This is a genomic window from Sphingomonas sp. PP-CC-3A-396 (assembly GCF_004343105.1).
Lineage (GTDB): Bacteria > Pseudomonadota > Alphaproteobacteria > Sphingomonadales > Sphingomonadaceae > Sphingomonas.
Genome location: NZ_SLYF01000006.1, coordinates 1 through 113,156, shown reverse-complemented (window position 1 = coordinate 113,156; position 113,156 = coordinate 1). Strand labels below are relative to the sequence as shown.

The 113,156-nt window shown below is 65.9% G+C and carries 109 protein-coding genes and 4 tRNA genes (1 of these 113 running past the window's edge); 40 read left to right on the top strand and 73 right to left on the bottom strand.

Annotated elements, in window-relative coordinates; genetic code table 11:
• Positions 1 to 148: the end of a single-stranded DNA-binding protein gene (gene ssb, locus C8J40_RS12975; RefSeq protein WP_132897373.1), read on the top strand. Its footprint begins 443 nt before the window's first position; the window shows 148 of its 591 coding nt (coding positions 444-591); its start codon lies off the left edge, out of view; the stop codon is at positions 146 to 148.
• A gap of 5 nt (positions 149 to 153) precedes the next feature.
• Positions 154 to 1,686 carry a PAS domain-containing protein gene (locus C8J40_RS12970; RefSeq protein ID WP_132897372.1) on the top strand — a complete coding sequence of 511 codons (1,533 nt, stop codon included), beginning with the start codon at positions 154 to 156 and terminating at the stop codon, positions 1,684 to 1,686.
• Here C8J40_RS12970 and C8J40_RS12965 read toward each other — a convergent pair.
• The 4 genes from C8J40_RS12965 to C8J40_RS12950 form a co-directional block, all read right to left on the bottom strand.
• Positions 1,683 to 2,063 (bottom strand): response regulator, encoded by a 381-nt coding sequence (locus tag C8J40_RS12965; protein WP_132897371.1) that lies wholly within the window; start codon positions 2,061 to 2,063, stop codon positions 1,683 to 1,685. The genes C8J40_RS12970 and C8J40_RS12965 overlap by 4 nt on opposite strands.
• Before the next feature lie 106 nt (positions 2,064 to 2,169).
• Positions 2,170 to 2,757, bottom strand: a complete 588-nt coding sequence (gene metW, locus C8J40_RS12960; protein ID WP_132897370.1) for a methionine biosynthesis protein MetW — start codon at positions 2,755 to 2,757, stop codon at positions 2,170 to 2,172.
• Positions 2,754 to 3,188 (bottom strand): GNAT family N-acetyltransferase, encoded by a 435-nt coding sequence (locus C8J40_RS12955; protein ID WP_132734997.1) that lies wholly within the window; start codon positions 3,186 to 3,188, stop codon positions 2,754 to 2,756. The genes metW and C8J40_RS12955 overlap by 4 nt, the downstream gene beginning before the upstream one ends.
• Entirely contained in the window at positions 3,185 to 4,336 is a 1,152-nt protein-coding gene (locus tag C8J40_RS12950; RefSeq protein ID WP_132897369.1) for a homoserine O-acetyltransferase, read from the bottom strand. The genes C8J40_RS12955 and C8J40_RS12950 overlap by 4 nt, the downstream gene beginning before the upstream one ends.
• Before the next feature lie 252 nt (positions 4,337 to 4,588).
• Here C8J40_RS12950 and hisC point away from each other — a divergent pair, with 252 nt between their 5' ends.
• A complete protein-coding gene (gene hisC / locus C8J40_RS12945) occupies positions 4,589 to 5,698 on the top strand; it encodes a histidinol-phosphate transaminase (protein ID WP_243693371.1) in 1,110 nt (369 codons plus the stop codon).
• On the top strand, positions 5,698 to 6,606 hold the full coding sequence (locus C8J40_RS12940) for a prephenate/arogenate dehydrogenase family protein (RefSeq protein ID WP_132897368.1): 909 nt from the start codon (positions 5,698 to 5,700) through the stop codon (positions 6,604 to 6,606). The genes hisC and C8J40_RS12940 overlap by 1 nt, the downstream gene beginning before the upstream one ends.
• 138 nt (positions 6,607 to 6,744) lie before the next feature.
• Here the strand turns inward: C8J40_RS12940 and C8J40_RS12935 are convergent, their stop codons facing one another.
• From C8J40_RS12935 to ftsE, 4 genes are read right to left on the bottom strand one after another with little or no spacing between them, the layout of a single operon-like run.
• Complete coding sequence (locus C8J40_RS12935) at positions 6,745 to 7,425, bottom strand: 1-acyl-sn-glycerol-3-phosphate acyltransferase (protein ID WP_132897367.1); 681 nt, start codon at positions 7,423 to 7,425, stop codon at positions 6,745 to 6,747.
• On the bottom strand, positions 7,422 to 7,958 hold the full coding sequence (locus tag C8J40_RS12930) for a YdcF family protein (protein WP_132897366.1): 537 nt from the start codon (positions 7,956 to 7,958) through the stop codon (positions 7,422 to 7,424). The genes C8J40_RS12935 and C8J40_RS12930 overlap by 4 nt, the downstream gene beginning before the upstream one ends.
• Positions 7,955 to 8,854 carry a permease gene (locus C8J40_RS12925; RefSeq protein ID WP_347812467.1) on the bottom strand — a complete coding sequence of 300 codons (900 nt, stop codon included), beginning with the start codon at positions 8,852 to 8,854 and terminating at the stop codon, positions 7,955 to 7,957. The genes C8J40_RS12930 and C8J40_RS12925 overlap by 4 nt, the downstream gene beginning before the upstream one ends.
• The gene (gene ftsE / locus C8J40_RS12920; RefSeq protein WP_132897547.1) at positions 8,851 to 9,567 is read right to left on the bottom strand and encodes a cell division ATP-binding protein FtsE; all 717 of its coding nucleotides are present in this window, start codon (positions 9,565 to 9,567) and stop codon (positions 8,851 to 8,853) included. The genes C8J40_RS12925 and ftsE overlap by 4 nt, the downstream gene beginning before the upstream one ends.
• 164 nt (positions 9,568 to 9,731) lie before the next feature.
• Here ftsE and C8J40_RS12915 point away from each other — a divergent pair, with 164 nt between their 5' ends.
• On the top strand, positions 9,732 to 10,526 hold the full coding sequence (locus C8J40_RS12915; protein ID WP_132897364.1) for an MJ0042-type zinc finger domain-containing protein: 795 nt from the start codon (positions 9,732 to 9,734) through the stop codon (positions 10,524 to 10,526).
• Positions 10,527 to 10,588: 62 nt separating this feature from the next.
• On the opposite strand, the gene C8J40_RS12910 is transcribed toward C8J40_RS12915, so the two are convergent.
• Entirely contained in the window at positions 10,589 to 11,950 is a 1,362-nt protein-coding gene (locus C8J40_RS12910; RefSeq protein WP_243693370.1) for an MATE family efflux transporter, read from the bottom strand.
• Positions 11,951 to 12,062: 112 nt separating this feature from the next.
• Between C8J40_RS12910 and C8J40_RS12905 the strand changes: the two genes are divergently transcribed.
• Positions 12,063 to 12,149, top strand: a tRNA-Leu gene (locus C8J40_RS12905).
• Between the two features lie 80 nt (positions 12,150 to 12,229).
• Complete coding sequence (locus tag C8J40_RS20360) at positions 12,230 to 12,382, top strand: hypothetical protein (RefSeq protein WP_165911452.1); 153 nt, start codon at positions 12,230 to 12,232, stop codon at positions 12,380 to 12,382.
• Positions 12,383 to 12,422: 40 nt separating this feature from the next.
• On the opposite strand, the gene C8J40_RS12900 is transcribed toward C8J40_RS20360, so the two are convergent.
• The 6 genes from C8J40_RS12900 to C8J40_RS12875 form a co-directional block, all read right to left on the bottom strand.
• Positions 12,423 to 12,677: a hypothetical protein gene (locus tag C8J40_RS12900; RefSeq protein ID WP_132897363.1), complete on the bottom strand. Its 255-nt coding sequence runs from the start codon at positions 12,675 to 12,677 to the stop codon at positions 12,423 to 12,425.
• 17 nt (positions 12,678 to 12,694) lie between these two features.
• Entirely contained in the window at positions 12,695 to 17,707 is a 5,013-nt protein-coding gene (locus C8J40_RS12895; protein ID WP_132897362.1) for a DUF11 domain-containing protein, read from the bottom strand.
• A 75-nt stretch (positions 17,708 to 17,782) separates the two neighbouring features.
• Entirely contained in the window at positions 17,783 to 18,928 is a 1,146-nt protein-coding gene (locus tag C8J40_RS12890; protein WP_132897361.1) for a DUF11 domain-containing protein, read from the bottom strand.
• A 53-nt stretch (positions 18,929 to 18,981) separates the two neighbouring features.
• Positions 18,982 to 19,455: a DUF11 domain-containing protein gene (locus C8J40_RS12885; protein ID WP_132897360.1), complete on the bottom strand. Its 474-nt coding sequence runs from the start codon at positions 19,453 to 19,455 to the stop codon at positions 18,982 to 18,984.
• Between the two features lie 11 nt (positions 19,456 to 19,466).
• Positions 19,467 to 20,492 carry a hypothetical protein gene (locus tag C8J40_RS12880; protein ID WP_132897359.1) on the bottom strand — a complete coding sequence of 342 codons (1,026 nt, stop codon included), beginning with the start codon at positions 20,490 to 20,492 and terminating at the stop codon, positions 19,467 to 19,469.
• Positions 20,493 to 20,720: 228 nt separating this feature from the next.
• Positions 20,721 to 21,182 carry a hypothetical protein gene (locus C8J40_RS12875; RefSeq protein ID WP_132734969.1) on the bottom strand — a complete coding sequence of 154 codons (462 nt, stop codon included), beginning with the start codon at positions 21,180 to 21,182 and terminating at the stop codon, positions 20,721 to 20,723.
• A 409-nt stretch (positions 21,183 to 21,591) separates the two neighbouring features.
• Between C8J40_RS12875 and C8J40_RS20355 the strand changes: the two genes are divergently transcribed.
• The 6 genes from C8J40_RS20355 (at position 21,592) to C8J40_RS12850 (ending at position 27,494) form a co-directional block, all read left to right on the top strand.
• Complete coding sequence (locus C8J40_RS20355) at positions 21,592 to 21,753, top strand: hypothetical protein (protein ID WP_165911451.1); 162 nt, start codon at positions 21,592 to 21,594, stop codon at positions 21,751 to 21,753.
• A 205-nt stretch (positions 21,754 to 21,958) separates the two neighbouring features.
• Positions 21,959 to 23,056 (top strand): type III polyketide synthase, encoded by a 1,098-nt coding sequence (locus C8J40_RS12870; RefSeq protein WP_132897358.1) that lies wholly within the window; start codon positions 21,959 to 21,961, stop codon positions 23,054 to 23,056.
• A complete protein-coding gene (locus C8J40_RS12865) occupies positions 23,053 to 23,748 on the top strand; it encodes a methyltransferase domain-containing protein (RefSeq protein ID WP_207901223.1) in 696 nt (231 codons plus the stop codon). Before C8J40_RS12870 ends, C8J40_RS12865 begins: the two co-directional genes overlap by 4 nt.
• Entirely contained in the window at positions 23,727 to 24,815 is a 1,089-nt protein-coding gene (locus C8J40_RS12860) for an FAD-dependent monooxygenase (RefSeq protein WP_132897357.1), read from the top strand. Before C8J40_RS12865 ends, C8J40_RS12860 begins: the two co-directional genes overlap by 22 nt.
• A gap of 31 nt (positions 24,816 to 24,846) precedes the next feature.
• On the top strand, positions 24,847 to 25,257 hold the full coding sequence (msrB, locus tag C8J40_RS12855; protein WP_132897356.1) for a peptide-methionine (R)-S-oxide reductase MsrB: 411 nt from the start codon (positions 24,847 to 24,849) through the stop codon (positions 25,255 to 25,257).
• A 194-nt stretch (positions 25,258 to 25,451) separates the two neighbouring features.
• Positions 25,452 to 27,494 (top strand): PBP1A family penicillin-binding protein, encoded by a 2,043-nt coding sequence (locus tag C8J40_RS12850; protein WP_243693392.1) that lies wholly within the window; start codon positions 25,452 to 25,454, stop codon positions 27,492 to 27,494.
• On the opposite strand, the gene C8J40_RS12845 is transcribed toward C8J40_RS12850, so the two are convergent.
• From C8J40_RS12845 to C8J40_RS12835, 3 genes are read right to left on the bottom strand one after another with little or no spacing between them, the layout of a single operon-like run.
• A complete protein-coding gene (locus tag C8J40_RS12845; RefSeq protein ID WP_132897354.1) occupies positions 27,470 to 28,144 on the bottom strand; it encodes a SprT family zinc-dependent metalloprotease in 675 nt (224 codons plus the stop codon). The two genes, C8J40_RS12850 and C8J40_RS12845, sit on opposite strands and share 25 nt — an antisense overlap.
• Positions 28,145 to 28,148: 4 nt before the next feature.
• The gene (locus C8J40_RS12840) at positions 28,149 to 28,583 is read right to left on the bottom strand and encodes a YcgN family cysteine cluster protein (RefSeq protein WP_132897353.1); all 435 of its coding nucleotides are present in this window, start codon (positions 28,581 to 28,583) and stop codon (positions 28,149 to 28,151) included.
• The gene (locus C8J40_RS12835; protein ID WP_132897352.1) at positions 28,580 to 29,173 is read right to left on the bottom strand and encodes an SCO family protein; all 594 of its coding nucleotides are present in this window, start codon (positions 29,171 to 29,173) and stop codon (positions 28,580 to 28,582) included. The genes C8J40_RS12840 and C8J40_RS12835 overlap by 4 nt, the downstream gene beginning before the upstream one ends.
• Positions 29,174 to 29,252: 79 nt before the next feature.
• Between C8J40_RS12835 and C8J40_RS12830 the strand changes: the two genes are divergently transcribed.
• Positions 29,253 to 29,861 carry an ankyrin repeat domain-containing protein gene (locus C8J40_RS12830; RefSeq protein WP_132897351.1) on the top strand — a complete coding sequence of 203 codons (609 nt, stop codon included), beginning with the start codon at positions 29,253 to 29,255 and terminating at the stop codon, positions 29,859 to 29,861.
• Between the two features lie 127 nt (positions 29,862 to 29,988).
• Here the strand turns inward: C8J40_RS12830 and C8J40_RS12825 are convergent, their stop codons facing one another.
• From C8J40_RS12825 to C8J40_RS12775, 11 genes are all read right to left on the bottom strand, one after another.
• Positions 29,989 to 30,486 carry an MmcB family DNA repair protein gene (locus tag C8J40_RS12825; RefSeq protein WP_132897350.1) on the bottom strand — a complete coding sequence of 166 codons (498 nt, stop codon included), beginning with the start codon at positions 30,484 to 30,486 and terminating at the stop codon, positions 29,989 to 29,991.
• Between the two features lie 210 nt (positions 30,487 to 30,696).
• A complete protein-coding gene (locus tag C8J40_RS12820) occupies positions 30,697 to 31,332 on the bottom strand; it encodes a cell wall hydrolase (protein WP_132897349.1) in 636 nt (211 codons plus the stop codon).
• Between the two features lie 153 nt (positions 31,333 to 31,485).
• Positions 31,486 to 31,812 carry a DUF1491 family protein gene (locus C8J40_RS12815; RefSeq protein ID WP_132897348.1) on the bottom strand — a complete coding sequence of 109 codons (327 nt, stop codon included), beginning with the start codon at positions 31,810 to 31,812 and terminating at the stop codon, positions 31,486 to 31,488.
• Positions 31,809 to 32,276: a PaaI family thioesterase gene (locus C8J40_RS12810; RefSeq protein ID WP_132897347.1), complete on the bottom strand. Its 468-nt coding sequence runs from the start codon at positions 32,274 to 32,276 to the stop codon at positions 31,809 to 31,811. Before C8J40_RS12810 ends, C8J40_RS12815 begins: the two co-directional genes overlap by 4 nt.
• Positions 32,277 to 32,395: 119 nt before the next feature.
• A complete protein-coding gene (locus tag C8J40_RS12805) occupies positions 32,396 to 32,863 on the bottom strand; it encodes a PTS sugar transporter subunit IIA (protein WP_132897544.1) in 468 nt (155 codons plus the stop codon).
• 103 nt (positions 32,864 to 32,966) lie between these two features.
• Positions 32,967 to 33,578 carry a ribosome-associated translation inhibitor RaiA gene (raiA, locus tag C8J40_RS12800; protein ID WP_132734945.1) on the bottom strand — a complete coding sequence of 204 codons (612 nt, stop codon included), beginning with the start codon at positions 33,576 to 33,578 and terminating at the stop codon, positions 32,967 to 32,969.
• A gap of 61 nt (positions 33,579 to 33,639) precedes the next feature.
• Entirely contained in the window at positions 33,640 to 34,332 is a 693-nt protein-coding gene (dnaQ, locus tag C8J40_RS12795; RefSeq protein WP_121904901.1) for a DNA polymerase III subunit epsilon, read from the bottom strand.
• Between the two features lie 15 nt (positions 34,333 to 34,347).
• Positions 34,348 to 34,923, bottom strand: a complete 576-nt coding sequence (gene coaE, locus C8J40_RS12790; RefSeq protein ID WP_132897346.1) for a dephospho-CoA kinase — start codon at positions 34,921 to 34,923, stop codon at positions 34,348 to 34,350.
• Positions 34,920 to 35,732 (bottom strand): shikimate dehydrogenase, encoded by an 813-nt coding sequence (locus tag C8J40_RS12785; RefSeq protein ID WP_132897345.1) that lies wholly within the window; start codon positions 35,730 to 35,732, stop codon positions 34,920 to 34,922. Before C8J40_RS12785 ends, coaE begins: the two co-directional genes overlap by 4 nt.
• A gap of 286 nt (positions 35,733 to 36,018) precedes the next feature.
• On the bottom strand, positions 36,019 to 36,609 hold the full coding sequence (locus C8J40_RS12780) for a nucleoside triphosphate pyrophosphatase (protein WP_132897344.1): 591 nt from the start codon (positions 36,607 to 36,609) through the stop codon (positions 36,019 to 36,021).
• Positions 36,606 to 37,439 (bottom strand): pyruvate, water dikinase regulatory protein, encoded by an 834-nt coding sequence (locus tag C8J40_RS12775; RefSeq protein WP_132897343.1) that lies wholly within the window; start codon positions 37,437 to 37,439, stop codon positions 36,606 to 36,608. Before C8J40_RS12775 ends, C8J40_RS12780 begins: the two co-directional genes overlap by 4 nt.
• A 358-nt stretch (positions 37,440 to 37,797) precedes the next feature.
• On the opposite strand from C8J40_RS12775, the gene hemE reads away from it, so the two are divergent.
• The 4 genes from hemE to C8J40_RS12755 all read left to right on the top strand — a co-directional run bounded on the left by hemE (position 37,798) and on the right by C8J40_RS12755 (position 41,755).
• On the top strand, positions 37,798 to 38,817 hold the full coding sequence (hemE, locus tag C8J40_RS12770) for a uroporphyrinogen decarboxylase (protein WP_207901229.1): 1,020 nt from the start codon (positions 37,798 to 37,800) through the stop codon (positions 38,815 to 38,817).
• Positions 38,814 to 39,275, top strand: coding sequence for a CopD family protein (locus C8J40_RS12765; RefSeq protein ID WP_132897341.1), 462 nt, complete (start codon positions 38,814 to 38,816; stop codon positions 39,273 to 39,275). The genes hemE and C8J40_RS12765 overlap by 4 nt, the downstream gene beginning before the upstream one ends.
• 273 nt (positions 39,276 to 39,548) lie before the next feature.
• The gene (gene rho / locus C8J40_RS12760) at positions 39,549 to 40,805 is read left to right on the top strand and encodes a transcription termination factor Rho (RefSeq protein WP_031395107.1); all 1,257 of its coding nucleotides are present in this window, start codon (positions 39,549 to 39,551) and stop codon (positions 40,803 to 40,805) included.
• A 230-nt stretch (positions 40,806 to 41,035) separates the two neighbouring features.
• Positions 41,036 to 41,755: a TerC family protein gene (locus C8J40_RS12755; protein WP_207901228.1), complete on the top strand. Its 720-nt coding sequence runs from the start codon at positions 41,036 to 41,038 to the stop codon at positions 41,753 to 41,755.
• 114 nt (positions 41,756 to 41,869) lie between these two features.
• Here C8J40_RS12755 and C8J40_RS12750 read toward each other — a convergent pair whose 3' ends face one another.
• Both C8J40_RS12750 and C8J40_RS12745 read right to left on the bottom strand, forming a co-directional pair.
• The gene (locus C8J40_RS12750; RefSeq protein ID WP_132897340.1) at positions 41,870 to 42,571 is read right to left on the bottom strand and encodes a dienelactone hydrolase family protein; all 702 of its coding nucleotides are present in this window, start codon (positions 42,569 to 42,571) and stop codon (positions 41,870 to 41,872) included.
• The gene (locus C8J40_RS12745) at positions 42,568 to 43,080 is read right to left on the bottom strand and encodes a methylated-DNA--[protein]-cysteine S-methyltransferase (RefSeq protein ID WP_243693368.1); all 513 of its coding nucleotides are present in this window, start codon (positions 43,078 to 43,080) and stop codon (positions 42,568 to 42,570) included. Before C8J40_RS12745 ends, C8J40_RS12750 begins: the two co-directional genes overlap by 4 nt.
• Before the next feature lie 14 nt (positions 43,081 to 43,094).
• On the opposite strand from C8J40_RS12745, the gene C8J40_RS12740 reads away from it, so the two are divergent.
• The 6 genes from C8J40_RS12740 to C8J40_RS12715 are packed head-to-tail and all read left to right on the top strand — an operon-like array spanning position 43,095 to position 48,798.
• Entirely contained in the window at positions 43,095 to 43,328 is a 234-nt protein-coding gene (locus C8J40_RS12740) for a DUF6489 family protein (RefSeq protein WP_132897339.1), read from the top strand.
• 7 nt (positions 43,329 to 43,335) lie between these two features.
• Entirely contained in the window at positions 43,336 to 44,613 is a 1,278-nt protein-coding gene (gene mnmE / locus C8J40_RS12735) for a tRNA uridine-5-carboxymethylaminomethyl(34) synthesis GTPase MnmE (RefSeq protein ID WP_132897338.1), read from the top strand.
• Between the two features lie 54 nt (positions 44,614 to 44,667).
• Positions 44,668 to 46,503 (top strand): tRNA uridine-5-carboxymethylaminomethyl(34) synthesis enzyme MnmG, encoded by a 1,836-nt coding sequence (gene mnmG / locus C8J40_RS12730; protein WP_132897337.1) that lies wholly within the window; start codon positions 44,668 to 44,670, stop codon positions 46,501 to 46,503.
• A complete protein-coding gene (gene rsmG / locus C8J40_RS12725; RefSeq protein WP_132734925.1) occupies positions 46,500 to 47,120 on the top strand; it encodes a 16S rRNA (guanine(527)-N(7))-methyltransferase RsmG in 621 nt (206 codons plus the stop codon). The genes mnmG and rsmG overlap by 4 nt, the downstream gene beginning before the upstream one ends.
• Positions 47,117 to 47,899: an AAA family ATPase gene (locus tag C8J40_RS12720; protein WP_056487592.1), complete on the top strand. Its 783-nt coding sequence runs from the start codon at positions 47,117 to 47,119 to the stop codon at positions 47,897 to 47,899. Before rsmG ends, C8J40_RS12720 begins: the two co-directional genes overlap by 4 nt.
• Positions 47,896 to 48,798 carry a ParB/RepB/Spo0J family partition protein gene (locus C8J40_RS12715; protein WP_132897336.1) on the top strand — a complete coding sequence of 301 codons (903 nt, stop codon included), beginning with the start codon at positions 47,896 to 47,898 and terminating at the stop codon, positions 48,796 to 48,798. Before C8J40_RS12720 ends, C8J40_RS12715 begins: the two co-directional genes overlap by 4 nt.
• A 280-nt stretch (positions 48,799 to 49,078) precedes the next feature.
• Here the strand turns inward: C8J40_RS12715 and holA are convergent, their stop codons facing one another.
• From holA to C8J40_RS12695, 4 genes are read right to left on the bottom strand one after another with little or no spacing between them, the layout of a single operon-like run.
• Positions 49,079 to 50,098 (bottom strand): DNA polymerase III subunit delta, encoded by a 1,020-nt coding sequence (holA, locus tag C8J40_RS12710; protein WP_132897335.1) that lies wholly within the window; start codon positions 50,096 to 50,098, stop codon positions 49,079 to 49,081.
• Positions 50,095 to 50,625, bottom strand: a complete 531-nt coding sequence (gene lptE / locus C8J40_RS12705) for an LPS assembly lipoprotein LptE (protein ID WP_132897334.1) — start codon at positions 50,623 to 50,625, stop codon at positions 50,095 to 50,097. Before lptE ends, holA begins: the two co-directional genes overlap by 4 nt.
• Entirely contained in the window at positions 50,622 to 53,210 is a 2,589-nt protein-coding gene (gene leuS / locus C8J40_RS12700) for a leucine--tRNA ligase (protein WP_132897333.1), read from the bottom strand. The genes lptE and leuS overlap by 4 nt, the downstream gene beginning before the upstream one ends.
• Before the next feature lie 11 nt (positions 53,211 to 53,221).
• Entirely contained in the window at positions 53,222 to 53,653 is a 432-nt protein-coding gene (locus C8J40_RS12695; RefSeq protein ID WP_056053843.1) for a DUF3576 domain-containing protein, read from the bottom strand.
• A 291-nt stretch (positions 53,654 to 53,944) separates the two neighbouring features.
• Between C8J40_RS12695 and C8J40_RS12690 the strand changes: the two genes are divergently transcribed.
• The gene (locus tag C8J40_RS12690) at positions 53,945 to 54,652 is read left to right on the top strand and encodes a hypothetical protein (protein WP_207901222.1); all 708 of its coding nucleotides are present in this window, start codon (positions 53,945 to 53,947) and stop codon (positions 54,650 to 54,652) included.
• A gap of 301 nt (positions 54,653 to 54,953) precedes the next feature.
• On the opposite strand, the gene C8J40_RS12685 is transcribed toward C8J40_RS12690, so the two are convergent.
• A complete protein-coding gene (locus tag C8J40_RS12685; protein WP_243693367.1) occupies positions 54,954 to 55,472 on the bottom strand; it encodes a thiamine phosphate synthase in 519 nt (172 codons plus the stop codon).
• A 22-nt stretch (positions 55,473 to 55,494) separates the two neighbouring features.
• On the opposite strand from C8J40_RS12685, the gene C8J40_RS12680 reads away from it, so the two are divergent.
• Together C8J40_RS12680 and C8J40_RS12675 are read left to right on the top strand one after the other, a co-directional pair.
• The gene (locus C8J40_RS12680) at positions 55,495 to 56,169 is read left to right on the top strand and encodes a YggS family pyridoxal phosphate-dependent enzyme (RefSeq protein WP_132897332.1); all 675 of its coding nucleotides are present in this window, start codon (positions 55,495 to 55,497) and stop codon (positions 56,167 to 56,169) included.
• Positions 56,166 to 56,840, top strand: coding sequence for an HAD family phosphatase (locus tag C8J40_RS12675; RefSeq protein WP_132897331.1), 675 nt, complete (start codon positions 56,166 to 56,168; stop codon positions 56,838 to 56,840). Before C8J40_RS12680 ends, C8J40_RS12675 begins: the two co-directional genes overlap by 4 nt.
• Before the next feature lie 213 nt (positions 56,841 to 57,053).
• Here C8J40_RS12675 and C8J40_RS12670 read toward each other — a convergent pair whose 3' ends face one another.
• The 6 genes from C8J40_RS12670 to C8J40_RS12645 form a co-directional block, all read right to left on the bottom strand.
• Positions 57,054 to 57,530, bottom strand: a complete 477-nt coding sequence (locus C8J40_RS12670) for a YdcF family protein (RefSeq protein WP_277984527.1) — start codon at positions 57,528 to 57,530, stop codon at positions 57,054 to 57,056.
• 56 nt (positions 57,531 to 57,586) lie between these two features.
• Positions 57,587 to 58,633 carry a GTP cyclohydrolase II gene (ribA, locus tag C8J40_RS12665; protein ID WP_132897330.1) on the bottom strand — a complete coding sequence of 349 codons (1,047 nt, stop codon included), beginning with the start codon at positions 58,631 to 58,633 and terminating at the stop codon, positions 57,587 to 57,589.
• Positions 58,630 to 59,412 (bottom strand): exodeoxyribonuclease III, encoded by a 783-nt coding sequence (locus tag C8J40_RS12660; protein WP_132897329.1) that lies wholly within the window; start codon positions 59,410 to 59,412, stop codon positions 58,630 to 58,632. The genes ribA and C8J40_RS12660 overlap by 4 nt, the downstream gene beginning before the upstream one ends.
• A 348-nt stretch (positions 59,413 to 59,760) precedes the next feature.
• Positions 59,761 to 60,390 carry an outer membrane lipoprotein carrier protein LolA gene (locus C8J40_RS12655; RefSeq protein ID WP_132897538.1) on the bottom strand — a complete coding sequence of 210 codons (630 nt, stop codon included), beginning with the start codon at positions 60,388 to 60,390 and terminating at the stop codon, positions 59,761 to 59,763.
• 205 nt (positions 60,391 to 60,595) lie between these two features.
• Entirely contained in the window at positions 60,596 to 61,981 is a 1,386-nt protein-coding gene (locus tag C8J40_RS12650; RefSeq protein WP_132897328.1) for a carbohydrate porin, read from the bottom strand.
• 226 nt (positions 61,982 to 62,207) lie between these two features.
• The gene (locus C8J40_RS12645) at positions 62,208 to 64,520 is read right to left on the bottom strand and encodes a DNA translocase FtsK (RefSeq protein ID WP_132897327.1); all 2,313 of its coding nucleotides are present in this window, start codon (positions 64,518 to 64,520) and stop codon (positions 62,208 to 62,210) included.
• A 143-nt stretch (positions 64,521 to 64,663) separates the two neighbouring features.
• Here C8J40_RS12645 and C8J40_RS12640 point away from each other — a divergent pair, with 143 nt between their 5' ends.
• On the top strand, positions 64,664 to 65,878 hold the full coding sequence (locus C8J40_RS12640; protein ID WP_132897326.1) for a UbiH/UbiF/VisC/COQ6 family ubiquinone biosynthesis hydroxylase: 1,215 nt from the start codon (positions 64,664 to 64,666) through the stop codon (positions 65,876 to 65,878).
• On the opposite strand, the gene C8J40_RS12635 is transcribed toward C8J40_RS12640, so the two are convergent.
• From C8J40_RS12635 to C8J40_RS12605, 7 genes are all read right to left on the bottom strand, one after another.
• Positions 65,868 to 66,482, bottom strand: a complete 615-nt coding sequence (locus tag C8J40_RS12635) for a DUF2238 domain-containing protein (protein WP_132897325.1) — start codon at positions 66,480 to 66,482, stop codon at positions 65,868 to 65,870. The genes C8J40_RS12640 and C8J40_RS12635 overlap by 11 nt on opposite strands.
• Positions 66,482 to 66,670 carry a Trm112 family protein gene (locus C8J40_RS12630; RefSeq protein WP_277984525.1) on the bottom strand — a complete coding sequence of 63 codons (189 nt, stop codon included), beginning with the start codon at positions 66,668 to 66,670 and terminating at the stop codon, positions 66,482 to 66,484. Before C8J40_RS12630 ends, C8J40_RS12635 begins: the two co-directional genes overlap by 1 nt.
• Positions 66,667 to 67,305: an LON peptidase substrate-binding domain-containing protein gene (locus C8J40_RS12625; RefSeq protein WP_132897324.1), complete on the bottom strand. Its 639-nt coding sequence runs from the start codon at positions 67,303 to 67,305 to the stop codon at positions 66,667 to 66,669. The genes C8J40_RS12630 and C8J40_RS12625 overlap by 4 nt, the downstream gene beginning before the upstream one ends.
• Positions 67,302 to 68,198: a tetratricopeptide repeat protein gene (locus tag C8J40_RS12620; RefSeq protein ID WP_132897536.1), complete on the bottom strand. Its 897-nt coding sequence runs from the start codon at positions 68,196 to 68,198 to the stop codon at positions 67,302 to 67,304. The genes C8J40_RS12625 and C8J40_RS12620 overlap by 4 nt, the downstream gene beginning before the upstream one ends.
• Before the next feature lie 504 nt (positions 68,199 to 68,702).
• Positions 68,703 to 72,185, bottom strand: a complete 3,483-nt coding sequence (locus C8J40_RS12615; protein ID WP_132897323.1) for an error-prone DNA polymerase — start codon at positions 72,183 to 72,185, stop codon at positions 68,703 to 68,705.
• A gap of 13 nt (positions 72,186 to 72,198) precedes the next feature.
• Entirely contained in the window at positions 72,199 to 73,668 is a 1,470-nt protein-coding gene (locus C8J40_RS12610; RefSeq protein ID WP_243693366.1) for a DNA polymerase Y family protein, read from the bottom strand.
• Entirely contained in the window at positions 73,637 to 74,419 is a 783-nt protein-coding gene (locus tag C8J40_RS12605) for a hypothetical protein (protein ID WP_132897322.1), read from the bottom strand. Before C8J40_RS12605 ends, C8J40_RS12610 begins: the two co-directional genes overlap by 32 nt.
• Before the next feature lie 197 nt (positions 74,420 to 74,616).
• Here C8J40_RS12605 and C8J40_RS12600 point away from each other — a divergent pair.
• A tRNA-Gly gene (locus C8J40_RS12600) sits at positions 74,617 to 74,691 on the top strand.
• A 417-nt stretch (positions 74,692 to 75,108) separates the two neighbouring features.
• Here C8J40_RS12600 and C8J40_RS12595 read toward each other — a convergent pair.
• The 11 genes from C8J40_RS12595 to hisG all read right to left on the bottom strand — a co-directional run bounded on the left by C8J40_RS12595 (position 75,109) and on the right by hisG (position 87,137).
• Positions 75,109 to 75,184, bottom strand: a tRNA-Phe gene (locus C8J40_RS12595).
• A gap of 53 nt (positions 75,185 to 75,237) precedes the next feature.
• The gene (gene yacG / locus C8J40_RS12590) at positions 75,238 to 75,411 is read right to left on the bottom strand and encodes a DNA gyrase inhibitor YacG (protein ID WP_132734889.1); all 174 of its coding nucleotides are present in this window, start codon (positions 75,409 to 75,411) and stop codon (positions 75,238 to 75,240) included.
• A complete protein-coding gene (locus C8J40_RS12585) occupies positions 75,408 to 76,370 on the bottom strand; it encodes a ribonuclease (protein ID WP_132897321.1) in 963 nt (320 codons plus the stop codon). The genes yacG and C8J40_RS12585 overlap by 4 nt, the downstream gene beginning before the upstream one ends.
• Complete coding sequence (locus C8J40_RS12580; RefSeq protein ID WP_132897320.1) at positions 76,363 to 76,929, bottom strand: nucleoside triphosphate pyrophosphatase; 567 nt, start codon at positions 76,927 to 76,929, stop codon at positions 76,363 to 76,365. Before C8J40_RS12580 ends, C8J40_RS12585 begins: the two co-directional genes overlap by 8 nt.
• Before the next feature lie 49 nt (positions 76,930 to 76,978).
• On the bottom strand, positions 76,979 to 77,197 hold the full coding sequence (gene infA, locus C8J40_RS12575) for a translation initiation factor IF-1 (RefSeq protein ID WP_031441079.1): 219 nt from the start codon (positions 77,195 to 77,197) through the stop codon (positions 76,979 to 76,981).
• A gap of 183 nt (positions 77,198 to 77,380) precedes the next feature.
• The gene (locus tag C8J40_RS12570; protein ID WP_132897534.1) at positions 77,381 to 80,803 is read right to left on the bottom strand and encodes a DNA methyltransferase; all 3,423 of its coding nucleotides are present in this window, start codon (positions 80,801 to 80,803) and stop codon (positions 77,381 to 77,383) included.
• A 226-nt stretch (positions 80,804 to 81,029) separates the two neighbouring features.
• Entirely contained in the window at positions 81,030 to 83,183 is a 2,154-nt protein-coding gene (locus C8J40_RS12565; RefSeq protein ID WP_132897319.1) for a sodium-translocating pyrophosphatase, read from the bottom strand.
• A 91-nt stretch (positions 83,184 to 83,274) separates the two neighbouring features.
• Complete coding sequence (gene thiL, locus C8J40_RS12560; protein WP_132897318.1) at positions 83,275 to 84,168, bottom strand: thiamine-phosphate kinase; 894 nt, start codon at positions 84,166 to 84,168, stop codon at positions 83,275 to 83,277.
• A 192-nt stretch (positions 84,169 to 84,360) separates the two neighbouring features.
• Positions 84,361 to 84,816, bottom strand: a complete 456-nt coding sequence (nusB, locus tag C8J40_RS12555; protein WP_056488135.1) for a transcription antitermination factor NusB — start codon at positions 84,814 to 84,816, stop codon at positions 84,361 to 84,363.
• 232 nt (positions 84,817 to 85,048) lie between these two features.
• Entirely contained in the window at positions 85,049 to 86,344 is a 1,296-nt protein-coding gene (gene hisD, locus C8J40_RS12550) for a histidinol dehydrogenase (protein WP_132897317.1), read from the bottom strand.
• A gap of 124 nt (positions 86,345 to 86,468) precedes the next feature.
• On the bottom strand, positions 86,469 to 87,137 hold the full coding sequence (gene hisG, locus C8J40_RS12545) for an ATP phosphoribosyltransferase (protein ID WP_243693365.1): 669 nt from the start codon (positions 87,135 to 87,137) through the stop codon (positions 86,469 to 86,471).
• Between the two features lie 46 nt (positions 87,138 to 87,183).
• On the opposite strand from hisG, the gene C8J40_RS12540 reads away from it, so the two are divergent.
• Positions 87,184 to 88,284, top strand: a complete 1,101-nt coding sequence (locus tag C8J40_RS12540) for a DUF2332 domain-containing protein (RefSeq protein ID WP_132897315.1) — start codon at positions 87,184 to 87,186, stop codon at positions 88,282 to 88,284.
• Positions 88,285 to 88,413: 129 nt separating this feature from the next.
• Here C8J40_RS12540 and C8J40_RS12535 read toward each other — a convergent pair whose 3' ends face one another.
• The 6 genes from C8J40_RS12535 to C8J40_RS12510 all read right to left on the bottom strand — a co-directional run bounded on the left by C8J40_RS12535 (position 88,414) and on the right by C8J40_RS12510 (position 92,850).
• Positions 88,414 to 88,893, bottom strand: a complete 480-nt coding sequence (locus tag C8J40_RS12535) for an RcnB family protein (protein WP_132897314.1) — start codon at positions 88,891 to 88,893, stop codon at positions 88,414 to 88,416.
• A 367-nt stretch (positions 88,894 to 89,260) separates the two neighbouring features.
• On the bottom strand, positions 89,261 to 90,136 hold the full coding sequence (locus C8J40_RS12530) for an alpha/beta hydrolase (protein WP_132897313.1): 876 nt from the start codon (positions 90,134 to 90,136) through the stop codon (positions 89,261 to 89,263).
• Between the two features lie 229 nt (positions 90,137 to 90,365).
• A complete protein-coding gene (locus C8J40_RS12525) occupies positions 90,366 to 91,265 on the bottom strand; it encodes a pirin family protein (protein ID WP_132897312.1) in 900 nt (299 codons plus the stop codon).
• A 4-nt stretch (positions 91,266 to 91,269) separates the two neighbouring features.
• Positions 91,270 to 91,719 carry an NUDIX domain-containing protein gene (locus tag C8J40_RS12520; protein ID WP_132897311.1) on the bottom strand — a complete coding sequence of 150 codons (450 nt, stop codon included), beginning with the start codon at positions 91,717 to 91,719 and terminating at the stop codon, positions 91,270 to 91,272.
• Between the two features lie 136 nt (positions 91,720 to 91,855).
• On the bottom strand, positions 91,856 to 92,563 hold the full coding sequence (locus C8J40_RS12515) for a glutathione S-transferase (protein WP_132897310.1): 708 nt from the start codon (positions 92,561 to 92,563) through the stop codon (positions 91,856 to 91,858).
• Positions 92,563 to 92,850, bottom strand: a complete 288-nt coding sequence (locus C8J40_RS12510; protein ID WP_132897309.1) for a BolA family protein — start codon at positions 92,848 to 92,850, stop codon at positions 92,563 to 92,565. The genes C8J40_RS12515 and C8J40_RS12510 overlap by 1 nt, the downstream gene beginning before the upstream one ends.
• A 123-nt stretch (positions 92,851 to 92,973) precedes the next feature.
• Here C8J40_RS12510 and C8J40_RS12505 point away from each other — a divergent pair, with 123 nt between their 5' ends.
• Complete coding sequence (locus C8J40_RS12505; RefSeq protein ID WP_132897308.1) at positions 92,974 to 93,498, top strand: J domain-containing protein; 525 nt, start codon at positions 92,974 to 92,976, stop codon at positions 93,496 to 93,498.
• A 37-nt stretch (positions 93,499 to 93,535) separates the two neighbouring features.
• Here the strand turns inward: C8J40_RS12505 and C8J40_RS12500 are convergent, their stop codons facing one another.
• Positions 93,536 to 93,964, bottom strand: coding sequence for a VOC family protein (locus C8J40_RS12500; protein ID WP_132734861.1), 429 nt, complete (start codon positions 93,962 to 93,964; stop codon positions 93,536 to 93,538).
• A gap of 75 nt (positions 93,965 to 94,039) precedes the next feature.
• Here C8J40_RS12500 and C8J40_RS12495 point away from each other — a divergent pair, with 75 nt between their 5' ends.
• The 8 genes from C8J40_RS12495 to C8J40_RS12460 all read left to right on the top strand — a co-directional run bounded on the left by C8J40_RS12495 (position 94,040) and on the right by C8J40_RS12460 (position 103,041).
• Positions 94,040 to 94,729 (top strand): winged helix-turn-helix transcriptional regulator, encoded by a 690-nt coding sequence (locus tag C8J40_RS12495; protein ID WP_132897307.1) that lies wholly within the window; start codon positions 94,040 to 94,042, stop codon positions 94,727 to 94,729.
• Between the two features lie 43 nt (positions 94,730 to 94,772).
• Positions 94,773 to 95,777, top strand: a complete 1,005-nt coding sequence (gene cobS / locus C8J40_RS12490) for a cobaltochelatase subunit CobS (protein ID WP_132897306.1) — start codon at positions 94,773 to 94,775, stop codon at positions 95,775 to 95,777.
• 4 nt (positions 95,778 to 95,781) lie between these two features.
• Positions 95,782 to 97,605 (top strand): cobaltochelatase subunit CobT, encoded by a 1,824-nt coding sequence (cobT, locus tag C8J40_RS12485; protein ID WP_132897305.1) that lies wholly within the window; start codon positions 95,782 to 95,784, stop codon positions 97,603 to 97,605.
• Between the two features lie 7 nt (positions 97,606 to 97,612).
• Entirely contained in the window at positions 97,613 to 97,855 is a 243-nt protein-coding gene (locus tag C8J40_RS12480; RefSeq protein ID WP_243693364.1) for a ribbon-helix-helix domain-containing protein, read from the top strand.
• A 73-nt stretch (positions 97,856 to 97,928) separates the two neighbouring features.
• The gene (locus C8J40_RS12475) at positions 97,929 to 100,439 is read left to right on the top strand and encodes a TonB-dependent receptor (RefSeq protein ID WP_132897303.1); all 2,511 of its coding nucleotides are present in this window, start codon (positions 97,929 to 97,931) and stop codon (positions 100,437 to 100,439) included.
• A 4-nt stretch (positions 100,440 to 100,443) separates the two neighbouring features.
• The gene (locus C8J40_RS12470; protein ID WP_132897302.1) at positions 100,444 to 101,190 is read left to right on the top strand and encodes a tetratricopeptide repeat protein; all 747 of its coding nucleotides are present in this window, start codon (positions 100,444 to 100,446) and stop codon (positions 101,188 to 101,190) included.
• Positions 101,184 to 101,867: a Fe2+-dependent dioxygenase gene (locus tag C8J40_RS12465; protein WP_132897301.1), complete on the top strand. Its 684-nt coding sequence runs from the start codon at positions 101,184 to 101,186 to the stop codon at positions 101,865 to 101,867. The genes C8J40_RS12470 and C8J40_RS12465 overlap by 7 nt, the downstream gene beginning before the upstream one ends.
• Before the next feature lie 76 nt (positions 101,868 to 101,943).
• Positions 101,944 to 103,041: a PepSY-associated TM helix domain-containing protein gene (locus C8J40_RS12460; RefSeq protein WP_132897300.1), complete on the top strand. Its 1,098-nt coding sequence runs from the start codon at positions 101,944 to 101,946 to the stop codon at positions 103,039 to 103,041.
• A gap of 158 nt (positions 103,042 to 103,199) precedes the next feature.
• Here C8J40_RS12460 and C8J40_RS12455 read toward each other — a convergent pair whose 3' ends face one another.
• Both C8J40_RS12455 and C8J40_RS12450 read right to left on the bottom strand, forming a co-directional pair.
• A complete protein-coding gene (locus tag C8J40_RS12455; RefSeq protein ID WP_132897299.1) occupies positions 103,200 to 107,816 on the bottom strand; it encodes an NAD-glutamate dehydrogenase domain-containing protein in 4,617 nt (1,538 codons plus the stop codon).
• A 76-nt stretch (positions 107,817 to 107,892) separates the two neighbouring features.
• Positions 107,893 to 109,032, bottom strand: a complete 1,140-nt coding sequence (locus C8J40_RS12450) for a hypothetical protein (RefSeq protein ID WP_132897298.1) — start codon at positions 109,030 to 109,032, stop codon at positions 107,893 to 107,895.
• Between the two features lie 134 nt (positions 109,033 to 109,166).
• Here C8J40_RS12450 and C8J40_RS12445 point away from each other — a divergent pair.
• A tRNA-Thr gene (locus C8J40_RS12445) sits at positions 109,167 to 109,242 on the top strand.
• A 91-nt stretch (positions 109,243 to 109,333) separates the two neighbouring features.
• On the opposite strand, the gene C8J40_RS20590 is transcribed toward C8J40_RS12445, so the two are convergent.
• From C8J40_RS20590 to C8J40_RS12425, 4 genes are all read right to left on the bottom strand, one after another.
• Entirely contained in the window at positions 109,334 to 109,792 is a 459-nt protein-coding gene (locus C8J40_RS20590; RefSeq protein WP_207901221.1) for a hypothetical protein, read from the bottom strand.
• An 80-nt stretch (positions 109,793 to 109,872) separates the two neighbouring features.
• Positions 109,873 to 111,045 carry a zinc-dependent alcohol dehydrogenase gene (locus tag C8J40_RS12435; RefSeq protein ID WP_132897297.1) on the bottom strand — a complete coding sequence of 391 codons (1,173 nt, stop codon included), beginning with the start codon at positions 111,043 to 111,045 and terminating at the stop codon, positions 109,873 to 109,875.
• A gap of 920 nt (positions 111,046 to 111,965) precedes the next feature.
• The gene (locus tag C8J40_RS12430) at positions 111,966 to 112,673 is read right to left on the bottom strand and encodes a Stf0 family sulfotransferase (protein ID WP_132897296.1); all 708 of its coding nucleotides are present in this window, start codon (positions 112,671 to 112,673) and stop codon (positions 111,966 to 111,968) included.
• A 4-nt stretch (positions 112,674 to 112,677) separates the two neighbouring features.
• On the bottom strand, positions 112,678 to 113,016 hold the full coding sequence (locus C8J40_RS12425) for a 2OG-Fe(II) oxygenase (RefSeq protein ID WP_243693391.1): 339 nt from the start codon (positions 113,014 to 113,016) through the stop codon (positions 112,678 to 112,680).
• Between the last annotated feature and the right edge of the window lie 140 nt (positions 113,017 to 113,156).

Below are 113,156 nucleotides of genomic sequence, written 5' to 3'. Positions count from 1 at the left end.
CGGTGGTTCGTCTGGCGGTGGTTACGGCGGCGGCGGTCGTGGCGGCAGTGCGCCTTCGGGTGGCGGTAGCGGCGGCGGGGCACGCGGTGGCAGCTTCGGCCAGACCGGCGGCTTCTCCGACGATCTCGACGACGACGTGCCGTTCTAAGCTCAATGACGACGCTGTATTCCGTTCCTACGACCGCCACGTTCGACGAGGCCGAGCGCTCCCGCGTGATCTCGGCCTACGACGTTGCCGGTGCGCGCGCGAAAGGCCAGTTGGACGACATCGTGTCGTTCGCGGCCGAATTGTGCGACGCGCCGGTCGCCTTGCTGAGCCTGGTCGAGGAGGAATATCAGCGGTTCCTCTCGCGCACCGGCACCGATCTCGAACAGACGCCGCGCAGCATGTCGTTCTGTGCGCACGCGATGCACCATCATGAAGTCATGGAGGTGCCCGACGCGCGCACGGACCCTCGCTTTACCGACAATGCGCTGGTGACGGGCGAACCCTATGTGCGGTTTTACGCGGGTGCGCCGCTGGTCTCGAGCGAAGGCGTACCACTCGGTGCGCTGTGCGTGCTGGCGCCCGATCCGCGCGAGGGGCTGACCCGGTTCCAGCGCGACGGCCTGACTCTGCTCGCCAAGGCGGCGATGGGGCGGCTCGACGACCGCCGTACCGCGCGCGAACAGGCGTTTGCCGAAGCCGAGGCGCGGCGGACGCTCGAGGCGAGCGACCTGCGGTTCCGGACGCTCGCCGACACCATGCCGCAGATGGTGTGGTCGACGCTCCCCGACGGCTTCCACGACTATTTCAACGCGCGCTGGTACGAATTTACCGGCACGCCCGTCGGAACAACCGACGGCGAAGGCTGGAACGACATGTTCCACCCAGACGATCAGGACCGCGCCTGGGCCGTCTGGCGCCAGTCGCTCGACACCGGCGAGCCGTACAACATCGAATACCGACTCCGGCATTTCGACGGCACCTACCGCTGGGTGCTTGGTCGAGCGCTACCGGTGCGCGACGAAAACGGCGCGATCCAGCGCTGGTTCGGGACCTGCACCGACATCCACGAACAGAAGCTGGCCTACGAAGAGCGCGAGATCATCAGCCAGGAGCTGAGTCACCGCATCAAGAACATCTTCGCGGTGATCGCAGGGCTGATCGCCTTCGCAGCACGCGGCAAACCGGAGTTCGCCGGGATCGCGACCGACCTGCGCCACCGCATTACCGCGCTGGGCCGCGCGCACGACTTCGTCCGGCCCCACAGCGCGAACTCGCGACCATCGGCGGCGCAGAATAGCCTTCATGGGTTGTTGCAGGAGCTGTTCGAGCCGTATCAACGCGTCGACGGCATGCGCGTGATCGTATCGGGCGACGACGTGACGATCGACGATCGATCGGCTACGCCACTCGCGCTGCTGTTCCACGAGCTGGCGACCAACGCGACCAAATATGGCGGGCTCGCGACCGAAATGGGCACCGTGCAGATCATCGTGGCGGCGATAGGCGACACGGTGACGCTGACATGGAGCGAGGAAGGTGGCCCGGCCGTGACCGAACCGACCACACCTTCGGGTTTTGGTACGCAGCTCATCGAAATGAGCGCAGTGCGTCAGCTCGGCGGCAAGATCGAGCGCACATGGAATAGCGCGGGCCTGACCGTGGCCGTGGATATCCCGAAAGCCGCCTTCAGCCGTTAACGAATGCGGATGATATCGTCGTGGATGACCGGTTGCTCGTCACAGGCGAGCGCGGCGGCCGCCAGGATTGCTGCGTCGCTGAACGGTTTGCGGATGCAGCCAAGGCATTCAGCATCGCCGATCTGAGCGGGATTGGCGGTGACGAACACGACTTTGACGCCGTACTCGGCTGCCATCCGCTTGGCGATTTCGGGTCCGGTCGGTCCGTCACGCAGGTTGATGTCGACAAAGGCAAAACTGCAACCCGGCGCGGCCGCGATCGCGCTCTCGCGATCGGCCGCGATCCCCGCCACGCCGTATCCGGCATCAGTGAGGATTCTCTCGAGGTCGAGTGCGACGAAAATCTCGTCTTCGACAATGAGGGCGGTCTTGGTCATCGGCGTGTTAACCGGTCGCCGACCGATCGGTTCCGCGCCGATACTGATCGCCATCAATATCGGGCGACATAGTGTTACATTTATCGCGGCGCCGTTACCGCCGCCCTTAACGCCGCAGCAGGAAGACTGCGTGCTCGGCGAGCAGATTGGCAGCGCCCGCGCCGGTCCGCTTGTCACCCGACAGGAACCAAGCGTCCTCGACGATGATCCCGCGCGCTTTCACGAAGGCGCGGAAATCGTCGATCGTGACGTGGTGGATGTTGGGCGTGTCGTACCAGCTTTCGGGCAATTGCCGCGTCACCGGCATGCGGCCACCCCACAGCAGCGACAGCCGCACCCGCCAATGCGCGAAATTGGGAAAGCTGACGAACGCGCGCCGGCCGATCCGCAACAGGTGATCGAGCACGAGATCGGGCGCGCGCGCGGTCTGCAGCGTCTGGCTGAGGATCGCATAGTCGAAGCTCGCGTCGGGATAGCCCGCAAGGTCGATGTCCGCATCGCCCTGGATCACTGACAGGCCGCGTGCGACCGCCGAGGCGACGTTGTGCGCGTCGATCTCCAGTCCGCGCGCGTCGACCTCGCGGGTATCGCGCAAGGCCGCCATCAGCGCGCCGTCGCCACAGCCGATATCGAGCACGCGGCTGCCTTGCGCGACGTTCTCGGCGATGACGGCGAGGTCGGTGCGTAACGTCATGGTGCGGTCCGTAGCTGCTCGGCGAGGCCAGGGGCGAGCCGTTCCATGTAGCGATCGGCGCGGACCAGCGGGTGGAAGCCGAGCCCCGCATAGACGCCGTGCGCGTCGGCAGTGACGAGGCCAATCCTCCGCAGTCCTGCGAACGAGGGGTGATCAAGGAACCAGCTGACCATCCGCCGCCCCAACCCCTGCCCGCGCACGGACTCCTCGACCCAAACGTCGGCGAGCCACGCGAATGTCGCGTGATCGGTGATCATCCGAGCGAACCCGACTTGCGTTTCGCCCTGATACGCACCGAGGCAATGCGACCCCGCGATCGCGCGTTCGACCAGCGACCGCTCGATCCCCGGCGACCAATAGCTGCTCGCCAGCCAGCCATGGATGCGGTCGATCTGCAGCTTGTCCACGTCGTCCGAAAGGAGGATCGTCATCGCCCCGCCCTCAAGAAGCCGTCGACGACCCGGTTGAGATCGGGGGCCTCCAGCAGGAACGCATCATGGCCGTAGGGACTCGACAGCTCGACGAAGCTCACCGGCGCGCCCGCAGCGTTCAAGGCTTGGACGATCGCGCGGGATTCGGCGGTCGGGTAGAGCCAGTCGGTGTCAAAACTGACGAGGCAGAACCGCGCCTTGGTCGCGCGGAACGCGTTGGCGAGCATTCCGCCATGCTCCTCAGCGAGATCGAAATAATCCATCGCCCGCGTGATGTAGAGATACGAGTTCGCGTCGAACCGGTCAGTGAAGGCGAGGCCCTGGTGCCGCAGATAGCTCTCGACCTGAAAATCCGCGTCGAACCCGAATGATTTCGCATCGCGTGCTTGCAGCCGACGCCCGAATTTCTCGGTCAGCCCGGCTTCGGACAGATAGGTGATGTGCGCTGCCATCCGCGCCACCGCGAGCCCGGCGGTCGGCGCGTCGTCGTCGTGATACTCGCCCCCGCGCCAGTTCGGATCGGCCATCACCGCCTGCCGGCCGACCTCGTGAAACGCGATGTTCTGCGCGGTATGCCGTGCGGTCGAGGCGATCACGACGCACGCCTTCACGCGGTCGGGGAAGGTCGCGGGCCAGCTCAGCGCCTGCATCCCACCCATCGATCCGCCGACCACCGCGTGGAGCACGCCGATGCCGAGATGGTCGAGCAGCATCGCCTGCGCGCGTACCATGTCGCGAATCGTGATGACCGGGAACCCCATCGCCCAGGGCCGCCCGGTCGCCGGATTGATCGTCGCGGGACCCGACGAGCCCATGCAGCTGCCCAGCACGTTCGCGCAGACGACGAAGTGGCGCGCAGGGTCGATCGGCTTGCCCTCGCCGACCATGCGCGTCCACCAGCCAGGCTTGCCCGTGCGCGGGTGATGGGAGGCGACATGCTGGTCGCCGGTCAGCGCGTGGCAGATCAGGACGGCGTTCGAGGCATCGGCGTTGAGCGTACCGTACGTTTCATACGCGATATCGACCGGCGACAGCAGCACGCCGCCGTCGAGCCTGAGCGGCCCTGGCAGCGTGACGCGCCGCGCGAGGCCGAAGCGCTGGTCGGTGTCGTGGCTGGTGCTGGGGTCGATGGCAGGCGTGTCGAGCATGCCGCGCGCTACCATAAGCGCCCGCGAACATGCCAGCGCTGCGTCCTCAATCCTCCCTCGCAAGGGGGAGGTGGCTGGCCCTTGCCAGACGGAGGGGGAGGACAGGAATACAGCTGTTGCGTCGCCCTCCCCCTCCGTCGCTTCGCGCCACCTCTCCCTTGCGGGGGAGGATAAGTCAGTCCGACGAGCCGTTAGCCTACACCTCGCACAAACATTGCCACCGCGGCACCGTGCCCGCTATGTCCCGCGACCATGACAAACATCATGCCCGCACCCGCGCCGAAGCCCTGGATCATGGGGATCGCGCCGTACACGCCCGGTCGCTCGACGACCGATGATGGCCGCACGGTGATCAAGCTGTCGTCGAACGAAAACCCGCTCGGCACCAGCCCCGCCGCGAAGGCCGCGTTCGACGCCGCCGACCGGACGCTGGAACGCTATCCCGACGCCGGCGCGACCGCGCTGCGCGAGGCGCTGGCGGCGCATTACGACCTCGACCCGGCGCGCGTGATCTACGGCACCGGCTCGGACGAGATCCTGCATCTGGTCGCGGGCGCCTATGCGGGCCCCGGCGACGAGATCATCCACGTCCGCTACGGTTTCGCGGTCTACGAGATCGCGACGCGCCGGGTGGGGGCGGAACCGGTGATCGTCGACGACCGCGACTATGCGACCGACGTCGACGCGATCCTCGCCGCGGTTACCGAGCGTACCCGCGTCGTGTTCGTCGCCAACCCGAACAACCCGACCGGCACGTTCACCCCGCGTGCCGAGATCGCGCGGCTGCATGCAGGGCTCCCGAAGTCGGTGCTGCTCGTACTCGACCAGGCCTATGCCGAATATCTGTCGCCCGAGGAGGACGATGCGGGTTTGGCACTCGCGATGACCGAGGCGAACGTGCTGGTCACGCGGACCTTCTCGAAGATCCACGGGCTGGCCGCCGAGCGGATCGGCTGGGGCTATGCCTGCGCGCCGATCATCGACGCGATGCACCGCATCCGCGCACCGTTCAACGTCACCACCGCGGGGCAAGCGGCCGCGGTCGCCGCGATCGGCGACACCGCGTTCGTCGACGCGACGCGCGCGCATAACGATACCTGGCGCGGGTGGTTCGTCGAGCAGGTCGGGCAGATGGGCAATGCGGGCCTGCGCTGCGTGCCATCGAAGGCGAACTTTGTGCTCGTGCTGTTCGAGGGCAAGCTGACCGCCGATGCCGCCTATCACGGGCTGATGAAGGCGGGCTACATCGTCCGCTGGCTGCCCGGCCAAGGCCTGCCCAACGCGCTGCGCATCACGATCGGCACCGAAGAGGAAACGCGCGGCGTCACCGCGGCATTGCGCGCGCTGGTCGAAGCCGCCTGATGCTGCCGTTCGCGCGCGTCACGATCATCGGGCTGGGACTGATCGGCTCGTCGGTGGCGCGCGCGATCCAGGCGGCGATGCCGACCGTCCGCGTCACCGGCTACGACGCCGATGACAGCGTGCGCGAAACCGCGGACCGGTTGCAGTTCTGCGACGACGTCGCGGACTCGGCGGGGGCGGCGGTGATCGACGCCGACCTCGTGATCCTGTGCGTGCCCGTGGGCATAATGGGCGACGTCGCGCGCGAGTTCGCGGCCGAGCTCCCCGCCGACGCGGTCGTCAGCGACGTCGGCAGCTGCAAGGCCGAGATCGTCCGCGCACTGACAGAGGCGCTGCCCGACGCGACCGTCATCCCCGCGCACCCGGTGGCGGGCACCGAGCGCTCAGGCCCCGAAGCCGGCTTCGCGACGCTATTCCGCCACCGTTGGTGCATCGTCACGCCCCCCGAGGGCGCCGACCCGGTCGCGGTCGAGCGTGTCTCCGAATTCTGGCGTCGCCTCGGCGCGCAGGTCGAGACGATGGCGCCCGAGCATCACGACCGCGTTCTCGCCGTCACCAGCCATCTGCCGCACCTGATCGCCTACACGATCGTCGGCACCGCCGGCGACTTGGAGGAAGTGACCCAGTCCGAGGTCATCAAATATTCCGCCGGCGGCTTCCGCGACTTCACGCGGATCGCGGCGTCCGACCCGACGATGTGGCGCGACATCTTCCTAAACAACCGCGAGGCGGTGCTGGAAATGCTCCAGCGCTTCTCGGAGGATCTGAGCCATCTCCAGCGCGCGATCCGCTGGGGTGACGGCGACGCGCTGTTCGACCTGTTCACGCGGACCCGGGCGATCCGGCGGAGCATCGTCGAACAGGGTCAGGACGACGACGTGCAGGATTTCGGGCGGACTCACGGGTAAATCTTCTACCACCCCGGCGCAGGCCGGGGCTCAATTGGGTAGGCCAGCGTAACAACGCGCAGCGCATATTAGCGACGTCCCCCAATTGGGCCCCGGCCTCTGCCGGGGTGGTCGGCTGTTGGGAATAGCCTTCCGAACTTAATCCAGCGCGTTCATCGCCGCGTGAACCCGCTCCTCCGCCTCCTCACGCGGCAGGCCCGGCGGCACCACCTCGCCGAACCGGAAGGTAATCACCCCCGGCAGCTTCGGGCCCTTCCGCGGCCACACCAGCCCGCTGTCACACGCGATCGGCACCGTCGGCATCTTCAGCGCACGATACAGCCCCGCAAACCCCGGCTTCAGCGGCGGATGCTCGCCCGGCGATACCCGCGTCCCCTCCGGAAAGATCAGGATCGAGCGCCCGGTCGCCTTCGCCGCGGTCGCCTCGCGCATCATGCTGCGCATCGCCGTCGCCGACGCCTCGCGGTCGACCACGATCGCGCCATAACGCCGCGCCGCCCAACCCCAGGCCGGGATATCCGCCAGTTCGCGCTTCAGCACGATCGCAGGGCCATCAAGCAACGCCTGCAGCTCCAGCGTCTCGAACATCGCCTGGTGCTTGCACGCATAGAACGCCTGCTCGGTCGGCCGCGTCCCCTCGATCCGGATATGCACACCCAGAATCCACCGCGCGCACCAGCGATGGAAGCGCGTCCAGATCGTCGAATGCACGATCACCGCGCGCGATCCGAACAGCGCGGAGATCGGCACGGTCACCACGATCGGTACCGAGATCGTGTAGAAAACGAGCATGAACGCCCAGTTACGCAGCCAGATCATCCGCCATATCCAATCCACAACGCGATCCGGCGAAGGATCAACTTGTTATATTCGTTGACCAAGGTCCCGAGTCGCGGCGTACCCGGCACGCCATCGCCGAGAATCACGACATTCTTGTCGAGCGCCGCCGACAGCTCCATCCGTGCCCGCGCCACATGCCAGTCCGACGTCACCAGCCGCACCGACCGGTATTTGTGCACGCGCACCCACTGCGCGGTCTCCTCGGCATTCGACCGCGTATCGACCGCGTCCGCGCCGAGATCGATGCAGCACGCGAACAGCGCGGGCGACGTCCGGTATTCGAGCGCGAGATCGATCGGCCGCACCCCCGGCGCGACGCCCGTCACCAGCATCCGCTTCGCCTGGTGATCGCGCAGCAGTGCGATGCCGCGGTCGATCCGCCCTGCTCCGCCGGTCGGCACGACGATCGCATCCGAGGTGAACCCGTTCAGCGGCTTGGGCAGCATCAGCATGAACAGCGCAAAGCCGAACGCCCAGGCGAGCGCCATGATGCCGAACAGCCGGACGATCACAGGATATGCCTCAGCGCGCGGACGATCGTGACACGCGCGGCGAGCGTGGCGAGAACGACGAACGCGACGGGCAACAGCGCGAGCACCACCCAGTCGACCCCGCCAAGCGTCACCCCGCCGAGCAGGTCCGAACCGAGCCCGCGCAACCGGATGCCGATGAACGTGACGATCAGCAACGCCGCGACACCACCACCCACGCCGCCGATCGTTGCATCGAGTGCGATCCGCCGCTGGAACAGCCGCGCGACCTGAAGATCGGTCGAGCCGAGCATGTGCATCACCGCGATCGTGGCGCGATGCGTCTGGAGCCCCGCACGGGCGGCGAGCACCACCACCGCGGCGGTCGCGCTCGCCATCAGCAGAACTAGCGCCAGCGCGAGGAACGTCAACGTGCGCATCACGTCGTTGACCGGCGACATCCAGCTTTCGTGCCGGTCGACGCGGACACTGGGATTCAGACGCCGAACCGTAGCCGCAACGCGCGACGCGGCGGCCTCGTCATGGTCGGCAAGGTCGACGTCGATCATCGCCGGCACGGGCAATTGCGGATCGGCGCCGTCGGAGCCAAGCCAGGGTTGCAGCAACCGTGTCAGCTCCGCGCGATCGACCGGCGTCGCCGTCGCCACCGCCGGCATCGTCCGCAAGGCAGCAAGGACACGGGCAGCGGCAACGTCACGCCGCACCGGATCGCCATCGACGACCTGCACCGTCAACCGCCCCGCCAACTGCCGATCGAGCAGCCGCGCAGCCCCCGCGGTCGCGAGGCCAAGTGCGGCGGCGAGCATCGTCAGGAACAGCATGATCGCCATCACCCACGTCATCGCACGCAGCCCGCCTGCTTCGTCAAGCACGCGGCGTTCGGCCGAAGACCGGGCGTTGGTGGCGCGGCTCATCATTCGGGCCGTGTCGGCGGATAGCGGAGCGCGCCCGTCGGATCGAGCAACCGCCCACGATCGAGCCGCATCATCTGCGCGCCCGGTATCCGCCCCAGCAGATGGAAGTCATGCGTCGCGACGACGACCGTCGTCCCCAGCTTGTTGAGCGATTCGAACAAATGCAGCAGTCGCTCGGCCATGTCGGGATCGACGTTGCCGGTCGGTTCGTCCGCAACCAGGATCTCGGGGCGCGCAATCACCGCGCGCGCGATCGCGACACGCTGTTGCTCGCCGCCCGACAATGTCGCCGGTCGTGCATCTGCGCGGTCGCCGAGTCCTACCCAGGTGAGCATCTCGCGCACCGGTTGCTCGATATCCGCCTCGGGCATCCCGGCGACCCGCAACGGCAGCGCGATATTGTCCCAGGTCGACAGATGCGGGACGAGCCGGAAATCCTGGAACACCACGCCGATCCGTCGCCGAAACCCGGGCAGCCGGTCGCGCGACAACACCACCGCGTCCTCGCCGAACAGCCGGATGACGCCGCGCGTCGGCCGTTGCGCGAGATACAGGAGTTTCAGCAACGAGGTCTTGCCGGCACCGCTCGCGCCGGTGAGAAAATAGAACGCACCACTGCGCAGCGTGAAGCTGAGGTCGGACAGCGTCTCGGGGCCTGCGTCCGGCCCCGAGCCGTATCGCAGCCCGACATTTTCGAATTGGACGATATTCGCCATGACGTGGTTGCGCCCGCTCTCGCCCGCTTGATGCCCGTGCCAATGCCCGTATTGGCGCTTTCGCATGAAAGCGCGCGCCGCTTCAAGCTTGCCACATAGACGGGCAGCGTGCTTATTCGGAACATGAACGGTCGCGCTCCGGCGGCCGCTGGTGAAGCGTCTCCATGATCCTCCAATGTCCCGAGTGCAGCACGCGCTATCTGGTCCCCGACAGCGCGATCGGCGGCGATGGACGCACCGTGCGCTGCGCCAATTGTCGACATAGTTGGTTCCAGGCGCCCGCACCGGTGATCGAGGATGCGCTGGAAATCCCGGTCGCGACGCCGGTCGCACCCGTGCCGCCGCCGCTCGCGCCGCTGATGCGGACGCCGGACCCGGTCGAGAGGTTCACACCGTTTGCCGCTGCGCCCCCGGCCCCGACCCCGACCCAGATCGCGCCGGAACCAGCCTTTGCGCCTCCCGAATTCATCGTCCCGGATTATACGTCGGTCGCCGAGCAGCCCCCATATACGCCGCCGCTGAAACCTCGGCGCAATACGGCCCGGTGGTGGACCGTCGCCGCGGTCCTGGCCGGGCTGTTGATGCTGATCGCGGTCGGATCGATCGTCTATCTCGGCGCGCCGGGCGTGGTGGCCAAACTGGGATTCGGGCTTGGCAGCGCAGAGACGCCGTTGCGGCTGCGTGACAATCCGATCGAGCGACGCGAGCTGGAGAACGGCTCGGAGCTGTTCGCGGTCAGCGGCCAGGTGACCAACCCGTCGGACCAGCGCCAGCGCGTCCCCGACATCCGCGCCGAACTCCGCGATGCGCAGGGACGGCTGGTGTATAGCTGGACGATCACGCCGCAGCAGCGGACGCTGGCACCGGGCGGTGCCGTCGATTTCAACTCGGCGACGCTGAACGTGCCGCCCAACTCGAAGCGGCTCGAACTGAGCTTCGCGGGTGAGGCGACGCGCTAGCTCTACGATCCTCCCCTGACGGGGAGGATCAAGTCAGCCCTCCCCGTCAGGGGAGGATCGAGTCAGCGCCGCAATCGTCGGCTTACGATCCAGAAGCGGCCGCCGTGCAGGATCGCGGCGGTCAGCATGCCAAGGCCAGAGGCGTAGACCAGCGCCATCGGGCCGACACCGGCGTACACCATCCACCAGCCCGCGCCGCCGGTGACGACGAAATACGCGACGATGCTGTTCACGCCCGCGACGACCTGATCGCCGAGCGAGCGGAGCGCGTAGACCAGCACCACTTGCGCGCCGTCGAACAGGATGAACGGCGCCCAGACCGGTAGCATCGCCAGCGCGACAGTATGCGTGGCGAGGTCGGCCGGAAACGCCGCGACGATCGGCCCGCGCGCAACGATCAGGACGATGCCGCACAGGCCGAGCGCGAGCATCGACAGCCCGGTCGCGATCAACGCGCGGGAGATGCCCGCTTTGGGATTACCCTCACCGACTGCATTGCCGACGCGGACACCACAAGCGGAGCCGAGGCCGAGTGCCAACCCGAACGTGACGTTGTGAACCGAGAACACGATCTGGAACGCATGCGCGACATTGTCGCCGAACTGCGTCGACAGCGCGATCAGGATCGAGAAGCCGGCAAGTTCGAGGCCGGACGCGACGGCGGGGACGATTCCGAACACCGCGAGTGCGGCGATGCCGGCCGGCACTCCGCGCCATGCCGCGAGGTCGATTCGCCGAACTCCGCGCTCCTTCGCGCGCGGCAGGGTCAACGCCGCCGCGATCATCCCGACCGCCCCCAGCCCCGACGCGATCGCGGTCGCCGTCGCTGCGCCAACCGCTCCCATTGGCGGCAGCCCGAGATGGCCGCCCGACATCGCCCAGGCCAGCACCGCATTGAGCGGCAGTATCGACAAGTTCACCACCGCGACACGCCGCGGTCGGCTGACGCCCTCCAGGAAGAAGCTGGCGGCGACGATCATCAGCTGCGGCGGATAGGTGAACGCCATCACCCGCACGACCCGCCCGGCCGGCTCGACCAGCGCAGGCGCGACACCGATCCCGGCGAGCATCGCGTCCGCGAAGACGAACATGACGACTCCTACGACGAGCCCGAGCAGTAACCCCAACACCAGCCCTTCGCGGAGCACCTGCCCGGTACGTGGCAGGTCCCCCGCCCCATCGGCACGTGCGGTATGCACGAGGACGCCCGACAACCACGCAAGCCCGGTGACGATCGCGATGAACGTCATCGAGCGGCTCGCGCCGAGCGCCGCCACCTCGTGCGCGCCGACCAGCCCGACGACGATCACGTCTGTGACGTGCAGGATCGTCCAGTTGAGGCTGGTCAGCATCACCGGCCACGCGAGCGCGAGCACGCGCCGCGTTTCGGCTCTGGTATCGGTCGAAAAAAGGAAGCGGGGCATCGTTTGCGGTACCGGACGAACGGTTTTTCGCAAAGGCCGTTGCGTAGCGTTCAAACCCTTGCTAGTGGCGCTCGCCTACCAGATGCCGGGTCCGCCCGGTGATGTTTCATGGGCGGCCATGGCGGAACTGGTAGACGCGCAACGTTGAGGTCGTTGTGGGCGAAAGCCCGTGGAAGTTCGAGTCTTCTTGGCCGCACCATTTTTTCTGATGAGCGTAAATACCCCCTTCGAGGGCCCCCCTTGCTGCGCGTGTGCGTTGGCTTGCTTGGAGGAATTTGCATGAGTTCGATCGACGACACGATCATCGATACGCCCGAGGGCCCGATGACGTTTGCGCAGTGGAAAAAGAAGAACCCGGTCCAGCTGCCCTCGCGCCGGACCAAGGGGAAGAAGCTCCCGAATAAGGTGAAGCTGACCACCGACGGGAAATAGGCGGACAACATACCCCTCCCGCTTGCAGAAGGGGAGCAAGTCAGTGCCGCTCGTGCGAACTCCACGACCCCTGCTTCGCCCGGATCATCCGCGCCTGAAATTTCACCCGTTGCCAGAACGTTGCATCGTCGAGCCGCCATTGGCGAATCGCCTGCGTCGCCAGCGTCTCGATCAACGCCTCGCTCGTCGCTGCGTCCTGCATCGCGAATGCTCGTGCGAGATCCTCGACGCACGGACCATGATCGGTAAAGTCGCGCGGCAGCGGCATTGGGACGGGTTGGTTCGGCGTCGGCATAGGTCTCTCTCCCTGTATTATCCCCGCCCGCCGAACAGCGCGCGCGTTGCGCCACCGATCGTCGCTTGGTCGAATTTCAACCGCATCGTCACGTACGGCCCCTGCCGCGTGTAGCGGTCGTCCTCAAAATCGCGGTCGCGGTAGCCCGATACGTTATAGCCTGCGGTGATCCACGTGTTCTGCGCAGGCGAGACGCCGACCGACGGCCCGCCGCTCCACGACCAGGCGCCGCGCGACCAGGCATGCTGCGCCGATCCGCTCACGCCGATATCGAACCGCGTACCGATATCCTGGCGCAGCTCGAACCCGGTGACGTCGATATACCCGTCATAGGTGTCGTCGGCGAACCGCCCCGCGACGTATTTCGCGCCGTAATACAGCGTCGCCTCGGTCCCGTGGCCGAGCCCTTCCGGACCGGTGCGATAGTTCACCGCGAGGTTGTTGATGATCCGCGACGTGACCTGATCGCCGCCGCCATGGGCGGGTACGCCGAGGGCATTGGAGTCGGTGAACCCCGCATCCGCGCTCTCATGCCGCAGCTCGAGCCGTTCGAGCACCGACCAGCGGCTGTCGAGCGGGCGGAACGCAAGCGCCAGATCGGCGGTGGCATAGGTCGCGACCGCGCCGCTCTTGTCGGTGATCGTGTACGCCTTGATGCTCGACGCGAGCGTCTTGCCCTGCCCCAGCGTGCGCAGGAAGTTGGTGGTGATCCCCCAGCGATCGCCGCTGTCGGCATTGCGGTATTCGAGCCGCCCGTTCACCGACCAGCGTGCCTGGCGATAGGTCGCGCCCAGCGTCATCGCAGCGTAATCGCCGTTGGTCTGGTCCTGCCCGACATAACCGCCCGAGGTGACCGGCTGGAACGCATTGACCACCGCACCGTCGGGAATCTTGCCGTTCAGCGTGTTGCTGGCATCGAGCGTGCCGTCGACCGTCCAGTGCTTGCCGAGCGGCACCGACTGGCTGAGGCCGTATTGCGCATAGGTCCGCGCGCCGTTCTCGCCGATCGCCTGCTGGTTGAGCGTGCTCATCAGCTTGGCACCGGTCCAAGGCGCGACGTCGACGCCGAACTGCTTGGTATGCGCGACATAGCCGTCGCCATTGGCGATCTCATACCCGCCGATCAGGCGGATGCCGGGCTTGATCCGGTAGGCGAGCTGGATCTGGTGGCGCACCGGGAAGTCGACACTGTCGCTGTCGCCGCCGGGCGCAAACTGCGTCTGACCGGTCACCGTCAGCGTGTCGCCGAACAGCGCCTGGCTGCCGCCGAGCGTGAGCAGCCGGCTGTCGCGGTCCTTGCCGTCGATGCCGCGATCCGCCGCATACTGGCCGCCGACGAAGATCGTGCCCGTGTTGCGCCGATATTCGAGGCGGACGTCCGCGGCGGTCCGCGTCCCCGCGCTGTCGAGTTGCTGCTGGTGCCAGGCGACCCCCGTCAGGCTGATCCGGTCGGTCAGCCGCAGGCGACCATCGAGCCCGAATTTGCGCGTACCCGCTTCGACAAGGTTCTGCTGGCCAACGCCGAACGCGGTATCCTGCTGACGTGCATACGCGAGCAGGTCGAGCTTCGTCCCATGATGATCGACCTCGGCGAGATAGGCGAGCCCCTGCCCCAGCCCCTGCCGCCCACCCTTGGCGATCTCGCCGCGCAGTTCGGTGGTGGCGGTCACGCGCGCCTTGATATCGGCGCCGAGCACGGTGGCCTTGCCGACGGTCTCGTCGCGGATGACCGCGACGCCGACCTCGACCCGGCCATCGGCCAGCTTGGTCGCAACGCGCCCAGCGGCGGCGAGCTTCGACGACTTGCCGCCCTCGACCTCGTAATCCGCGACGATGAAGATCGGGTTCAAATTGCCGTCGCGGCTGAGGATCGGCTGGCGGAAGCGGACCGTGCCCATCGACGTATCGATGTCGTAGTCGATGTGGCGGGTCAGTTCGGTGCTCGAGACGATCAGCTCGGAGCGGAAGCGGTCGCGCGTCTCGAGCCGCAATTTGTCGCTGTTCGGGACGATGTTGCGCCCCGACAGCCGGTATGGCCCGCTCAGGCCGTTGCCCTGGATCTCGTCGCGCGAATACAGCGTGTCGGTGTTCGCCGCGAACCCGGTCGCGCGCACCCGCTTGCCCTCGTACGCCGCCTTCACGCCGTTGAGCGTACGGCTGTAGCGGGTCAGCTGCGCGTCGGTGAAACCGGTCTCGAAATCGCCAAACAGCGCATAGAATTCGCGACGCTCGAGCCGCAGGTACAGCTTGCGGCGGGTTGCCGCATCATAGCCCTGGCGCGAACCGTCGCCATAGACGGTGTAATAGCGGTCGGGGTCGATCGTGCCGAGCAGCCCGCGGTCGGGATCGTATTTGCGATCGCTGTCATAGGCGATCGTCGCCAGCCATGAGCCCTTGACGCGACCCTTGGCGTAGAAAGCGAGCTGGCCGTCGGTGACGACGCTGTTGCGCTGCGACCGCGGCAGGCCCGATTGGCGCTTGCTGAGCATGTCGTAGCCAAGCGAGCCTGCGCCGAACCCGACCACGACCCAGTCCTTGGCGGACGCTGCGAGCCAGGCGCGAACCTCGTTGGCGTGGACGACCTTATCCTCGGTCAGCGAGACGACGACGTGAACCGCGCCGGCCTGCGTGGTCGGCTGGAGGGCGATGAAGGCCAACCCGTCGTCACCGACCACCTGCGCGGTGGTGGACGAGCGTTCGCGGCCGGCAAGCTGGCGCCCCTGTTCGAGCTCGGCCTCGACCGCGGCGGTATAGGGCTGGTCGACGGTGAACGGGACGAGCGTGCCGGCGCGGACCGGGCGACCGGTCTTGTCGGTGACGCGGACCGCGACCAGCGGGCGGGTCAGGCCATCGGCGACAAGCCGGCTGCTGGCCGCGTCGAACACCGCACGGACGCCGGCGCCGGCATAATGCACGACGCGCTGGAGGGTCTTCACGACGCTACCGTCGGCGGCAAGAATGCGCGCATCGAGGCGATTGTCGCCGTCGGTCAACGGGATACCGGTCCAGCGCGATACCGCGATATCGGTGCCATCGCGCGTGTCGGTGCCGTCGAACGCGAGCGGCTCGACCTGCTTGCCGTTGATCGTGAGCGCGACGCGCTGACCCGGCATGTGCTTGATGACCGCGCGGACGATCGGCGCGCGGGGATTATGGTCGGCGCTCGGGAACAGCCAGTCGATGCCGGCCGCCTGTTCGCCTGTCAGCCAGTCGCGGCTCCCCGCAGCGACAGCGGCATCCGCGACCGCGACGGGAAGGCCGGCATCCGCCGCCTTGGCCTTGCCGGTCGGCTTCAGCTGGAAGTCGACACGCTTGAGCAACCCGCCATCGCCCTCGACGAAGCGCGAGATCGGGCTGTTCGCCTGGCGCGTGTCGATATCGCAGGCGACCGGCGCGTGCGTCGCGGGGATGCTCGACGTGTCGATCTGGACGACGTGACGCCCAGCGCGGACGCCCTCGAAATGGTACAGCCCGTCGCGGTCGGTGGCGACGAACGTGCCGTCCTCCATCAGCAGGCGAATGCCGGCCACGCCCCTGCGCTTGTCGACGGGATCGCCGCAATTCCCTTCGGTGACGCGGCCGATGATCGTCATCGCGTCGGTGAACAGCAGCGGGCGTAGACGCACGGACGCCGCGGCTTCGTTGCTGGTGATGGTGCCCTGCCCGGCGACGCGCGCACGATTGAGCGCTTCGCCGGTCGGGGCGCCCGGCGCGATGCTGACGACGTATTTCAGTTCGGTCGAGGCACCGGCGGCGAGCACCGGGATGACGAAATCGAGGCTGCGGCCATCGCTCGACACGGTCGGCTCGTCCCCGCCGCGCGCGGAATTACGTTCGTAGCGCAGGCCGCGGGGCAGCGTGTCGGCGACATGGAGCCCGCGGGCCGGGACAGAGTCACGGTTGGTGATCCGCAGCAGATACTGGACGAAATCGCCCGGCGACGCCTCGCGCACGGAGGCGACTTTGGTCAGCAGCAGCGTGCCCGCGCCGGGGCTGTCCAGAGGGATGTCGGCGGAGAACGGCTCGGGTGTCGACAGCGTCAGCGAGCCGCCGAAACTCGTGTCGTTGAGAATGAACGGCCTGCCCTGCGGGTCCTTGAGCGCTGCCAGCGTGGCGCGGTCGACGGTGGAGGGCGCGGTATAGGTACCGGGTGGCGCGACCTTGATGAAATAGCGCCCCGGCGCCGTCAGCGGGAAACGATAGCGCCCGGTCTCGCCAGGATAGACGCGGCCGCCGGCGTCGGTGACCGCTTCGCCGGTGACGACGGTGGAAGGATAGCGGCTGACGCCGTCGTCCCCGAACACGGTCGCGGGCTGGCCTGTCTCGTCGACCAGCGACACGGTCGTGCCGTCGATCAGCGCGCCGGTCCGCGAATCGAAGGTGTAGCCGGCCGGGTCGATCAGCAGCGCCGCCATCGAAGCGAGGCTGTAGCCGTCTTCGGAAAAGCTGAGCTTGATCGTCGCGCCGCGCTGGTTGCGAATGTCGCACGCGGCGAGTTCGGGATGCTTGCCGGTCGCGCTGGCGGGGATGCCGCCGGCGAAGATCCCGCTGTCGACGGCGGTTTCGGTCAAGGTCAGCGTCGTGTGGATCGTGCCGACGTCGACATCGATGACCGACGTCTCGCGCAGGTCGGGATCGTGGTTGCCGGCCTGGTTGTCGAGCACGAGGATCATGTCCGCGTAGATGTCGACCGCGGCGACCCAGGGCGATGCGGCATAGGTCGCAGCGTCGATCGGCGACGGCGTGAACAGGAGCGATGGCGCGGTCTGGCACTTGGCGCCGGTCAGCTCGTAATTCGGCGGCGGCAGGCGAAAGGTGAGCGTCGTCGGACGCTTGGCGCGGTTCACGTCGAGCGCGACCGTGTTGGACGGGATCGTACGCACGCCAGAGTCGCTGGCCGCGTTGTCGAACGACAGCGTCGCGGTATTCTGGATACGCGTCTGGGCGCTTGCCGGCAGGATACCGATGACAAGCCCGATCAGCGTCAGGAATAGGGCGCACAGGCGCAAAAGGCGGCGGAAGCTGGGCATCAAGGGTCCGCTCCCGGCACGCGTCCTTCACGCGTGCCGGGATCGGTCGGTCCTTTCGGGTGCGAGGGTGTGGGCTTAGTTGATCGTCACGCGGAACGTCGCTGCGACCGATGTCCCGCCGAGCAGAACCGGGATCGTCGCATTCACCGTCTTCGTGTTCGTGTTGAACGAGCCGGTATAGTTGAGCACCGGCACGGTCACCGATCCGTCGTCCGCCAACGGGACGCCGCCGACGATCCCCGTCAGCAGGCACGTATTCCCGAGCGCGATCGCACCGATCGAGAGCGAGTTCGTGACATAGGTGGTGTTGGCCGGGATGACGTCGGTCAGCACGACGTTGGACGCCGGCGTGCCGACCGTGCCGTTGTTGACGATCAGGCAATATTGCACGACCGCGCCCGGGATAGCTTTTGGCGAAAGGGCAAGGTTGACCGGATCGTTCAGCACCAGTTGCGACTTGGCGACGCTCAAAGCGACATTGCGCGTGGTGATTTCGTAGCCGAGCGACGCGCGGCCCTGCCCGTTCAGCGCAACGTCGCCGCCAAGGCCATCGGAGTCGTTGTCGGCAAAGACCACATCGACGACAGCATCGTCGTTCGGGGCGACGCTGGCCGCCAGCGGCAAGCCCTGAGCGGCTGTATCACCACCCGCCGCGACCTGTGCGATCAGCGTGATGCCGGCAAGCGCGTTAGCCTGGTTGTTGGGAATGTCGGCGACGATGAAGACGACCGCCGACTGATCGGCACCGAGCTCGTTGATGTAGGTCACGGTATCGGTCCCGGCGTCATAGGTGCCGTTGCCGTTCGAATCGACGTAGATGTGGATATTGGTCACGTCGAAATTGTCGCCGGTGAACAGGTTCGTGATCGGCGTCTGGCTCGACGACAACAGGAAATCCTGCGTGCCGTTGGTGTTGTTGGTGACCTTGAACGTCGTAACCGCCGCGGTCTGGCCGATCGCCACCTGTGTGTTGTTCGGCTGGTTCGCGATCACGGTCAGGTTGACCTTGCGATCGACCACGAAGCTCGTCGTGTTCGACGTCGCCGACTGCTGGACGCCGTTGACCGAGTAGCTGGCCTGCGCAGTGTTGGTGACCGACGTGCCGGCGGCAGTGCCGGCGGGCCCCGGTGCCTGCGCACTGGCTGTATTGGTCGCGATACCAAGCGACACGACCGCAGCCGTTCCGGCCATCAGCGTGCGAATTACCCCTTTTGCGTACATTCCGAATTATTCCTTCTGTGTAGATTGCGAGAGCTGGGTCGACGGAGGCGCACTCATTTCAGGACGGCCTGGAACGCGAACTGACCTTGCGAACCGGCCGCTAACGGGCTTGCGAGGCGCCACCGGACGCTGGTGACATCGTTGGGGCTCGCCGGGCGCGTGCTGCCGTCGAGGCTGCGGACGCGCAGCGTGGCGAGCGAACCGAAAGTCTTGCCGTCGACCGACACGTCGGGTGCCGGCGAGCCGGGATTGGCCGAGCGATAGGCGATCTGCCGCGGCAACGGATTGTCGAGCACCACGTTGCTCAGTGGCTGCGTACCGGTGTTGCGATAGGCGAGTACGAAGATGACCTTGTCGCCCGGCGTCACCTTCGACGGTTTCACCAGCGCGATCCGCGTGGTGCCGTCGGCGGCTGCGGCGCGGCTTTCGACCAGGATACTGCTGGTGACCTGCAACGGCCCTGCGGCCGCGGAGGCGGCGGCAGCGGTGGCCGCCAGGACGGCGGCAATCATCGGACGCGTGATCATGACTATGCTCCTCATTGAATCTTGGCTTTGAACTGGACGGTGTGGACGGACGCCGCGGCGACCTGCCCGAGCGCGACGGCGATGCCCGGACCTTGCGCGCCATCAGCCGGTGCGCCGCCGGTCGCATCGAAGCGGCCTGCGTCGCCGTCCGCGGCGTCGCTCAGCAGCGCGCCATCGAGCGTCAGGCTGCCGGGGACGAAAACCGTGCCCGCCGGGATTGGATCGGCGATCCGCGCGCCGGTGACGGCATCGGTGAAGCGCGCCTCGAGCGTATAGGTGATGACCGAATCGCGAACCGCGTTCTGCGATCCATCGGCGGCGCGCACCGACTGGCTCTTGATCAACGCAGGACCGGCACGTGCGCTGGCCAGTGGGACGACCACGCTGGCAGTGGCACCGGTCGGCCCGACGACCGCGTCGCCGCCACCGTCGCCGCGACCGGCATAGCCACTTCCTGGCACACCCGACCCGGTCAGCGCCCGCGCGGTCATGGTCAGTGTGGCATCGGCGACGGACTGTTCCGCGGTCCCGACCAGGACCGCGAACACCGTGATCGACTGGCCCGGCGCAAGCGCCGGTACCGTCGCGTCGACCGGTGGGAGGTCGATGGCAGGATCATAGCGTCCGTTGCCATCGGCATCGATCGCCAGCGTGCGCAACGTCATCGCTGGGGACGAGATGCTGGTCGCCAGCACGAACGATTCGGTCCCATTGTCGGCATTGGTCAGGACGAACGGGATGATCGTGGGCAGTGCGGGCGGCGACGCAACCGTGATCACGCCCTGCCCTTCGCGCACCAGGCGGGTGTCGAGCCGTTCGGCGACGATCAGCGTGACCGTGTTCGAGGTGACGGACCGGGTGCCACCGTCCATATCGTACCGAAGATTAGCGGTGTTGAAGATCACGGTGCCCGCCAGGCTTTCCGCGCGTGCGGCGGACGGGGCGGCGGCCATAGCGAAGCCGGTCGCGATCATGACGATCACGAAGAGCGCAGCGACGCTCGCACGGGTCCGACTTGTATTTGCCCGTATCTTCAAGATGACGCCTGCGCGCAATGTGTTCCCCACCCTTTGATGGGGAACAGATCGAGCACTTGGCCTTAATCAAATGCTACGAAATCGTAACGGTATGTTTTATGAGCAAACTTGACATATTTGCGACTAAATCGGTTATGATAAATCAGTCAGGATCAATCGACCCGTTCTGCTACGTTTTTGTCTCTATTCCGGTATAAAGTCGAAATAGGTCTATCTAAAATACCCGGATCAGCGGCGACGCAGCGCGCGAAGATAACCGCGCATCGCCTGGTCGCCACTATGGCTCAGCGAAATTTCGACACGTCGCCGATCTGTAGGGTCGATTACCCGATCGATGAGCTTCAGCTTGTGCAGATGTTCGATCCAGCGCTGGGACGTGGTAACCGGCGCATCGGACATGCTGACCAGCGCCTTGATGTTCATCGGCTGGCGTTCATCCCGCGATACGAACAGGGCGAGCAACATATCCCAGGCTGGCTCGTGAAATAGCTCGGGGGGTAGGAAACGACGTCGCAGCCGTCGATCGGCAAGCACTGCCTCGGCGTGCGCTACGAGTTCCGTCTCACTGGGCTCGGCACCGACTGGTTCCGGATCCGCAGCATGGGCAACGCGGCCGTTGAATTCTTCAGCGACCGCCGAAAGCTTGGCGGTCAGATCCTTGATCAAATCAACTACCGACTCGTTCTTCACCAAACACTCCCTTGTCCGTCTTCAACGAGGTAATCGACCCATTGATCCGGTACATCGGACGGGTCGCACCGCCTTTGCCGTCCTTTTCAGCGGGTAGCACCGCGGGACCATTGTCAGCGCAAACTCCACGTCAACATGACAGGATTATCGGCAGTTTCCATGCAAAAATGGACTGTTTCCGGTATAACCCTACACATTGAAGCGATATTTTCACATTTGACCGGGGTATGCGCGCCATTGTGGGTGCAATAGATTGAAACTAACTAACCATTGTGGTTTTATCTGTATTGATTTGGCGCAATTCACACACCTATCCGCCATCAATACTATGGTATACTTTCGATCCACCGCGATAGGACGCCTGAAACCACCTGTGTTTGAGGACATCAGCTTGCAAGGGGATCCAACGATGGCCGCGACTCGAATATATGCGCTACTGCAAGAGGCGTGCGCTGCGCTGGAAGCGTCTGAGGACCATGCAATCGCGGCCTATGTTGGTTTCGCGATGGCGCTGGTCGAGGAAAAATACGGGGTCGGACACGACCATCTCGAAAGCGTCGGCTGCGACTGACCATTGCGATCTGGCGTGACGGTGGTGGCTGCGGCAATTCGCCGTTTACGACTTTTCAGATGAACATGACGGATTGCGACGCGAGTTGTTTTCGGGGAAGCATGCGGATTGTCGGCCGCCGCGACGTCTATGTTCGTCGACCGTGCGTTGAGTGTTCGACCCACGTGTCCTCGCACGTGGATGAAAGGACGTCGTACCCGTTTCCATGCCCGCTCCACCAACCGACACCTCTCAGCAACTGCCTGCGTATTTAAACGCTGTCGGGACCGCTGTTCCCGATCATGACATCCACGCAGCGTTCATCGCCTGGGCGCGCGAGCGGACCGGTGCGCGATCGACCAAGGTGTTCGACCGGATGGCCTCACGGTCGGGTATCGCGCATCGCTGGTCGGTCTTGCCGCCGACCGCGGATGGCGGCTCGCCAGTCGACGATGCTGGGTTTTACGCAACCGAACCGCATCCCGGGACGGCTGCAAGAATGACGCTGTACGCCGAGCATGCGCCCGCTCTGGCGATCCGCGCGATCGAGTCGTTGCGCAAGCAGATCGCCGTCGAGGGCATTACGCATCTGGTGGTGGCGAGCTGCACCGGCTTCGTCGCGCCCGGCATCGACCAGATCATCGCGCGCCGGCTTGGGCTATCGCCCAGCGTCGAACGGCTGCTGATCGGCTTCATGGGATGCTACGCGGCGGTCGTTGCGCTGCGTAACGCGCGTCACATCGTCCGCTCCGAGCCCAAGGCGCGCGTGCTCGTCGTGACGGTCGAACTCTCGACGCTGCATCTCCAGCCTGCCAACGACATCGAGCCGTTGCTGGCGATGCTCCAGTTCGGCGACGGCGCCGCGGCCGCGCTGGTCACTGCGGACGCGACCGGGATCGAACTCGGCACGCCGTTCGCCGCCGCGCTGCCAGATACCGAAACGCTGATCCGCTGGGACGTCACCGATGCGGGGTTCGCAATGCATCTGTCGGGCGAGGTGCCCGCGCGGATCGCGACCGCGCTCGCGGATGCCGCATTCCGCACGATCGTCAGCGACGGCCAGCCGCCCGAGACGATCGACGGCTGGGCGGTCCATGCCGGCGGGCGATCGATCCTAGACGCGGTCGAGCATGCGATGCATCTGAACCCTGAGGCGCTGGCGGCGTCGCGTCAGGTGTTGGCGGACAATGGCAATATGTCGTCGGCGACGTTGATGTTCGTGTTCGAACGCCTCCTGGCCAGGCCGCCGATCGGGCGCGGCGTCGCGCTGGCGTTCGGGCCGGGCCTGGCGGCGGAGGGCTTCGGATTCCGGAGCGCGGTATGAGCCTCGCATCATCCAGCCTAGCCGTGCGCAGCCAGGCCGAAGAGCTGATGGACGCCGACGATCTCGACGCAGCGACATATGCCGATGTGGTCGGCGATCTAGCGACCGTGAACACCGTGACGATGGCGCGCCGACCGACGCTCGATTTCCTCGATCGGGCGATCAAAGGGCGGACACGATTCCGTTTGCTCGATGTGGGTTTCGGTGACGGCGATATGCTGCGGCGGATCGCGCGCTGGGCAAAGGCGAAAGGCATCGAGGCTGATCTTGTCGGCGTTGATCTCAACCCGCGCAGCGAGCAGGCGGCGCGCGTGCATGGCGGCGATATCCGCTACGTCACAGGCGACTATGCCGATCTCGCCGACGAACCTTGGGACGTGATTGTCAGCAGTCTCGTCGCGCATCACATGACGCACGACCAGCTCGTCGCGTTTTTACGGTTCATGGAGCGCCACGCGACCGCGGGGTGGTTCGTCAACGACCTCCACCGTCATGGGGGCGCACACTGGGGGTTCCCGATCCTGGCCACACTCGCGCGCTGGCACCCGATCGTCCGGCATGACGGCACGCTGTCGATCGCGCGCAGCTATCGTCCCGACGAATGGCCACCGTTGCTCGCGGAAGCCGGCGTCACCCAGGCGAAGGTCCGCCGCATCTTTCCGTTCCGGTTATGCGTCGAACGCCTGCGCTGATAGTCGGCGGCGGGCTCGCCGGGGCCGCGACTGCGATTGGCCTCGCGCGCGCTGGGCGACCGCACCTGCTTATCGAGCGATTGCGTGAGACCGGCGATGCGATCTGCGGCGGGTTCCTGAGCTGGCGGACGCTCGAGACGCTGGTCGGGCTCGGGATCGATACCGATACGCTCAATCCGCAACGCGTGACGCGCGCACGCATCTTTGCAGGCAGCCGCCGTGCGGAAGCTGCCCTGCCCCACCCGGCAGTCTCGGTATCACGCCACCGCCTCGATACCGTCCTACTGGCCGAAGCCAAGCGGCTTGGAACGCCGATCGAGCGCGGTGTCACCGTCCGCGAGATCGATGGCACGACCGTGCGCCTCGCCGATGGTGCGACGATCGCGACCGACGCGCTGTTCCTCGCGAGCGGCAAACACGACGTTCGCGGCATGGCCCGCCCCGAGGAGGCGCGCGGCGACGATCCGACCCTGGGAATACGGGTACGCGTCACCCCCTCACCGGCTCTGGCCCAATCGCTCGCGGGCAGCATCGAGTTGCATCTGTTCGACCGCGGCTATGCGGGACTGGCAATGCAGGAGGACGGCACCGCGAACCTGTGTATGGCGGTACACCGCTCGCGGCTTCAGGCCGCCGGATCCCCCACACAACTGCTCGAAGCTCTCGGCCGCGAGATGCCCGCACTTGGTGAATGGGTCGCGCTGATCCCCCCCAATGCCTCGATCGATGCGATCGCCAATGTCCCCTATGGCTGGCGCCAACGTACCGGCGTCGACGCGGTGTTCCGGCTCGGTGATCAGGCCGGCGTCATCCCCTCGCTCGCCGGCGAAGGGATGGGGATCGCGCTCGCCAGCGGAATCGCGGCATCCGCCGCCTACGCAAAAGGCGGCTCCGAAGCAGGGGTCATCTGGCAGGCCGACTTCGCCCGCCGCTTGGCTCGCCCTATCGGTATCGCCAGCATCGTCCGCCATATCGCCGAGAGCGAACGCGCGACGTGGCTGCTACCGTTGCTGCGCCCCTTACTGATCCAGGTCATCGCCAACGCAACCAGAATGAGCCAGTCTTGAAATCCGTCCCGCCAGCACGAGATGCATAGTCATGGACCAGATAAATCTTTCCGAGGCCGAGTGGCGCAAGCGGCTCACGCCAGAACAATATCACGTGCTGCGCGAGGCGGGCACCGAGCGTGCGTTCGCAGGGGCGCTCAACGACAACAAGGCCGACGGCATCTACCGGTGCGCGGCGTGCAGCAACGAGCTGTTCGACAGTGCAGACAAATATGATTCCGGTTCGGGCTGGCCGAGCTTTACGCAGCCGATCGGCCCCGACGCCGTCACCGATCACGCCGATCGCAGCCACGGCATGACGCGCATCGAAACGCGGTGTGCACGTTGCGACAGCCATATGGGGCATGTTTTCCCCGATGGCCCGCCACCGACCGGCCAGCGCTATTGCATGAATTCGCTGTCGCTCGAATTCCGACCGCGCAAAGCGAACGCTGCGGCCTGATCGCGCTTGTAGGGCAGCAACGGAACGCGTAATTCTGCGGCCACATGGCCAGTACGCGTTCTGCTTCACCGTCCCGTCGGCCCCCGTCTCCCCCGGCGTCACGCTGGCGTCGGCGGTTGGTCGTCTTTCTTCAGGTTTGCATAGGGGTAGGCCTGCTCGCGCTCGGCGCGCTGGCGATCGCGGTGTATGTCGCGATGTCGCAGCTGCCGAGCTTCGACAGCCTGAAATCGTCGCCCAACGGCCAGATGATCCGCGTCCATGCCGCCGACGGCACCGTGATCGTCTCGATGGGGCCGAGTTTCGGCGAATGGCTCCCCTATTCGCAGATTCCGCAGGTGATGCGCGACGCGACCGTGTCGGTCGAGGATCGCCGCTTTCGCTCGCATATCGGCATCGATCCGGTCGGCGTCGCGCGGTCGGTGAAGGTGCGGTACGATCGCGGCCACTGGACGCAAGGCGGGTCGACGATCACGCAGCAGCTTGCGCGCACCGTTTTCCTCAATAATCAGAAGAAATTCGGACGAAAATTCCGCGAGGCGATCCTGGCATTCGCGCTCGAATGGAAGTTTAGCAAGGACCAGATCCTCGAACTGTATCTGAACAAGGTCTATTATGGCGGTGGTGCCTACGGGATCGACGCGGCATCGCGGAAGTTCTTCGGCCACGGTGCGGATCATCTGAGCCTTGCCGAGGCCGCGGTGATCGCCGGACTCGTGAAGGCGCCATCGAATTACTCGCCGACCGCCGATGCCGAAGCCGCGGTGGGCCGCGCGGGCGTGGTGCTGGAGACGATGCGCGAGACGGGCGCGATCACCGCCGAGCAGGCCGCCGATGCCGATGTCAGCGGGCTTAAGCTGGCACCGGAGCCCAAGCAGAACAGCGTCCGCTACTTTACCGACTGGGCGCTGCCACAGCTCGACACGCTGATCGACGAGACGACAGAGCCGCTCGAGGTGTGGACGACGCTCGACCTGACGATGCAGCGCCAGGCCGATGACGCGATCCGGGCGAATGCACCACCCGGAGCGCAAGGCGCGCTGGTGGCACTCGACCGTGGCGGCGAAGTACGCGCGATGGTCGGCGGCAAGGATTACGTCTCGTCGATCTATAACCGCGCGACGCAGGCAGTCCGCCAGCCGGGCTCGTCGTTCAAGCTGTTTGTGTATCTCGCCGCACTCGAGGCAGGCCACAAGCCCGAAGACTCGATCGTCGACGAACCCGTCACGATCCAGGGCTGGAGCCCGCGCAACGATTCCCGCCGCAACTCCGGCGCGGTCAGCTTGCGCACCGCATTCGCCTATTCGCTCAACACCGTCGCCGCGAAACTCGGCCAGGAGGTCGGCTTCAACACGGTCGCCGACATGGCGCGGCGGTTCGGGATCACCACGCCGGTCAACGTGCATCCGTCGATGGTGCTCGGCACCTCCGAAGTCCGCGTGATCGACATGACGCGCGCCTTCGCGAGCGTCGCGAACAAGGGCGTCGCGGTGACTCCGTACGGGATCACGCGCGTCACCGCGAACGGTCAGACGATCTACACGCACGAGGTCGACCGCAGCCATGTGCTGGTCGCGCCCTACGTCGCCGCCGAGATGACCGACCTGTTGCAGACCGCGGTCAACACCGGCACCGGCCGCGCGGCGCAGATCGGTCGTCCGGTCGCGGGCAAGACTGGCACCACCACTGCGTCGAAGGATGGCTGGTTCCTGGGCTTCTCGAGCGGCATCACGACGGGCGTGTGGATGGGTCGTGACGATGCCAAGCCGATCGCGGGCCTGCACGGCGGCACCGCACCCGCCAAGGCGTGGGCGGCTTTCATGAAGCCTGCGACCGCAAGCCGTCCGATCGAACAGTTCGATACGCAGGTGACGTTGCCCGAATGGCAGCTCGAACCCGACGAGCAGAGCTATTTCGGCCAGCCCGACAACGGCCAGATGGCAGTCGACGCAGACGGCAATCCGATCGAGCAGGACGCGGCGCCCGTCCCGACCGATGCGCAGACTGGCGACACGATCCCGCGCCCCGATGCGGACCAGCAAGAAACGCCGGCGGCACCGCCGCAGCAGTTGAACCAGGACTGGATCGATCGCGTCACTGGGCGAGAGCGGCGCGAACCCTCGTCACCGGCAGGGCGCCAGCCGCTCCAGCGCGAAATGCCCCGAGACGGGCCACGCGATCAGGTCCAGACGCAGCGTTTCCAGAGCGAGCGCCCTCAGGAAGACCGTCCAAACCAGTGAAGCTCCGCGCCGTGCGTGCGTAGCCAGACGCGCGCGGGCGTCGGGTCTTCGCCGTAGAGCTGCTCGACCAGCGCGTGGAAGACCGGGGCGTGGTTCATGTGGACACGGTGCGCGACTTCGTGCGCGACGGTGGCCCGGCGGACCCAGCTTGGCGCAAGGATTAGGCGCCAGCTGTAGCGGATGACGCCGCTCGATGCGCAGCTACCCCAGCGGCCCTTGGCATCGCCAACCGCGACCTGCGCGACGCTGACCTTCGCCTTGGCGGCATATTCGGCGGTTTCGGTTTCCAGCACGGCGAGCGCGGTGCGTTTCAGCCAGGCTTCGACGCGCCGCGGGATTGTTTCAGGCGGGCCTGACAGCGACAGCACCGAGCCTTCGCGAACGACGGTGCGGCGGCTTCCCGGAGTCCATTCGATCGTCAGCGGTTCGTTGGCGACGGCGAGGACCGCACCGGGCACGAACGGACGGGGTGAGGGGAGCAGGGCGCGCTGTTCGGCGATCCAGCCCGCCTTGTCCTCCGCCCAGGCCAGTGCCTGCTTCAGCGCCGCGCGTTTGGGCAGGACGAGCCTTGCCCGGCCGCTCGCGGGATCGATCGACAGTCGCGCGCGGCGGGCTCGCGGGTGGCGGACGATCTCCAGGCCTTCGATCACCGTCTTAAAGCTCGCGATCGATCACGTGATATTCGAGCTCACCGGCCTCGTCCTCGCTGATCGTCCAGCCGCGCACCGATTGCTTGGCGCGGTGGACCGCCTCGCGGTCGCCGCAGACGAGGTAGTGCCATTCGGGCAATTGCTCGCCGGCCGCGCGCAAGCGGTACGCGCAGGTCGAGGGTAGCCAGTCGATCCCGCGGACGTTGCCGGTCGTCAGGCGCACGCATTCGGGGACATAGGCGTGACGGTGGCGGTAATCCGAGCATTGCCCGCTGCGGCGGTCGAGCAGGCGGCACGAGACGTTGGTCGCGACGAGCTCGCCGGTATCCTCGTCCTCAAGCTTGTGGATGCAGCATTTGCCGCAGCCATCGCATAGGGCTTCCCACTGACCGCGATCGAGCTGGTCGATCGGCGTATCTTCCCAAAAGCGCACGCTCATCGGGCCCAGCGCTTGATTTCCGTCACCACTGCGTCGGGCCCTTGTTCCTGCGGCAGCAAAGCGAGGGGCTTGCCGTCCGGGCTCATCAAATAGGCCTGGCGCGAGTGGTTTACGAGATAGCCGCCGCCCGGCGAGGCGTCGCCCTTGCTCGAATACACCGCATATTCGGTCTTGATCTTCGCGATCTGGTCGTCCGTACCGGTCAAACCGACCATCCGTGGGTGGAACGCCGAGACGAACTGCTTGAGCACCGCAGGCGTATCGCGCGCCGGATCGACCGTCACGAACACCGGCACGATCTTCGCGGCGAGCGCGGGGTCGCTGGTTTCAAGCTTTTTCACCGCAGCGCCGATCGCCTGGACATCCGTCGGACACACATCGGGGCAGAAGGTGTAGCCGAAATACATGATCCGGTATTTGCCGGCAAAGCTACGCTCGGTGACGGTCTGCCCGTTCTGGTCCGTCAGCGTGAAAGCGCCACCGATCCGCGCGCCTTCGAGCGGCGGTTTGGCAGGGGGAGCGGACGCGTTGCACGCAGATAGCGCCAAGATCGGCAGGGCGAGCGCGGAGAGGATGAAACGGGTGTTCATGATGCCTCCAGCCTTGATCTGTTCGCTACTGCGGCGCAAGCGTTGCCCCATATCCAGGACGAACCAAGGAAGTTTCTCGATGCGTATTGGCCTGATCCTCGCCACCACCCTCCTGACGCCTGTGCTGGCCTGCGTTGCGGCGCCCGCGTCCGCGCAGGGTCAGTCGGAGGGGTACAAGTTCCTGTCCGCGGTGCGCGATGCGAAGAACAACGACGTACTCGAGATGCTCGGCAAGCCCGGTAGCAACATCATCAACACGCGCGACGTGACGAGCGGGGAGGGTGCGCTCCACATCGTCATCAAGCGCGGCGACGAGGTGTATCTGCGCTTCCTGCTGCAAAAGGGCGCGGATGCGAATTTGCGCGACGGCAAGGGCAATACGCCGCTGTTGCTCGCGGTGACGCTTGGGCAGACGGGCATGATCCCAATCCTGACTGCGGCAGGGGCGAACCCGAACCTGGCGAACTCGGCGGGCGAAACGCCGCTGATCCGCGCGGTGCAGCGCCGCGACGTCGGCATGATCCGGACGTTGCTGACCGAGGGAGCGGATCCCGATCAGGCGGATATCATGGCCGGCATGTCGGCGCGCGATTACGCCAAGCAAGACGGGCGTAATCCAATAGTGTCGAAGCTGCTGGTCGACGCGCCGAAGAAGGTAAAGAAGGCGGTTTCCGGTCCGAAGTTCTAATCGTCGATCCTCCCCTGGCAGGGGAGGTGGCTGGCTCTTGTCAGACGGAGGGGTGTCACGCTCTCGATGGTGCGTTACCCCTCCGTCAGCCCTGCGAGCTGCCCCCTCATAGGGGAGGATTATGGGCCTAGAACGCCAACCCGTCCGCGTCCGGGTCCATTTGCGCGATCAATCGTCGCGCCGCACGCCGGGCAAACGCCAGCGTCCCGCGCTTACGAATATGCGCGGGGAGGGGGGTGGTATGCGCCTCGCGGACGATCGCCGCGTCGTAGCGGTCCGCGACGATGATCCCGGTGCGCTCGGGCAGGAACGCAGGACCATCCAGCGGTCCCACGTCGAACCCTGCCGGGACAGCCCAGAAATACCGGTCGCAATGCCCAAGATAATCGGGCCACTTGCCGTCGCCGAGCAGGTCGGCGCGCGACACCTTGATCTCGACGATGACGATCTGCCCGCGTGCATCGACCGCCATCAGGTCGGCACGACGCCCGCCATCGAGCGGGACTTCGGTCATCGCGGTCAGGTCGTGACGCAGCAACATGCGGATCACGCCGCGCGCCACGTCGGCAGCGCAAAGCGGCGATCCCGGTTCGTCGATGCAGGAGTCCGGCGGCATATCGAGCATGCCCCGGAAATAGAACAATCCGCGAACGAGGCAAGCTCATTCACGGATTGTGATCCGGATCTCAGGGAAAACGTCTAGCCAAATCGACTTCCATATCCCGTTCGTGCTGAGCGAAGTCGAAGCACCTGCGTTCGGGGCGCACCCTTCGACTTCGCTCAGGGCGAACGGGGGGAAGGGCAAGGGGTAGGAGGTTGCTTGAGACGGATGGTCTCAGCGATAGAAGACGTGGTTGCCGATCGAGGCGACCTTGATCGCGCGAACCGATGGGCGGCGATCGGGCGTGTTGAAGTACAGTGCCTTGTCGGCCGGGCTGTTCCACGCGCTGGCGAGCGCGACCTTGGCAACCGCGATCGCAGTGCGATAGGCGGCGCCGGCGTTGATATTGGGGATCTGGCCGCCGCGAACGAAGCTGAACTGGCCGCGCTGCTTGACGACGCCGCAAACGTTGGTCGGGAAACGACCCGACTTGGCGCGGTTGATGATGACTTCGGCGACCGCGAGCTGGCCAGTCAGCGGCTCGCCCTTCGATTCGAAATAGATTGCGCCGGCAAGGCACTGGAGCGCTTCGTCGGCGGCGGCGCTATCCTGCGCGGCAACGGCCTGGGCGAGCGTGTCGAATTCTTCTTCCTCGGCAGGTGCGACTGGCTCGACTGCTGCAACGGTGGCTGCGGCGGGAGCGATCTGCGGAACATTCTGCGGGGAGAGGGCGTTTAGGTTTGCGAGAGCCGTAAGATTGACCGTGGAACGATCGAGACCAGTCGCCTGACCGGGTGCGCTGTTGCCGAGCAGGCCGGCGAGAGAGAATGTCATGGCTGCGATGGTCGCGGCCCGCTGCAAAATCGTCATTCAAACTTATTCAGGTGCGGTTGGACCGTGGAAGCAATCGTACGAGCCGATCGTCCAGGCATCCCCCCGACTGCGTAACCGATCCGGATCGCACCCGTCCCAGCACAACGCCAATCAATGTTGCAATTCCCCTCTATTGGGGGGGCTTTCGAGTCAATCGTCGAGGATCGTTTCAGCGGCGAACCGTTCCGCCGCTGCGATGTCCACCTCCACAACCCACAAATCGGGGTCGCGAGCACGCCTGCGCCGCCAATAGCCGTCGAGGTCTTCGGGCGGGGTCGAATCGATCAAGGCGGTCCGTCCATCCGGGCCAATTCCGCGTTCCAGCAGGCGGGGAGGAGCGCCCTTGTCGACTGCGATGACGAGGATCGCGCCGCCCTGTGCGTCGCCTTTCGCCATCACCGCGCCGAACCCGCCAGCGTCGTTGACGCGGCGAAGGAGGGCGCTGACGAGCACACCGCTGGGCAGCCTGCCGCTCATGCCGGCGCCCGGTATCCAGGCAGCCCGGCGAGAGGGATCCGCGAGCGCATGAACGTGCCGGTACCCCGCGCCGCCTCTTCGCCGTCCGCATCGATCAGCCGCGCGTCGGCAACGAACACACGTCGCTTGCCGCTGATCCAGCGTCCCTCGGCGATCACCGGCCCGACTTTCAGCGGCCGAGTGAGCAGCAGGTTGAACGCGGTCGTCAGCAGGAAACGGTCGGTAACAAGGCTGTTCGAGGCGTAGAATGCGGCGTCGTCGAGCATTTTGAAATAGCTCGTCCCATGCGCCGCCCCGCCAGCGTGATAATGGCGTTCGTCGATCGTGAAGTGGATCCGCGCGACACCGGCTTCGGGAATCTCCAGCGAAGACTCGAAGAACCGGTTGATCGGCGCCTGCGCATACAGCGATTCCAGCGCGCGGAAATGCGCGTCCGCGCCTGCAGTGTTGGGAGTGTCAGGCATCTGCGTCGCTCGCGAACAGCAAATTACTGTCATCCTGACGAAAGTCAGGACCCAGAGCCACGAAGCGCATCGATCGGTTACTCTGGGTTCTGACTTTCGTTAGGATGACGGGGCAGGACTCATGCGGCATCGCGGACCTCGTCGGCGGTAAACAGCGCATAGAGCGCGTCTGGTGAGCCTGCACCGCGCAGCTTCTCTAGGAACGCCTTGTCGCGCAGCCGCCGCGAAACACGCGCGAGCGCCTTCAGATGCACCGCGCCCGCATCGGTGGGGGACAGCAGCATGAAAACGAGGTCAACCGGCAGGTCGTCGACCGCCTGGAAATCGACCGCCTGCGCCAACCGCACGAACACGCCGGTAACCTGCGCCAGCCCGTCGAGCTTGGCATGCGGGATCGCTACGCCACCACCGAACCCGGTCGAGCCGAGTTTCTCGCGCGCGCCTAGTCGTTCAGAGATCATCTTCGCATCCGCATCGACGATCTCGCCGGCGATGGCTGCGATATGTTGGAATACCGCTTTCTTGTTGGTGGCGATCACGCCCGTCTGCACCGTGTCGGGACGCAGCATATCGCTGAAATCGGTCATGGTCTTCATGTGTCTCGATACGCCCCCGCGCGCGTCCGCCTTAGCGGGTTGCGCGGGGGCGTAAAGGCGTGGCTGAGAGACCCGCGCCTTTATGGACCCTTCTTTACTGGGGAGGGGAGGCCGCGCCGGTCGAAGCGGCCCGCTGTGGCTCGACCCAACCGATTGTGCCGTCGCCGCGCTTGTAGACCATGTTGTGCGCGCCGGTACCCGCATTCTTGAACAGCAATGCGGCGGTGTTGCGCAGATCGAGCATCATCACCGCGTCGGACACGCTGGCCTCGGGAATGTCGACGCGCGTTTCGGCGATGATCAGCGGTGCATCCGCGACATCGTCCTCCTCGACGCTTTCCTGGAACAGCGTGTAGCCGGCGTTATCATAGCCGTTGCTCTCGGCCATCGCGACGGCCTCGCCGGCATGGCGATCCTTCAGGCGGCGCATGTAGCGGCGGAGCTGGGTTTCGATCTTGGCCGCTGCACCATCGAAGGCGGCGCGCGCATCATATGCGTCGCCGTGTCCCTTGAGCACGAGGCCCTTCATCACATGCGCGACGATATCGCATTTGAAGCCGGCATCGTGCGGTCCCTTGCCGAACGTGACCTCGGCCGAAATGGCGCGTGAGAAATACTTGTCGGCGATACCCTGGAGTCGGTCTTCCACGTGGCTGTTGAGTGCTTCGCCCGTGTCAACCTGGTGACCAGAAATCCGGATATCCATTGTCGTCTCCTTGTCGGCGTTACAGTCTTCGGGCGGTCCTATTGGCTCCACCCTGCCAGCGTCATCCGGACGCCACGGCCCCCCAGATCGGATCCTTGATCCCCTTCATAAACGCAGCATGGGCCGCAAGGTCTCCCTCGCTCACCGCGAAAACGCGGGGCGGGCGAACGACCCGAGGCGCCTGTGCGACGATCGGAGTCGCGGCGGTGCTGCCGGTGTCGCCGAGCAGGCCGAGGCCGATCTGGCGACCGCCCATCAGCTCGACATAGACCTGCGCGAGCAACTGCGCGTCGAGCAGCGCGCCGTGCAGGACGCGGTGGCTGCGATCGATCCCGAACCGCGAGCAGAGCGCGTCGAGCGAATGCTTGGCGCCGGGGTGACGGCTGCGCGCGATCTGCAGCGTGTCGACCATTCGCTTCATGTGGATGATCTGGCGGCCGCACTTGGTGAGCTCGCCGTTGAGGAACGAGAAGTCGAAGCCGGCATTGTGCGCGATCATCGGCGCGTCGCCGACGAATTCGAGCAGGTCCTCGACCGCGTCGGCGAACTTCGGCTTGTCGGAGAGGAACTGCGCGCTCAGCCCGTGGACGTTGAACGCCTCGACCGGCATGTCGCGCTCGGGGTGGTAATAAGCGTGGAAGGTGCGGCCGGTCTCGACCCGGTTAAGCATCTCGACGCAGCCGATTTCGACCATGCGGTCGCCGCCGGAAAAACTGAGCCCGGTGGTTTCGGTATCGAAGACGATCTCACGCATCCAGGTGGTATCGGCTCAGATTTCCAAGGATGCAAGCACCGCCCGGACTTGCGCGCGTGTTGCGTCGAAGCTCGTATCGGTGTGGATGACATGATCCGCGCGAGCGCGTTTCTCGGCGTCGGGGGTCTGGCGCGCGAGGATCGCGGCGAACTTCTCCGCAGTCATGCCGGGACGGGCGAGAACGCGGGCGCGCTGGACGTCTGGGGCAGCGGAGACGACGACGATCAGGTCGACGTTGCGGTCGCCGCCGGTCTCGAAGAGGAGAGGGACGTCGAAGACGACGTGTTTGCCCGCGTGCTTAGCCAGGAAAGCGCCGCGCTCCTCGCCGACGGCGGGGTGGACGATCGCCTCAAGTTGCTTGATCGCGGCGTCGTCGCCGAACACCGCTGCGCCGAGTTTCGCGCGATTGATCGCGCCGTTCACGGTCGAGCCGGGGAAGGCGGCCTCGATTGCGGGGACCAGCCGGCCACCGACGCCCTGCAACCGGTGCACGGTTGCATCCGCGTCGAACACGGGCACGCCTTCGTCCGCGAACATCGCGGCGACGGCGGACTTGCCCATGCCGATCGAGCCGGTCAGTCCGATGATCATTTGATCAACAGAGCCCGAAGATCCTCGTCTCGATCCCGCGGTGGTTCCACGTGGAACAATATCTCGAACGCGACCGCCGCTTGGCCGATCAGCATCTCCAACCCGTCGACCGTTTCCAGATCGCGCGCACGCGCCGCCTTGAGCAGACCTGTTTCGAGCGGGGAGTAGACGATGTCGTAGACCAGCGAGTCCGGATCGAGTGCGCCGAGATCGATGTCGAGCGGCGGCTGACCCGCCATGCCGAGCACGCTGGCATTCACCAGCAACCGCGAGGGCGGGGCGGCAGGACCGATCGGCAGTGCCTGCCCCTTGAGCCCGAACGCCGACAGCAACGCCGCACCCTTCAGCGGATTGCGGTTGAGGATCGTCACCGGGCCAACACCCATCCGCGACAGCGCGAACAGGATCGCGCGGGCGGCACCACCTGCGCCGATCACCGTGACGGGCTGGCCGGCGATGTCGAGGTCGTCGATCGGTGCCCAGAATCCGGCGGCGTCGGTATTGGTGCCGATGCAGGCGCCAGCCTGGTTGCGGAACATGGTGTTGATCGCGCCGATCGTCCCGCGGACGTTGCCGGGGTCGGAGACGTGGTCGAGCGCGGCGAGCTTGTGCGGCATCGTGATGTTGCACCCGCGCCACGCCGGGTCGGCTTTGCGTTCGGCGAAGTAGGCGGGGAGGGCGTCCGGGGTGACGAGCTTGTGGCGGTACTCCGCATCGATCCCCAGCGCGTCTAGCCAGAAGCCATGGATCAGCGGCGATTTCGACTGCGCGATCGGATCGCCGATCACTTCTGCATAGGGACGGGTCATTCGAGGCTCCGGTAGCTCAGTTTAGTCGTTGTATTCGCATAAATAGGCACACCGCGCTGTCCCCGTCATCCCAGCGAAAGCTGGGATCTCCCTATTTGGCGGTCGACATCTGTCCCGTGGGATACCCCAGCTTTCGCTGGGGCGACGGATGGGGGCTTGGTGTCGGGTCAAAACCACTCCGCCACCCCGGACCTGTTCCATGGTCCACCGTTCCGCGAACTCACACGCCTCTCGATTTTGCGGAGCCGTGGATGCCGGAACGAGCCCGGCATGACGAATGGAAGGATCAAGCCAGCAACTCGCCTCGCGCACGGAGGAAATCGAGGACGTTTAGCAGCGGCATGCCGAGTACCGTGAACTGACTTCCCTCGATCCTGGCGAACAGTTGTGCGCCGGGGCCTTCGATACGGTAGCAGCCGACGCAGCCCGAGATGGCGGGCCATTCCGCATCCAGATACGTCTCGATGAACGCGTCGGACAGTGGGCGGACGTGCATCTTCGCGCGCTCGACGTGGCGCCAGATCGCCTGGCCGTTCTCGGCGATGACCGCGGCGCTCCACAGGTCGTGGCGTTTGCCGGACATCAACCGCAGGTGCGCCGCCGCGTCGGCTCGGTCCACGGGCTTGTCGAGGATAGTGCCGTCTTCCAGTGCTACCAGCGAGTCACTGCCGAGGACGAGATAGCCCGGCATTCTCGCCGAAACCTTGAGCGCCTTCAGTTCGGCCAGCGCATCGGCCAGATCGCGCGGCGACAGGTCGCGCAACGCTGCCTTCGCCGCATCCTCGTCGACGCCAGCAAAGGTCGCCTCGAACGGCACACCCGCGGCGGTCAGCATCGCGCGACGCGAGGCACTTTGCGAGGCGAGGATCAGGCTCATACTTCCTCCGGCGTCACTGCGTCGCTCCGCCGCTGGTTGCACAGCGCGATGATCGCCGCCGCGGTTTCCTCGATCGAACGCCTGGTGACATCGATCACCGGCCAGCCATTGTCGGCGAACATGCGGCGCGCGAAGGCGAGCTCGCGCATCACTGCTTCCTCCTCGACATAGGACGTATCCGGCTGCTGGTTGAGCGATAGCAGGCGGTTGCGGCGGACCTGGATCAGGCGGTCGGCGCTCGTCGTCAGACCGACGATCAGCGGGTTGGCGAGCTTGTAGAGGTTCAGCGGTGGTGGGCTTTCCACGACGATCGGGATGTTCGCGGTTTTGTAGCCGCGGTTGGCGAGATAGATCGAGGTCGGCGTCTTCGACGACCGCGATACGCCCGCCAGGACGATATCGGCCTCCTCCCATTCTTCCGAGGCGATCCCGTCGTCATGGGCGATCGTCCACTGGATCGCGTCGACGCGCGCAAAATACGCCGCGTCGAGGACGTGCTGGCGGCCAGGTCGCGCCTTTGCCTGCTGCCCGAGCAACCCCGATAGCGCGTCGTTGACCGGGTCGAGCGGCGCTACTGCCGGAAGACCTAGCGCTAGGCACCGCTGCTCCAGAATTCGCCGCGTCGCGGGGTTTACCAGCGTGAACACCACCAGCCCCGGGTTCTGCGCGATCTCCTGGAGGATGCGCTCGAGATGCGCCTCGGTCCGCACCATCGGCCAGAAATGGCGGACCGTCTCGACGTCGTCATATTGCGCCAACGCCGCCTTCGCGATGTTCTCCAGCGTCTCGCCGGTTGAATCCGACAACAAATGAAGGTGGAGCCGCATCATCGGCGTTTTATCCCCAGCGGGCGGGCCTGTGGGCGTGAATCTGTGGATAACATGGGGAGAACGGCTAGCGTAACTCGTCCGCCTCGCCAAGCGACGGGTTCGCCGTTGATAACACCGATTCTATCCACACCGCCGCGCACAGGGGCGGATTTTATCCACAGGCTGTGGGTAACGGGGAGCCTTGAATCGAATCAGCGCGTTTGTGGCGGTGCGCTAGGGTCAAGCTGTTGGCAATTCCGGGATCACCGCATAAGTCCCGGGTTCAACCGCCCAACCACTGCAACAACCTATTTCTTGAATCTTCTTATAGTAGAAGAAGGGTGCTCCGCTGACCGATCCGACCCCCAACTCGCCTCCCATCAAGCCTCTCCTGGCGACTCTTCGCGGAGAGCGTCAGGTCGTACCGCCGCTGTGGCTCATGCGGCAGGCGGGGCGGTATCTCCCCGAGTATCGCGAACTGCGCGCCGAGAAGGGTGGCTTCCTCGCGCTCGCGACCGATCCCGACGCGGCGGCCGAGGTGACGCTCCAGCCGATCCGTCGGTTCGGGTTCGACGGATCCATCCTGTTCTCGGATATCCTGATGATCCCGTGGGCGCTTGGGCAGGATTTGAGCTTCGGGGTCGGCGAGGGGCCACGGCTCGAACCGGCGCTGGTCGACCATGTGCTCGATCGGTTGCAGCCGGTGATGGGGCGGCTGGAGCCGGTCTACGGCACCGTCGCGAAGGTCGCGGCTGCCTTGCCTCCCGAGACGACGTTCCTGGGCTTTGCGGGGTCTCCCTGGACGGTCGCGACGTATATGGTGGCGGGGAAGGGCTCGAAGGATCAGTCGGAGACGCGGCGTTTCGCGTATCGCGACCCCGAGGCGTTCGGTGCGATCATCAATGCGATCGCCGACAACACCGTCGAGTATCTCGCGCGGCAGGTCGAGGCGGGCGTCGACGTGGTGCAGCTGTTCGACAGCTGGTCGGGGTCGCTATCGCCCGCGCAGTTCGAGCGCTGGGTGATCGCGCCGACCGCGTCGATCGTCGAGCGCCTCCACGCGCGTTGCCCCGGCGTGCCGATCATCGGCTTTCCGAAGGGGGCAGGGGGCAAGTTGCCGGCGTATGCGCGCGAAACGGGGGTCGATGCGATCGGGCTGGACGAGACGGTCGATCCGGTCTGGGCGCACGCGTCGCTGCCTGCGGACATGCCGGTGCAGGGCAATCTCGATCCGCTGGCGCTGATCGCAGGCGGGGCGGATCTCGACGCGGCGATCGACCGGATCCTCGCGGCGTTCGTCGAGCGTCCGCACGTCTTCAACCTCGGCCACGGCATCCTGCCCGACACGCCCATCGCGCATGTCGAGCAGCTGATCGCCCGCGTAAGGAGCACGACATGAGCGGATTTCTCGGCGCTGCGTACGACTGGGTGAAGGCGGCACATCTGATCTTCGTGATCTTCTGGATGGCGGGGCTGTTCATGCTACCGCGCTACCTCGTCTATCATCAGGAGGCGCTGGCGGCCGGTAACAGGACCGAGGCGGCGAACTGGGTCGAGCGCGAGAGCAAGATCCGCCACATCATCCTGACGCCGGCGATGATCGTCGTCTGGGTGCTGGGAATCGCGCTGGCGCTGAACCTGGGGCTGGCGGACGGCGCGCCGGGGCTGGGGTGGTTGCACCTGAAGCTGGTGCTGGTGCTGCTGTTGTCGGGCTATCACGGCTGGGCAGTCGGCTATGCGAAGAAGCTCGCCGCGGGGAAGCCGACACTGGCGGGGAAGCAGTTGCGGATGCTCAATGAGGTGCCTGCGTTGGCGGTCACGCTGATCGTCGTGCTGGTGATCGTCAAGCCGTTCTAAGTCCCACGTCATCCTGGACTTGATCCAGGATCCAGAGCGGCGGACGATACCGTTTGTGGCTCTGGATCCTGGGTCGAGCCCAGGATGACGGCTGGGGCGGCGGTCCCGTCCCCGCTTGACTAACCCGCCCCCCAATTCTAACCCCTTCTCCCAACACGGCCTCCTGGCGTCCTGCCCGGTCGTGGGTTCCAGCAGACTCGTCTCGCCCAGTTCCGCTTCCCAAGCGCACCGCCGACCGAGCGTTCTCCCGTTGATTGCTATCCGGAAATCCCCATGCATCTCAAAGACCTGAAGAAAAAGAAACCCGCCGAGCTGGTCCAGCTGGCCGAGGAACTGGGGGTCGAGAGCGCCTCGACGCTGCGCAAGCAGGACCTGCTGTTCGCGATCCTGAAGGTCCAGGCGGACAATGGCGACCAGATCATGGGGCTCGGCACGATCGAAGTGCTGCCCGACGGCTTCGGCTTCCTGCGCTCGCCGGAATCGAATTATCTTGCTGGTCCGGACGACATCTACATCTCGCCGAACCAGGTGCGGAAGTTCGGTTTGCGCACCGGTGACACGGTCGAGGGCGAGATTCGTGGGCCGAAGGATGGCGAACGCTATTTCTCGCTGGTGAAGCTCACCGCGGTCAATTTCGACGACCCCGACGTCGTCCGCCACCGCGTCAATTTCGACAACCTCACGCCGCTCTACCCCGAGAGCAAGCTGACGCTCGATCCGGCCGACCCGACCGTCAAGGACAAGTCGGCACGCGTGATCGACATCGTCTCGCCGCAGGGCAAGGGCCAGCGCACGCTGATCGTTGCGCCGCCGCGCGTCGGCAAGACGGTCATGTTGCAGAACATGGCCAAGGCGATCACCGACAACCACCCCGAGGTGTTCCTAATCGTCCTGCTGATCGACGAGCGCCCCGAGGAAGTCACTGACATGCAGCGCAGCGTGAAGGGCGAGGTGGTCAGCTCGACCTTCGACGAACCCGCGCAGCGCCACGTCCAAGTCGCCGAGATGGTGATCGAAAAGGCCAAGCGCCTGGTTGAGCACAAGAAGGACGTCGTGATCCTGCTCGACTCGATCACGCGTCTGGGTCGTGCCTACAACACCGTCGTGCCGTCGTCGGGCAAGGTCCTGACCGGCGGTGTCGATGCGAACGCGCTGCAGCGTCCAAAGCGCTTCTTCGGTGCCGCGCGCAACATCGAGGAGGGCGGTTCGCTCTCGATCATCGCCACCGCGCTGATCGATACCGGCAGCCGCATGGACGAGGTGATCTTCGAGGAGTTCAAGGGCACCGGCAACTCGGAAATCGTGCTTGATCGCAAGGTCGCGGACAAGCGCATCTTCCCGGCGCTCGACGTCGGCAAGTCGGGTACCCGCAAGGAAGAGCTGCTGGTCGACAAGGCCAAGCTCAGCAAGATGTGGGTCCTGCGCCGCATCCTCATGCAGATGGGCACGATCGACGCGATGGAGTTCCTGCTCGACAAGATGAAGGATTCGAAGACCAACGAGAATTTCTTCGATTCCATGAATCAGTGATCGAATGCGGCCCGCTGCACGCTGCAGCGGGACTCGCATCGATCCGGCCGGCGGGGCAGGGCCCTGACCGACGACATGGGCTTTGCCCATGTCCGCCAAGCAGACCAAAGCGGCACGCGAGAGCATGGCTTTCGCGTGCCGTTTCGCTATTAAACGCCCTATAATCCGTCACCATCGCTCGCCGCTGGTGACTCACGTCACCGGGAGCTGACATCTTGAGTATCATCGCCATGCTGGCCACCGCCGCATCGGGAGTAGCCGGACCCGGCTCGCCGCTGGAGATCTGGCAGCACATAGTCGCAGATTTCTCCAACCTCGGCGATCCGAAGGCGCTCGCCGCGTTCGGATCGGTCCTGATGATCGACCTCGTCCTGGCGGGCGACAACGCGATCGTCGTCGGCGCCCTCGCCGCTGGTCTCCCCGCCGACCAGCGCAAGAAGGTCATCCTGATCGGCATCGGCGCGGCGCTGGTGCTGCGCATCTTCTTCGCGTTGATCGTGACATGGCTGATGGGCATCGTCGGCCTGATCTTCGCGGGCGGCCTGCTGCTGCTCTGGGTAAGCTGGAAGTTCTGGCGCGAAATCCGCGAGGGCGCGGAGAACGCCGGATCCGAGGAAATCCAGGGCGACGAGCGCTCAGGTATCCGCTCGTCGAAGGGCTTTGCCAGCGCGGCCTGGGCCGTCGCCGTCGCCGATGTCTCGATGAGCCTTGACAACGTCCTGGCGGTCGCTGGCGCGGCGCGTGAGCATCCCGGAATCCTCGTTATCGGCCTGCTGCTGTCGGTCGCGATGATGGGTCTGGCGGCGAACTACATCGCGCGCGTCATCAACAAGTATCGCTGGATCGCGTATATCGGCCTCGCAGTGATTCTCGTGGTCGCGCTGAAGATGATCTACGAGGGCTGGGTCGGCACCGGCGAGACGCTCGGGATCATCTCGCTGCTGCGCTGATCGCGGCTCGGCTGGAATAAAAAAAAGGCCTCGCCGGGATCGTCCGGCGAGGCCTTTTTCATGTCTGTCGTCAGCACCCCGTCACCCCGGAACAAGGGGACGGGGAGGGTGTGGTCAGCCCAGATTCTCCGCGAAGAACTTGGCCGTACGCTCGTCCGCCAGCTTGGCAGACGCATCTGAGCGACGCTCGCCGAACTCGGTCGCGAAGCCGTGGTCCTCGCCCGCGTAATCGTAGATCGTCACCTTGGGGTGATCGTCGAGCCCCGCGTGCATCGCCGCCTGCGCGTCCTTGTCGACGAAGTGATCCTCCTCCGGCACGTGCAGCAGCACCGGGTGTGCGATCGCGTGCTTTTCGCCGAGCAGGCCGTCGATCCCGACGCCGTAATAGCCGACGCTGGCATCGACGTCGGTGCGTGCCGCGGTCATGAAGGCGAGGCGCCCACCGAGGCAGTAGCCGACCACGCCGACCTTGGCGTCGTCACCGAGTTCCGACCGGACCGCGCGGATGCTCGCCTCGATATCGGCGATACCCTTGTCCTGGTCGAACTGGCCCATCAGTTCGAGCGCACGGTCGAACTCGGGCTTGATGTCCGGATCGAGCTCGATGGCGGGCTCCAGCCGCCAGAACAGGTCGGGGGCGATCGCGAGATAGCCGGCCTCGGCGAGCGTATCGCACTTGCGGCGGATCCCGGCGTTCACGCCGAAGATCTCCTGGATCACGACGATCGCGGCCTTTGGCGTGCCTGCCGGCGTCGCGCGATACGCGGTGAATTCGCCATCGCCCGCGAGCGTGGCGATCTTGGTAGTGTTCGTCATAACAGTCCTCCTGGCGGCCGCTCATGGTCGAGCAGCCGGGATTTGGTGATCGGGCCATCCCCCGCGGAGTACGCACCAAGCGCTCCGCCGGCTCCAAGGATTCGGTGGCAGGGGACGATGATCGGAAAAGGATTGCGTGCACACGCCTGGCCGATCGCGCGAGGGCTGGAGCCGATTGCCTTGGCGAGCGCGCCGTAGTTGGCCGTGGTGCCATAGGCGATGTCGACGATCGCCTGGCGAAGGTCGGCACCGCGCGGGGTAGGGGAGAGCGCGAGGGGCAGGTCGAACTCGGTCAGCCGTCCGGCGAAATACGCGTCGATCTGGCGGAGTGCTTCGAGGATCGCGGGCGCGTCGCTGGTCGAACCATCCTCCACGCCGATATCGATCGCGTCGATCCGGTCCCCGGTGCCGGTCACGCGGACCAGACCGATAGGCGTTGCGATCGAGGCGGCATCGCGCGCATACATTCCAACGCTATGCAGCGCCGCGATGGACCGCTCAAGCGTCATCGAGGGTGCGCCACATGAAGATGAATATCGAGATCGAATGCACCCCCGAAGAGGCGCGTCGCGCGGTTGGGCTGCCCGACCTGACGCCGATCCACGATCGCTATATCGCGATGATGATGGAGGCGATCCCGGACGGCCAGATGAAGCCGGAAATGCTCGAATCGATGTTCCGCGGGTGGCAACCGATGGGCGAGGCGGGGATGGCGATGTGGAAGCGCCTGTTCGACAGCGCGACGAAAAGCGGCTGAGTTTCCCGTGAAGACGATTTTCGCGGTATCGAGCGGACGACCGCCAGCGGCGATCGCCGTCGTTCGGGTGAGCGGCCCGCAGGCGTTCGCCGCGGCCGATGCGCTGGCGGGACCCTTGCCGGCGCCGCGCCATGCCAGCCTCCGGGGACTGCGGGACACCGATGGGGCGTTGCTAGATCGAGCGCTGGTGATCGTGTTTCCGGGACCGGCGACGGCGACCGGCGAAGACCTGGTCGAGTTTCATTGCCACGGCGGTCGTGCGGTCATCGCTGCGGTCGAGCGTGTGTTGTCGGGGATGCCTGGCTTGCGACATGCCGAGCCGGGCGAGTTCACGCGTCGCGCGCTGACCAATGGCCGCATCGACCTGACCGAAGCCGAAGGGCTTGCCGATCTTCTCGAAGCCGAGACCGAGAGCCAGCGTGTCGCTGCGATGACCGCGGCGGAAGGTCGCGTCAGCCAAGCCGTCCGCGGCTGGATGGACTCGGTCGCGATGCTGTCCGCGCGGGTCGAGGCTATGCTGGACTTTGCCGACGAGGACGATGTCGCGAGTGATACTGCCGCGTTCGACGCGATCGTATCCGAGATTGATGCGCTCGCCGCGCAGATCGAGGCGGTGGTCAACGCCCCGCCGGTGGAGCGGCTGAAGGATGGGCTACGGGTCGTCATTGGTGGCCCACCCAACAGTGGCAAGTCGACGTTGCTCAACCTGCTCGGCCAGCGCGATGCGGCGATCGTCTCGCCAATCTCGGGAACGACGCGCGACCGGATCGACGTGCCGGTGACGCGGAACGGTGTCGCCTATGTGCTGACCGACACCGCGGGTTTGATCGACACGCTCGACCCGATCGAGGCGATCGGCGTCAGGCGTGCTGAGGGTGCACTTGCCGCGGCGGATATCGTGATTTGGCTGGCCGATACCGCGCCGCCCCGTGGGGATGCGATTTGGATTCATGCGCGCGCGGATCTGCCGGGGCGGGGAGAACTGCCCTTCGGTCGGACATTGGCGGTCTCGCAAAACGACCAGGGATCGCTCGATTCACTGTGGGATGAACTGCATCGGCGAGGGATTGCGATGCTGCCACGTGGCGATAAGATCGCATTGAAGCAGCATCAGCGTCGGCAGTGTGCTGCGGCGGTCGAGGCTCTTCGGTATCGAAGCTCCGATGCGCTTATCGTCGCGGAACACCTTCGACAGGCTCGCGCGATTCTTGCTGGCGTGCTTGGGCTGGACGCGACGGGGGAGATGCTCGACGCGCTGTTCGGGCGTTTCTGCATCGGGAAGTGATGTTCCACGTGGAACATCTTTGACGCGTCGGTCGCGGCGTTCTACGGCCGTGACATGTTCGATGTAGTGGTGGTTGGCGGTGGCCATGCCGGAACCGAAGCCGCAGCCGCGGCGGCGCGCAGGGGCGCGCGTACTGCGCTCGTGTCGTTCGACGCTGCGCATATTGGCGCGATGTCGTGCAATCCGGCGATCGGCGGGCTCGGTAAGGGGCACATGGTTCGCGAGGTCGATGCGTTCGACGGGCTGATCGGGGGCGCGGCCGATGCTGCCGCAATCCATTATCGTATGCTCAATCGGAGCAAGGGATCGGCGGTTCAGGGGCCTCGGGTTCAGGCGGATCGCCGTCTTTATTCGGGAGCGATCCAGGCGATGCTGGCAGCCACGGAAGGGCTGTCGATCGTGGAGGGCGAGGCGACGGCGTTGCACTTCGACGGTAATCGCGTGGCTGGAGTAGTGTTGGCGGATGGCGCGATCGTGGCGGCACGAGCGGTCGTGCTGGCGACCGGCACGTTCCTGGGCGGACGTATCTTCCGAGGTGACGATCGCGAGGAAGGGGGACGGATCGGCGAGCGTGCTGCCAAGCCACTCGCGGACCAGTTGCGCGCTCGGAACCTGCCGATGGCGCGGCTGAAGACGGGGACGCCACCGCGGCTCGACGGTCGCACGATAGACTGGGCCGCGCTTGCCGAGCAGCCGTCGGACCTCGATCCCTGGACGATGTCGCCGATGACTCGGGGCCGTCCATTGCCCCAGATCGCCTGTGCCATCACGCGTACGACTGATCGGACGCATGCGATCATCCGCGAGGCATTCCACCGGTCGCCGCTGTTCACCGGCGCGATCGAGGCGGCGGGGCCGCGTTACTGTCCGTCGATCGAGGACAAGGTGCATCGGTTCGGCGACCGGGACGGGCATCAGGTTTTCCTCGAACCCGAGGGGCTCGACGATGGAACGGTCTATCCGAACGGGTTGTCGACGTCGCTGCCGGTCGAGGTTCAGGCGGCGATGCTTGCCAGCATTCCTGGGCTTGAGCGCGTTACGATGACGATGCCGGGTTATGCGGTCGAGTATGACTATATCGATCCGCGTGCGCTCGATACTCGGCTTGCGCTCGGTGCGATCGAGGGCGTGTTCTGCGCGGGGCAGATCAACGGCACGACGGGGTATGAGGAAGCGGCGGGGCAGGGGCTGGTCGCCGGGCTCAATGCGGCGGCGTATGCTTGCGATCTGGCGCCGGTGATACTTGATCGCGCTTCGAGCTATCTTGGGGTGATGATCGACGACCTCACGCTGCAAGGGGTGACCGAGCCGTATCGGATGCTGACCGCGCGGGCGGAGTTCCGGTTGTCGTTGCGTGCGGATAATGCGGAGACGCGGCTGGGCGGAATTGCGGAGGCGGCTGGGTGTCTTGGACCTGAGCGGTTGGCGCATCAGCATGCATTGGCCAAGGATCGTGCTCGTTTCCGCTCGGCACTCGACTGCGAGCGGACTGCGACCCATGTGGCCGATCAGGGTGTTGCGATCGGTCGGGATGGCGCGCGGCGGACTGCGTTCGACTGGCTTCGGTTCGAGGGGGTAACGCTCGCGCATGTCGCGCCGGACGCTGCTGAAGGCATCCCGGTGGCGGTCGTTGACGAAGTGTTAGAGGACGCGCGCTACGCTCCGTATATCGAGCGGCAGGCGCAGGAGGTCGCGCGGTTGCGGGCGGACGAGGCGATCCGTTTGCCGGAGGATCTCGCCTATGACCGCGTGCCGGGCCTTTCGAACGAGATGATCGATCGCCTGAGTGCGGCGCGGCCAACTTCGCTGGCCGCGGCCGCGCGGGTGCGGGGGATCACACCGGCGGCGTTGTCCGCGGTATTATTGCATACGAAACGAGTGCCAGCATGACCGAAGACGACGCACAGAGCTGGACGACCGAGCGGTTCGGGGCAGAGGCGACCGAGCGCTTGAACGCGTTTGTGGCGATGGTCGTCGAGGAAGCGCCGCACCAGAACCTGATCGCACCGTCGACGATCCCGACGATCTGGGATCGGCATGTGGTGGATTCGCTTCAGTTGGTTGCGCTTGCGGGGGCGGATACGTCGGCGAAGCGATGGCTCGATATCGGCACCGGCGGGGGGTTTCCCGGTATGGTCGTCGCGCTGGTTCGCGAGGGGCCGGTCGATCTGGTCGAGCCGCGTCGTCGACGTGCGGACTTCCTCCAGCTGTGTGTCGCTCGGCTTGGGCTTGGCGAGCAGGTCCGGGTTCACGCATCGAAAGTCGAGAATGCGACCGCGGATGCGTCGATCATTTCCGCTCGCGCGGTGGCATCATTGCAAAACCTTTTGCGTGGCGCGGCGCACTGCGCCACAACGGAGACGCGGTGGTTGCTTCCTCGGGGGCGTTTCGACGAGGAGGAGCTGGCCGCGCTCAAGCAGCATTGGCGGTTTATGTTCCACGTGGAACAAAGCGTCACGAACCCGGAGTCGTCGATCGTGGTTCTGGATCGGGTAAGCGCGCGATGATCACCATCGCGGTCGCCAATCAAAAGGGTGGGGTGGGCAAGACCACCAGCGCCATCAACCTCGCGACGGCGTTGGCCGCCACAGGCATGCGTGTGCTGCTGGTCGATCTCGATCCGCAGGGCAACGCGTCGACCGGGCTCGGCATCGGCCATTCGCAGCGCGAACGGTCGAGCTACGACGTGCTGGTCGGTGAGACGTCGATCGAGGAAGCGGTGGTGCATACGCGCGTGCCGCGGCTCGATATCGTCCCGGCGACGGTCGACCTGTCGGGCGCGGAGATCGAACTGGTCGATTTCGATGCGCGCACGCACCGGCTCGATCGCGCGGTGAAGGCGGCGCAGGGGCCGTGGGATATCGCGCTGATCGATTGCCCGCCGTCGCTGGGGCTGCTGACGATCAACGCGATGGTCGCGGCGGACTCGCTGCTGGTGCCGCTGCAATGCGAATTTTTCGCGCTTGAGGGGTTGTCGCAGTTGTTGAGTACGGTCGAGCGCATCCGCCAGCGGTTCAATCCGGGTCTGTCGATTTTGGGCGTGGCGCTGACAATGTTCGATCGGCGGAACCGGTTGACCGACCAGGTCTCGGCGGACGTCCGCGCGGTTCTCGGCAAAGTGGTGTTCGAGACGGTGATCCCGCGCAACGTGCGGCTGTCGGAGGCGCCAAGCCACGGGTTGCCCGCGCTGATCTACGATCACCGGTGTTCGGGGTCGCAGGCGTATATTGCGCTGGCGCGTGAGCTTATCGGGCGGCTTCCGGCAACTGCGCAGGTTGCGGCATGAGCGACGGTAACAAACGCGGCCGGCCGGGGCTGGGCAGGGGCCTTAACGCTCTACTTGGTGAGATGGCGCGCGAGACGCCGGTATCGGCCGATGGTGCGGCGCAGCAATCGTCGGGTGTGCGGATGCTCCCGGTCAGTTCGCTGTCGCCGCATCCCGATCAGCCGCGCCGGCATTTCGACGAGGCTATGCTCGACGAGCTGGCCGCGTCGATCGCGTCGCGCGGGCTGATCCAGCCGATCGTGGTCCGGCCGCATGGGCATGATTTCCAGATCGTCGCGGGCGAGCGGCGCTGGCGGGCGGCACAGCGCGCGCGGCTGCACGAGGTGCCGGTCGTCGTTCGCGACTTCGACGATGCCGAGACGCTCGAGATCGCGCTGATCGAGAACATCCAGCGCGAGGACCTCAACGCGATCGAAGAGGCGCAGGCCTATCAGCGGCTGGCGGGCGAATATGGGCATACTCAGGAGGTGCTCGCCAAGATCGTCCACAAGTCGCGCAGTCATGTTGCGAACCTGCTGCGGTTGCTGGAGTTGCCGGCGCAGGTGCAGTCTCAGGTGGTCGATGGGTCGCTGTCGATGGGGCATGCTCGGGCGTTGCTGGGGTCGCCGGATGTGGAGTCGCTGGCGGATCAGGTCGTGTCGCGGGGCCTGTCGGTGCGCGAGACCGAGAAGCTGGCGCGCGATGCGAAGCCTGGGCGGAACCGTGGCGGCGGTGGTGGTTCGTCCGAGCCTCGGGTGCAGGATGCGGATATTGCGGCGTTGGAGCGGCAGTTGGCGGACTTGTTGGGGTTGCAGGTCCGGGTGGCGCATACTGAGACGGGCGGGACGTTGACGTTGAATTACTCGACGTTGGACCAGCTTGATATGGTTTGCCAGCGGCTGACGGGTGGGGCGATCTAAGGCGCGGGCCTGATCCAATCGCACCCCGCCCGTTCGTGCTGAGCGAAGTGGAAGCACCTACGTACCGGACCATCCTTCGACTTCGCTCAGGACGAACGGGTTGAGGGGGTGAATGGAGGATCACTAATTTCCGTCATCCCGGCGGAAGCCGGGACCCACGGTTGCGGTGCGCTTCATGAGCCAACGTCCCGCGTCCATGGGTCCCGGCGTGCGCCGGGATGACGGAAGGTGGGGAGGTCGGAAAGAGGGAAGCGGAGGCAGACGCAGATGCGGTTGCGCGTTAGTTTCGCCGTGCGATCGCCTGGGAGAGCGCCACTACGGCCGCCTCCGCCACCACACTGCCAGCATTCCCCGATGCCATGATCGCGCGCTCGGCGGATCGGACGCGCTGGATCGCCGTCGCGAGCATTACCGGTGACCAGCGGCGTAGCGATCGCGCGGTGCTGGCCTCTTCCTTGAAGAACACCCTGTGGCGTTTCATCACCGCGTCGACCGCTTCGCCGCGGTCGATTTCGCCGCGCATGTCGGCGAGCGCGATCAGGCGGCGGACGAGTTGGCGGAGCCACGGGATCGGTGAGGTGCCGGCTTCTTCGAGCACGGCGAGTTCGGCGCCGAGATCGTCGACCCGGCCTTCGATCACTGCATCGATCGCACGGCTCATTTCCGCATCGCCGAGGTCTGCACCGACCGCATCTAGCGCATGGTGATCGAGGTCCGCGGGGCGATCGGGCGCGGCATCAAGGTACAAAGCGAGCTTCTCGATCTCTCGCGAAATGACGGCGCGGTCGCCTCCCGTCGTATCGACCAGGCGGCGGGCGACGCCGGGGGCGGGGCGTAGGCCGTTCTCGCTCGCGATCGTCGTCGCGAGGCGTTCGGCGTCCTGCGCGGTCGGGGCGTAGCAGGCGAACGCCATCGCGCGGGGGGAGTCGATCGCCAGCTTGACGATCTTGGCGGTCGATTTGACGGTCGGAGCGATCGCGACGACCGGGTTGCCGACGCGTTCGGCCGCGAGGAGGTTGGTGAAGGCTTCGAGGCTTTCCTCGCCTACCGAGGCGACGCGGACGAACCGGGCACCTGCGAACAACGATAGCGACGCGGCTTCGTCGGTCAGCCGGCCGGGATCGCTCTTGAGCGTCGAGCCGTCGAGATCGACGCGTTCGGCATCCGCGCCCATCGCCTTGGCGAGGACGCGGGCGAGATCGCTTGCGCCGGCCTCGTCGGGGCCGTGGAGCAGGTACAGGCGGATGTCACCGCCCGGCTTGGCCAGCGCACCGCGGATCTGGCCGGCGCTGGCCTTCACTTGGCGGGCGGAGTGGCCTGCGCCGCGGCGACCGCAGGCGTGTTGCGTGCGTACAGCGCAACGCGCGCGACGATCTGGTCGGCGACGATCTGCGACAGGCGTTCGAGGGCGGTGTTCTCGGCTGCGATCGTCGCATATTCCGAGCGGACGACGTCGATGCCCGCATCCGAGCCTGCGGTCGCATCGAGCAGCACCGAATTGTCGCCGATCCGCACGAGCTGATAGCGCGCGCGCAACGTACGGCGTTCGCGCGAGACGCTGTCATCGGTGCGGACGCCGAGGCCGCTGATCGCATCGTCGAGGCGGATGTCGATCCGGTAGAGCGCGGGCGCGCCGTTCGACGGCAGGCGGTCGCGCAGCGCGGTGGCCATCAGCCAGCCGTTTTTGCCCGCGATCGGGGCGATCTCGACCTGGCCGAGCGCGCCCGCGACAGGACCGCTGCTGCCGCCTGCATAGAGCGGATGCAGGCCGCAGCCGGACAGTGCGGGCGCCAGCGCGAGCGCGCCGAGGATCGCTAGGCGCTTCATGCGACGATGTTCACGAGTCGGTCGGGCACGACGATCACTTTCCGGGGCGGCTTGCCCTCGAGCAGGCGGACGATCTTTTCGGAGGCGAGCGCGGCGGCTTCGACCTCGTCCTTTGGCGCGCCCTTGGGGAAGACGAGCGTGTCGCGCAGCTTGCCGTTGACCTGCACCGCGATCGTGACTTCGTCGTCGACCAGCATCGCCGGATCGACGATCGGCCATGCGGCGTCGGCGATCAGGCCGTCGTTGCCTGCGGTCGCCCAGGCTTCCTCGGCAACGTGGGGGACCATCGGGCTGACGAGCAACAGCAAGGTGCGGACGGCCTGTTCGCGGTCTGCGGAGGGCGCGGCCTTCTCGATCGCACTGCACAGGGAGTAGAGTCGCGCAACCGCCTTGTTGAACTGCAAGGCGTTGATATCGCTCTCGATACCGACGGTCGTACGGTGGCAGAGCTTGCGCAGGGCGACGTCTTCGCCTTCGGCCTTGGCGGCATCATCGGACTCTATCAGGCGCCAGAGACGCTGAACGAACCGCCACGCGCCTTCGATGCCGGATTCGCTCCAGGGGAGATCGCGCTCGGGCGGCGAGTCGGAGAGCACGAACCAGCGCACCGCGTCGGCGCCATACTGGTCGACGATCGGCTCGGGATCGACGGTGTTCTTCTTCGACTTCGACATCTTCGTCACGCGGCCGACCGTCACAGGGCCTCCGGTCGCGATCTCGATATACCCCGCGTCGGTCTTGCGGACCTCGTCGGGAGACAGCCACTTCGTCTTCACCGGCGCGTCGCTCGAATCGTGGTCGTCGGTGTCGGCCTCCGGCTGCGCGTCGCCGGCGTCGCCTCGGCTATAGGTCTCGTGCGTCACCATCCCTTGCGTGAACAGCCCGGCGAACGGCTCGGCGATGTCGAGCATGCCGATATGCTTCAGCGCGCGCGTCCAGAACCGCGCGTAGAGCAGGTGCAGGATCGCGTGCTCTACGCCGCCGATATACTGGTTGACCGGCAGCCACTTCTCCGCGCCCGTCCGGTCGAACGGCTTGGCGTCCGGCTGGCTGGCGAAGCGGATGAAATACCACGACGAATCGACGAACGTGTCGAGCGTATCGGTCTCGCGCCGCGCGTTCGCACCGCAGGACGGGCAGGGGACGTGCTTCCAGGTCGGGTGGCGATCGAGCGGGTTGCCGGGGATGTCGAAGCTGACGTCCTCGGGCAGGACGATCGGCAGCTGGTCCTTGGGCACCGGTACCGCGCCGCACGCGTCGCAGTGGATGATCGGGATCGGCGTGCCCCAGTAACGCTGGCGGCTGACGCCCCAGTCGCGCAGGCGGAACACGGTCGTGCCCTTGCCCCAGCCTTCGCCCTCGGCGCGCTCGATCACGACGCGCTTAGCGTCCTCGATGTCCATGCCGTCGAGGAAGTGCGAGTTCACGATCGTGCCGGCGCCGGTCCAGGCGGTGTCGCCGACGAACACGGGGGCCTCGTCATCGCCTTCGCTGACGACACGCTTGACGGGCAGGTCGTATTTGCGCGCGAAATCGAGATCGCGCTGGTCGTGCGCGGGCACGCCGAACACCGCGCCGGTGCCGTATTCCATCAGCACGAAGTTGGCGATGTAGACGGGGAGGTGCCACGTCTTGTCGAGCGGATGCACCGCGCGGAGGCCGGTGTCGAAGCCGAGCTTTTCCTGCGTATCGAGTTCCGCCGCGGTGGTGCCGCCACGCTTGCACAGTTCGATGAAGGCCGCGGCGTCGGGGTTCGTTTCGGCGATGGCGCGCGCGATCGGGTGATCGGCGGCGACCGCGACGAAGCTGGAGCCGAACATCGTGTCCGGGCGGGTGGTGAAGACGTCGACCGAGCCGATGCCGGTCGCGTTGCCCGCCAGTGCGAACTTGAACTGCAGGCCCTGGCTGCGGCCGATCCAGTTTTCCTGCATCAGCTTGACCTTGTCGGGCCAATGCTCGAGAGCGCCCAACCCGTCGACCAGTTCGTCGGCGAAGTCGGTGATCTTCAGGAACCACTGCGACAGCTTGCGCCGCTCGACCAGCGCGCCCGAACGCCAGCCGCGGCCGTCGATCACCTGCTCGTTGGCGAGCACGGTCATGTCGACCGGGTCCCAGTTTACCGCCGATTCCTTGCGGTACACGAGCCCCGCCGCGAACAGGTCGAGGAACAGCGCCTGCTCATGGCCGTAATATTCAGGCTCGCAGGTCGCGAGCTCGCGCGTCCAGTCGAGCGCGAAGCCCAGCCGCTTCAGCTGCGCCTTCATCGTCGCGATGTTGGCGCGCGTCCAATTGCCCGGATGCACGCCCTTTTCCATCGCCGCGTTCTCGGCGGGCATGCCGAACGCGTCCCAGCCCATCGGATGGAGCACTTCCATGCCCTTCATCCGACGGAACCGCGCGAGCACGTCGCCCATCGTGTAGTTCCGGACATGCCCCATGTGGATGCGCCCCGACGGATAGGGAAACATCTCGAGCACGTACGAGCGCGGCTTGGTCGACAGGTCGTCGGCGGCGAACGTCTTGCGCTCGTCCCAGACCTTCTGCCACGCCGCGTCCGCCTTCAACGCATTGAAACGCGACGCCATTATATCAGTCCTCAGCCCGCGATCGAGGCGCGGCGCAGGTCGCGGGCCTTGGTCAGGATGATGTCTTCCAGCTTCTGCGTGGTCGCGGCCTGCACCGGCGACGAGACCCACTGGCCGTTGCGATTGACTTCGCGGAGGGCAGCGACGCGCAGCGCATCGGCGCGCAGATCCTGGTCGAGGATCGAGACCGTCACCTTCATGCGCTCGGTCGGCGTCTGCGGATTGATGTACCAGTCGGTGACGATCACGCCGCCGTTGGAGTCGGTCTGGAGCAACGGCATGAAGCCCAAAGTGTCGAGGCTTGCGCGCCAGAGGTAGCTGTTCACGCCGATCGTCGTGATCTTCGACGCGGCGAGATCCGCCTTGGGACGCGCCGATCCGCCGCCGCAAGCGACGAGAGGCAGGGCAAACAGCACGACTGCGATACGCGAGCGGCGGAACATGGGCATCATCCTGGCAAGAAAATCAGTCCTTGCTCTACAGGCGTGCCCGCGCGCCCGCAAGCAGACGCCCGCATGCGTGAGAGGCGGGGCGTCGAACGGCCGATCCCCCTCTCGATATGCCCGTTTCGGTAGCGCTAACGCGGCGACATGTGTGCTGATTGCAACACTGTCGGACAATTCGGCGACGAAGGGTGGGAATGCGCGGTTCTGCGGCCTTTGCTGTGGATCAATTCATGTTAGATGCTGTTTAACAGGATCCGATTACGGGATTCGAAGGACAGATTCGTTGTGATGACGCGTGGGGGAATATTCGGGGTGGTTGCCGGGGCGCTTGTCGCCACCGCCGCAATCGTCGCGCCCGCCTTCGGCGCCAGCGAACAGCCCGCCCGAATTGCCAAGCATAACGTCGCCGCGGTTCGCGGTATCGGATCATTCACGCCAGCTGCCGCCGACCCCCGCCTTGCCGCGATGTTCGCGCGCGGTGGCTTCGACGCCGGCAGCTTCCGTTTTACGCCGGCCGAAACGCGCCAGGATAATCGCGCGGTGACCGTTGCGGTCCGTGCGCAGACCAACCGCGGCATCGCCAACACGGCCAGCCTCGCATCGACCACGCCGACCGTCGGGATCGCACCGATCGCGTATAATCTCGGCATGTCCGTTGGCTGGAAGCGGTTCGCGATTTCCGGCGACGTGAACAAGCTCGATCTCGGTGGTCTGCCGGGTAGTCGCGAAGCCGCCGATCTGGCGGTAAGCTACAGCGCCAAGCGGTTCAGCGGCACGGTGAAGGCGGCGGCGGATCGTCCGCTGGCGAATGCACCGCGACTCGTCGAGGATGCGCCGAGCTACTCGGTCGATCTGGGTGGTTCGTACGCGTTGACGCGTAGCCTCGCGGTCACCGCCGGCGTGCGTTACCGTTCGGACCGCGAGCGCTTCGTCAAGGTCGACGACGACCGCCGCGACAGCCAAGCCGTCTATCTGGGCACCGCCTTCCGCTTCTAAGGTTTGGCAGGCTTTGCCGTGGTTGCGGCGTAAACCTGCTTACTCGTTCTCAACCATCGTCGCCTCTGGCATCTCTGCTTCTCCCGTTGGGAGAGGGAACGTGGCCGCGGCCGCTTGGTCGTAGGAATGATGAGGCTGATCTGAACCCAGACGATTCGAAGCACCTTCCACAATTCGTCACCCTAGCGAACGCTAGGGTCTCTCTCGAAACAGATGACGCTAGCCTCAGGGACGAGATCCCAGCTTTCGCTGGGATGACGGGGTGGGGGGTGTCTTGCCCCAATAGCGGGAGCGCGCAGGACTAGCGGAGCCACGCATCGATTGCAGCCCAGCCGTGAAACCCGAATCGCTGGATCCGCCGCCACCGCAGCGCGTCCATTCCACCCAACGCGATCACCGGTACTCCAACCCCACGGGCGATCCGCATCGCCCGCGCCGGACCCAGCCCAGCCGCCTCTGCATGCGACCGCGTGGCATAGACCGGCGACACGAACAGCGCGTCCGCCTTGGCGCGCTGCCCGGCGAGCGCTTCGGTACGCGTATGCGCCGGCCAGGTCCTGATGCCGCGCGTCCTCGCCCGACCATGCACGCCGTCCGCCCGCATCGAAGACACCCCCGCGACGACGACGATCAATCGCCGCGCCTGCGCCAGTCGTAGAACCCGCCGTAGCAATTCCCGTCGCTCGCCCGCTGGCGTTGCATAATGCCGAAACACCACGCCCGATCTGGGCGGCAACCGTCTCAGCGCCAGCCATAAAGCGTCACCCATCCGCTCGTCGGTCATCAGCCAGCGTGTGGGAATGGGGTTACGGCGGGCCACGCCGCTGCCTATAGCGCGCGGCATGATAGCTGACGACACCACGCCGCTCGCATCCATCCGTACCCGGATCGCCAAGGCCGCCGAGATTGCCGATCGCCGGATTACAGACGTGACGTTGATCGCGGTCTCCAAGACGCATCCGGTCGAGGCAATCGAACCGCTGCTCGTCGAAGGCCAGCGCGTGTTCGGCGAAAACCGTGTGCAGGAAGCCTTCGAGAAATGGCCGGCGTTGCGCGAGAAGTATCCCGACGTCGAACTGCACCTGATCGGCCAGCTTCAGTCGAACAAGGCGGCCGATGCGGTGGCGCTGTTCGAGTGCATCCATGCGGTCGATCGCCCGTCGCTGGTCACCGCGCTGGGGAAGGCGATTGAGACAAGCGATCGTCGGCCGGACTGCTTCCTCCAGGTCAATATCGGCGACGAACCGCAAAAGGGGGGCTGCGCGATTGCCGACCTGCCCGCGCTGGTCGAGCAGGCGCGCGCTGCCGGCCTGCCGATCGCCGGGCTGATGTGCCTGCCGCCCGCCGATATCGAGCCGGCGCCGTATTTCGCGTTGCTCGCCAAGCTCGCGCGCGATCACGGGCTGACCGGTCTCAGCATGGGCATGTCCGACGACTTCGAGACCGCGGTGACGATCGGCGCGACTCACGTCCGGATCGGCAGCGCGCTGTTCGGCGCGCGGGGGACGGGCGCATGAGCATTCCGGTTCGGTTCGACGCGCTGCTATTCGACTTCGACGGCGTCCTGATCGACAGCGAAGCGGTCGGAAACCGCCACATTGCGGAGTGGCTCACTGCGGCGGGTCACCCCACCACCGCAGACGAGTCGATGGCGAACTTCATGGGGCTTGCCGGCCCGCAGTTCATCGACGCAATCGAGCGCTGGATCGACCGGCCGCTGCCCGAGGACTTCTACGCCGCGCGCAAAGCCGAGGACGCGCGCGTGATGGCGGCCGGTGTCGACGCGATCGAGGGCGCGGTGGCGTTCGTCCGGTCGCTGCCGGCCGATCTGCCCAAGGCGATCGTGTCTTCGAGCCCGGTCCCGTGGATTGCGCGGCATCTGGAGCATATCGGGCTGCGCGATGCGTTCGGCGACCATCTCTACAGCGGCCGCGAGCATGTGACGAATGGCAAGCCTGCGCCGGATCTGTACCTGTTCGGCGCACAGAAACTGGGCGTGGATATCGCGCGGACGGCGATCCTCGAAGACTCGCCGGTGGGTGCGACCGGCGCGGTGGCGTCGGGGGGCTATGTCATCGGTCTGTCGGCGGGATCGCATTGTAATGCCGAGCATGGCGCCCGCCTGAAGGCAATCGGCGTCGATGCGCTGGCGGAGAGCTTCGACGACGTCGCGCGGTTGCTAGGATAGGCTAGATCTCGGTTCTTGAAGTCAGGGACAAGCCAGCCGGTATTCCGCTCCGATGATGACTACACCTCCCCGGCGAAGGCCGGGGTCCAGTTGCGGAACGGGAATAACGTGGGACGGACCTTCGTTACATCGGCCTTCCCAACTGGACCCCGGCCTTCGCCGGGGAGGTGCTCGCTCGAGGGATACGCAAACTCAACGCGTCCGCAGCGACCGCTAGCCCCGCCTCCAACGCCAGATCGCGCCGATCCCCGCGACCAAGTCATACGGGATCGCCGCCGCCTCCCGCGTCCGCATCTTGAGCTGGTATCGCCGGCTCCCGCCATGCGGCACGTGGATCACGCTCGCGGGCATGCCGAGCATCGCGAACAGCATGCGGATCCGTGGCTGATGATAGCCGTCGGTGCAGATCATGCACTGCGCATAATGCCCCGCCCGCGCGAACGCGGTCGCCGCGACCACGCTCTGCAACGTATCGATACTCGCCTCGTCGAGATGGATTCGCGACCGATCGACCGTCTCCGCCAGCACATCCGCCATCACCGACGCCTCGGACGGCCCATGCGCACCCTTCGCGCCCGAGCAGAACAGGTCCGCATCGACATAGCGCGCCGCCGCCGCCGCCGCGAACGCGATCCGCCGCGCGAGCGTCGGGCTCGGGCTCCCGTCAGGACGCACCGCCGCACCGAACACGACGATCAGGCGACGCGAGGGCGGGGGTGGCGGCGGCGGCGAAGGCGGGCTCTCGTTCAGAACTGATGCCCCGTGCGATCGCGCTTGGTCGCCAGATACTGCGCGTTGTGCGGGTTGGCGGGCAGCGAATGCGGCACGCGCTCGATCACCGTGACGCCCGCCGCCTCCAGCCCCGCGACCTTGGCCGGATTGTTCGTCAGCAGCCGCAGCTCGCGCTGGCCGAGCAACGCCAGCATCCGCGCCGCCACGCCGAAATCGCGCGCATCGACCGCAAAGCCGAGCCGCGTGTTCGCATCGACCGTATCGTATCCCTGGTCCTGCAACGCATAGGCGCGCAGCTTGTTGACCAGCCCGATGCCGCGCCCTTCCTGCCGCAGATACAACAGGATACCCCAGCCGCTCTGCTGGATCGCGTGGATCGCGGCGTGCAGCTGCGGCCCACAATCGCACTTCAGGCTGCCGAGCACGTCGCCGGTCAGACACTCGCTGTGGAGGCGGACCAGCGGCGGCTGGCCGTTGGGCTGGCCGATCAGCAGCGCGATATGCTCGTCCGCGCTCTCAGGCGAGCGGAACGCGACGATCTCCGCATCCTCCGCGCCCGCGACCGGGAGGCGCGCGCGGGCCGCGAGCGTCAGTCGTGTCGCGTCCTCGTGCGCTTCTATGTCCGCGCGCGCGATCCGAACCTCGGGCTCGCCGGTGCCGAGGAAGAAAGCGGGTAACAACCCGGCAATCCGCGCGAGCCGCAACGCCGCCGCCGCCGCGTCTGGATCGGTCAGCGCGACCGTCTGGAACGGCCCCTTCATGGGAGTCGCCAGATCGAATTGCGGATCCGCCAACGCGGTCGCGGCGGCGAAATCGATCCACGGCGCCCGATCGACCAGCACCGGCTCGGTCGGATCGGCGGCGGCCAGTTGGTTTGCGAGCTTCAGCGTCGCAGCTCGCCCCGACGAGATCAGCACGCCGCCATTTCCTTTCGGATCGAACGCGGCCAACCGGTCGGCATCCGCCGTTTCAACCGCCAGCAGCACCAGCCCGTCGATCGCGATCGGCCAACCGCGCCGGAGCGCATCGACCGCGCGGGCGGCGGCGCGCGGATCACTCAAAACGCGAACTCGGTCATGATCGGCACGTGGTCGGACGGTTTCAGCCAGCTCCGGCAGCGTTCGTAGACGTGGTGCGACACCGCCGCCTCGGCAGCGGTACCCGTCGCCCACATATGATCGAGTCGCCGACCGCGATCCGATGCTTCCCAATCCTTCGCGCGGTAGCTCCACCATGTGAACAACCGCGCGGGGGCGGGATGAAAGCGGCGGCCGAGATCGACCCAGTGGCCCGCCGCCTGCAACTTGCCCAGCGCTTCGACCTCCACGGGTGTGTGGCTGACGACGTCGAGCAACTGCTTGTGGCTCCAGACGTCCGATTCGAGCGGGGCGATGTTGAAGTCGCCGACCAGAATGGTCGGGCCTGGCAGCGTTTCGGACCAGGTCGTCATGCGCTCGATGAAATCGAGCTTCTGGCCGAACTTCGGGTTCACCTCGCGGTTCGGGACATCGCCGCCAGCTGGGACGTAGACGTTCTCGAGCCGCACGCCGTTTTCCAGCCGGACGCCGATATGGCGCGCCTCGCTGTTCGCCTGCCAGTCGAAGCGGTCGTCCTCGACGATCGGGACCCGGCTCAGGATCGCGACACCGTGGTGCATGCGCTGTCCGTGCAGGACGATATGCTCGTAGCCGAGCGCGCGGAACGCTGCCAACGGGAAGTCGCCATCGATGACCTTGGTCTCCTGCAGGCACAGGATGTCGGGTTGCTCGTCACGCAAAAACTGCTCGACGATGGCGATCCGGAAACGGACCGAGTTGATGTTCCAGGAGACGATCTTCACGGCCGCGATGTAGCGTTGCGAGGAGGTGGGGACAAGGAAGCGTCTGGGGGCTTCGGAAGAAGGGAGAAGGCGCCATCGGCGAAGCCGCTGTCGTCGACCGAGCCCTGAGAAGAGTGGGGCCCGTCGGCCGCGCTCGAGCGAGTCAGGCAAATCTTTTTGCCTGCCGCTCTACGCGAAAGACCCTCGCTCCGGGGGCATGGAGCGAGGGCCAACTCAGCGTTCGTCACGCAGGCAGACTGTGGGGAAACCATCCGGGCAACAGGGGGAAAAATCCCGAATGCCTCACATCCGCGAGCCACTCATTAGGGTGCGAAACCTGTCGCTGGCATGAATGACCAGAAAGTTTTGTTACTTTCTTCCACCCACGGTGCGTGGGTCGTTCCAGCGGAAGGTGTTGTCGCTAACGGCTCCGCCGAATTTCTGGTTGGTCAGGCGGATCGTTGTCCGGTTGTTCTGGCTGTCGAGCGCGACCCAGCCCTGCAGCATCAGTCCGCCCGGCGCGCCCGCGTTGCGCACGAACACCAGCGTGATCCGACCATATTCGGGGTGCTTGGGATCGTTCGCCTCGACCGACACAATCCGCTGGTCATAGCCAGGGACGAGCTTGGCATAGCGGGTGATGTCACGGGTCGGATCGAGCAGCACGCCCAACGGCGAATTCTTGATCGGCCAACGCTGCACCTGCTTCACCGAATAATCGATGAAGGTCAGCGCGCCGCCCTCCGCGACGATCAGGATGGGCACGCCCTTCTCGTACTGGAAGCGCAGCTTGCCGGGCTTTTTCAGCGTCAGCACGCCGGTCAGGACCTTGCCGTTGCGATCCGCCTGCGAGAAACTGGCGGTCATCGTCTCGACGGACTGCAGATGCTTCTGCACCGCGGCCAGATCGCCGGTAGCCTGCGCGGCGATTGGCGCGGGTATGGCGGCAACCGAGAGAGCGGCGATCGTCGCGATCACCGCGGGGCGGGAATTGAACATCATAATCTCCTTGGAACGCGGACGATTGCCCGCCCGCGCTTGAACCGCCACTGAATTCGATCTGCGGCCACCACACAACCGCATCCGTCATCCTGACGAAAGTCAGGACCCAGGATCAAGCCGGGCAGCGGGTGTTACTCGGGATCCTGACTTTCGTCAGGATGACGGGGGCGGAGGGCCGGCGGCATGTAAAGTCGATCGTCCGTTACAGCGTGATCGCAGCCTTCATCCCGAGCACGCCGACGTCGTTCGCGTCATGCACCCCGCCAGGATTGTGGATGAACTGCACGTTCGGCCGCAATTCGAGCCACCGCGTCGGGTGGACGCTATAGTAGATTTCCGACGCATACTCCGCATCCTGTACCGCTGGCCGCGTCGGATCGAGTTCCTGCCCCTTCGCGACGCGCCCGTTCACGTTGGTCCGCGCCACGCCGAAGCCGAGGATGTCGCCCGGCCGCCATGGCACCAGCCCCTTGTAGAACAGCCCAGCCGCGATCTGGTTGTCAGTGGTCGAGGTCGCGCGATCGGCCTGCGTCGCGTTGAGGAAAACGCTGAGCCCGGTCACCGACTTGCCGTCCTTCGAGGTGCCGGTGATCTGCTGCTGAAGATTGAAATATACGCCGTAGCGCGCGTTGTGGCGGAGCGGCGCCATTCCGGTGATCGCGATCGGCTGGCGGTTCACGTCGTAGAATACGTCATCCCCGTTCGATGTGTTGACCCAGCCGCCAACCTTGTACGCGCCCACGCGGCCATCGTTGTCGCCGCGATGCCATTCGGCCTCGACCGGGATCAGCGCGCCGGTCGCGCCGTGGAACCGGCCGATCACGAAGTCCTTTTCGAGATTACGCGGGCTCACCTCGTAGGCGGCGGTCTTAAGCGTGAGATGGTCGTTGACGTCGTAGCGCAGCCGCGCACCCCATTGCCCGACCGGCCAGTTCTGCCAGTAATCGCCGACCAGGTTGCCCGGCTGCGCACCGCAAAAGCTGAGGTTCTGGAAATAGCACGAGAACACCGCGAAATCTTCGCCGGGGTTGGTGCGGCCGATCTTCAGTTCGAGCTTTTCGCCAAGCGTCTGCTCGTACCAGAATTGCGTCAGGCGCAGCGTCTGGCCGCGGCCGTAAACCTCCTGCACCTGTTGCAGCACGCCCAGATTGGCGTCCGCGCCCAGATCGCGACCGCGGCGATAGGTGAGGGTGGCCTGGAACGCGCCGCCCTTTAGCCCGACGATCTTGTCGAGATCGAGCAATACGCCAACGTCGAACTGCCCCGTCTCGCGCCACAGTTTCCGATCGCCGCCCGCGAAATTATACCCGCTTTCCGAGGCATAGCGCGCGCTGACGCCGATCCCGCGGTCCGCTAGGCGTCTGCGGATGTCGAACCAGTCCGCGAACAGGCCGGGCGGCGGGGTGCGCTGCGTATCCGCGGTCAGCGCGGATGGCGACAGATCGCTGTCACGGCGGACACCTGAACGGGGGCGGTGCTGGGTATCTGTGCTGGTACTGCCCGGAGTCTGCTTCGGGATATCCTGTGCCGAAACCTGCCCGGACACGGCAAGCGCCAATGCCCCCGCACACAACCGCCGATACCCCATCACGCCCACCTGTTATTCGTAACTTATATCAGCTCCGTATATCGGCCGTCGGTGGTTCGAAACCCTTGTCCGCGCGGGAAAGTTGGTGGCGGGCGGCCCCCTCCTAGTTCTCCCGCGAAGGCGGGAGCCCAGGGTTCCAAACGACATCGTTCGTGGCTCCTGGACCCCCGCGTTCGCGAGGGAACAGAAGGTTTCTCGAAGGACGGCTGGTGTCGGTTTTCCAGCGCTAGATCGCATGCCCTTCGGTATCGCGGAGCACTTCGCGCCGCCCGACATGATCCGGGCGGCCGACGATGCCGTCCTTCTCCATGCGCTCGATCAACCGCGCCGCGGAATTATATCCGATCCGCAACTGGCGCTGCAGCCAAGAGGTCGAGGCCTTCTGCGATTCGCACACCAGCTGGATCGCCTGGCGATATTGCTGGTCCTCCGCCGAATCCTCCCCGGTCGGTGAGCCCTCCAGCGCGAAGCTCTCCTCGGGCTCCTCGGTCACGGAGGAGATGTAATCCGGCAGCCCCTGCGAGCGCCAGTGATCCGCCACCAGCCGCACTTCGTCATCGGTAACGAACGGTCCGTGCACGCGGACGATGCCCTTGCCGCCAGGCATGTAGAGCATGTCGCCCTTGCCGAGCAGTTGCTCCGCACCCTGCTCGCCGAGGATGGTGCGCGAATCGATCTTCGACGTGACGTGGAAGCTGATCCGCGTCGGCAGGTTCGCCTTGATGACGCCGGTGATGACGTCGACCGACGGCCGCTGCGTCGCCATGATCAGGTGGATGCCCGCCGCGCGTGCCTTCTGCGCGAGCCGCTGGATGAGGAATTCGACCTCCTTGCCCGCGGTCATCATCAGATCGGCCAGCTCGTCGACGATCACCACGATCTGCGGCAGCACGTCGTATTCGAGCTTCTCCTCCTCGTACATGGGTGCGCCGGTATCCGGGTGATAGCCCGTCTGCACCTTCCGACCGAGCGGCTGCCCCTTGGCCTTCGCACCGCGCACCTTGTCGTTGAAACCGGCGAGGCTGCGCACGCCGACCGAGGACATCTGGCGATAGCGGTCCTCCATCGTCTCGACCGCCCATTTCAGCGCCCGCACCGCCTTGGCCGGATCGGTGACGACCGGCGACAACAGATGCGGAATGTCGTCGTACATGCTCAGTTCGAGCATCTTCGGATCGATCATGATCATCCGGCACTGGTTCGGCGTCAGCTTGTACAGCAGCGACAGGATCATGCTGTTCAGCCCGACCGACTTGCCCGAGCCGGTGGTGCCCGCGACCAGCAGATGCGGCATCGGCGCGAGATCCGCGATCACCGAATCGCCCGCGATGTTCTTGCCGAGGATGATCGGCAGCTGCGCCGACTGGTCCTCGAACGTCTGGCTCCCGACGAGTTCGTGCAAGCTCACCGCCTCGCGCCGCGCATTCGGCAGCTCGATGCCGATCACGTTGCGCCCCGGGATCACAGCCACACGCGCCGAAATCGCGGACATGTTGCGGGCGATATCGTCGGCCAGCGCGATCACCCGGCTCGCCTTGACGCCGGGGGCGGGCTCGAGCTCGTACATCGTCACGACCGGCCCCGGCCGCACCTCGATGATCGACCCCGTCACCTTGAAATCGTCGAGCACGTTCTCGAGCAGCCGTGCGTTGCGCTCGAGCCCCGCCTTGTCGATCACATTGCCTTGGCTCGGCGGCGACGGCGTCAGCAGGTCGAGGCTCGGCAGCGTGAAATTGTCGCGCAGGTCGAGCGACGACTGGCGCTCCTTGGGTTTCGCTTGGCTCGGCGCGTTCTGGCGATCCGCGATCACCGGGGCAGGGCGCGGATCGGGTTCGGCGATCGCGCGCGGCTCGACCGGTTTGCGCGTCAGTGTCAGCGGCTCGTCGTCGTCCTCGTCGATTTCCGCAAAGCCGTCATAGCCCAGCGCCTCGGTGCGATTGCGGCGTGGAAAACGCCATTTGCGCTCGCCGAGATCGATCTCGATGCTCTTGCCCCAGACGATCGCGCCCGCGATCGCCGCGACCAGACCGACCGCGCGGGCGGACCAGAGTTCGGCGACCGGCTGGCCGATGAAGCTCAGCCCCCAATGCACGACGCTCGCGACGGACAAGCCGATCACGCCACCCCAGCCGGCGGGCAGCGCCAGCACCGACGATCCGGATACGAACGCGAGCGCGCTCGCCATTAGCGCGACGCCGATCGCCGCCCCGCGCACCATCCGCAGCCAATGCCCCAGCGGCAGATCGCGCCACAATCGCATGCCCAGAATCGGCCCGATCGGCAGCAGCAGCGCGACCGCCGGCCCGAACAGCGTCAGCGCAATATCGGCGAACCATGCGCCCGGTGGTCCCACCAGATTGTCGGGATAGGCGCCCGATGCGGTGTTGAGCGCAGCGTCACTCGGATGATAGCTCGCCAGCGCCAGCGCCATCAGCAGCGTGCCGACGAACAACGCGATCGCCGCGATCAACGCGCCGCTGCGGACGGCACCCGCCTTCACCGTCTCACGCCACAAGGCTGGCTGCGCGCGGCTGGCCATGACCCGTATTCTCCAGTTGCAGTATAATGCAGAAATGCATCGCCCTCGGCAGGCTCAACGTCAAGGTAACCACGCGACAACACGGGTTAAGCTGCACCCGGATCGTCGTTGGCAGCGACCGGCTGGCGGGATAAAGCGGCGTCATGGACACAGATGTAATCATCCTCGGTGGCGGGCTGGTCGGTGCGACGCTCGCCGTGGCGCTCGGCGTGCACGGCATTTCGACGATCGTGGTCGACCCGGCGGACCCCGCGGTGACGCTGGCACCGGGCTTCGACGGCCGCGCCTCCGCGGTGGCGAGCGCGAGCCACCGGATGCTCAATGCGATCGGCATCGGCGCGACGCTAGCGGGGCAGGGCTGTGCGATTCGCCAGATCCGCGTCAGCGACGGGCTGGAGCCGGGCAAGCTCGATTTCGTCCCTGACGCCGACGATGGCGCGCTCGGCACGATGTACGAGAACAAGCTGCTCCGCCGCACGCTGTTCGACACCGCGACCGCGGCGCCGCACGTCGACCTCCGCATGCAGACCCGCGCGACGTCGGTCGACCGCGCCGAATCGAGCGTCACCGTCATCCTGGACTCAGGCGAGACGATCCGCGCACCTCTGATGATCGCCGCGGAGGGCCGCAATTCGCCAACGCGTGAGGCCGCGGGGATCACCATCGCGCGCTGGTCCTACGAGCACACCGCGATCATCGGCGCGTTCCATCACGAGCTGCCGCACGGCGACGTCGCGTACGAAATTTTCTATTCGAGCGGCCCGTTCGCGCTGCTCCCGCTCCCCGACGATGCCGACGGCCACCGCTCCGCGATCGTCTGGACGGTCGACGCGAAGAACGCCCCCGGCATGCTCAAGCTCGGCGACCGCGCGTTCCTTGCCGAAGCGGAAAAGAGCATGGGCGGCTTCCTCGGCGCGCTGTCGATGGCCACGCCGCGCTCCTCCTATCCGCTCGGCTTCCACCACGCCGCCCGCATTACCGACACGCGGCTCGCGCTGGTCGGCGACGCCGGCCACGGCATTCATCCGATCGCCGGGCAGGGCCTTAATCTCGGCTTCCGGGATGTAGCGACGCTCGTCGAAGTACTGGTCGAGGGCAAGCGGCTCGGCCTCGATCTCGGCGACGCCGCGCTGCTCGCGCGCTATCAGCGCTGGCGCGGGCTCGACACGTTCATGACCGCCGCCGCCACCGATACGCTCACCCGCCTGTTCGGCCTCCCCGGCAAGACCGCCAGCGCCGTCCGCCGGTTCGGCATCAGCGCCGTCAACGCGATCCCGCCGCTCAAGGACCGCTTTATGGCGGAAGCACGCGGCGAAAGCGGCGACCTGCCGAAACTGCTGCAAGGGCTTACCGTGTGAGACGCGCGATCTGCCGATCGTGAACGCGGGACAGTAGGGTCAACGCGAGACCTGCGCCGATCAGGCACATCAGCATGTCCCATTGCGTATCCCAGGGATCGCCCTGCGTCCCGAGGAACGCATCGGCGCCCTGACCGAGCGCAACGGCCGCCCCGAACTCGATCAGTTCGTATAGCGCGCTGACGGATAGGCAGTAGGCGAGCACGGTGATGGTGAGCAGGCGACGCGACGCGATGCTGCCGGTTCGCACGAGTACTTCGCGTAAGGCGACGGCGGGGACGAATCCCTGCATCAGATGCCCGAACCGATCATAGGGATTGCGCGCGAGATGCAGCATGTCCTGGGCCGCGAAACCAATCGGTACGCGGGCGTAGGTATAGGCACCGCCCAGCATCAGGACGAGGCCGTGCAGCGCGATCAGCAGCAGTGCCAGGTCCGTGAAGATGAAACGGCGGCGTAGCGCAACCAGTATTGGAAAAGCGACCAGGACGGGTGCGACCTCCATCCACCACGTCGCGCGGTCGAACGGCGCCCAGCCCGATCCGACAAGCCCAAGTCCCCAAACCGCGCCGAGAGACCAAAGGCGGCGGTCGGTCGATGGCATCAATCCGCTACGCGTCCGCCAAGTTGCCGCGCTTCCTCGACAAGCATCACAGGGACGCCGTCTTTGATCGGATAGGCCAAGCCCGCGGTGTCCGAAATCAACTCCTGCGCCGCTTCGACATAGCGCAGCGGCGTCCGCGTCATCGGGCAGACCAGGCGTTCGAGCAGCCAAGGATCGAGCGTGCTCACTGCAACGTCACCGATTCGTCGCCATCGTGCCGGCCGAAAAACTGCATCAGCTGGATGATCAGTTCGGCGCGCTGCTCGATATCCGGCGCTTCCAGCAACGCCTGTTTCGCGGCCGCATCGAACGGCGCGATCTGGGCGATGCCGTTGACAAGACTCTCGTCGTCGAGCCGTCCGACCGCATCCCAATCGACCGCATAGCCCTGCATGTCGGCGAACCGGCGCGACTCCATCTCCAGCGACGAGCGCCGTCCGAGCGACAGCGCGTCGTCCTCGATCAACGGCAGCAATTCCGCTTCGACCTGTCGGAACGCGGTCGTCACGTCCAACTCGCGGACGATCCGGAACAGCGCGATGCCCTCGAGCACGACGTTGTACCGCCCGTCGTCGAGCGCCTCGACCTCGGCGATCTTGCCGACGCAGCCGATGTCGTACAGCGCATCCGCGTCGTCGTTCGGCCCGCCGCGCGGCTGGATCATGCCGATCCGCCGATCACGCGCCATCGCGTCACTGATCATCGCCCGATAGCGCGGCTCGAACATGTGCAGCGGCAGGTGCATGCCGGGGAACAGCAGCGCTCCCGGCAACGGGAAGATCGACAGCCGTGTGGTGGCGCGAGGAGGCGACTCGGTGGTCATCCAAACAGGATCGCAGACAGACGCCGCCGCTGTCCAGACACCCACGGGTCTTCGAGCCCGACGACTTCGAACAATTTCAGCAGTTGCGTCCGCGCCGCGCCCTCGTTCCAGTCGCGCTCGGTGGCAATGATGCCGAGGAACGTGTCCGCGGCGGCATCACGGTCGTTCGCCGCCATCTGGCCGTTGGCGAGCGCAAACCGCGCTGCCAGATCGTCGGGGTTCGCCTCGACCGCAGCCAGCAGCGGCGACAGGTCCGCGACCGGCGGGGCCGACTGCGCGAGCGCGAGGGCAGCTTGCGCGCGGATAATCGCGGGATCCTTGGCGATCGCCGGATCGAGGTTCGCCAGCCAATCGCTCGCCTCGTCGAGCTGCCCGGTCGCGACCAGCGCGCGGACGAAGCCGGCATGGACCTGCGGATGCTCGGGCGCGATCTCGGCGATCTCGCGGAAAATCCCGAGCGCACGCTCGCCGTCACCCGCAGCGAGCGCCTCTTCGCCCACCGCGATCAAGGGCTCGACGTCGGGCGCGGCATCCGCCGGCCCGGCCTCGATCGGCAGCTGCTTGAGCAGCTGGTCGAGCAGCACGCGCAGCTGAGATTCAGTCCGCGCGCTGGTCATGTCGGCGACCAGCTGGCCCTGGAACATCGCATAGACGGTCGGGATCGACTTGATCTGGAATTGCGCGGCGATGAACTGGTTCTTGTCGGTATCGACCTTCGCCAGCACGACGCCCTTGTCGGTATAATCGGCGGCGACCTTCTCCAGCGTGGGCGTCAGCGCCTTGCACGGCCCGCACCATTCCGCCCAGAAATCGATGATCACGAGCTTCGTCATCGACGGTTCGACGACGTCGCGACGGAACGCCTCGACGGCGTCCTTCTCCGCGGGGGACATTCCAAGCGTGGCCAAGTTCAACTCCCGTGTGGTTCTAGCGCGCTATTTGGGGGGCGGCGGCGGCGAATGCCACCTCTGGAGCCAACCTGTAGAGCATCGCGGTCGAAATTCCACGCGCCGCCGCCGCCGTTGAAACGGCCCGTCGATCCATGTTCGGTTACCGTCGGTACATCCCCATCGGTCCGTCCCCCTCAAACCCGTCACCCCAAACCCGTCCCCCTCAAACCCGTCACCCCAAACCCGTCACCCCAAACCCGTCACCCCAAACACGTCACCCCAAACACGTCACCCCAAACACGTCACCCCAAACACGTCACCCCAAACACGTCACCCCAAACACGTCACCCCAGCGAAAGCTGGGGTATCCCCGTGAGGCGCTGGTCGCGTGCCACGTGAAATACCCCAGCTTTCGCTGGGGTGACGGGCGTAGGATCCGAGACGGGCGTAAGATTCTAAACGGGATCCACATCCGTGACGTGATCGGCAGCCGTGACCAGATTAGAATCAATGAAAGTCGCGCGACTTCGGCAGGACTCGCACATCCCGTGGATGCGTCGCGCGCGGGTGGTGTGCGCGGGCATCCGGGCTCCGGGTGAGGACCGGGCGGATCACCTCGTCGACGCGCGCGAGCGGCGGTTCCAGCGCGTGATCCTCCGACAACAGCCGCAGCATCTCGGTGCGATCCTGCACCCGTGCGGTCATAAGGTGCGTGACGCCTTCCTCGCTGCGCTGGATCACGCCCTCCAGCACCATCAGCCGCGACGCCATCACCGCGCGGCGGTTCGCCTCGAAATCGCGTGCCCACATCAGTCCGTTGGTGACGCCGGTCTCGTCCTCGATCGTCACGAAGATCGCATTGCCTTTGCCCGGCCGCTGACGGACCAGCACCACCCCCGCGACCTTCGCGCGCCGCCCGTCCTTGGTAGCGTTGGCCTGCGCGCTCGACAGGATACCTTCGGCCGCGAACCGTTCGCGGAGAAAACTCATCGGATGCGCCTTCAGCGACAACCGCGTCGTCTGGTAATCCGCTGCCACCTGTTCGGAGAGCGGCATCGCCGGCAGATGCGCATCGGGTTCCTGGCCGAGTTCAGGCACGTCCGCGGCAGCGAACAGCGCAAGCTGCTTTGGCGGTGTCCTGCGGACGTCCCACAACGCCTCGCGGCGCTCCTTGGCGATCGATCGGAACGCGTCGGCGTCGGCGAGCAGGTTCATCGCGCGCTGTGGCAGGTTCGCCCGCCGCGCGAGGTCCTCGATGCTGGCGAACGGCGTGGTCCGGACGCGGACGATCTCGTCGGCCCAGTCCTGTCGAAACCCATCCACCTGCCGAAAGCCGAGACGCAAATCCTCCCCGGCACGGGGAGGGGGACCATCCGCAGGATGGTGGAGGGGGCGCGCCGCAGACGTCGCGCTTGGAAAAGTGGCAGCCGCAAGCGACTCGTCTGTGGACGCCTCCCACCCCGCTTCGCGCGGTTCCCCTCCCCGTGCCGGGGAGGATTCAAGCGAATTATCCCAACCACTCGCATTCACATCGACCGGCAGCACGGTCACCCCATGCTCGACCGCATCGCGCACCAGCTGCGCCGGCGCATAAAACCCCATCGGCTGCGAATTGAGCAACGCGCAGCAGAACACCGCCGGGTGAAAGCATTTGATCCACGACGACACGTACACCAGTCGCGCGAACGACAGCGCATGGCTCTCGGGAAAGCCGTACGACCCAAACCCCTCGATCTGCTTGAAACACCGCTCAGCGAACTCGCGCTCATACCCCCGGCCGACCATCCCGCCGATGAGCTTAGCCTGGAAATTATCCATGCCGCCGACCTTGCGGAACGTCGCCATCGCTTTCCGCAACTGGTTCGCCTCGTTCGGCGTGAACCCGGCCGCGACGATCGCCAGTTTCATCGCCTGTTCCTGGAACAGCGGCACGCCGTAGGTGAAGCGGAGCAGTTGCTTGAGTTCGTCGGGCGGCCCGAACTTCGGATCGGGCGAAGGATATTCGGCCACCTCCTTGCCGCTGCGCCGCCGGAGATATGGGTGCACCATGTCGCCTTCGATCGGCCCCGGCCGGACGATCGCGACCTGCACGACCAGATCGTACAGCACGCGCGGGCGCAACCGCGGCAGCATGTTGATCTGCGCGCGGCTCTCGACCTGGAACACACCGATGCTGTCGCCCTTGCACAGCATGTTATAGACCCGGTCGTCCTCAGCGACTGCAATCGTATCGAGCTTGTGATCGCCGTGACCATGCTCGCGCATCAGGTCGAACGCCTTTCGGATGCACGTCAGCATCCCGAGCGCGAGGATATCGACCTTCATCAGTCCGAGCGCGTCGATATCGTCCTTGTCCCATTCGATGAAGGTGCGGTCCTCCATCGCGCCGTTATGGATCGGCACCATCTCGTCGAGCCGTCCCTGCGTGAGCACGAACCCGCCGACATGCTGCGACAGATGGCGCGGGAATTCGAGCAGCCGGTCGACCATCTCGCGCAGCCGCGCGATCTCCGGATTGTCGATGTCGAAGCCGGTTTCGGCAAACCGCTGTTCCTGGAAGCGGTTCGAGAAACTGCCCCACACCGTGCTCGTCAGCCGCTGCGTCACGTCCTCGGTCAGTCCCAGCGCTTTGCCGACCTCGCGTACTGTGCTCTTCGGCCGATAATGGATGACGGTCGCGGCGATCGCGGCGCGGTCGCGACCATAGCGGCGATAGATATACTGCATCACCTCCTCGCGCCGCTCATGTTCGAAATCGACGTCAATATCCGGCGGCTCGTCGCGCTCGCTCGATACGAACCGCGAGAACAACAGGTCGTATTTCATCGGATCGACCGAGGTGACGCCGAGCAGGAAGCAGACCACCGAGTTGGCTGCCGAGCCGCGTCCCTGGCACAGGATCGGGGGATCCTGCGCTCGCGCAAACCGGACGATGTCGTGCACGGTCAGAAAGTAATAGGCGTATTTTCGCTCGCGAATCAGGGCGAATTCTTCGTGGAGCAGCGCCCGCATCTTCTCCGGCACGCGGTAGTCGTAGCGTTCCAGCGCGAGCTGCCAGACATGATGTTCGAGCCAATCCTGTGCCTCCCAGCCGGCCGGAATCGGTTCGTGCGGATATTCGTATTTGAGATCGTCGAGCGTGAAGGCGATCCGCGATAACAGGCGTGCGCTCTGCGCCACCGCATCGGGGCGATCGCGGAACAGCCGGGCGATCTCGGTCTCGGGTTTCAAATGCCGTTCGCCGTTCGCGGCGAGCAACCGCCCGGCCTTGTGGATCGTCGTGCGCTCGCGGATGCAGGTGACGACGTCGTGCAGATCGCGGTCGTCGGGATAGGCATAAAGCGCGTCGGTCGTCGCGAGCACAGGAACGCCTGCCGCATCGGCAATCCGACCAAGTCGCGCCAGTCGCCGCCGATCGCGACCGCCGCGCGGCATCGTCACGCCGAGCCAGACCGCATCCGCACCCAGTCGCCTGACCGCGCTAAGGACCGTCGCCAGATCGCGCTCTCTCCGTTCGGGTAGGGCATCGCCGTCCGGCAGCGGCGACACCGGCGTCGCGCCCCGCGCGCTGCTGTTAGGCATCACCACCAGCATCATGTCGGCATGATGCGCGATCAGGTCGCCGAGCCCGAGGATGCAGCCACCCTTTTCGGCACGCCGGTTACCGACCGTCAGCAGCCGCGTCAGCCGCCCCCAGCCACGCCGGGTCGCAGGATACGCAACGATGTCGGGGGTGCCGTCCTCGAACACCAGCCGCGCGCCGACCACCAGCCGGAAGTCGATCGGTGGCATCGCCATGCCGAGCAGACCGTCGCGTGCCTTTTTCAGCGCCTGGTGCGCGCGGACAACGCCGGCGACAGTGTTGCGATCGGCGATCCCGATCCCGCCAAGCTCCAGCTGCACCGCGCGACCGACCATCGCGCCGGCATCGCTCGCCCCATCGAGAAACGAGAAATTGGTCGCGGCGACGAGTTCGGCGAACCCGGTCATGGCGCCGCGCCGCTCACGCGAAGACGCCGTGGAGGTACCAGCGGGGCGCCTCCATCTCGGAATACAGGCCGTGGCGGAAGATCCAGAAGCGGCGGCCGCGGCGGTCCTCGATACGGTAGTAATCGCGCGTCGGGATGTCCTGGCGGCGCCACCATTCGCCGGCGATCCGCTCCGGCCCTTCGCTATGTGCCACATCGTGGACGGTGCGCCGCCAGCGAAAGCGGTGCGGCGGGCCGTCGGGGACCTCGGCCATCATCGATTCGATCGGCTGCGGCGGGTCGAACAGGTAGATCGGGCGGAGCGGCGGTTCGCCCGTTTCGGGCGCGATCCACGGTGTCGGGGCAGGGGCCTCGGCGGCAGGCAGCATCAGCTCGGCCTGTTCGGGAATATGACTGTCGCGCGCCGAGAACCGGCGGACGCGCGCCCGGCCCAGCCGCGTGCCGAGCTGGTCGACGAGTTGCGCGACTTCTCCTTTTTGCGCCTCACCGCCTTCGAGCTTCAATTGCGAGGCGTCGAGTTTCTCGGCCAGGGCGACGTCAAGCCGGACCAAATCGTAGCCGAATCCTGGATCGAGCGGATCGGCGAGGCTGTCGATCCGTTCGCGGAACAGCCGCATCAGCAGCGCGACGTCGCGTGTCGGCTGGCCAGTCTCGATCCGCAACCGTTGGACCAGGCCGTCGGCGCGAAACAGGCGCGCCTCCCAGCGGCGACCGCCTTCGTGACGCTCGGCGAGTTGACCCGCCGCTTCGCCCGCCAGGTCTGCCAGCATCTCCAGCGCATATTCGGTCCGCGCGATCGGTTCGGCGAAACGCCGTTCGACACCGATTTTCGGCACGGTGCGGCGCGCGACGATCGGCCCCTTCACCGACCCGTCGAGCCGGCGAATCATCATCGCCGCCTCCTCGCCGAACCGCGCCGCGATCGTCGCCAGCGGCCGCGCCATCACATCGCCGACCGTCTTCAGCCCAGCGCGCGACAAGGCGGTGGTCGCATCCTCGTCGAGCCCCAGTGCAGCCACTGGCAACCGCTTCACCGCGCGCTTTTCATCGGGGGCAGGTGCCCCCGCATACCGGGCCAGCGCGCGCGCGGTGTCGGGCGTGTCGCCGAACGCATGGCGCACCAGCAGCCCCCGCCGCGCGAGGCGCTCCTCGAGATCGGCGGCGAGGCGACGCTCGCCCTCGAACTCGTGCACGCACCCGGCGATGTCGAGGATCAGCCCATCGGGTTCGTCGAGCGCGACCGACGGCGTATAGCGCTGGCACCCGTCGGCGAGTCGCTCGAGCCATTCGTGATCGGCATGCGCGTCATGATCGTACACCTCCAGCTCAGGGACGCGCGCGCGGGCATCTGCTAACGTCAGCCCCGGAACGAGTCCTGCCCTAATAGCTTCTCGGTCGAGCGCCTTCAGCCTGACGCTGCCCGACACCGTCTCGACGAACGCGATCGGCGTCTCAGCCCGTCCGACGAACAGATGCGGCCGCATCGTCCGCAGCCGCTCGATCGGCAGCCACGGGAATACCAGCGCCAGGTATCGTCTTGGAATCACCAAAGGCGAAGGCGGTATTGTCGAAGATATACGCGTCACGGTCCCACTCCACACGCCAGCGAAGCCCGGCTTGGCCTCCGCGTCGACGCAGCAATTCGATGTCGAAGGTAGGTTTGCCCGGTGCGTCGGCCTCCAGCGGTCGCGATCGACACGCCGCAACCTGCCAGCGTGACGCCGCCGCGCTCGGCACCGGGTCTGCACCGATGCGCAGGCTGAGGATCGTCACGCCCGAGGCTTCGGCGGCCAGCATCAGCCGCCGCGTCGCGGTCAGGTCGATCTTCGGTGCACGTCCCCAGGACTCGATCAGCAGCGTACCAAGCCCGTGGCACCGCGCGGCGTCGGCGGCGGCGCGCAGTAAATCCGTTTCGTCCTCGACCAGCCCAAGCACCAGCGACGACACGTCGAGACCCATCTCGACCAGCCCGGTCGCATGTAGCCGCCCGCCCTGGCGTTCGCTCGCCTCGGTCCGCAACCACATCACCGGCGCCGCCCGAGCCGCCAGAACTGACGCAACCGCGAACCCCGCGCCGCTGGCCGAATCGTCCACGGTGGCGAAAATCTCGTGCAACTGCGCCTTCGCCAAACCGCCCGTCAGCCACGCATCGTCTGCACGATCATCCCCCTGAGCCGGTATACCGGTCGTGGCGATCCGCTTCAGGCGGGCAATCAAGGCGGACGACTCGTTCACAATTGTTCTTGTAATGTTCTATAGAGGGAGTCGCCAAGCGGAATCTCGCATCGACTGATCGGTTGGTGCGGCGCACAATAAATTTGGCGAATTCCGCTATAATATCGAAAAGGCGCTTGCCGATCTCGAAACCTCGGGCTAACAGCGCGCCTCACCCAGTCACCGTGTCGCTTCAGACCGGAGACATAGGCGCCAGAGCGGGCGTAGCTCAGGGGTAGAGCACAACCTTGCCAAGGTTGGGGTCGAGGGTTCGAATCCCTTCGCCCGCTCCAGTTTTCTACAGTGAATACACACTTAGAGGCTGGCCGCCGGGGCCGAGGGTATCCTCATATAGCTTTTGGTAATCGAGGGTTATTGGCTTGCAAGCCCGAACCTAGCGCATTGCCGCTTGGGTAACGACATCGTGAGCGTTGCACAGCCTCGCCAGTCTCGAGTTCGGTAACGCATGCCAGGGGAGGCATGACTCTGGGCTGCTGAACGTCGAAAACTATCAGCTTCTCCCGCCGATAGTGTCAGGGCCTCTTGATCGAGCCGCTGAAAAAGCTCGTCGGACGTCATGATTACAGAGCGTTGCGAGACAACCCGTTTCAATGAACCCCACGCCGGATGTATATCTCGCTGCCACGCATCAGCCTGAGTTCAGGCTTTGCCCGGCAAGTATGTTGGACGTCTCGACCGATAAGGGAAAATGGTGCCCGGAGACGGGGTCGAACCGCCGACACTGCGATTTTCAGTCGCATGCTCTACCAACTGAGCTATCCGGGCACGTCCGGTCTGGGACCGGAGAAGCGTCCGACCTTGCGATCGGAAGGGCGCGTTTAGTCGGGGTCTTCGGCGCTGTCCAGCCCCGTTTGCGAGATTGGGCGGCCGGGAATGCGATACCCTTCGCCGAGCCACTGCAACAGGTCGCGGTCGCGGTGGCGGCTCGAACAGAACGGCTTGTAGTCAGAGACTGCGGGCTGGTCGCAGATAGGGCATTTGACGGTTGTCATCGGGCGCTCTCCAGTTCGTGGACGACGCCGGTGCGGCGCGCGAGTTCCGCGAGCCAGTCGGGGCGCGTCATCAGACGCGTGTGGACTGCTGCGGGCAAGGTGTGGCGGCGCGAGGCGGTCGGCGGTGTGCGTTCGAGCGTGCGGATCGCCGCTCGGGCCGCTGCGCCGACCGGATCGGCGCGGAGGATTTCGGGGATCGACGCCCGCGGGCGTGCGCGGACGATCTGCAGGAAGCCGAAGCCGTTCATCGCGGTGCGCTCGAACGGTTGCGGCAGTGATTCGTCGATCGCGGCGGCAACGGCACTGCGTTGCGCCTTGCCGGCGAGGGTCGGAAAATCGATGCCGATCGAGCCGCCGATGCCGTGTCGGCGAATCGCGCGCGCCACGGCATGCGCGGCGGCGATGGCGAGCGTGTCGAGTGGTGGCGCGCCGTCGACGTCGAACAGCGTCATCGCCGGCGTCGGCGAAAGCCGCAGTGCGCCAAGCGGGAACACGATCTCGCCGCTCACGGCCTCGTCGAGGAGTTCGGACCAGCCCGCCGCCTCCAGCGCGTCGGGTTCGTGCGCGCGCGGACTACGGACGGGCAGGCCCGTCGCCACGAGGCGCTCGTACAGCGTCGGCGCGGGGCAGGGCGGCAGGTCGCTGGGGACGGCCTTGGCGAGCTTCGCGCGGCCGGCCTCGGGCAGCGCCTCGCGGACGATCTCGACGGTCAGGCTCGCGCCCTGTGTGATGCCGGGGGGGAGATAGTTGATCAGCGCCTCGCCGCCATCGAGCGTGACGCGACCACGACGACCCGGAAGCAATTCGACCAAACGCGCGCGGGCGACGAGGCCGACCTTCAGCGCGGTGCTGTCGTCCAACTCGATCGCGGCTTCGAGAATCTGATCATCGTCCACCAGTGCAGCGCGCGCTTCGCCGATGCCGGCTTCGTAGAGCCATTCAGGCCCGGTTTCAGGCAAGCGCGACGCCAGCCGTTTTCAGCAACGCACGCGTTTCGAACAGCGGCAGGCCGACGACACCCGAATGGCTACCCGACAGGAAGCGCACGAATGCCTCGGCACGGCCCTGGATCGCATAGCCGCCGGCCTTGCCCAGCCCTTCGCCGCACGCGAGATAGTCGTCGATTTCGGCAGGCGACAGCGGCTTGAACGCGACGATCGTGTCGGCGATGCGCGTGCGCACCTTGCCGGTCGCGTCGATCACGCAGACCGCGGACAGGCAGTGATGACGCCGGCCCGACAGCTTGCCGAGCAGGTCGCGCTGGATCTCCAGCGTGTCGGCAGGCGGCAGGATGCGGCTGCCGAGCGCGATCGTCGTGTCGCCGGCGAGCACGATCTCGCCCTCGGCGCGCGCGACCGCACTGGCCTTTTCCACCGCGAGGCGGAGCGCATAGGCACGCGGCGGCTCGGCCTTGCGCGGCGTTTCGTCGATATCGGGAGAGGCCACGCGCGACGGTACGACGCCGAGCCGCGCGAGCAGATCGCGGCGGCGGGGCGAGGAGGAGGCTAGAACCAGCACAGGTGCCTCGATGCTTGGGCTACGCGACCGCGCGAACGGCGCGCGGCGCTTATTTGAAGCGGTAGGTGATGCGACCCTTGGTCAGATCGTACGGCGTGAGTTCGCACAGCACCTCGTCGCCGACCAGCACGCGGATGCGGTTCTTGCGCATCTTGCCGGCGGTGTGACCGAGAATCTCGTGGTCGTTTTCGAGCTGAACCCGGAACATCGCGTTGGGGAGGAGTTCCACCACGCGGCCGCGCATCTCGAGCAGTTCTTCCTTGGCCAAATATAATCTCTGAATTGGGGGAATTTCGGGACGAGCGCCCTTACCGCAGGTTCGCGAAAAAAGAAAGCTGGACGCGCAACACACGACGCTCGCGATGTTACTCACGGACGCCGCCTCATGCCTGCCACGCCAATATGGGGGAAAATGACAATTCGGCAATGGGCAGCACGATGGACCGAGCGCTCAAGCGGCGCGGCGGAGCGTGTGGCGATCGCCATCGACAGCGACATGGCCAAGTCGGGCAAGCGCGGCCAGCGTCGCGGCGATCCGCGGCCGAACCTTTTGGCCCTGCGCATACCGGCGTGCGATATCGTCGCTTGTGAGCCCTGCACCACTGCGCAGATCGGCGAGGACGGCAGCAGTCTGGCCGATCGCATCGCGCGGGAACTGCGGTTTGCGACGTGGCGCGGCGGGGAGGTCCGCCTCGATCTGCTCTGAACGCGCGGGCAGTGGCAGCGCGGTAAGCCCGGCGCGCGCGATCTGGTAGTCGGGGCGTAGCCAGCGGACGCGGCCCGCCTTTTCTTCGGCGTGACGCGCGGCGTTGAGCGCGACCAGGCGCGCGACGATGTCGGTGTCGCTAAGATCTGCAGGCCAGCCGTACGCGGTGGCGACGGCCGTATCGATGCGGTCGTGGAGTTGCGCGAGGATATCAACGCGACCGCGTTGGCGCTGGTCCTGTGCAACGGGATCGAACGCAGATCCCGAGCGAAGTCGTGCGAGCAGATTGTAGAGTCCGGTCATCGTCAGGTCGGGCTGCGTGTCGAGCACGTCCTTGCGCGCGGTATCGAGTTCCTCCGCAAGATCGCCGATCACCGCGCGTTGATCGGGCGTCGCATCGGGAAACGGAAACGGATCGGCAATCCGCGATTTGGTGTAGCGATGCCCCTGCTCGAACCGCGCGACGCCGATCAGCCCGCAATTGGCATAGGTCCATTGCAGATGCGCGCGCGACGAGAGCACGCCCAGCGAGAACCCGTCGTCCAGCGCAAAGCAGACGACCATGTGGTCGGGCGTCGTCGTCGCAGGCAGAAATTGCAGGATGCGGTGCTTGGCCGTCTCGGTCGTGCCGATGTAGCGCGACAGGTCGTGCAGCGCGGGACGGAACGTGCGGCGCGGTTCGCCGAAGATCCACCACCGATCCTTGAAGGCTGTGCGCCGATTGGTATCGCGCACCGGTTTCACGGTCATCAGCAGATGCTGGTAAATGGCCGGGAATATCGTGCGCAGAGCGGTCTCGTCATGACCATAAGCATCGATGATCCATCGGTTACTGAGATGACGAACAAGATCCGCGCCGCCGACATAGGGCTTGATTATGCCGGTCGCCGCAGGGGGCGAGATCGCGAGCAGATGGTGCGCTTCTGCCGCCGTCAGGACGAACCCGCGGGCTGCCAGCATCATGCCGTTGCACGACAGCCCGTCATTGGCGACGAGCGCGAACGCCGCTGCCGCGTTTGCACCGATCGAAAGGTCTGCGTTGATCCTGCCGCTCGTGGCCGCGAAGCCGAGCATCGGGGCGTCGGTATCGAGCCCGTGTTCCGCGACGATCTGGAGACGCTGACCGACCGGCACGCCGCGTTCGACCACGGTCATCGCGATCCGCACTGCCGCGGCGTCGGTGGTCGCCTTGGTCCAAGGGTGGTCGGGGATCGCGAGCACGATACCGATCGGCACTTGGGCTGCGAGCCGTTTCGTGATGACGCGCCGGCTGAATTCCTGCGTGATCGAGTTCGTCGTGACGAAGCCGAACCGCTTTAGCCGCGTACCGGTCTCGGTCAGGCGTTCGGCGGCGCGATCCCACCAATACATCACGAAATCGGCCGATCGGTTGATCTGCGGATGCGCCGTCCACAGCGCCGTCAGATAGCGTTCGCCAAACGCGCTGCGCATCGCCGAACCCTTGCCGATAAAGGGCGGATTGCCGACGATATACTCCGCATCCGGCCAATCGGGGCGGCGCGGATTGGTCAGCGTGCCGTCTTCGGCGACACGGTCATGCGCGAGGACGGCGTCCATCGTCGCGATATTGTCGAGCTTCTCCAGCACCGGGTCGGCGATCGTCCGGCGATTGCGCAATTGCCATTGGAGATAGCCGAGCCACAGCACGAGTTCGGCGATCGCTGCCGCGCGGGGGTTCAGCTCGATCCCGAGGAAATGGCGCGGATGAACGGTGGCGGTCTCCAGCGCGAGCGCTTCCTGGCCACCGAGATCGGCGAGCACTTCGAGCACGTCGCCCTCCAGCCGCTTCATCAGTTCGAGTGCGACGTAGAGGAAGTTGCCGGTGCCACAGGCGGGATCGAGCACCGTCGTCGCGGCGAGACGTTCGTGGAAATCATGCACTGCCCGGATCGCCACGGCGGGACGCGACAGCCGCTCGCGCTCGACCGTGCCGAGCACCTGCGTCTCCCATTCGCGCTGCAGCGGCTCGATGATCGTCGCGATCACCAGCCGCTCGACATAGGCGCGCGGTGTGTAGTGCGCGCCCAGCCGCCGCCGCTCGACCGGATCGAGCACCTGTTCGAGCAGCGTGCCGAAGATCGCGGGTTCGACCTCGGTCCAGTCGTGACGTGACGCTTCGAGCAGTTCGCCGATCTCCTCGCGGTGCAGCTGGATCGCGCTGCGTTCGGCAAACAGCCCGCCGTTGAAGCGCCGCACCGTGCTCCGCATTGCCAGCGAATACCCGCCGGTATTCATCGCGCTCCACAGATCCTCCAGCATCGGCGCGAAGCTCGACGGATCGTCGCGCGCGTCGATCAGCATCTGCGTGAAACTGCCGCGATCAAGCAGGTCGGCGCGCTGCGCGAACATCGTGAACAGGCAGCGCATCAGGAAATGCGCGACCGGCTCGGGCGCATGGCCACGATCCTCGAGCCGTTTGCTCACTTCGGCCAGGCGCCGGGCGATGTCGCGGGTGACGATCGCGGCGTGGCGGGCAGGGTCGAGCGCGTGCGGATCGAGCCAAATTTTCCGCAGGCGATAGCGGATCGCCGGATCGCGCAAATCGTCGAGATACAGGCGAAAGCCGGCGCGGTCGGGGAATTGCCGGTACGCCTTGCCCTGGCCCGAGAAGTCCGCGAACAATTCGATCGCGTGGCCGACGTCGCAGACCAGAATGAATGGCGGCCAGCCGTGATCGGTCGGGAGGGCGCGAGCATATTGTTCGGCCTGCTCGCGGGCGTTGCGCATCAGCACGTCCCAGCTGCGATGCGCACTGCGGCGGCCGCGACGGTCGGAATCGTCGGGAGGCGGCAGGCCAAGAAGCGGTGCCTGTTCGGGGCTGGCAACCTCCTTGGTGCCACCCCGTTCGCGGCTTTGCTTGGCCTCGAGGACGAAGCAGCCGCGGCGATACAGGTCGATTCGGCCGTTGCGCTGGATGCCTCCGATATCTTGGAGTCGGACGGCACGTTCGAAGACATAGTCGTTGCGGTCGTGCGTCGCGTCGGCAGGATCGGGCACCGGCACGCCGATCAACCGGCAGAGTTCGGTGAGGAAAAGGGGAAAGTTGGCGCGCTCGGCCCCGCCTTCGTTGGCTCTCCAGCGCGCGATGAACGCGTCTATGTCCGTCGAAGAAAGGACGTTGGAAGAGGCAGCGACCGGGGTGTTCATCCGGTCGCAGACTAAGTGCAATCAGTCGGTCGTCATCCGGAGGTGGGTGCGATCCTGCGCCAATCCGCGAATGTTCCGTAGGCGACTGCTCCGAAACGGATCAGCTGGCTCCGTCACCGGTTAGCGCGGTCGACGGTAATAGTACGACGGGCGACGCGGCAAGCCGCGCCGTCGGTCGGGGGCGTCGGGCCCCCGCCGGCCGGTCGCGCTTGCTGCGGCTTCCGCCTCAGCCTCCGCCGCCAGCCAGCGCCGCGAGCAGCAGCAGCGCGACGATGTTGGTGATCTTGATCATCGGGTTCACTGCGGGGCCGGCAGTGTCCTTGTAGGGGTCGCCGACCGTATCACCGGTGATCGCCGCCTTGTGCGCCTCGGAGCCCTTGCCGCCGTGATGGCCGTCTTCGATGTATTTCTTGGCGTTGTCCCATGCGCCGCCACCGCTCGTCATCGAGATCGCGACGAACAGCCCCGAGACGATCACGCCCAGCAGCATCGCGCCGAGCGAGGCGAAGCCGGCGGCCTGGCCTGCGACGGCAGTGATGATGAAATACACTGCGAGCGGCGACAGCACCGGCAGCAGCGAGGGGACGATCATCTCGCGGATCGCGGCCTTGGTCACGAGGTCGACCGTCCGCGCGTAATCGGGGCGGCTGGTGCCGAGCATGATGCCGGGGTTGTTGCGGAACTGCTCGCGGACTTCCTCAACGACCGCGCCGGCCGCGCGACCGACCGCAGTCATGCCGAATGCGCCGAACAGGTACGGGAGCAGCGCGCCGAGCAACAGGCCGACGATAACGTACGGGTTGGACAGGCTGAAATCGACGGTGACATCGGGGAAGTACGTCGCGAGATCGGTCGTGTAGGCTCCGAACAGCACCAGTGCGGCAAGCCCGGCCGAGCCGATCGCATAGCCCTTGGTCACTGCCTTGGTAGTATTGCCGACCGCGTCTAGCGCGTCGGTGCGCTGGCGAACATCATCGGGCAGCCCCGCCATCTCGGCAATGCCGCCGGCATTGTCAGTGACGGGGCCGTAGGCGTCCAGCGCGACGACCATGCCGGCCTGCGCAAGCATCGCGGTGGCGGCAAACGCGATGCCGATGATCCCGGCCAGCTGGTACGCGACAATCACCGCGACGACGATGACCAGCGTCGGCAGCGCGGTGGATTCGAGGCTGATCGCCAGGCCTTGAATGACGTTGGTGCCGTGGCCGGTCTCCGACGCCTTGGCGATCGACTGCACCGGGCGGTGGTTGGTGCCGGTGTAATATTCGGTGATCCAAACGATCAGCCCGGTCACGACGAGGCCGATCATCATCGACCAGAACAGGTCCATGCCGGTGAAGCTCTGCGTCAGCGACGGTGCCGCCTGCGTGGTGAGATCGTCAGTCGCGGGGTCAAGGAACCCCGCGCCGCCGATCACGCGGTGGAGGTCGCCGAGCACGTACTGCGTGGCGAGGTATATCGCCGGGATCGACAGGATCGTCGAGGTGAAGAAGCCCTTGTAGAGCGCGCCCATGATGCTGCCGCCGCCAAGCCGCACCATGTAGGTGCCGATGATCGAGGTGACGATGCACACCCCGCCGACGAGCAACGGGAGAGTCATCAGCCGCATCAGCTCGGCGCCGCTCGCCTGGATGAGCAGCGCGATCGAGATCATCGTCACGCCCAGCGTGACGACGTAGGTCTCGAACAGATCGGCGGCCATGCCCGCGCAGTCGCCGACGTTGTCGCCGACGTTGTCCGCGATCACGGCGGGGTTGCGGGGGTCGTCCTCGGGGATGCCCGCCTCGACCTTGCCGACCAGATCCGCGCCTACGTCCGCCGCCTTGGTGAAGATGCCGCCGCCAAGCCGCGCGAAGATCGAGATCAGCGATGCGCCGAATGCGAGCGCGGTCAGTGCCTCGACGATGATCCGGTCGTTGGGGGCATGGCCTGCGGGACCGGTGAGGTACCAGAAGAACGCGCTGATCGCGAGCAGGCCGAGGCCTGCCACGAGCATGCCGGTCACCGCGCCCGACCGGAACGCCAGCGTCAGCCCGGCCTGCAGCGACGTGCGCGCGGCCTCGGCGGTGCGCACGTTGGCGCGGACCGAGATGTTCATGCCGACATAGCCGGCTACACCCGACAGCACCGCGCCGATGACGAAGCCGATCGTCGAGATCATTCCGAGCGTGAAGAGGAGAATCGCCGCGACGATGATTCCAACGATCGCGATCGTGGTGTATTGCCGCCCAAGATAGGCCTTCGCGCCCTCCTGGATGGCGGCGGCGATGTCCTGCATCTTGGCGTTGCCGGGGGAGGCTGCGAGCACCTGTCGACTGGTGACGAAACCATATAGGACGGCGATGACGCCGCAGATCATGGCCAAATAGACGGTCGTCATACGGCGCTATCCCTCTTGTCAGGTCCTCTCCGGTCCCGACTTTGCCGAGTCCCGATGTAAGGAACCTATCAGTGCACGGGCATTGCGCAAGTTATCCTCGGGAGCTGTGCTCGTAGCCTAGACTTGCAGGGAGCGGGACAGGTTTGCCGGAGTCGTGGAGGGTAAGCCCCGAGCCGGTCGAGAACGTGCCGATCCGAGCGGCGTCGGTAACGAAATCTTGCGGTGCAGCAAAAAGGAGTTGGTAGTCGTCTCCCGCTGTGGCTGCGGCGAGGCGGTCACCGGAGAACGCGCGATAGGCGTCGGAAAGCGGGATGCGCGCGAGGTCGATACTGACGGCGAGGTTGCTGGCGAGCGCCATGCGGGATGCGTCGATGAGCAGACCGTCGGACACGTCCATCATCGCGTGGACGTGCGGCGCGACGATGCGGCCGTCGGTGAGTCGCGGCTGCGGGCGGCGGTACGCGGCGAGAAGCTCGGCAGGGCCATCCGCGCCGAGCGCGATCGCGAGCCCCGCACCCGCGTCGCCAATCGTACCGGTGACGTAAAGTGCGTCGCCTCCTAGCGCGCCGTTGCGGGCAGGGGCGGCGGCGTCGCTGCCGAATGCGGTGACTGTCAGGACGCGCGGGGCGTTCGTGGGGAGCGTGACGGTGTCGCCACCGATGATCCGCGTGTCGAAGGTCGTCAGGACGTCGGCGAGCCCCCCGAGGAAAGCGCGGTCCCACGCGTCGTCACCGAGCGAGTAGTTGAGGAGGATACCTTCGGGCTTGGCCCCCTTCGCGGCGAGGTCGGAGAGGTTGGTCGCGACCAGCTTCCACGCGACGTCCTGCACGGGGTCGGTTGGGAGGAAGTGGACGCCTTCGACCAGCGTGTCGGTAGTAACGACGAGCGGGCCCGCATCGAGCAGCGCGGTGTCGTCGTTGAGGCCTCGCGCGGCAGGATGCAGTGGGAGCCGGCGTAAGGCAGCAATGAATTCAGCTTCGGTCACACAAATCCTCCCCGGAACGGGGAGGGGGACCGTCCGCAAAGCGGAGGGTGGAGGGGGCGTGCCGCGAGCGTTACGCCAGCGGGGTGTCTTCCGGCCGCGAAAGAAGGTCCGTAACGCTCAACCACCGGTACGCTTGCGGAAGCCCCCCTCCACCATGCTGCGCATGGTCCCCCTCCCCGTGCCGGGGAGGATTTAGGCACGCACCTCTTTCGCGATGCCATCAAGCAACCCGTTCACGAACCCAGACTCGCGCTTGTCGTAGAACGCATGCGCGACGTCGACATATTCGCTGATCACCGCGGCCACCGGCACGTCCTTGCGCGCGAGCAGCTCGTACGTCCCGACGCGGATGATCGCCTTCATCGGCTTGTCGAGCCGCGCGAGCGTCCAGCCCTTGGCCAGCTTACCCTCGATCAGCACGTCGATCTCTCCGGCGCGTGCGTTCGCCCCGGTCACCAGGTCGTCGAAGAAATCGACGTCGGCCTCGGCATATTCGACATCTTCGATCGTCGCGCCGAGCCGGTGCTGATGGAATTCGTTGAGCAGGACGGGCATCGCGGTGCCCTCCATCTCGTGCTGGTAGGTCGCCTGGACGGCGGCGAGGCGAGCGGCGGCACGCGCCTTGGTGCGGGGGGCGGTTCGAGTCATAAGCGGTTGCCTGTAGGCGCGGGGGGGCTGTGTGTCAGCCCTTTGCGTTTCGTGCGCTTTCGCGAAGGAGAATGGTTCGCGCAGAGGCGCGGAGAGCGCGGAGGTGTATCGCTCGCCGCGGAGCGGCCCTCTCATCACCAGCCAATGAGGAGATCGAAGCGGCTATGCCGCGCACAACACCTCCGCGCTCTCTGCGCCTCTGCGCCTCTGCGCCTCTGCGCGAACACACTAACTAACTGTTGAGTCGTAGCCGTAGCGCTACCGACTTTGCGTGGGCGGGGAGCCCTTCGGCATTGGCCAGCGCAACCGTCGCAGGCCCCAATTCGCGCAACGCCACCTCGTCCAACGCCAGGAAGCTGGTACGCTTCATGAAGTCGAGCACCGACAGCCCAGAGGCAAACCGCGCACGGCGGCCGGTGGGGAGGACGTGGTTCGGGCCGGCAACGTAATCGCCGATCGCTTCGGGCGTGTAGCGGCCGAGAAACACCGAACCTGCATGGCGGATATGGTCGAAGAACGCTTGCGGATCGGGGATCGCCAGCTGGAGATGCTCGGCAGCAAGGCGGTCGACTAGCGGGATCGCGTCGGCAAGCGTGTCGACGACGATGATCGCGCCGTTGGTGTCCCACGCGACGCGCGCGACGGCTCCGGTGGCAAGCTCGCCCAATTGCCGGTCGACCGCGGCCACGACCTTGTCGGCGAACGCCGCGTCGTCGGTGAACAGGATCGACTGCGTGCTGGGATCGTGCTCGGCCTGGCTGAGCAGGTCGGCGGCGGTCCATTCGGGGTCGTTGAGCGCATCGGCGACGACGACGATTTCGCTCGGGCCAGCGACCATGTCGATGCCGACGACGCCGTAGACCTGGCGCTTGGCTTCGGCGACCCAGGCGTTGCCGGGGCCGGTGATCACGTCGACCGGCTCGATCCGGCCCGCGCCGTATGCAAGCGCCGCAACCGCCTGAGCGCCACCGACGCGCCACACTTCATCGACGCCGGCGAGATGCGCGGCAGCGAGAACGAGTGGGTTGATCTGGCCATCTGGGGTCGGCGTGACCATCGTCAGGCGCCCTACCCCCGCGACCTTAGCGGGGATCGCGTTCATCAGCAGCGACGAGGGATAGGCGGCACGGCCGCCGGGGACGTAGATGCCGGCGGCATCTACCGGTAACCAGCGCGCGCCGAGCCGGACGCCTGCGGAGTCAACCGAGTCGCTGTCGAGCGGGCGCTGTTTCTCGTGATACGCGCGGATGCGAGTTGCGGCGAGTTCGAGCGCGGTGCGCAGGTCGGGGTCGAGCGCGTCGAACGCAGCCTTGCAGTCGGCGGCGTCGATCTGCCAGCCAGTGGCTTCCAGATCGTGGCGGTCGTGCTTCTGCGTGAGGTCGCGGACCGCGGTTTCGCCATCGCGGCGGACCGACGCGATGATCGCGGCGACGTCCTGCGTGACACCTGCGTCGGACTCGCGACGGTCCTCGACGAGCGCGGTGAAGCGCGTCGCGAAGTCCGCGTCGAATGTGGAAAGGCGAATCACATTCCCCTCCCGCTTGCGGGAGGGGTCAGGGGAGGGAATGACATAGCCTCGCACGGTGCGATCGGGGCGGGCGTGCCCTCCCCCGACCCCTCCCGCAGGCGGGAGGGGAGCAGAAGGTTAGCGCTCATGCCGCGATCTCCTGCGCTTCGACCGCACGGCGGAATGCCTCGACCAGCGGCACCACCCGGCTGCGCGTCTTCATCGCGGCACGGTTGACCACCAGGCGGCTGGTGACCTCCATGATCGTCTCGACCTCCACCAGTCCGTTCTCCAGCAACGTCCGCCCCGACGACACGAGATCGACGATCCGCGGCGCCAAACCCAAGGTCGGCGCCAGTTCCATCGCGCCATTGAGCTTCACGCACTCCGCCTGCACGCCACGGCTGGCAAAATGCGCCGCGGTCACATGCGGGTATTTGGTCGCGACACGGACGTGGCTCCAGCCGCGCGGGTCGTCCTGTGCGGCCATTTCGGCGGGCTCGGCGACCGACAGGCGGCAGTGCCCGATGCCGAGATCGACCGGTGCGTAGAGTTCCGAATAGCCGAACTCCGCGATCACGTCCGACCCGACGATCCCCAGTTGCGCTGCGCCGTGCGCGACGAAGGTGGCGACGTCGAACGCGCGCACCCGGATCAGCGAGATCGCCGGATCGTTGGTCGCGAACCGCAACGCGCGTGAGTTCTCGTCGGAGAACGACGCCTCAGGATGCACCCCGGCGCGCGCGAGCAACGGCAGGGCCTCGGCGAGGATGCGTCCCTTGGGGACCGCGATGATGATCTGGGAGTCTGGCACGCGCCGGGCTTTACGGGGGGGGCATGGCGGGTGCAACAACCTGCGCATGGCAAATGTAAAGGCAAGTTGCTCGGCGTTCGAAATCCAGGCGGGGTATTGCGCAGCGATGGACGCGCCGATCACGGCGCGGGTTTGCACCGCGCTGGCGGGGGCGCTCGATCGGGAGAGCGAGACGGGGCGGCGGGTGCTCGACTGGGCGGGTGAGCCGGTCGCGGATGCGCTGGCGTTGCGGTTGGTCGGCGGGTTGCATGCGCTGCATCGGTCGGGCGTCGATCCCGCGCTCTCGACCGTGTTTTCCGGCGCGGAGACCGACCCGGCGCGCGTCACGGCCATTTTGAAAGCCACGCTCGTCGCGCACGATGCGGCGTTGCTTCCGTGGCTCGATGGGCCGCCGCAGACCAACGAGGCTGCGCGGTCCGCGGGGATGATGACCGGCATATTGAACCTTGCCGAGCGGTACGGGCCGCGGTTCGAGGTGCTGGAGATCGGATCGAGCGCGGGGCTCAACCTGCTGATCGATCGCTATCGGTTCGATCTCGGCGGCGTGACGGTCGGGCCATCGGCATCGCCTGTGATGATCCGCCCAGAGTGGCGGGGCGCGCCGCCGCCGAGCGCTCCGGTCGAGATCGAGTCGACGCGCGGCGTCGATATCCAGCCGGTCGACGTCGCCGATCCCGTCGCGGCGGCGCGGCTCGAGGCGTATGTCTGGGTCGATGCGGTCGAGCGGCAAACGCGGCTCGCTACGGCGATCGCCATGGTGCGCGAGGGCGGCGTCGATCTGGTCGAAGGCGATGCGGCGGACTGGGTCGAGGCGCAATTGGCCTTGCCGCAACCCGAGGGCGTCACGCGCGTGCTGATGCATTCGGTGGTGTGGCAGTATCTGCCGCCGACATCCCACGAACGGATCCGGGTCGCGATGGAGATGGCGGGCGCTAGGGCTACGGCGGAGCGGCCGCTCGGCTGGGTCATGATGGAGCCTAACCGCGACCTGCACCGCCACGAAGTTCGTGTCCGCGGTTGGCCCGGCGAGCGGGCGATGGAACTGGTCGCGCTGACGCATGCGCATGGCGCTTGGGTCGAAGGGCTCTCGGCGCCGTATGAGACGCGGGAGTACGTCATGCGGCGCGGGGCGTACGAGAAGGACTGAGCTGACTTATTTCGCTGTTCTCCCGCGGAAGCGGGAGCCCAAGGTAACGCGCGATAGCGTTTGTGATCCTGGGCCCCCGCCTGCGCGGGGGAACCGGAAGGCCCGGGATTTTCCCCGGCCCTGCCAAGCTCAGTAGAAGAAGCCGTTGTTGACCTGCACGACGCGACCCGAGCGGGTGTCGACCAGGACGACGTCGCGGCCGTAGCGGACCCAGCGCTGATAGCCGTAGCCCGGACGGGGCAGGCGATAGGTCTGGTAGTCGTTGATCCAATACTGGCGACCGTAATAGTTTGGCGCAAAACGGTAGCCGACGGTCACCGGGCGATAGCGATAGCCGCGCGGGCCGACATAGGCGGGGCGGCGATAGACGTTGCCGTGCGTGCGACGATAGTCGCGCCAGTCCTCACGCGCTTCGCGACGGTCTTCGCGCAGTTCCTGACGGGCTTCGCGGACGTCGCCGCGGTCGCCGTAGCGGCGTGCGCGCTGCAGGTCGCGCTGGCTCTCGCGGATTTCGCGCTGGTCGCGGCGGACTTCGCCATAGCTCTGTGCGGTGGCGAAGCTGGGGACGAGGGTGGCGGCGGCAATGGCCGCGAGGATCATCTTACGCATGGCTGCTCTCCTGTGTTCGGTGCCGAATCAACGGCATGGACGGGGTTTTGCTCCCGTGCCGCTGAACGATCGCCGAATGTGGTCGTCAGGATTTAGACAGGTGGCGAAGGTTCGTGCGCTGTTCACTTCACGACATAGCTGACGCGGTTCGATGCCCGCGTAAATGGCCTGCCAGTCCCGTCCCCGCCCCATCCGTCATCCCAGCGAAAGCTGGGATCTCCCCATTCGGGTCGCAGCACCTGCCACCATGAGATCCCAGCTTTCGCTGGGATGACGGATTTGGGGGGAGGCGATCACCCCTATTTCGTGTCCTCCCCCTGCGTCGCCTTCAGCGCCACCCCCTTCCGGGGGAGGATCGAGAGGGTTCTCAGATTCCCCAGCGGCGCATTGCGGCGATCACTGCGTCGGGTTTCTGCCACGGTACGAAATGGCCTGCATCGATCTTCTCGATCGTGAGGTCGGGGACATAGGCGGCGAGGTCGAGTTGGCTTGGGAGCAGCGCGCTGTCCTGCATACCCCAGATCACCAGCACCGGCATCCTAGTCGGCGGAAACGGCGCATCCAGAAACGCGGGGCGGGGCGGCGTTTCGTCCATTGCGGGGACGACGATCGCGCTGGCGCGGTACCAGTTGAGCATTGCGGTGATCGCGCCGGGCTGGCCCCATTCGTCGAGATAGGCGGCCTTGTCCTCCGCCATCGCGGCAAGATCGGCGTGTTTCGAGAAACTCGTGTCGAAGAAGGTTTCTAGGCCAATCGACTCGATGTGCTTTTCGAGATCGGGGTTGCGGAAGGCGCGGATATACTGGCTGGCGGCGCGCTGTTCGAGGTCGTCGAACATCGTCCGTTGGAAGACGAGCGGGTGCGGCGCGTTGATGATCACCAGCTTCGCGACGTGCTCGGGGTGGCGCAACGCCGCCATCCACGCGACCGCGCCGCCCCAGTCGTGACCGACTAGCGTGAAGGTCCCGATCTTGAGGTGGTTGGCTAGCGCGATCAGGTCGGCGACGATCTTGTCGGGGGTGTAGCTGTCGACGCCTTCCGGCTTGGACGATCGTGCGAACCCGCGCTGGTCGGGGGCGATCACGTAATGATCGCGGGCAAGGTCGGGGGCGATGTCGCGCCACGTGCGGTGCGATTCGGGGAAGCCGTGGAGCAGAATGATTGGCGGGTTCGCGGGGTCTCCGGTGATCGCGACGTCGAGTTCGACGCCCGTGGATAGCGTGATGCGTTGCAGGTCCGACATCATTCCCCTCCCGCTTGCGGGAGGGGTTAGGGGAGGGCCTACCCGTCGCGCTGCGCCTGGATCATGCCCTCCCCCGACCCCTCCCGCAAGCGGGAGGGGAGATACGCCTTCTACTCCCCTCCCGCTTGCGGGAGGGGTTGGGGGTGGGCTCGCGGCTAGTTTCAAACGGAGTGCTCCGCGATGGCGCGTGCCCACCCCCAACCCCCTCCCGCTTGCGGGAGGGGAGAGATCAGGGATAGCTAACCGTCTTCGGGATCGCCGGGATCTCGATCCATTCCTTTTCGTCGCCGGGCACTTTCGGGAAGTTGCCCGCATTCCAGTCGCGTTTCGCCTGTTCGATGCGATCCCGGTTCGAGCTGACGAAGTTCCACCAGACGTGGCGCGGCGTCGTGAACGCGTCGCCGCCGCACAGCATCGCGCGGCCGCCATGCGCGGACCGCAGCGTCGCGGAAATGCCGGGGCGCAGGACGTACAGCACTTGCGGCTCCAGCTTCACGCCTTCCAGCGTCGCCTCGCCCATTGCGAGGTAGATCGCGCGCTCCTCGGCAGCTGCGTCGATCGGCACGCTCGCGCCCGGATCGAGCGCGATGTCGGCGTAGATCGTCCCCGAATAGGTCGTGGTCGGCGCGGTCTGGCCCCACAGGCTCCCCATGATGATCCGCGAGCGTGCGCCGTGCGCCTCGATCGTCGGCAGCTGCGCCTTGGTGACGTGCTCGAACGCCGGGTCGATCTCCTCGACCGCCTCGGGCATCGCCAGCCAGGTCTGGATCCCCGACAGGTTCGGCCCCTCGGCGCGTTCGTCGCCGGGCGAGCGCTCGGAATGGACGATGCCGTGGCCCGCGGTCATCAGGTTGACCGCGCCCGGCTCGATCCGTGCCTGCGTGCCGAGCGAATCGCGGTGGTCGATCGCGCCGTCGAACAGATACGTCACTGTCGACAGGTTGATATGCGGATGCGGACGGACGTCGATACCCTGGCCCACGTCGAGATGCGCCGGGCCCATCTGGTCGAAGAACAGGAACGGGCCGACCATCGTCCGCTCCTTGTTCGGCAGCGTGCGGTGGACCTTGAAGCCGCCAAGATCGTGCGTCGACGGCAGGATGGTCTGGAGGACGAAATCATCGAGCATGGCGTTATCCCTTGGCAGGTTCCGTGGCGTCGAGCAGTTCGACCAGGTCTGCTGGATAGAGCGTTTCGTCATGCGCGACGATGTCGTTTCGGGAAAACCAGCGGTGACCGACGAGCAGTTGCTTCTCCTGTTCGGTGAGATTGCCCGCCTTCACGTCGCAGGTGTCGACATCGATCCGGAAATAGCGTTCGTCGGCGGTGACCTCGACGCCTTCGAAGGTCAGGAAGTCGATGGTGCGTTGCGCGATCTCGGGGCCGCAGTCGATGTCGAGGCCGACTTCTTCCCACAGTTCGCGGCGGGCGGCGGCGGCGTAGCTCTCGCCCGGATCGACCGCGCCGCCGGGCGTGCACCAAAGCGGCGGGCGGTCCGTGGGGGTGAAGCGGAACATCAGCACGCGGTTTTGGCCATCGACAAGGAGGATGCGCGCGGCCGGGCGTGGGGTTCGCTCGCTCATCGATCCTCCCCCGCCAGGGGGAGGTGGCGCCGAAGGCGACGGAGGGGGAGGACACGGAACGCCGGTCATCGCTTACCGCCCCCTCCGTCTCGCTGCGCGATCCACCTCCCCCTGGCGGGGGAGGATCGAATGCGTCTCATTTGGCATCCAGCTCGGGATAGGCGCGGAAGATGCCGTCGGTGTTGAAGGCGAGGCGGCGGTCGCTCTTGAGATACGCCCTGATGCCCGGCAGCGCCGCGACCTGATCATGGATACGGACCAAATTTGGATAGTCGGGTTCGAGCGTCTTCATCCGCTGCGGAAACATGTACCGCAGCCCTTCGATCACCTGGAACAGAGACGTATCGGCGTAAGACCATTTGTGATCGATCAGCCAGTCGCCCGCATTCGCCTGCGCGGCATCCTCGAAATGACCGAGATACTTCGGCATCCGCGCCTCGCGGAACTGTTTCGCCGCACGTGCGGCCTCGGGCTTCTGATCGTCGTAATAGTCCATCATCGCGACCGGATGATGGACGTTGTGGACCTCCGCGACGAGGTCGGCGATCGTCAGCTGGAGCTGGTTGAGCCACAGCCGGTCCGCCATGTTCGACGGCGCGAGGCCGTGACGCTCGCCGAGATACATCAGAATGTTTGCGACCTGCGCGATCACCAGGCCGTCGAGCTCCAGATACGGCGGCGCGAACGGTGTCCGTCCGGTGCGGTCGTTGAGATCCGCGAGCAAGCCCTCTTCGCCCACGCCGCGCGCGCAATCCTCATACGCGATCTCCGCGCCTTCGAGCGCGAGCCGGACGAACTCGCCGCGCCCCTGGATCGAGGGCCAGTACCAGAGCTTGTAGGACATCAGCTTTCCCCGGGTGCGCGGGCCTTGATGGCGAGCGCGTGAATCTTCGTGCTCAACAGCTCGGCGAGCGCCTGGTTCACGAGCCGCTGGCGCGCGACACGATTAAGGCCTTCGAACTGCGGGGTTTCCACCTCGACGCGAAAATGCGTCTCGCCGGTGCCGTCGTCGCCCATGTGGCCGGCATGGAGCCCGCTCTCGTTGATGACGATCAGGTGCGTCGGGGCGAGGGTCGCGGTGAGGCGGGCGGTGATCTGGTCCTGAACGGAGCCGGTGGCGAGGTCTGTCATCGACCCTATATAGCCCGTTTTGAAAAGCGCGGGGAGCCGGTGGCGGACGAGGATCGAAAAGAGCGCAAGGAACGCCCCAGCCCACGGTTTCACGGCCGCGTGGAAGGGACCGGGCGCGTCTGCATGTGGCGCGACTGCGAGGAGCCCGGCGAATTTCGCGCGCCACCGCTGGAGGGGCCGAGCGACGGCGGCCCGCCGCAGTTCCGCTGGTTCTGCCTCGATCATGTCCGTGCGTTCAATTCCGGCTATAATTTCTTCGACGGGATGACCGCGGACGAGATCCACCACGCCCAGCGACCGATGGCGGGCTGGGAGCGCGAGACGCGCGCGTTCGCGCATGGCGGCGGCGACACCCCGCCGAAATGGGCGGACTTCGCGGACCCGATTGATGCGATCGGCGCGCGGTTCGGCGAGCGGATGGCGGCAGCCCGGAAAGACGGTCGCGTGCTGTCCGACGGCGAGCGGCGCTCGTTGCGCGTGCTCGGATTGGGGACCGATACCGACCGCACGCAACTGCGCAAACGCTACAGCGAACTCGTGCGGCGCTTCCATCCCGACCGCAACGGCGGCGACCGTGCGCACGAGGCCGACTTGCAAAAGGTGATCGCGGCCTACCAGCACCTGAAGGGCGCAGCGGCGTTCGCATGATGCGTCGGCGTTTGGTTCGCGCCGCTGCCCCGCCGGATCAGGTTGGCTGGGCCCCGCCCATCGTCGCCGCCGCGGCGGCCATGTCCATGAAGAACGGTCCCCAGCCATGCCCGTCGAGGTCTTCGAAGGCGCGGCTGTACATGAAGCCCATGTCCTCCGGGTCGTGCAATTCGCGTCCACCCGCCGCCAGGGCCGCTTCCGTAATCGCATCGACCTCGGCTTGGCTGTCGAACGACAGGGCCAGCAGCACGCCGCTGGTCGTCTTCGCGTCGATGATCTGCTTGGACGTGAAGGTCGAATAAAACGCGCGATCGAGCAGCATCACGGAAATCGTGTCGGACCATGCCATCGCCGATCCCTGATCGTTGGAAAACATCGCGTTCCGCTCGAACCCGATCGCTGCATAGAATGCGGTCGCGGCCGCGACGTCGGCAACCGGCAGGTTCAAGAATATGGCCTTGCTCATGGCGGCTCTCCTGGTTCGACTCGGTTTCACACCGGTATTTGCAATGCATGCGCGCAACCGTTATTTAAAACAACTATGAAGTTAGAAAATGTAACCGAAGTCTCATCGAAGCGGTGGTATGACGATGCATGCGGCACCGCGATGGCGCTCGAACTGATTGGAGAGCGCTGGTCGCTGCTGGTCGTGCGCGAACTGATGTTCGGTCCGCGCCGGTTCGGCGAACTGAAGGCTGACCTCGGCGGGATCAGCGCGAACGTCCTGACGCAGCGGCTGGGGGGACTGGCGCGCGCCGGTATCCTGACCCGGCGCATGCTGCCGTCGCCGGCCAGCGTGCAGGTCTACGAACTGACGCCCTGGGGGTATGAGAGCGAGACCGCGATCCGCGAACTTGGTCGATGGGCGGCGCGATCGCCGGCGCATGATCCCACCCTGCCGCTCAGCGCGGCCTCGCTGATGCTGTCGTTCCGGACGACGTTCTCGCGGCAGCGCGCCGATGGCTGGACCGCGCTCGTCGGTTTTCGGCTGGGCGGCGAAGAGTTCGTCGGCCGGGTCGATGGCGACTGGATCCATGTCGTGCGCGCCGACCCGTCGGCAGCGGACGTCACGTTCGACGGCGATCCGATGACGATCGCATCGCTCGTCTATGGCGCAAGGCCCTTTCGCGATGCGGAAGCCGCGGGCACATTGCAGATCACCGGGAACCGTGCGCTCGCCGAGCGGTTCGTCACACTCTTTCCGCTACCGGATAAGGTCGCGGTTGAGTAACGCCCCTCGCTTGTCCTAGAGCGATCGGGAACACGAGGCCAACATGACCGATATCCCGAATACCCAGCCCGATAGCCGCGAGACCACGATCCTCGACGCCCCCGACCACATGGTGAAGGTGCGCGAGATGTTCGGGATCGATTCCGACATGGAAGTGCCGGCGTTTTCCGAAGCCGATGAGCGCGTGCCCGATCTCGATCCGGCGTACGTCTTCGATGCTGACACGACGCTCGCCGTGCTGGCGGGCTTTGCGCATAACCGTCGCGTGATGGTCCAGGGCTATCACGGCACCGGCAAGTCGACGCATATCGAGCAGGTCGCGGCGCGCCTCAAATGGCCGTGCATCCGCATCAACCTCGACGCGCATATCAGCCGCATCGACCTGATCGGCCGCGACGCGATCGTGCTGAAGGACGGCCAGCAGATCACGGAGTTCCGCGAAGGCCTACTGCCCTGGGCGTTGCAGACTCCGACCGCGCTGGTGTTCGACGAATATGACGCCGGCCGCCCGGACGTGATGTTCGTGATTCAGCGCGTGCTGGAGACCGAGGGCAAGCTGACGCTGCTCGACCAGAACCGCGTGATCCGTCCGAACCCGTGGTTCCGCCTGTTCGCGACCGCCAACACGGTCGGCCTCGGCGATACGAGCGGGCTGTATCATGGCACGCAGCAGATCAACCAGGGTCAGATGGACCGCTGGAACATCGTCGTCACGCTCAACTACCTCCCCGCCAAGGTCGAGGCGCAGATCGTCCTCGCCAAGTCGGGCGAATACGACAAGCCCGACGGCAAGAAGGTCGTCGAGAACATGGTGCGGGTGGCGGACATGACCCGCAAGGGCTTCGTCAACGGCGACATCTCGACCGTGATGAGCCCGCGTACGGTGATCACCTGGGCGCAGAACGCGCTGATCTTCGGCGACGTCGGCTTTGCGTTCCGCCTGTCGTTCCTCAACAAGTGCGACGAGGCAGAGCGGCCGCTGGTCGCCGAATATTACCAGCGCGTGTTCGGCAAGGACCTCCCCGAGAGCGTGGTGGGTAAGGTCTGAGCCTTTGGCCAACGAAACCCCTCTCGATCGCTTCAAGGCGGTTCTTGCCGGCACCGCGCGTGCGATTTCGGAGGAGCCGGAGGTCGAACTCGCCTTCACCGCGGACGCGCCGACGCAATCGGGCAAGCACATCAAAGTGCCGATGCCCGCTCGCGCCCTGCCGCTGGAGCAGGTCGCGGAGGCGCGTGGGTTCGCGGACGGCTTTGCGCTCAGGTTGAAGCATCACGACATCGCGCTGCATAATCGTGCGGCGCCGGTCGATGCGGTGGCGCGTGCGGTGTTTGATTCCGTCGAGACTGCACGGGTCGAGGCGCTCGGCTCGCTTGGCTATGCCGGCATCACCGAGAACCTCGAACGCGCGCTCGACGTCCGCCTGCGCGCCGATCCAATCACACGCGCGCGCAACCGTGACGAAGTGCCGCTGTCGACCGCGCTTGGCCTGATGGTGCGCGAACGGCTGACCGGGCAGGAATCGCCCGCGATCGCCGCACCCGGTCTGGCGCTGGTCCGCGAGTGGATCGAGAGCAAGACCGATCTCGACGCGCTGGCCTATGCGCTCGACGACCAGAGGGCGTTTCAGGGCCTTGCCCGGAAAATGCTGCAGGAGTTGGAACTGGTCGAAGGCGATCAAGTCCCTGAGGAGAGCGACGAGGGCGGCTCCGAGGACGAGGGCACCGACGAGCAGCAGCAGGACGAGGGCGACGAAGGCGACGACCAGGGCGAGGACGGCCAGGGCGAAGTCGAGGCGCGGGGCGAACAGTCCGAGCAGCAGAACGAGGAAAGCGACGGCCAGGAGCAGAGCGACGAGTCGATGGACGACATCGACGGCGAGCCCGGTGACGACGGCGAGGAAGGCATGCAGCCGGTCCGCCCGAACCGTCCCTTCGCGGACATGGGCGGCGCATTCGACTACAAGCCGTGGACGACGCAGTTCGACGAGGTGATTGCCGCCACCGAGCTGTGCGACGCCGACGAACTGGCGCGGCTGCGCGGCTATCTCGACCAGCAACTCGTGCACCTGCAATCGACCGTGTCGAAGCTCGCCAACCGGCTCCAGCGACGGCTGATGGCGCAGCAGTCGCGGTCGTGGGATTTCGACCAGGAGGAGGGTATCCTCGACGCGGCGCGGCTCGCACGCGTGATCGTCAACCCGACTCTTTCGTTGAGCTACAAGGCCGAACGGGAGACCGACTTCCGCGACACCGTCGTGACGCTGCTGATCGACAATTCCGGCTCGATGCGCGGGCGGCCGATTTCGATCGCGGCGATCAGCGCGGACATTCTCGCACGCACGCTGGAACGCTGCGGCGTGAAGACCGAGATCCTCGGCTTCACAACGCGCGCCTGGAAGGGCGGGCAGAGTCGCGAGACGTGGCTCGCCGCCGGGCGCCCGCCGCAGCCGGGTCGGCTCAACGACATCCGCCACATCGTCTACAAGCGTGCCGACGAACCGTGGCGCCGCGCGCGCAACTCGCTCGGCCTGATGATGCGCGAGGGGTTGCTCAAGGAGAATATCGACGGCGAGGCGCTGATGTGGGCGCATGCGCGTCTGGTCGCGCGGCCCGAGGAGCGCCGCATCCTGATGGTGATCAGCGACGGCGCGCCGGTCGACGATTCGACGCTCAGCGTGAACTCGGGCTCGTATCTCGAACGGCACCTCCGGCAGGTGATCGGCTGGATCGAGAGCAAGTCGCCGGTCGAGCTGGTCGCGATCGGCATCGGTCACGACGTCACCCGCTATTACGCGCGGGCCGTGACGATCATGGATGTCGAACAGCTCGGCGGGACGATCATCGAACAGCTGGCTTCGCTGTTCGACACCGAGTGATCTAGCGGTGATCGAAGCGCCCGCGGGCGGGTTCCACGGGCCCGTCAAGCGCTCGATCACGATCGCCGGCCACCAGACTTCGATCAGCCTCGAACCCGTCTTCTGGCAGGCGCTCGAAGCCGCGGCGGTCCGTCTCGCCCTGCCGCTATCGGCGCTCGTTGCCGAAATCGACGCGATTCGCATCGTTGCGGATGATCCGCCGAACCTCGCTAGCGCGTTGAGAACATGGCTGTTCGATAATCCTGGGTGAGAACTACTCGCATTAGCGTTGACAGTGCGAACGACTCTCAATAGCGAGCCCCTCAGAACAAAGGGGTTTGTCTATGTCGCTACCTTCGCCGCGGGCATCGTTGCCGCGTTCGTCTACCGTGCCAGCCTTTCTCGCTTTGTCGTGTGTCGGCGCGTTCGCGACCGCGCCGGCCTATGCCGCGGATGCCGACAAGTCGGCCGCGCCGGTGACCGATGCGCAGCAGCGCGAGGAAATCCTCGTCAACGGCCAGCGCCTGCACGACGAAGGTCCCAAACAGGTCGCGCCGCTGGTCAACACGCCGCGTTCGGTGATCGTCCTGCCAAAGGAAGTGATCGAGCAGACCGGGGCGAACAGCCTCGCCGATGCGCTGCGCACCGTCCCCGGCATCACCTTCGGCGCGGCCGAGGGCGGCAACCCGATCGGCGATCGCCCGTTCATCCGCGGGTTCGACAGCCAGGGCAGCATCTATGTCGACGGCGTCCGCGATCTCGCCGCGCAGACGCGTGAAGTGTTCGCGGTCGATTCGGTGCAGATCGTCCGCGGCTCGGACTCGACGCTTGGCGGGCGCGGCTCGGCTGGCGGCACGATCAACATCCTGTCGCGCCTGCCGCAGCTCGACAATTTCGGATCGCTCAACGCCAGCTACGGCGAGGCGGATTACAAGCGCATCACCGGCGACGTGAACCTCAAGGTCTCCGATACCGCCGCGTTCCGGATCGAGGGCATGTGGCACGACCAGGACGTTGCCGGCCGCGATGCGATCTGGCAGAAGCGCTGGGGCATCGCGCCATCGTTCGCGGTCGGGCTCGGCACGCCGACCCGGCTGACCGCCAGCTTCTATCACATGGAGAGCAGCGAACTGCCCGACAGCGGCATTCCGTATCTCTATACGATCGCCAACCATCCTGGCACCGGCAACGTCACGACCCAGCCTGCGCTCGGCGCTGTGACGACCTCCAGCGGCCAGACCGGCTACGTCTCGCGGAAGAACTTCTACGGGCTGGCGGCACGCGATTTCCGCGATGCGACCACCAACCAGGCGACGCTCCGCGTCGAGCATGATTTCGGCGGCATCACGCTGCGCAACACCGCGCGCTACACGCACAGCGACCAGAGCTATATCTTCACGCTGCCCGACGACAGCCAGGGCAATGTCTATGGCACGACCGCGACCGCCACGAGTGGGGTCAATCCGATTACCGGCGGTACGAAGCTGACCGGCGGCGGCTATGTCTGGACGCGCGGCAACACGCGCTACGGCTATAGCGAGAGCATCGTCGACCAGACCGATCTGTACGGCAAGTTCAATACGGGTGGCATCGAGCACAGCTTCTCGCTCGGTACCGAGATCTCGTGGGAGAAGACGCGGCGCGGTACGTTCGTGTCGGCTAACGGCTCGACGATCAGCCCGCGCTGCGACACGGTCACGATCGCGCGCTCCTATTGCGTGAGTCTGTTCGACCCGAACCCCTATGCGCCGTGGGTCAATTACACGAGCGACACGTCGACCACCGCGACACCGATCGTGAAAGGCGCGACCTCGACCGAGACGCAGAACGACGCGAATACCAAGGCGGTCTACGCGTTCGATTCGATCACGCTGATGCCGTCGCTGATCCTGAATCTGGGCGCGCGCTACGACCGGTTCGAGTCCACCATTACGCTGCCGGGCGCGACGCAGACCAAGGTCAAGCGCGTCGACAATCTGTTCAACTGGCAGGCCGGCCTGGTGTTCAAGCCGACGTCGGAAACCAGCCTGTATACGAGCTATGCGACCGCCGCGACGCCGCCCAACAGCCTGCTCGGCGAAGGCCGCGAAGACAATTCGATCACGGTCGCGACGCTCAGCGTGCTGAAGCCGCAAAAAACCAAGTCGTACGAGGTCGGCGCCAAGGCCAGCCTGTTCAGCGAGAAGCTCCAGCTCGGTGCGGCGGTATTCCAGACCGAAATCTCGAACGCGCGCGTGCTCGACGACACCAACACCGCGTCGTTCATCGGCGAGACGCGGATCCGCGGCTTCGAATTCAACGTCAGCGGGACGATCCTGCCCGGCTGGACGGTGTTCGGCGGCTTCACGCATCTCGATCCTAAGATCATCGATGGCGGTTTCACGACGCTGACCGCCGCGGCGATTACGACGACTGCAAACGGCGTTACCACGGTGATCCAGCCAGCCCGGACGATCGGCGTCGTGTCGGTCAACACCGGCAAGCAGGTGCCGCAGACTGCGAAGAACAGCTTCACCGCGACGACCAACGTCAACGTGACGAAGCGGCTGCAGATCGGCGGTACCGCGCTGTACATGGACGAACAGATCGGTGGCTATGCCGACAATCGTACTGCGACGCAGACTGCTGCGGGGGTGGTCACGGTCAACGCTGCGACCAAGGTCCTCACGCGCAGTATCCCCGATTACTGGCGCTTCGATGCGCGCGCGAGCTACAAGCTGACCGACAACATCGACCTCAGCGTCAACGCGCAGAATTTGACCAACAAGACCTATTTCTCGCAGACCTTCACCAGCCATTACGCCGCGATCGCCGCGGGCCGGACGATCTTCGGCACGGTGAACCTGCGGTTCTGAGGATATGACGGCGATCGATACGCTCACGCCCGACGCGATCGCCGCGCGCCTCTCCGGAAGTCCGGAGGAGCGCGCGGCGTTCGTGCGCGAGGCGGCGGATGCGGGCGTGGCGGAGGCGCAGGCAGTGTATGGCCAGATGCTGCTCGACGGGGTTGGCGTGGTCGCCGACCCAGGCGCGGCGCTTGGCTGGTTCATGAAGGCGGCGGCACAGCATCATGTGATGGCGCTCAACATGGTCGGGCGCTGCTACGATCTCGGCTGGGGCACGGCGGTCGACAAGGCGCGCGCAGCCGAATGCTACCGGATCGCGGCGGATCGCGGGCTGGATTGGGCGATGTATAACTATGCGACGCTGCTCGCGCTGGGCGACGGCGTGGCGGAGGACAAGCCGGCCGCACTGGCGCTGCTGGAAAAGGTTGCGGCGCTGGACGCGGGACTAGCCAGTGCGAAGGCGATCAATTTCGTCGGCAGCTTTGCGGAGGACGGCTGGGCCTGCGAGCGCGACTTCGCGCGTGCTGCCCAATGCTATGCGATCGCGGCGGAAGGCGGCGATTTCCGTGGGTGCTTCAATCACGCGCGGATGCTCGGTGCGGCGGGGGAGATCGATATGGCATTGGCTTGGCTGAAACAGGCGGGCGCACGCGGGAACGGGGCATTCCTCGCCAAGGCCGAGGCGTGGCTGGCGACGAGCGATATACCGGCGTTCCGGACGTCCGGCGTGGCCGCATTGCGTGAGGAGGCGGCATGCTGATCGCTGTTCCAGACGTCCTCGATCCGGGCGAGGTGACCCGCGTCCGAGCGCTGATCGACGCGGCCGAGTGGATCGACGGCAACGCCACCTCTGGCCCGCAATCGGCATTGGCCAAGCGCAACGAGCAACTGCCAGAGGACTCGGCCGCAGCGCGCGAGGCCGGGGGAATCATCCTTGATGCGCTCGGACGGTCGGCGCTGTTCGTTGCCGCCGCGCTGCCGCTGAAAGTCTTCCCGCCGCTGTTCAACCGCTACGCGGGCGGCCAGGATTTCGGGCTGCACGTCGATAACGCCATCCGCATCAAGCGCGGCTCCGACTTCCGGATCCGCAGCGACATGTCGGCAACGCTGTTTCTGGCCGATCCCGAAACCTATGACGGCGGCGAACTCGTGATCGAGGACCAGTTCGGCCAGCAATCGGTCAAGCTGCCCGCTGGCCACATGGTGGTGTACCCCGCCTCCAGCCTGCACCGCGTCGCACCGGTGACGCGGGGCGTGCGGGTCGCTTCGTTCTTCTGGTTGCAGTCGATGGTCCGCGACGACGGTGCGCGGCGGATCCTGTTCGATCTCGACCAGGGCGTGCAGGCGGTCGCGGCCGCGCAAGGGCAGGGCGATCCGGCAACGGTGCGGCTGACGGGGGTGTACCATAATCTGCTGCGCCGCTGGGCGGACGTCTGAGCATGCATGACGGAAAGGGGATGGATGGACTTGGCTACGCCCGCCATGCCACGCTCCACGAACGGGGGAATATTCGATGAGTAAACTGGCGATGCGACGGGCCTGGTTTCAGGTCCACAAGTGGATCGGGCTGATCCTCGCTATCCTGATCATCCCGCTGGCGCTGAGCGGCGCGGCGCTGGTGTGGCATGATGCGCTCGACCGGATCGTCGATCCGAGCCGCTATGCGGTGTCGGGGACGACGGTGCTCAGCCCGGACACCTATGTCGCGGCCGCGGCGGCGCGGCTTACGCACGGCGAGCGGATCGCGCAGCTGACGATGCCCGAGGATGGCGGACCCGTGGTGATCGCGGCGGCGGCGACCGGGACTGCGCCCAAGCGGCCGGGGCCACCGCAGCGGACGATGGTGTATCTCGATCCGCCGACCGCGCGCGTGCTGGAGGTTTCGCCCTCGAATGGTGGGCTCGTGCGGTTCCTGCACGTGCTGCACGGGAGCCTGCAGCTACCCGGCGTCGGGCGGTCGATCGTCGGCTGGATCGGCGTGGCGATGATGGTGTCGTGCTTTACCGGGCTGTGGTTGTGGTGGCCGACGATCGGCAAATGGACGCGCGGGCTGCGGTATCGGCGGCATCGTAACGTCGATACCAACCTGCATCACCTGTTTGGCTTCTGGATCGCGTTGCCGTTGTTCGTGCTGTCGCTGACCGGTGCGTGGATCTCGTTTCCGCAGTTCTTCGGCAAACTCACCGGCGAGGCTTCGCGACCGAGGGGCGGTCCCGATCGCGGGGCGATGATGCGTGCGAAGCCCGCACAGCCGCTCGACGTGGCGATCGGCAAGGCGCGCGGGTTGGCGGGGGGCGCACCCTTGCGCAGCGTCGCGTGGCCGACCGATCTCAGCGCGGACTGGACCGTGACGTTCGCGCGCGGAGGGACACCGGTGGGGGTGAAGATCGCCGACGATACCGGTGGCGCGACCGCGGCGCCGGCGCGGCCTCAGGGCGGCGTGGGGCGGTGGATGCGGCGGATCCACGACGGCACCGACATGGGGGCGCTGTGGCAGGTGATCATCTTCCTGGGCGGGATCCTGCCCGCGGTGCTAGCGGTGACCGGGGTGATCATGTGGTGGCGCGCGCGGGGCTGGAAGGCGGAACTGGCAGCGCGGCGGGCTGCGTAAACTTTCCCTCGCCCCTCCGGGGAGAGGGAAGGAGGAGCTCTTGGGACGGGAGGGTGAGGGGCTGTTGGGATCAGCATCCCGAGCCTCATGCCCCTCACCCTCCCACACGCAAGCGCGTGCGGGCCCCTCCCTCTCCCCGGTGGGGAGAGGGGGTTTAGTTACCGTCCCAGCAGCACCCGCGCTTGCCCGGCAATCTGTGCGAGCATCGCCGCATTCGGGACGGCCGCATGGCGCGCGCGGTCGATGACCGCCTTGAACTGCGCCACGCGCGTGGCGTTCGCCGTGAGCCAAGCCTCCACCGCACCCTGCGGATCTTGCGCACCACGCCGCGCCAGGAACTCCAGCCGCAACTGCTGGAAATCGCGCGCCAGACCGGCGATCAGCAGGCGCTCCCACGGATCGGTCGGGCTGATCCGCGCCGCATTCGCCTGCGCCCAATCCAGCCCGAGCGCCTGCCCGAGGTGCGTGAACGCGCGCGTGAGGACCGCCTCGTCGAGCGTCATCCGCTCGCCGAGATCGGCCAGCCCGACCGCGCCGTCCATCTCGAACAGGCGGACCACCTTGCGCACCAGATCGCTCGGCGCACCGACCGCCTCGAGCTGGCTGGCGATGCGGCTGCTCTGCGCACTCGCCTCTTCGAGCAACAACGCCGCGGTCTGGCTATCGAGCTGCGTGATGCCCTTCGCCAGCCGTGCGAGCACGTCGCCCGGTGCCGTTCCCGGTGCCGACACGCGCAACAGATCGGCGATCTGCGAGCGCGTCGCGACCGCCACCTCGTCGAACAGCGCGATCCGTGCCGCCTCGGGCATCACGGCCGTTTCGATCTCCGCCCACAGTGCCGGCAGGTCGAATAGGCGTTCGGCGACGACGAACATCGCCGCGATATCGCCCATCGCTGCGCCTTCCTCTTCGGCCAGTTCAAACGGGTAGAGGATGCCCAATCGGTTAACGATTCGGTTGGCGAGCTTGGTCGCGACGATCTCGGGCCGCAGCCGGTGCTCGTCGATCGCCGTCGCAAAGCGCTCGCGCATCGCCGCAGGGAAGGCAGCGTGCAGGTCGGGCTTGAGCGCATCGTCCTTGGCGATGTCGCCATGCTCGATCGCATCCTGCAACCCGAGCTTGGCGGTTGCCAGCAGCACGGCGAGCTCAGGCCGCGTGAGCCCTAGACCATCCTGACCGCGACGGAGCAGAATGTCGTTCGACGCCAGCCCCTCGACCGCACGATCGAGCCGCCCGCTGCCCTCAAAGATCTCGATCACGCGGACATAGCTAGGCATCGCCACGGCCCCGTCCGCCTCGGCGATCGACAGCGCGAGCGTTTGGAGGCGGTTATCCTCCAGCACCAGATGCGCGACGTCGTCCGTCATGCTGGCGAGCAGCGTGTTGCGGTCCTCGTACTCCAGCCGCCCCTCGATCATCTCGCGGTTTAGCGCGATCTTGATGTTGACCTCGTTATCCGAGCAGTCGACGCCCGCCGAATTGTCGATGAAGTCGGTGTTGATCCGACCACCGCGCGCCGAAAACGCGATACGCGCCGCCTGCGTGACGCCAAGGTTCGCGCCCTCGCCGATCGCGATCACGCGCAAATCCTCGGCGTTGACGCGCAACCGGTCGTTGGCCGGATCGCCGACCGCGACGTTCGCTTCCGACGCGGCCTTCACATAGGTACCGATGCCGCCGAACCAGAGCAGGTCGGCCGGCGCCTTGAGGATCGCCGAGATCAGTGCGCCCGGCTCCATCTCGCTCGCCGTCACGCCGAGCGCGGTTTGCACCTCAGGCGACAGCTTCACGATCTTGGCGGTGCGCGCGAACACGCCGCCGCCCTTCGAGATCAGGCTGGCGTCGTAGTCCGCCCAGCTCGACCGCGGCAGCGCGAACATGCGGTTGCGCTCGTCCCAGCTGGTCGCCGGATCAGGGTCGGGATCGAGGAAGATATGGCGGTGATCGAACGCCGCGATCACCTTTAGCGTCTTCGACAACAGCATGCCGTTGCCGAACACGTCGCCCGACATGTCGCCGCAGCCGACGACAGTGATGCTCTCGCTCTGCACGTCGAGGCCGCGTTCGGCGAAGTGTCGCTGGACGCTGAGCCATGCGCCCTTGGCGGTGATCCCCATCGCCTTGTGGTCGTAGCCGACTGAGCCACCGGAGGCGAATGCGTCGCCCAGCCAGTAGCCGCGTTCGAGCGCGAGCGCGTTCGCCACGTCGCTGAACGTCGCGGTGCCCTTGTCCGCGGCGACCACGAAATACGGGTCCTCGCCGTCGAGGATCGTTACGCCGTCGGGATGGACGACCTTGCCCTCGACGATGTTGTCGGTGATCGACAGCAAGGTGCGGATGAAGATCCGGTAGCTTTCGGTGCCCTCGGCCAGCCACGCGTCGCGGTTCGACGGGGAGGGGAGTTGCTTCGGATAGAAGCCACCCTTCGCGCCGGTCGGTACGATGACCGCGTTCTTGACGCGCTGTGCCTTCATCAGCCCGAGAATCTCGGTGCGGAAATCGTCGCGACGGTCGGACCAGCGCAGGCCGCCACGCGCGACCGGACCGGCGCGGAGGTGGATGCCTTCCACGCGTGGCGAGTAGACCCACACTTCGCGCCACGGCACGGGAGCCGGGAGGCCGGGGATCAGATGGCTGTCGAGCTTGAACGCGAGCGCTTCCGACGCTGCAGGCGTAAACGCATTGGTACGCAGCGTCGCCGCGATCAGGTTGCGATAGGCACGCAGGATACGGTCGTCGTCGATCGCCGTGACCGCATCGAGCCCGGCTTCGATTGCCTGATCCGCCTCGATCGCGTTGCCGGGATGATCCGGATGGTGAACTGCCGTAAAGCGCGCGATCAGGGCGGCGGCGACCTTCGGTGCACGCCGCAGCGCGTCGACCACGGTGGTCAGGCCATACGGAAGTCCGGCCTGGCGCAGATACCGGAACCACGCACGGAACAGCACGATCGCCTCGGGACGCATGCCGAGTTCGACGATCAGCCGGTTGAACGCGTCGTTCTCGGCTGCGCCTTCGAGCACCGCCGCGATCGCGCCTTCCAGCACGGGTGCGTCGCTCTGCTGCGCCGCATCGTTCGCCTCCAGCACGAAATCATGCACGAACGGTACGCTGTCGTCGCGCAACCGCGTCGGCAGCTCGCCGATCACACGAAAGCCGAAATTCTCCAGCACCGGTACGGCGTCCGACAGGGGGAGGGCGCCACCCAGCTTGTATATCTTCAGCTGCGGATCGGCGCCGGCTTCACCCGGTACGAGACGCACGCCACGCGCATCCGCATCGCCGAGCGCGGCGATGCGCTGGATATCCTCGGCGGCCTCCGCAGGCGTGCTGAGGTTGCGATAATTCTGCGGGAATGCGGCGGCCCATTTGAGCGCCAGACGTGCGGCACGTGGCGGCGGCAACGTCTCGACCAGGGCCGCCTCGACGTCCGACACCCAGCCGCGGACCATCCGCTGCAGCCGGAGCGCGAGCGGTGCGACGTCGGGCATCCGACCATCGCCGCGCAGATCGAGCGTGTAGCGGATCATCGCGACCTCGCCGTCCTCCAGCGCGATCGACCAGTTCAGGATGCTCGCATTCGCCGCTTCCGCCAGCATGTCGCCGATCGCGACGCGGCGGCTGGTGGTGACGTCGTCGCGCGGCAGCCAGACGAACCCGAACAAATGACGGCCCAGCGCGGACTCGACCAGCACGAGCGCCGGCCGGGGCCGATCCGCGATGCTCATCGCGGTCAGCGCCAGATCCTCCAGCGCGTCAGGCGCGAACGCGATCACCAGGTCGTGCGGCAGCGCGGTGAAAGCATGCGTCAACGCCTTGCCGGCATGACCGCGCGGATCGAAGCCGAACTTCGCCTTCATCGCGGCAAGTCGCGTGCGCAATACCGGCACGTCACGCGGCATCGCGGCCAGCGCAGCACTGGTCCACAGCCCACTATAGATCGAGAGCCCGGCGACCGTCGCGCCCTCCATCACCGGCACGACGACGAGGTCGAGCGGCACGGCACGGTGTACGGTCGAGATAAGATTCGACTTTAGCAGCAACGGCGCATCGTTGCCCGCCTCGAACCACTTGATCGCGAGTGCGCGCGAGGCCTCGGCAAGGATCGGCACGCGATGTTCGTTGCGCGCGATACCGAGCGCGGCGTGACCGCTCCCGTCACGATGCCAGATCTGATGCCCGAGCAGCGTCAGATGCCCGTTCAGGAACCACTGCAACAGCGCAGCTCCTTCGCCCTCGGGCAGCATCGCAATATCGTCGTCGAGCGCCGCCTGCATCGCGCGCCAGTCGGTCACCGCCGCACGGACGTCGGCCAGCACTGCGGTCAGATCCTCGATCAGCCCGCGACGGTCGCGCGCATCGGCGCGCTCCATCTCGAGATAGATCATCGATTCGGGTCGGCCCGCGCCCTGGCCGTCCGCATCGATCGCATGCAGCGTGCCGTCGGGCGTCCGCGTCGTGCGGACGACGGGATGGATGATGCGATCGACCGCGATGTCCTGCGCGCCGATCGCCGCGGCGATCGAATCGACCAGGAACGGCATGTCGTCGTTGACGATCGCGAGCCGCATGCGCCGCCGCGTGTCGTCCGCGCTGATCGGCTCGATCGCGATCGCCGGCGCACCGTCGTCGCGGTGCGCGGCAGTCGCGGCGACGAACGCCGCGGCCTGCGCGACCTCGCTCGCACCGAAGTCCTTGAGTTCGCCCGGAAGGGCCCGTTCGGTCAACCGGCCCGCAAGGGTTTCGGTGAGCGTTTTCAGCGATTGGTTAGCCATAGGTCAGGGCCTATGCGCTCGCAATTCGCCTATCTCAACCCTTGTGGCAGGTGCGAAGGATAATGCTGCGGCGCACCTAAGATGCGGACCGTTCCGCGGCCGCGATGGCGGCGATATCGCCGTCGAAACCAACGATAAAGCTTGCAAAACCGCCTGCCGGCACCTGGTGCCGCTGAGCATGGCGCAAGACCGCCGCGAACATCTCCAGCCGCGCCGTTTCGAAAGTCGCGCCGAAGACCAGCGTGACGATCTGCATCATCACGTCGGCCTGGCCTGGCAGGCAGGCGGCCTTGAACACTGTGGCGAGATCGCCGTCGTCGTGCTCGGCCGACACCGCAAGATCATGCGCCCGACCCAGCGTCCGGTGGAGCGCCGCCCGACTACGCGCTTCGGCAGCCCGGACCTGCGCCGCACTCTCGCGCGCCATCGCCAGTTGCTCACCAAACGGACCAGCCATCACATACCCGGCCGGCAACGGCTCATCGAGTACCAGCGCCTCCACGGGCGCCGGCTCGGCAGGCATGACATCGAACCCACCACTCGGACCATCGGCCCAGACCTGCGCGGCCGCACCTGCGACGCGGGAATTGCCCTGAACCGCCGCATCGAGTTCCGCCGACAGCGCCGCCTGCAGATCGGCGTCGGCGAGTTCCTTCCAGTTGATCACGCCGTAGATGAAATCGATCGTCACTCCACCCGACGCGAACGGCATGAGAATCCCGCGATACAGCGTCGTCCGCCCCCGGCTGCTGACGAATTCCGCCTCGAAGCCGATCGGCGCGCGATTGGCGATGATCTGGAGATAATGATCGGTCAGCCGCGACAGCAGCGACCGGCTCGGCACGTCTGCGATCGTCGCGATCGGCCCCTCCAGCCCGCATTCCTCGCGCAGCGCGCGGCCGAGATACGCGATCTTGGGGTCGCCCATGCCATGGCTGAAATCGAGCAGCACGCTGTGCGGGCCGAAATCGGTGATCGTCTCGGGCTCGAGGTTCGCGATCGACGGATAGGGTCGTCCGTCGAGCAGCGACACCCAGTGATTATAGGCGCGCACGTGCATCCGCCGCTCGTCGCCACCGAGATCGAACATGATGTCGTTGACGCCCGCATCGGTCGAACCCCCAGCATCCGCCATCGTCCGATCCGACGGTCCTGCGAACGCCAGTATATCTGCGCCCGCTGCGCGTCCGTGCTCTACGCTGCGTGCCGTCGTCATGCCCAAAGATCCCCGTATCGTCGCCATGCTTGTGCACCGCGCTTGGTAAACACCGGGTAAACTCGCAAACCGCTTGTCAGCCCGCAAAACCGCTGGTAGTTGCCACCACCTCGACCGGATACGTCCGACATCGGGCCGCTTTAGCTCAGCTGGTAGAGCATCGCATTCGTAATGCGGGGGTCACAGGTTCGAGTCCTGTAAGCGGCACCACCTAACTTGTGGCACTTCCACGAAGGAAGTTAGGGCCACTTTATTTAAAGACCGTTCGGCTGGGCCACCTTTCAGCGCCGGTACGCCTACCTCAGCCGGCGCCCGGCTTCTTCTGCTCGTCCTCATAGTCGGCATCAGTGCCGATCTTGCCGTTGGCCTCGGCTTCGGCGATGCCCGACGTCTCGACCACCTCGATCGTGCGACTTTCGGCCGCTATCGCATGAGGTTTGCGATCCGCATTTGGGTCCGCGGCGATCGTCGTACCATCACCGCCGCCCGAGCCTGCGACACCGTTCGCCGCGCTGCCGCCGTCTTCGCCAGCCTGGCCGCCGCCGTGATAGGCGATGTCGGTCTGGCCGCCATGCGCCATGAAACCGGTGTTCGTCTGGGTCTTGTCGGCATGCGGGTTGGGGTAGGATCCGCCGCCGCTCTCGCCGCCTTCGCTGCGGCCGTGAACGTCATCGGTGCCACGGGGCGAGTCCGAAACGCCGTCCGGTGCGCCCTTGCTCGCGGGATTGCCGGGAACGGGGGTATGAACCTTGTCACTCATCGGTACGTCCTTCTGAATGTAGCGGGTCAAAACAAATCGACCCGGTCCGCTCGTCGGGAGCAGACCGGGTCGGGAAGGGTTTATGGCCGCAGCACGACCTTGATGACGCCGTCCTGCTTGTCGCGGAACTTCTGGTACATCTCAGGCGCATCCTCGAGACTGGCTGGGTGCGTCACGACGAAGCTCGGGTCGATATCGCCCGCCTCGATCCGCGCGAGCAGCGGCTTGGTATAGGCCTGGACGTGCGTCTGGCCGGTCTTGATCGTCAGGCCCTTGTTCATCATCGCGCCGATCGGGATCTTGTCACCCATCCCGACATAGACGCCGGGGATCGAGATCGTGCCACCCATCCGGCAGCTCATGATGGCCTCGCGCAGGACGTGCACGCGGTCGGTCGCGAGGAAGGTCGCCGCCTTCACCTTGTCGATCACCGCGTCCATCGCGCCATGACCCGACGCCTCGGCACCGACTGCATCGATGCAGCTGTCCGGACCGCGACCCTTGGTGCGGAACTGGAGTTCGTCATAAACGCTGTCGACCTCGGCGAAGTTAATCGTCTCCGCGCCGCCCGCCTCGGCCATGGCGAGACGCTCGGGCACCTCGTCGATCGCGATCACACGGCCCGCGCCGAGCATCAGCGCGGAGCGGATCGCGAACTGTCCGACCGGACCACAGCCCCAGATCGCCACGGTATCACCCGGCTCGATCTGAGCATTCTCGGCGGCCATGTAGCCGGTCGGGAAGATGTCGGAGAGGAACAGCGCCTGCTCGTCGGTGACGCTGTCGGGCACCTTGATCGGGCCGATATCGGCCATCGGCACGCGCAGATACTCGGCCTGGCCACCGCAATAACCGCCCAGCATGTGGCTGAATCCGAACAGGCCGGCGGGCGAATGACCCATCGCCTTGATCGCCATCTCGGAGTTCGGATTGGTCCGCTCGCAGGCCGAGAACAGCCCCTTGCGACAGAAGAAGCAGTCACCGCAGCTGATCGTGAACGGGACGACGACGCGGTCGCCGATCTTCAGATTGGTGACTTCGGAGCCCAGTGCGACGACCACGCCCATATTTTCGTGGCCGAGGATGTCGCCCGCCTGCATCGTCGGCTGATAGCCATCGAGCAGATGAAGGTCGGACCCACAGATCGCGCAGGCCGTAACCTTGATGATCGCATCGCGGGGATGCTTGATCTCGGGATCCGCAACAGTATCGACCCTAACATCGCCCTTTCCATGCCAAACCAGTGCGCGCATCAGAAAGTCTCCGTTATAGAATTGCAGTATGGTGCTCACGCGCGACAGGGCATATCGTCAGACATGAGTCGGCATTGGCGAAAATGCCGCCCGATCATCATCAACACTATGCACTGTCGCTGCGAAGTTTCGGCTGCCACGCAGATGCGTCGTCGCCGTCAGCGTGAGCGTATTCTGGGGAGTATAGCGATCCGGACAGCATCATCGTTCCTGCTGAAGCCAATTATCTGCCGTTTATATTTCATACTGATTGGTATCAGCATCGATATGTTTAAATTGAAGTGCTCAGGCAACATGAAAAACTACGCATAACAATGACTTGCCAAGCCGCATTGTTAGAGAGATGTCGTTGCGTTTGCGATACGGAAGCTGTCGATTGTTCCCTTGCACGACGAAGCCTAGCCAAGATCGCTTAAGCTGGGGTCAGTTCGGAGTGTGGACCGTTAGGACGCTATCGCACTCTGTCGACGCCGTTCTCCCGCTACGCCTTCAAGGGCGCTGCGGTGTTCCGACTGGCGGATGCACGACTTCAGGTCCGGACTCATGCAGATCAAAGCCATTCTCTTCGATATCGACGGTAGCATTCCCTTTCCCGAACTCTGTTCCCAGTTGCTCTTTCCCAAAATGGCTTATCGAACACGAAGAAACGGGAAAGATCGCGCCTAACGGATGGCGGTTACCGGAAGCCCCGATGGCCAGCCTGACTGTCCGGGTGTAGGCGGAAGCGGAATGGCTGGAATGGAAAGGAAAGCGGACCGGTAGCTTTCGGGCAGGACCCTCGGCAAACTGCTGTTCGTTCAGGCACTCATTTGCACCCGACGGCAGCTAACGGCGACGCTTCACGCGGGGACAGTTCTACGGGAAATTCAACAATCCGTCGTGCGGGTGGTCTGCAAATGCGGCCGAATTGCTGCCATCGGTCAAAGCGCGCTGGCCCGCTCCTTCACGAAGCGGTCGCGCCACGCCAATGAATAGTCGTCGGCTTGCTGCTTCAGGTGCGTGGCGTGGACTCGTTCCGGTACCTTCACTCGCAGAAAGGGAAAAATCGCTGACGCCTCACCCCGTGTTATGTCTTCGTAAAACAAGCGTAGCGGGTCGACCGCATGGCGGGTGAAGAGTGCTTCCCACTGTCGGCGATTTTCCTCTATCATATGAATGGCATCGTTAATCGCGACGCGGCTATAGACTAGTGCCGGCGGCGGGAGCGTGTGATGGGTGGACCAGACGTTTGTTTCCATTGCGCGCACCAGGGATATCGCCTGCATAACGATATCGCGCCGATCAAGGAATACGACCTTGAGCGGGCCCGTCATTCCCTCGATCGGCTCCAGCCCCTGGCCTCCGATGCCGGTATAGAGTTTAATATGGTGGCGCAGGGCTGCGAACTGGGTCCACATCAGCTTGCAGCCGAATACCCCGTTTGGCGTAGAGCAGAAGCGAAAAAAATCGTAGAAATAGGTGAGATGGCTGGCGTAGCCATGATAGTCGGACCACGTCGCCCAGTCCTCAAGCAAGCCATATTCTTGCGGATAACCAATCGAACCCAACGCCGCCAGCTTCTCGCATAGCAGGAAGCTGCCCGTGCGCGGTAACGCCGCAATAATATAACCCCGGGTAATACCGTGCACTCTTTCAGATCCAGCAGGTCAGTGCGAAGCGCCGGTCGGCAAAGCACGCCGTGGGTAAAGTCACCGGCAGGATCTCGTGAAGTGTGCCCGACGGGAATATTGCTGCAACATTGTGGCGCGGTACGATCATCTGAACGGGGCCAAATCGCTGCCGCGCCGCATCGAGAAAACCATGCAGCGCGAGTTCTCCGCCCGAAAAACGGCATGGGAAGCGATGAAGGTATAGCACGATCGTCAACGAGCGGTTCGCAACGGGGGCCGCGCCGTCATCGCGATGCGGCCCGAACCAGTCGCCGGCTCCGCTCGCGGCGAATTCGGACTCCTCGACGGGGGTCGTTACTATTCGATCGCCGAAGTGCGAGCGAAGCGCACTACCGTGTTGTAAGGCTAGGGTCAGGACTCATTGGTCATAGCCAGAAGATGACGGTGGCCGCGAGCGCGACGGCAGAGAAGAAGACAGTTGGGCAGCGGTCGTAACGAGTG

Bases quoted from the DNA above. Each gene is read 5' to 3' on its own strand.
- C8J40_RS12625 (WP_132897324.1), bottom strand. From the start codon at position 67,305: ATGACCACCGAGTCGCCTCCTCGCGCCACCACACGGCTGTCGATCTTC.
- msrB (WP_132897356.1), top strand. From the start codon at position 24,847: ATGGACCAGATAAATCTTTCCGAGGCCGAGTGGCGCAAGCGGCTCACG.
- lptE (WP_132897334.1), bottom strand. From the start codon at position 50,625: ATGAAGCGCCTAGCGATCCTCGGCGCGCTCGCGCTGGCGCCCGCACTG.
- C8J40_RS12765 (WP_132897341.1), top strand. From the start codon at position 38,814: ATGAGCGGATTTCTCGGCGCTGCGTACGACTGGGTGAAGGCGGCACAT.
- C8J40_RS12820 (WP_132897349.1), bottom strand. From the start codon at position 31,332: ATGACGATTTTGCAGCGGGCCGCGACCATCGCAGCCATGACATTCTCT.
- C8J40_RS20355 (WP_165911451.1), top strand. From the start codon at position 21,592: ATGGCCGCGACTCGAATATATGCGCTACTGCAAGAGGCGTGCGCTGCG.
- C8J40_RS12755 (WP_207901228.1), top strand. From the start codon at position 41,036: ATGCTGGCCACCGCCGCATCGGGAGTAGCCGGACCCGGCTCGCCGCTG.
- C8J40_RS12455 (WP_132897299.1), bottom strand. From the start codon at position 107,816: ATGGCTAACCAATCGCTGAAAACGCTCACCGAAACCCTTGCGGGCCGG.
- C8J40_RS12610 (WP_243693366.1), bottom strand. From the start codon at position 73,668: ATGCGGCCGCATCTGTTCGTCGGACGGGCTGAGACGCCGATCGCGTTC.
- C8J40_RS12830 (WP_132897351.1), top strand. From the start codon at position 29,253: ATGCGTATTGGCCTGATCCTCGCCACCACCCTCCTGACGCCTGTGCTG.
- C8J40_RS12675 (WP_132897331.1), top strand. From the start codon at position 56,166: ATGAGCATTCCGGTTCGGTTCGACGCGCTGCTATTCGACTTCGACGGC.
- C8J40_RS12465 (WP_132897301.1), top strand. From the start codon at position 101,184: ATGCTGATCGCTGTTCCAGACGTCCTCGATCCGGGCGAGGTGACCCGC.
- rho (WP_031395107.1), top strand. From the start codon at position 39,549: ATGCATCTCAAAGACCTGAAGAAAAAGAAACCCGCCGAGCTGGTCCAG.
- C8J40_RS12860 (WP_132897357.1), top strand. From the start codon at position 23,727: ATGCGTCGAACGCCTGCGCTGATAGTCGGCGGCGGGCTCGCCGGGGCC.
- C8J40_RS12965 (WP_132897371.1), bottom strand. From the start codon at position 2,063: ATGACCAAGACCGCCCTCATTGTCGAAGACGAGATTTTCGTCGCACTC.
- C8J40_RS12720 (WP_056487592.1), top strand. From the start codon at position 47,117: ATGATCACCATCGCGGTCGCCAATCAAAAGGGTGGGGTGGGCAAGACC.
- C8J40_RS12885 (WP_132897360.1), bottom strand. From the start codon at position 19,455: ATGATCACGCGTCCGATGATTGCCGCCGTCCTGGCGGCCACCGCTGCC.
- C8J40_RS12715 (WP_132897336.1), top strand. From the start codon at position 47,896: ATGAGCGACGGTAACAAACGCGGCCGGCCGGGGCTGGGCAGGGGCCTT.
- C8J40_RS12540 (WP_132897315.1), top strand. From the start codon at position 87,184: ATGGCAAATGTAAAGGCAAGTTGCTCGGCGTTCGAAATCCAGGCGGGG.
- C8J40_RS12850 (WP_243693392.1), top strand. From the start codon at position 25,452: ATGTCGCAGCTGCCGAGCTTCGACAGCCTGAAATCGTCGCCCAACGGC.
- C8J40_RS12680 (WP_132897332.1), top strand. From the start codon at position 55,495: ATGATAGCTGACGACACCACGCCGCTCGCATCCATCCGTACCCGGATC.
- C8J40_RS12505 (WP_132897308.1), top strand. From the start codon at position 92,974: ATGTGGCGCGACTGCGAGGAGCCCGGCGAATTTCGCGCGCCACCGCTG.
- metW (WP_132897370.1), bottom strand. From the start codon at position 2,757: ATGACGTTACGCACCGACCTCGCCGTCATCGCCGAGAACGTCGCGCAA.
- C8J40_RS20590 (WP_207901221.1), bottom strand. From the start codon at position 109,792: ATGAGTGACAAGGTTCATACCCCCGTTCCCGGCAATCCCGCGAGCAAG.
- C8J40_RS12460 (WP_132897300.1), top strand. From the start codon at position 101,944: ATGAGTAAACTGGCGATGCGACGGGCCTGGTTTCAGGTCCACAAGTGG.
- C8J40_RS12525 (WP_132897312.1), bottom strand. From the start codon at position 91,265: ATGCTCGATGATTTCGTCCTCCAGACCATCCTGCCGTCGACGCACGAT.
- leuS (WP_132897333.1), bottom strand. From the start codon at position 53,210: ATGGCGTCGCGTTTCAATGCGTTGAAGGCGGACGCGGCGTGGCAGAAG.
- C8J40_RS12805 (WP_132897544.1), bottom strand. From the start codon at position 32,863: ATGACCGATTTCAGCGATATGCTGCGTCCCGACACGGTGCAGACGGGC.
- C8J40_RS12495 (WP_132897307.1), top strand. From the start codon at position 94,040: ATGAAGTTAGAAAATGTAACCGAAGTCTCATCGAAGCGGTGGTATGAC.
- nusB (WP_056488135.1), bottom strand. From the start codon at position 84,816: ATGACTCGAACCGCCCCCCGCACCAAGGCGCGTGCCGCCGCTCGCCTC.
- C8J40_RS12750 (WP_132897340.1), bottom strand. From the start codon at position 42,571: ATGACGAACACTACCAAGATCGCCACGCTCGCGGGCGATGGCGAATTC.
- C8J40_RS12500 (WP_132734861.1), bottom strand. From the start codon at position 93,964: ATGAGCAAGGCCATATTCTTGAACCTGCCGGTTGCCGACGTCGCGGCC.
- C8J40_RS12825 (WP_132897350.1), bottom strand. From the start codon at position 30,486: ATGCTCGATATGCCGCCGGACTCCTGCATCGACGAACCGGGATCGCCG.
- C8J40_RS12565 (WP_132897319.1), bottom strand. From the start codon at position 83,183: ATGACGACCGTCTATTTGGCCATGATCTGCGGCGTCATCGCCGTCCTA.
- C8J40_RS12695 (WP_056053843.1), bottom strand. From the start codon at position 53,653: ATGTTCCGCCGCTCGCGTATCGCAGTCGTGCTGTTTGCCCTGCCTCTC.
- C8J40_RS12915 (WP_132897364.1), top strand. From the start codon at position 9,732: ATGATCCTCCAATGTCCCGAGTGCAGCACGCGCTATCTGGTCCCCGAC.
- C8J40_RS20360 (WP_165911452.1), top strand. From the start codon at position 12,230: ATGAGTTCGATCGACGACACGATCATCGATACGCCCGAGGGCCCGATG.
- C8J40_RS12910 (WP_243693370.1), bottom strand. From the start codon at position 11,950: ATGCCCCGCTTCCTTTTTTCGACCGATACCAGAGCCGAAACGCGGCGC.
- dnaQ (WP_121904901.1), bottom strand. From the start codon at position 34,332: ATGCGTGAGATCGTCTTCGATACCGAAACCACCGGGCTCAGTTTTTCC.
- C8J40_RS12835 (WP_132897352.1), bottom strand. From the start codon at position 29,173: ATGAACACCCGTTTCATCCTCTCCGCGCTCGCCCTGCCGATCTTGGCG.
- rsmG (WP_132734925.1), top strand. From the start codon at position 46,500: ATGACCGAAGACGACGCACAGAGCTGGACGACCGAGCGGTTCGGGGCA.
- C8J40_RS12690 (WP_207901222.1), top strand. From the start codon at position 53,945: ATGACGCGTGGGGGAATATTCGGGGTGGTTGCCGGGGCGCTTGTCGCC.
- cobS (WP_132897306.1), top strand. From the start codon at position 94,773: ATGACCGATATCCCGAATACCCAGCCCGATAGCCGCGAGACCACGATC.
- C8J40_RS12650 (WP_132897328.1), bottom strand. From the start codon at position 61,981: ATGGGGTATCGGCGGTTGTGTGCGGGGGCATTGGCGCTTGCCGTGTCC.
- C8J40_RS12655 (WP_132897538.1), bottom strand. From the start codon at position 60,390: ATGTTCAATTCCCGCCCCGCGGTGATCGCGACGATCGCCGCTCTCTCG.
- C8J40_RS12810 (WP_132897347.1), bottom strand. From the start codon at position 32,276: ATGCCTGACACTCCCAACACTGCAGGCGCGGACGCGCATTTCCGCGCG.
- mnmG (WP_132897337.1), top strand. From the start codon at position 44,668: ATGTTCGATGTAGTGGTGGTTGGCGGTGGCCATGCCGGAACCGAAGCC.
- C8J40_RS12535 (WP_132897314.1), bottom strand. From the start codon at position 88,893: ATGCGTAAGATGATCCTCGCGGCCATTGCCGCCGCCACCCTCGTCCCC.
- C8J40_RS12620 (WP_132897536.1), bottom strand. From the start codon at position 68,198: ATGTCCCCCGCGGAGAAGGACGCCGTCGAGGCGTTCCGTCGCGACGTC.
- C8J40_RS12840 (WP_132897353.1), bottom strand. From the start codon at position 28,583: ATGAGCGTGCGCTTTTGGGAAGATACGCCGATCGACCAGCTCGATCGC.
- C8J40_RS12785 (WP_132897345.1), bottom strand. From the start codon at position 35,732: ATGACCCGTCCCTATGCAGAAGTGATCGGCGATCCGATCGCGCAGTCG.
- hisC (WP_243693371.1), top strand. From the start codon at position 4,589: ATGACAAACATCATGCCCGCACCCGCGCCGAAGCCCTGGATCATGGGG.
- C8J40_RS12895 (WP_132897362.1), bottom strand. From the start codon at position 17,707: ATGCCCAGCTTCCGCCGCCTTTTGCGCCTGTGCGCCCTATTCCTGACG.
- C8J40_RS12745 (WP_243693368.1), bottom strand. From the start codon at position 43,080: ATGACGCTTGAGCGGTCCATCGCGGCGCTGCATAGCGTTGGAATGTAT.
- C8J40_RS12640 (WP_132897326.1), top strand. From the start codon at position 64,664: ATGGACACAGATGTAATCATCCTCGGTGGCGGGCTGGTCGGTGCGACG.
- C8J40_RS12615 (WP_132897323.1), bottom strand. From the start codon at position 72,185: ATGACCGGGTTCGCCGAACTCGTCGCCGCGACCAATTTCTCGTTTCTC.
- yacG (WP_132734889.1), bottom strand. From the start codon at position 75,411: ATGACAACCGTCAAATGCCCTATCTGCGACCAGCCCGCAGTCTCTGAC.
- C8J40_RS12890 (WP_132897361.1), bottom strand. From the start codon at position 18,928: ATGTACGCAAAAGGGGTAATTCGCACGCTGATGGCCGGAACGGCTGCG.
- C8J40_RS12635 (WP_132897325.1), bottom strand. From the start codon at position 66,482: ATGCCATCGACCGACCGCCGCCTTTGGTCTCTCGGCGCGGTTTGGGGA.
- C8J40_RS12900 (WP_132897363.1), bottom strand. From the start codon at position 12,677: ATGCCGACGCCGAACCAACCCGTCCCAATGCCGCTGCCGCGCGACTTT.
- C8J40_RS12450 (WP_132897298.1), bottom strand. From the start codon at position 109,032: ATGACGACGGCACGCAGCGTAGAGCACGGACGCGCAGCGGGCGCAGAT.
- C8J40_RS12470 (WP_132897302.1), top strand. From the start codon at position 100,444: ATGACGGCGATCGATACGCTCACGCCCGACGCGATCGCCGCGCGCCTC.
- C8J40_RS12870 (WP_132897358.1), top strand. From the start codon at position 21,959: ATGCCCGCTCCACCAACCGACACCTCTCAGCAACTGCCTGCGTATTTA.
- C8J40_RS12435 (WP_132897297.1), bottom strand. From the start codon at position 111,045: ATGCGCGCACTGGTTTGGCATGGAAAGGGCGATGTTAGGGTCGATACT.
- C8J40_RS12940 (WP_132897368.1), top strand. From the start codon at position 5,698: ATGCTGCCGTTCGCGCGCGTCACGATCATCGGGCTGGGACTGATCGGC.
- C8J40_RS12955 (WP_132734997.1), bottom strand. From the start codon at position 3,188: ATGACGATCCTCCTTTCGGACGACGTGGACAAGCTGCAGATCGACCGC.
- C8J40_RS12520 (WP_132897311.1), bottom strand. From the start codon at position 91,719: ATGAGCGAGCGAACCCCACGCCCGGCCGCGCGCATCCTCCTTGTCGAT.
- C8J40_RS12510 (WP_132897309.1), bottom strand. From the start codon at position 92,850: ATGACAGACCTCGCCACCGGCTCCGTTCAGGACCAGATCACCGCCCGC.
- C8J40_RS12935 (WP_132897367.1), bottom strand. From the start codon at position 7,425: ATGATCTGGCTGCGTAACTGGGCGTTCATGCTCGTTTTCTACACGATC.
- C8J40_RS12815 (WP_132897348.1), bottom strand. From the start codon at position 31,812: ATGAGCGGCAGGCTGCCCAGCGGTGTGCTCGTCAGCGCCCTCCTTCGC.
- C8J40_RS12970 (WP_132897372.1), top strand. From the start codon at position 154: ATGACGACGCTGTATTCCGTTCCTACGACCGCCACGTTCGACGAGGCC.
- C8J40_RS12530 (WP_132897313.1), bottom strand. From the start codon at position 90,136: ATGTCGGACCTGCAACGCATCACGCTATCCACGGGCGTCGAACTCGAC.
- C8J40_RS12925 (WP_347812467.1), bottom strand. From the start codon at position 8,854: ATGATGAGCCGCGCCACCAACGCCCGGTCTTCGGCCGAACGCCGCGTG.
- raiA (WP_132734945.1), bottom strand. From the start codon at position 33,578: ATGGATATCCGGATTTCTGGTCACCAGGTTGACACGGGCGAAGCACTC.
- C8J40_RS12475 (WP_132897303.1), top strand. From the start codon at position 97,929: ATGTCGCTACCTTCGCCGCGGGCATCGTTGCCGCGTTCGTCTACCGTG.
- C8J40_RS12740 (WP_132897339.1), top strand. From the start codon at position 43,095: ATGAAGATGAATATCGAGATCGAATGCACCCCCGAAGAGGCGCGTCGC.
- C8J40_RS12570 (WP_132897534.1), bottom strand. From the start codon at position 80,803: ATGAACACCCCGGTCGCTGCCTCTTCCAACGTCCTTTCTTCGACGGAC.
- C8J40_RS12950 (WP_132897369.1), bottom strand. From the start codon at position 4,336: ATGCTCGACACGCCTGCCATCGACCCCAGCACCAGCCACGACACCGAC.
- C8J40_RS12515 (WP_132897310.1), bottom strand. From the start codon at position 92,563: ATGTCCTACAAGCTCTGGTACTGGCCCTCGATCCAGGGGCGCGGCGAG.
- C8J40_RS12775 (WP_132897343.1), bottom strand. From the start codon at position 37,439: ATGATGCGGCTCCACCTTCATTTGTTGTCGGATTCAACCGGCGAGACG.
- C8J40_RS12865 (WP_207901223.1), top strand. From the start codon at position 23,053: ATGAGCCTCGCATCATCCAGCCTAGCCGTGCGCAGCCAGGCCGAAGAG.
- coaE (WP_132897346.1), bottom strand. From the start codon at position 34,923: ATGATCATCGGACTGACCGGCTCGATCGGCATGGGCAAGTCCGCCGTC.
- ftsE (WP_132897547.1), bottom strand. From the start codon at position 9,567: ATGGCGAATATCGTCCAATTCGAAAATGTCGGGCTGCGATACGGCTCG.
- C8J40_RS12780 (WP_132897344.1), bottom strand. From the start codon at position 36,609: ATGAGCCTGATCCTCGCCTCGCAAAGTGCCTCGCGTCGCGCGATGCTG.
- C8J40_RS12645 (WP_132897327.1), bottom strand. From the start codon at position 64,520: ATGGCCAGCCGCGCGCAGCCAGCCTTGTGGCGTGAGACGGTGAAGGCG.